Source organism: Chryseobacterium oryctis, from assembly GCF_025971925.1.
GTDB classification, from domain to species: Bacteria; Bacteroidota; Bacteroidia; order Flavobacteriales; family Weeksellaceae; genus Chryseobacterium; species Chryseobacterium oryctis.
This window is the reverse complement of the sequence record NZ_JAPDHV010000002.1, coordinates 527,178-642,520: the sequence shown is the minus strand read 5'-3', so window position 1 is coordinate 642,520 and position 115,343 is coordinate 527,178. Positions and strand designations below refer to the sequence as shown.

The 115,343-nt window shown below is 32.9% G+C and carries 109 protein-coding genes and 1 riboswitch (2 of these 110 cut by a window edge); of the genes, 42 read left to right on the top strand and 67 right to left on the bottom strand.

The genetic code is table 11. The annotated features are described in order from the left end of the window. A protein-coding gene (gene trpS, locus OH806_RS06770; RefSeq protein ID WP_264742910.1) for a tryptophan--tRNA ligase crosses the window boundary here: on the top strand, positions 1-181 show its end. Its footprint begins 788 nt before the window's first position; 181 of the gene's 969 nt are visible here — the last part of the coding sequence; the start codon falls outside the window, past its left edge; it ends in the stop codon at positions 179-181. Here the strand turns inward: trpS and OH806_RS06765 are convergent, their stop codons facing one another. The 8 genes from OH806_RS06765 to OH806_RS06730 form a co-directional block, all read right to left on the bottom strand. Then, positions 182-1,456: a sensor histidine kinase gene (locus OH806_RS06765; RefSeq protein WP_264742909.1), complete on the bottom strand. Its 1,275-nt coding sequence runs from the start codon at positions 1,454-1,456 to the stop codon at positions 182-184. Further along, entirely contained in the window at positions 1,456-2,127 is a 672-nt protein-coding gene (locus tag OH806_RS06760; protein WP_264742908.1) for a response regulator transcription factor, read from the bottom strand. The genes OH806_RS06765 and OH806_RS06760 overlap by 1 nt, the downstream gene beginning before the upstream one ends. A gap of 95 nt (positions 2,128-2,222) precedes the next feature. Beyond that, positions 2,223-2,672: a PepSY-like domain-containing protein gene (locus tag OH806_RS06755; protein WP_264742907.1), complete on the bottom strand. Its 450-nt coding sequence runs from the start codon at positions 2,670-2,672 to the stop codon at positions 2,223-2,225. Positions 2,673-2,757: 85 nt separating this feature from the next. Then, positions 2,758-3,453, bottom strand: a complete 696-nt coding sequence (locus tag OH806_RS06750) for a YjjG family noncanonical pyrimidine nucleotidase (protein ID WP_264742906.1) — start codon at positions 3,451-3,453, stop codon at positions 2,758-2,760. Positions 3,454-3,655: 202 nt separating this feature from the next. Next, entirely contained in the window at positions 3,656-4,246 is a 591-nt protein-coding gene (locus tag OH806_RS06745) for an RNA polymerase sigma factor (RefSeq protein ID WP_264742905.1), read from the bottom strand. A 195-nt stretch (positions 4,247-4,441) separates the two neighbouring features. Beyond that, positions 4,442-4,933: a hypothetical protein gene (locus OH806_RS06740; RefSeq protein ID WP_264742904.1), complete on the bottom strand. Its 492-nt coding sequence runs from the start codon at positions 4,931-4,933 to the stop codon at positions 4,442-4,444. A gap of 83 nt (positions 4,934-5,016) precedes the next feature. After that, positions 5,017-6,297 carry a methionine adenosyltransferase gene (gene metK / locus OH806_RS06735; protein WP_264742903.1) on the bottom strand — a complete coding sequence of 427 codons (1,281 nt, stop codon included), beginning with the start codon at positions 6,295-6,297 and terminating at the stop codon, positions 5,017-5,019. Positions 6,298-6,535: 238 nt separating this feature from the next. Next, complete coding sequence (locus OH806_RS06730; protein ID WP_264742902.1) at positions 6,536-7,486, bottom strand: LysR substrate-binding domain-containing protein; 951 nt, start codon at positions 7,484-7,486, stop codon at positions 6,536-6,538. A 125-nt stretch (positions 7,487-7,611) separates the two neighbouring features. On the opposite strand from OH806_RS06730, the gene OH806_RS06725 reads away from it, so the two are divergent. The 5 genes from OH806_RS06725 (at position 7,612) to OH806_RS06705 (ending at position 11,890) form a co-directional block, all read left to right on the top strand. Next, the gene (locus OH806_RS06725; protein ID WP_264742901.1) at positions 7,612-9,099 is read left to right on the top strand and encodes a catalase; all 1,488 of its coding nucleotides are present in this window, start codon (positions 7,612-7,614) and stop codon (positions 9,097-9,099) included. A 113-nt stretch (positions 9,100-9,212) separates the two neighbouring features. Further along, positions 9,213-9,980, top strand: coding sequence for an enoyl-CoA hydratase/isomerase family protein (locus tag OH806_RS06720; RefSeq protein ID WP_264742900.1), 768 nt, complete (start codon positions 9,213-9,215; stop codon positions 9,978-9,980). Between the two features lie 51 nt (positions 9,981-10,031). Continuing rightward, a complete protein-coding gene (locus tag OH806_RS06715) occupies positions 10,032-10,454 on the top strand; it encodes a deoxycytidylate deaminase (RefSeq protein WP_264742899.1) in 423 nt (140 codons plus the stop codon). 6 nt (positions 10,455-10,460) lie between these two features. Further along, entirely contained in the window at positions 10,461-11,378 is a 918-nt protein-coding gene (xerD, locus tag OH806_RS06710; protein WP_264742898.1) for a site-specific tyrosine recombinase XerD, read from the top strand. Beyond that, positions 11,375-11,890 carry an NUDIX hydrolase gene (locus OH806_RS06705; protein WP_264742897.1) on the top strand — a complete coding sequence of 172 codons (516 nt, stop codon included), beginning with the start codon at positions 11,375-11,377 and terminating at the stop codon, positions 11,888-11,890. The genes xerD and OH806_RS06705 overlap by 4 nt, the downstream gene beginning before the upstream one ends. Before the next feature lie 36 nt (positions 11,891-11,926). Here OH806_RS06705 and OH806_RS06700 read toward each other — a convergent pair whose 3' ends face one another. The 8 genes from OH806_RS06700 to OH806_RS06665 all read right to left on the bottom strand — a co-directional run bounded on the left by OH806_RS06700 (position 11,927) and on the right by OH806_RS06665 (position 21,333). Then, positions 11,927-12,385, bottom strand: a complete 459-nt coding sequence (locus OH806_RS06700; RefSeq protein WP_264742896.1) for a heme-binding domain-containing protein — start codon at positions 12,383-12,385, stop codon at positions 11,927-11,929. 4 nt (positions 12,386-12,389) lie between these two features. Then, positions 12,390-14,177: an Ig-like domain-containing domain gene (locus OH806_RS06695; RefSeq protein ID WP_264742895.1), complete on the bottom strand. Its 1,788-nt coding sequence runs from the start codon at positions 14,175-14,177 to the stop codon at positions 12,390-12,392. A 25-nt stretch (positions 14,178-14,202) separates the two neighbouring features. After that, the gene (locus tag OH806_RS06690) at positions 14,203-15,465 is read right to left on the bottom strand and encodes a serine hydrolase domain-containing protein (RefSeq protein ID WP_264742894.1); all 1,263 of its coding nucleotides are present in this window, start codon (positions 15,463-15,465) and stop codon (positions 14,203-14,205) included. A gap of 138 nt (positions 15,466-15,603) precedes the next feature. Beyond that, on the bottom strand, positions 15,604-16,533 hold the full coding sequence (locus OH806_RS06685; protein WP_264742893.1) for a 2-hydroxyacid dehydrogenase: 930 nt from the start codon (positions 16,531-16,533) through the stop codon (positions 15,604-15,606). A 101-nt stretch (positions 16,534-16,634) separates the two neighbouring features. Next, entirely contained in the window at positions 16,635-17,177 is a 543-nt protein-coding gene (locus OH806_RS06680) for an acyl-CoA thioesterase (RefSeq protein ID WP_264742892.1), read from the bottom strand. Continuing rightward, positions 17,165-17,911, bottom strand: coding sequence for an HU domain-containing protein (locus OH806_RS06675; RefSeq protein WP_264742891.1), 747 nt, complete (start codon positions 17,909-17,911; stop codon positions 17,165-17,167). The genes OH806_RS06680 and OH806_RS06675 overlap by 13 nt, the downstream gene beginning before the upstream one ends. 318 nt (positions 17,912-18,229) lie before the next feature. Then, a complete protein-coding gene (locus OH806_RS06670; protein ID WP_264742890.1) occupies positions 18,230-20,335 on the bottom strand; it encodes a TonB-dependent receptor in 2,106 nt (701 codons plus the stop codon). 230 nt (positions 20,336-20,565) lie between these two features. Next, positions 20,566-21,333 (bottom strand): WG repeat-containing protein, encoded by a 768-nt coding sequence (locus OH806_RS06665; protein WP_264742889.1) that lies wholly within the window; start codon positions 21,331-21,333, stop codon positions 20,566-20,568. A 268-nt stretch (positions 21,334-21,601) separates the two neighbouring features. Here OH806_RS06665 and OH806_RS06660 point away from each other — a divergent pair, with 268 nt between their 5' ends. Further along, complete coding sequence (locus OH806_RS06660; protein ID WP_264742981.1) at positions 21,602-24,382, top strand: bifunctional aconitate hydratase 2/2-methylisocitrate dehydratase; 2,781 nt, start codon at positions 21,602-21,604, stop codon at positions 24,380-24,382. 108 nt (positions 24,383-24,490) lie between these two features. Here OH806_RS06660 and OH806_RS06655 read toward each other — a convergent pair whose 3' ends face one another. Beyond that, positions 24,491-25,102, bottom strand: a complete 612-nt coding sequence (locus OH806_RS06655; protein WP_264742888.1) for a hypothetical protein — start codon at positions 25,100-25,102, stop codon at positions 24,491-24,493. A gap of 74 nt (positions 25,103-25,176) precedes the next feature. Continuing rightward, positions 25,177-26,427 carry a hypothetical protein gene (locus OH806_RS06650; protein WP_264742887.1) on the bottom strand — a complete coding sequence of 417 codons (1,251 nt, stop codon included), beginning with the start codon at positions 26,425-26,427 and terminating at the stop codon, positions 25,177-25,179. A gap of 315 nt (positions 26,428-26,742) precedes the next feature. On the opposite strand from OH806_RS06650, the gene OH806_RS06645 reads away from it, so the two are divergent. Further along, positions 26,743-29,013: an aconitate hydratase gene (locus OH806_RS06645; protein ID WP_264742886.1), complete on the top strand. Its 2,271-nt coding sequence runs from the start codon at positions 26,743-26,745 to the stop codon at positions 29,011-29,013. Positions 29,014-29,047: 34 nt separating this feature from the next. Here OH806_RS06645 and OH806_RS06640 read toward each other — a convergent pair whose 3' ends face one another. Further along, the gene (locus tag OH806_RS06640) at positions 29,048-29,746 is read right to left on the bottom strand and encodes a LytR/AlgR family response regulator transcription factor (protein ID WP_264742885.1); all 699 of its coding nucleotides are present in this window, start codon (positions 29,744-29,746) and stop codon (positions 29,048-29,050) included. After that, complete coding sequence (locus OH806_RS06635; RefSeq protein ID WP_264742884.1) at positions 29,739-30,746, bottom strand: sensor histidine kinase; 1,008 nt, start codon at positions 30,744-30,746, stop codon at positions 29,739-29,741. The genes OH806_RS06640 and OH806_RS06635 overlap by 8 nt, the downstream gene beginning before the upstream one ends. A gap of 181 nt (positions 30,747-30,927) precedes the next feature. On the opposite strand from OH806_RS06635, the gene OH806_RS06630 reads away from it, so the two are divergent. Continuing rightward, entirely contained in the window at positions 30,928-33,156 is a 2,229-nt protein-coding gene (locus tag OH806_RS06630) for an outer membrane beta-barrel family protein (RefSeq protein WP_264742883.1), read from the top strand. A gap of 66 nt (positions 33,157-33,222) precedes the next feature. Here OH806_RS06630 and OH806_RS06625 read toward each other — a convergent pair whose 3' ends face one another. From OH806_RS06625 to OH806_RS06565, 13 genes are all read right to left on the bottom strand, one after another. Continuing rightward, positions 33,223-33,933, bottom strand: coding sequence for a HesA/MoeB/ThiF family protein (locus OH806_RS06625; RefSeq protein ID WP_264742882.1), 711 nt, complete (start codon positions 33,931-33,933; stop codon positions 33,223-33,225). A 10-nt stretch (positions 33,934-33,943) separates the two neighbouring features. Continuing rightward, positions 33,944-35,062, bottom strand: coding sequence for a 2-iminoacetate synthase ThiH (gene thiH, locus OH806_RS06620; protein ID WP_264742881.1), 1,119 nt, complete (start codon positions 35,060-35,062; stop codon positions 33,944-33,946). A gap of 2 nt (positions 35,063-35,064) precedes the next feature. After that, positions 35,065-35,841 (bottom strand): thiazole synthase, encoded by a 777-nt coding sequence (locus tag OH806_RS06615; RefSeq protein ID WP_264742880.1) that lies wholly within the window; start codon positions 35,839-35,841, stop codon positions 35,065-35,067. Next, positions 35,838-36,452 carry a thiamine phosphate synthase gene (locus OH806_RS06610; protein WP_264742879.1) on the bottom strand — a complete coding sequence of 205 codons (615 nt, stop codon included), beginning with the start codon at positions 36,450-36,452 and terminating at the stop codon, positions 35,838-35,840. Before OH806_RS06610 ends, OH806_RS06615 begins: the two co-directional genes overlap by 4 nt. A gap of 3 nt (positions 36,453-36,455) precedes the next feature. Then, the gene (locus OH806_RS06605; protein WP_264742878.1) at positions 36,456-37,193 is read right to left on the bottom strand and encodes a hydroxymethylpyrimidine/phosphomethylpyrimidine kinase; all 738 of its coding nucleotides are present in this window, start codon (positions 37,191-37,193) and stop codon (positions 36,456-36,458) included. Continuing rightward, positions 37,169-37,753, bottom strand: coding sequence for a thiamine phosphate synthase (locus tag OH806_RS06600; RefSeq protein WP_264742877.1), 585 nt, complete (start codon positions 37,751-37,753; stop codon positions 37,169-37,171). The genes OH806_RS06605 and OH806_RS06600 overlap by 25 nt, the downstream gene beginning before the upstream one ends. Next, the gene (thiC, locus tag OH806_RS06595) at positions 37,750-39,561 is read right to left on the bottom strand and encodes a phosphomethylpyrimidine synthase ThiC (protein WP_264742876.1); all 1,812 of its coding nucleotides are present in this window, start codon (positions 39,559-39,561) and stop codon (positions 37,750-37,752) included. The genes OH806_RS06600 and thiC overlap by 4 nt, the downstream gene beginning before the upstream one ends. 23 nt (positions 39,562-39,584) lie before the next feature. After that, a complete protein-coding gene (gene thiS / locus OH806_RS06590; RefSeq protein ID WP_264742875.1) occupies positions 39,585-39,791 on the bottom strand; it encodes a sulfur carrier protein ThiS in 207 nt (68 codons plus the stop codon). 57 nt (positions 39,792-39,848) lie between these two features. Next, positions 39,849-39,948: riboswitch (TPP riboswitch) on the bottom strand. Positions 39,949-40,061: 113 nt separating this feature from the next. Beyond that, positions 40,062-42,116 (bottom strand): Ig-like domain-containing protein, encoded by a 2,055-nt coding sequence (locus OH806_RS06585; protein ID WP_264742874.1) that lies wholly within the window; start codon positions 42,114-42,116, stop codon positions 40,062-40,064. A gap of 313 nt (positions 42,117-42,429) precedes the next feature. After that, a complete protein-coding gene (locus tag OH806_RS06580) occupies positions 42,430-43,107 on the bottom strand; it encodes an RluA family pseudouridine synthase (protein WP_264742873.1) in 678 nt (225 codons plus the stop codon). Positions 43,108-43,109: 2 nt separating this feature from the next. After that, positions 43,110-43,433: a hypothetical protein gene (locus tag OH806_RS06575; RefSeq protein ID WP_264742872.1), complete on the bottom strand. Its 324-nt coding sequence runs from the start codon at positions 43,431-43,433 to the stop codon at positions 43,110-43,112. A gap of 6 nt (positions 43,434-43,439) precedes the next feature. Next, entirely contained in the window at positions 43,440-44,255 is an 816-nt protein-coding gene (gene panB, locus OH806_RS06570; protein WP_264742871.1) for a 3-methyl-2-oxobutanoate hydroxymethyltransferase, read from the bottom strand. Between the two features lie 61 nt (positions 44,256-44,316). After that, positions 44,317-45,030 carry a Crp/Fnr family transcriptional regulator gene (locus OH806_RS06565; protein ID WP_264742870.1) on the bottom strand — a complete coding sequence of 238 codons (714 nt, stop codon included), beginning with the start codon at positions 45,028-45,030 and terminating at the stop codon, positions 44,317-44,319. A gap of 90 nt (positions 45,031-45,120) precedes the next feature. Here OH806_RS06565 and OH806_RS06560 point away from each other — a divergent pair, with 90 nt between their 5' ends. From OH806_RS06560 to OH806_RS06525, 8 genes are all read left to right on the top strand, one after another. Then, positions 45,121-47,499 carry a heavy metal translocating P-type ATPase gene (locus OH806_RS06560; protein ID WP_264742869.1) on the top strand — a complete coding sequence of 793 codons (2,379 nt, stop codon included), beginning with the start codon at positions 45,121-45,123 and terminating at the stop codon, positions 47,497-47,499. 109 nt (positions 47,500-47,608) lie between these two features. Beyond that, positions 47,609-47,812, top strand: a complete 204-nt coding sequence (ccoS, locus tag OH806_RS06555; RefSeq protein WP_264742868.1) for a cbb3-type cytochrome oxidase assembly protein CcoS — start codon at positions 47,609-47,611, stop codon at positions 47,810-47,812. A 30-nt stretch (positions 47,813-47,842) separates the two neighbouring features. Further along, entirely contained in the window at positions 47,843-50,104 is a 2,262-nt protein-coding gene (gene ccoN / locus OH806_RS06550; RefSeq protein ID WP_264742867.1) for a cytochrome-c oxidase, cbb3-type subunit I, read from the top strand. A 22-nt stretch (positions 50,105-50,126) separates the two neighbouring features. Further along, the gene (locus OH806_RS06545) at positions 50,127-50,324 is read left to right on the top strand and encodes a cbb3-type cytochrome oxidase subunit 3 (protein ID WP_264742866.1); all 198 of its coding nucleotides are present in this window, start codon (positions 50,127-50,129) and stop codon (positions 50,322-50,324) included. 10 nt (positions 50,325-50,334) lie between these two features. Beyond that, a complete protein-coding gene (locus tag OH806_RS06540; RefSeq protein ID WP_264742865.1) occupies positions 50,335-51,213 on the top strand; it encodes a c-type cytochrome in 879 nt (292 codons plus the stop codon). Between the two features lie 100 nt (positions 51,214-51,313). Then, positions 51,314-52,768 (top strand): cytochrome c oxidase accessory protein CcoG, encoded by a 1,455-nt coding sequence (gene ccoG / locus OH806_RS06535; protein WP_264742864.1) that lies wholly within the window; start codon positions 51,314-51,316, stop codon positions 52,766-52,768. 10 nt (positions 52,769-52,778) lie between these two features. Next, a complete protein-coding gene (locus OH806_RS06530) occupies positions 52,779-53,231 on the top strand; it encodes a FixH family protein (protein WP_264742863.1) in 453 nt (150 codons plus the stop codon). Next, positions 53,222-53,989, top strand: coding sequence for a sulfite exporter TauE/SafE family protein (locus tag OH806_RS06525; RefSeq protein WP_264742862.1), 768 nt, complete (start codon positions 53,222-53,224; stop codon positions 53,987-53,989). Before OH806_RS06530 ends, OH806_RS06525 begins: the two co-directional genes overlap by 10 nt. A gap of 65 nt (positions 53,990-54,054) precedes the next feature. On the opposite strand, the gene OH806_RS06520 is transcribed toward OH806_RS06525, so the two are convergent. Further along, positions 54,055-54,414 (bottom strand): helix-turn-helix domain-containing protein, encoded by a 360-nt coding sequence (locus OH806_RS06520; protein ID WP_264742861.1) that lies wholly within the window; start codon positions 54,412-54,414, stop codon positions 54,055-54,057. 140 nt (positions 54,415-54,554) lie between these two features. Here OH806_RS06520 and OH806_RS06515 point away from each other — a divergent pair, with 140 nt between their 5' ends. The 5 genes from OH806_RS06515 to OH806_RS06495 all read left to right on the top strand — a co-directional run bounded on the left by OH806_RS06515 (position 54,555) and on the right by OH806_RS06495 (position 58,126). Continuing rightward, on the top strand, positions 54,555-55,910 hold the full coding sequence (locus tag OH806_RS06515; RefSeq protein WP_264742860.1) for a hypothetical protein: 1,356 nt from the start codon (positions 54,555-54,557) through the stop codon (positions 55,908-55,910). Positions 55,911-55,932: 22 nt separating this feature from the next. After that, positions 55,933-56,469 carry a DUF6705 family protein gene (locus OH806_RS06510; protein WP_264742859.1) on the top strand — a complete coding sequence of 179 codons (537 nt, stop codon included), beginning with the start codon at positions 55,933-55,935 and terminating at the stop codon, positions 56,467-56,469. 38 nt (positions 56,470-56,507) lie between these two features. Then, complete coding sequence (locus OH806_RS06505; protein WP_264742858.1) at positions 56,508-57,008, top strand: hypothetical protein; 501 nt, start codon at positions 56,508-56,510, stop codon at positions 57,006-57,008. A gap of 117 nt (positions 57,009-57,125) precedes the next feature. Continuing rightward, on the top strand, positions 57,126-57,590 hold the full coding sequence (locus OH806_RS06500; RefSeq protein WP_264742857.1) for a hypothetical protein: 465 nt from the start codon (positions 57,126-57,128) through the stop codon (positions 57,588-57,590). A 14-nt stretch (positions 57,591-57,604) separates the two neighbouring features. Further along, a complete protein-coding gene (locus OH806_RS06495) occupies positions 57,605-58,126 on the top strand; it encodes a hypothetical protein (RefSeq protein ID WP_264742856.1) in 522 nt (173 codons plus the stop codon). Positions 58,127-58,283: 157 nt separating this feature from the next. On the opposite strand, the gene serS is transcribed toward OH806_RS06495, so the two are convergent. The 11 genes from serS to OH806_RS06440 all read right to left on the bottom strand — a co-directional run bounded on the left by serS (position 58,284) and on the right by OH806_RS06440 (position 71,077). After that, a complete protein-coding gene (serS, locus tag OH806_RS06490; RefSeq protein WP_264742855.1) occupies positions 58,284-59,552 on the bottom strand; it encodes a serine--tRNA ligase in 1,269 nt (422 codons plus the stop codon). A gap of 68 nt (positions 59,553-59,620) precedes the next feature. Next, entirely contained in the window at positions 59,621-60,124 is a 504-nt protein-coding gene (locus tag OH806_RS06485; protein ID WP_264742854.1) for a hypothetical protein, read from the bottom strand. Between the two features lie 19 nt (positions 60,125-60,143). Further along, positions 60,144-61,391 (bottom strand): oligosaccharide flippase family protein, encoded by a 1,248-nt coding sequence (locus tag OH806_RS06480; RefSeq protein WP_264742853.1) that lies wholly within the window; start codon positions 61,389-61,391, stop codon positions 60,144-60,146. Positions 61,392-61,394: 3 nt separating this feature from the next. Then, complete coding sequence (locus OH806_RS06475) at positions 61,395-63,041, bottom strand: asparagine synthetase B family protein (protein WP_264742852.1); 1,647 nt, start codon at positions 63,039-63,041, stop codon at positions 61,395-61,397. Continuing rightward, positions 63,042-64,163: a glycosyltransferase gene (locus tag OH806_RS06470; protein ID WP_264742851.1), complete on the bottom strand. Its 1,122-nt coding sequence runs from the start codon at positions 64,161-64,163 to the stop codon at positions 63,042-63,044. A gap of 6 nt (positions 64,164-64,169) precedes the next feature. Then, positions 64,170-64,658, bottom strand: a complete 489-nt coding sequence (locus OH806_RS06465) for a hypothetical protein (protein ID WP_264742850.1) — start codon at positions 64,656-64,658, stop codon at positions 64,170-64,172. Between the two features lie 72 nt (positions 64,659-64,730). Beyond that, positions 64,731-65,552, bottom strand: a complete 822-nt coding sequence (locus OH806_RS06460) for an FkbM family methyltransferase (protein ID WP_264742849.1) — start codon at positions 65,550-65,552, stop codon at positions 64,731-64,733. 98 nt (positions 65,553-65,650) lie between these two features. After that, a complete protein-coding gene (locus tag OH806_RS06455) occupies positions 65,651-66,436 on the bottom strand; it encodes a (Fe-S)-binding protein (RefSeq protein WP_264742848.1) in 786 nt (261 codons plus the stop codon). A gap of 57 nt (positions 66,437-66,493) precedes the next feature. Then, on the bottom strand, positions 66,494-67,834 hold the full coding sequence (locus tag OH806_RS06450) for a 4Fe-4S dicluster domain-containing protein (RefSeq protein WP_264742847.1): 1,341 nt from the start codon (positions 67,832-67,834) through the stop codon (positions 66,494-66,496). A 13-nt stretch (positions 67,835-67,847) separates the two neighbouring features. After that, entirely contained in the window at positions 67,848-68,798 is a 951-nt protein-coding gene (locus tag OH806_RS06445; RefSeq protein ID WP_264742846.1) for an MlaD family protein, read from the bottom strand. A 137-nt stretch (positions 68,799-68,935) separates the two neighbouring features. Continuing rightward, positions 68,936-71,077, bottom strand: coding sequence for a peptidylprolyl isomerase (locus OH806_RS06440; protein WP_264742845.1), 2,142 nt, complete (start codon positions 71,075-71,077; stop codon positions 68,936-68,938). A gap of 260 nt (positions 71,078-71,337) precedes the next feature. Here OH806_RS06440 and lon point away from each other — a divergent pair, with 260 nt between their 5' ends. The 10 genes from lon to OH806_RS06390 all read left to right on the top strand — a co-directional run bounded on the left by lon (position 71,338) and on the right by OH806_RS06390 (position 83,302). Further along, positions 71,338-73,743, top strand: a complete 2,406-nt coding sequence (gene lon, locus OH806_RS06435; protein WP_264742844.1) for an endopeptidase La — start codon at positions 71,338-71,340, stop codon at positions 73,741-73,743. 147 nt (positions 73,744-73,890) lie between these two features. Next, positions 73,891-75,003 (top strand): AI-2E family transporter, encoded by a 1,113-nt coding sequence (locus OH806_RS06430; protein ID WP_264742843.1) that lies wholly within the window; start codon positions 73,891-73,893, stop codon positions 75,001-75,003. A 288-nt stretch (positions 75,004-75,291) separates the two neighbouring features. Then, complete coding sequence (locus tag OH806_RS06425; RefSeq protein ID WP_264742842.1) at positions 75,292-76,200, top strand: DUF4349 domain-containing protein; 909 nt, start codon at positions 75,292-75,294, stop codon at positions 76,198-76,200. Between the two features lie 210 nt (positions 76,201-76,410). Then, a complete protein-coding gene (gene pgi, locus OH806_RS06420) occupies positions 76,411-78,051 on the top strand; it encodes a glucose-6-phosphate isomerase (RefSeq protein WP_264742841.1) in 1,641 nt (546 codons plus the stop codon). A gap of 35 nt (positions 78,052-78,086) precedes the next feature. Continuing rightward, positions 78,087-78,971 carry a bifunctional 5,10-methylenetetrahydrofolate dehydrogenase/5,10-methenyltetrahydrofolate cyclohydrolase gene (locus OH806_RS06415; protein WP_264742840.1) on the top strand — a complete coding sequence of 295 codons (885 nt, stop codon included), beginning with the start codon at positions 78,087-78,089 and terminating at the stop codon, positions 78,969-78,971. A gap of 7 nt (positions 78,972-78,978) precedes the next feature. After that, positions 78,979-79,608 carry a 7-carboxy-7-deazaguanine synthase QueE gene (locus OH806_RS06410; RefSeq protein ID WP_264742839.1) on the top strand — a complete coding sequence of 210 codons (630 nt, stop codon included), beginning with the start codon at positions 78,979-78,981 and terminating at the stop codon, positions 79,606-79,608. 43 nt (positions 79,609-79,651) lie between these two features. Continuing rightward, complete coding sequence (locus OH806_RS06405; RefSeq protein WP_264742838.1) at positions 79,652-81,022, top strand: exopolysaccharide biosynthesis polyprenyl glycosylphosphotransferase; 1,371 nt, start codon at positions 79,652-79,654, stop codon at positions 81,020-81,022. A gap of 111 nt (positions 81,023-81,133) precedes the next feature. Beyond that, on the top strand, positions 81,134-81,886 hold the full coding sequence (locus tag OH806_RS06400) for an MlaE family ABC transporter permease (protein WP_264742837.1): 753 nt from the start codon (positions 81,134-81,136) through the stop codon (positions 81,884-81,886). Beyond that, positions 81,886-82,701: an ABC transporter ATP-binding protein gene (locus OH806_RS06395; protein WP_264742836.1), complete on the top strand. Its 816-nt coding sequence runs from the start codon at positions 81,886-81,888 to the stop codon at positions 82,699-82,701. The genes OH806_RS06400 and OH806_RS06395 overlap by 1 nt, the downstream gene beginning before the upstream one ends. After that, positions 82,685-83,302: a porin family protein gene (locus OH806_RS06390; RefSeq protein ID WP_264742835.1), complete on the top strand. Its 618-nt coding sequence runs from the start codon at positions 82,685-82,687 to the stop codon at positions 83,300-83,302. The genes OH806_RS06395 and OH806_RS06390 overlap by 17 nt, the downstream gene beginning before the upstream one ends. 43 nt (positions 83,303-83,345) lie before the next feature. On the opposite strand, the gene OH806_RS06385 is transcribed toward OH806_RS06390, so the two are convergent. After that, positions 83,346-83,663 carry a hypothetical protein gene (locus tag OH806_RS06385; protein ID WP_264742834.1) on the bottom strand — a complete coding sequence of 106 codons (318 nt, stop codon included), beginning with the start codon at positions 83,661-83,663 and terminating at the stop codon, positions 83,346-83,348. Between the two features lie 90 nt (positions 83,664-83,753). Further along, positions 83,754-84,563: a M48 family metallopeptidase gene (locus tag OH806_RS06380; RefSeq protein ID WP_264742833.1), complete on the bottom strand. Its 810-nt coding sequence runs from the start codon at positions 84,561-84,563 to the stop codon at positions 83,754-83,756. A gap of 108 nt (positions 84,564-84,671) precedes the next feature. On the opposite strand from OH806_RS06380, the gene OH806_RS06375 reads away from it, so the two are divergent. Both OH806_RS06375 and OH806_RS06370 read left to right on the top strand, forming a co-directional pair. Further along, positions 84,672-85,229 carry a DUF4251 domain-containing protein gene (locus OH806_RS06375; RefSeq protein WP_264742832.1) on the top strand — a complete coding sequence of 186 codons (558 nt, stop codon included), beginning with the start codon at positions 84,672-84,674 and terminating at the stop codon, positions 85,227-85,229. Positions 85,230-85,365: 136 nt separating this feature from the next. After that, complete coding sequence (locus OH806_RS06370) at positions 85,366-85,950, top strand: DUF4251 domain-containing protein (protein WP_264742831.1); 585 nt, start codon at positions 85,366-85,368, stop codon at positions 85,948-85,950. On the opposite strand, the gene meaB is transcribed toward OH806_RS06370, so the two are convergent. Next, on the bottom strand, positions 85,947-86,933 hold the full coding sequence (meaB, locus tag OH806_RS06365; RefSeq protein WP_264742830.1) for a methylmalonyl Co-A mutase-associated GTPase MeaB: 987 nt from the start codon (positions 86,931-86,933) through the stop codon (positions 85,947-85,949). The two genes, OH806_RS06370 and meaB, sit on opposite strands and share 4 nt — an antisense overlap. Positions 86,934-87,165: 232 nt before the next feature. Between meaB and OH806_RS06360 the strand changes: the two genes are divergently transcribed. Both OH806_RS06360 and OH806_RS06355 read left to right on the top strand, forming a co-directional pair. After that, complete coding sequence (locus tag OH806_RS06360; protein ID WP_264742829.1) at positions 87,166-87,459, top strand: c-type cytochrome; 294 nt, start codon at positions 87,166-87,168, stop codon at positions 87,457-87,459. 18 nt (positions 87,460-87,477) lie between these two features. Further along, on the top strand, positions 87,478-87,765 hold the full coding sequence (locus OH806_RS06355) for a cytochrome C (protein ID WP_264742828.1): 288 nt from the start codon (positions 87,478-87,480) through the stop codon (positions 87,763-87,765). 22 nt (positions 87,766-87,787) lie between these two features. Here the strand turns inward: OH806_RS06355 and OH806_RS06350 are convergent, their stop codons facing one another. The 12 genes from OH806_RS06350 to OH806_RS06295 form a co-directional block, all read right to left on the bottom strand. After that, a complete protein-coding gene (locus OH806_RS06350; protein WP_264742827.1) occupies positions 87,788-88,780 on the bottom strand; it encodes an enolase C-terminal domain-like protein in 993 nt (330 codons plus the stop codon). A 24-nt stretch (positions 88,781-88,804) separates the two neighbouring features. Next, positions 88,805-89,320 carry a tetratricopeptide repeat protein gene (locus OH806_RS06345; protein WP_264742826.1) on the bottom strand — a complete coding sequence of 172 codons (516 nt, stop codon included), beginning with the start codon at positions 89,318-89,320 and terminating at the stop codon, positions 88,805-88,807. Next, positions 89,307-90,005 (bottom strand): peptide chain release factor H, encoded by a 699-nt coding sequence (gene prfH, locus OH806_RS06340; protein WP_264742825.1) that lies wholly within the window; start codon positions 90,003-90,005, stop codon positions 89,307-89,309. Before prfH ends, OH806_RS06345 begins: the two co-directional genes overlap by 14 nt. A gap of 1 nt (position 90,006) precedes the next feature. Then, complete coding sequence (locus OH806_RS06335) at positions 90,007-90,636, bottom strand: nucleotidyltransferase family protein (RefSeq protein ID WP_264742824.1); 630 nt, start codon at positions 90,634-90,636, stop codon at positions 90,007-90,009. 39 nt (positions 90,637-90,675) lie between these two features. Beyond that, positions 90,676-92,067 carry an RtcB family protein gene (locus OH806_RS06330; RefSeq protein WP_264742823.1) on the bottom strand — a complete coding sequence of 464 codons (1,392 nt, stop codon included), beginning with the start codon at positions 92,065-92,067 and terminating at the stop codon, positions 90,676-90,678. A gap of 481 nt (positions 92,068-92,548) precedes the next feature. Then, positions 92,549-94,669 carry a methylmalonyl-CoA mutase gene (gene scpA / locus OH806_RS06325; RefSeq protein ID WP_264742822.1) on the bottom strand — a complete coding sequence of 707 codons (2,121 nt, stop codon included), beginning with the start codon at positions 94,667-94,669 and terminating at the stop codon, positions 92,549-92,551. Positions 94,670-94,764: 95 nt separating this feature from the next. Beyond that, positions 94,765-97,749, bottom strand: coding sequence for a reprolysin-like metallopeptidase (locus OH806_RS06320; RefSeq protein ID WP_264742821.1), 2,985 nt, complete (start codon positions 97,747-97,749; stop codon positions 94,765-94,767). Between the two features lie 129 nt (positions 97,750-97,878). After that, positions 97,879-99,915, bottom strand: coding sequence for a prolyl oligopeptidase family serine peptidase (locus OH806_RS06315; RefSeq protein ID WP_264742980.1), 2,037 nt, complete (start codon positions 99,913-99,915; stop codon positions 97,879-97,881). Positions 99,916-100,068: 153 nt separating this feature from the next. After that, complete coding sequence (locus tag OH806_RS06310) at positions 100,069-100,221, bottom strand: hypothetical protein (RefSeq protein ID WP_264742820.1); 153 nt, start codon at positions 100,219-100,221, stop codon at positions 100,069-100,071. Positions 100,222-100,275: 54 nt separating this feature from the next. Then, positions 100,276-101,361 carry a peptide chain release factor 1 gene (prfA, locus tag OH806_RS06305; protein WP_264742819.1) on the bottom strand — a complete coding sequence of 362 codons (1,086 nt, stop codon included), beginning with the start codon at positions 101,359-101,361 and terminating at the stop codon, positions 100,276-100,278. A 258-nt stretch (positions 101,362-101,619) separates the two neighbouring features. Then, positions 101,620-101,904 carry a hypothetical protein gene (locus OH806_RS06300; protein ID WP_264742818.1) on the bottom strand — a complete coding sequence of 95 codons (285 nt, stop codon included), beginning with the start codon at positions 101,902-101,904 and terminating at the stop codon, positions 101,620-101,622. Positions 101,905-101,996: 92 nt separating this feature from the next. Beyond that, complete coding sequence (locus OH806_RS06295) at positions 101,997-103,604, bottom strand: fumarate hydratase (RefSeq protein ID WP_264742817.1); 1,608 nt, start codon at positions 103,602-103,604, stop codon at positions 101,997-101,999. Between the two features lie 336 nt (positions 103,605-103,940). Between OH806_RS06295 and fumC the strand changes: the two genes are divergently transcribed. Then, positions 103,941-105,335, top strand: coding sequence for a class II fumarate hydratase (fumC, locus tag OH806_RS06290; RefSeq protein WP_264742816.1), 1,395 nt, complete (start codon positions 103,941-103,943; stop codon positions 105,333-105,335). A gap of 161 nt (positions 105,336-105,496) precedes the next feature. Beyond that, positions 105,497-105,688 (top strand): bacteriocin-like protein, encoded by a 192-nt coding sequence (locus tag OH806_RS06285; protein ID WP_264742815.1) that lies wholly within the window; start codon positions 105,497-105,499, stop codon positions 105,686-105,688. A gap of 66 nt (positions 105,689-105,754) precedes the next feature. Here the strand turns inward: OH806_RS06285 and OH806_RS06280 are convergent, their stop codons facing one another. The 6 genes from OH806_RS06280 to OH806_RS06255 all read right to left on the bottom strand — a co-directional run bounded on the left by OH806_RS06280 (position 105,755) and on the right by OH806_RS06255 (position 111,829). Next, positions 105,755-107,404: a DNA repair protein RecN gene (locus OH806_RS06280; RefSeq protein ID WP_264742814.1), complete on the bottom strand. Its 1,650-nt coding sequence runs from the start codon at positions 107,402-107,404 to the stop codon at positions 105,755-105,757. 63 nt (positions 107,405-107,467) lie between these two features. Continuing rightward, a complete protein-coding gene (gene porD, locus OH806_RS06275; protein ID WP_264742813.1) occupies positions 107,468-108,373 on the bottom strand; it encodes a type IX secretion system protein PorD in 906 nt (301 codons plus the stop codon). A gap of 36 nt (positions 108,374-108,409) precedes the next feature. Further along, positions 108,410-109,612, bottom strand: coding sequence for a bifunctional phosphopantothenoylcysteine decarboxylase/phosphopantothenate--cysteine ligase CoaBC (gene coaBC / locus OH806_RS06270; protein ID WP_264742812.1), 1,203 nt, complete (start codon positions 109,610-109,612; stop codon positions 108,410-108,412). Positions 109,613-109,735: 123 nt separating this feature from the next. Next, on the bottom strand, positions 109,736-110,059 hold the full coding sequence (locus OH806_RS06265; RefSeq protein ID WP_264742811.1) for a DNA-directed RNA polymerase subunit omega: 324 nt from the start codon (positions 110,057-110,059) through the stop codon (positions 109,736-109,738). Positions 110,060-110,100: 41 nt separating this feature from the next. Further along, complete coding sequence (locus OH806_RS06260; protein WP_264742810.1) at positions 110,101-111,096, bottom strand: outer membrane protein assembly factor BamD; 996 nt, start codon at positions 111,094-111,096, stop codon at positions 110,101-110,103. 103 nt (positions 111,097-111,199) lie between these two features. Further along, positions 111,200-111,829: a TetR/AcrR family transcriptional regulator gene (locus OH806_RS06255; RefSeq protein ID WP_264742809.1), complete on the bottom strand. Its 630-nt coding sequence runs from the start codon at positions 111,827-111,829 to the stop codon at positions 111,200-111,202. Between the two features lie 96 nt (positions 111,830-111,925). On the opposite strand from OH806_RS06255, the gene OH806_RS06250 reads away from it, so the two are divergent. The 4 genes from OH806_RS06250 to OH806_RS06235 all read left to right on the top strand — a co-directional run bounded on the left by OH806_RS06250 (position 111,926) and on the right by OH806_RS06235 (position 114,405). Further along, on the top strand, positions 111,926-112,549 hold the full coding sequence (locus tag OH806_RS06250; protein ID WP_264742808.1) for a TatD family hydrolase: 624 nt from the start codon (positions 111,926-111,928) through the stop codon (positions 112,547-112,549). Beyond that, positions 112,542-113,267: a tRNA threonylcarbamoyladenosine dehydratase gene (locus OH806_RS06245; RefSeq protein WP_264742807.1), complete on the top strand. Its 726-nt coding sequence runs from the start codon at positions 112,542-112,544 to the stop codon at positions 113,265-113,267. Before OH806_RS06250 ends, OH806_RS06245 begins: the two co-directional genes overlap by 8 nt. Positions 113,268-113,334: 67 nt before the next feature. Continuing rightward, positions 113,335-113,706: a ribonuclease P protein component gene (gene rnpA / locus OH806_RS06240; RefSeq protein WP_264742806.1), complete on the top strand. Its 372-nt coding sequence runs from the start codon at positions 113,335-113,337 to the stop codon at positions 113,704-113,706. Positions 113,707-113,793: 87 nt separating this feature from the next. Next, a complete protein-coding gene (locus OH806_RS06235) occupies positions 113,794-114,405 on the top strand; it encodes a DUF4126 domain-containing protein (RefSeq protein ID WP_264742805.1) in 612 nt (203 codons plus the stop codon). Positions 114,406-114,441: 36 nt separating this feature from the next. Here the strand turns inward: OH806_RS06235 and OH806_RS06230 are convergent, their stop codons facing one another. Beyond that, a protein-coding gene (locus OH806_RS06230) for a tetratricopeptide repeat protein (protein ID WP_264742804.1) crosses the window boundary here: on the bottom strand, positions 114,442-115,343 show its 3' portion. Its footprint extends 1,045 nt past the window's final position; only the last 902 of its 1,947 coding nucleotides appear in the window; the start codon falls outside the window, past its right edge; it ends in the stop codon at positions 114,442-114,444.

Genomic DNA, 115,343 nt, shown 5'->3' with positions numbered 1-115,343 from the left:
TCATGCTAAAAAAGAACTTTTAGACCTGATTCTTGTAAGATTTGAGAAAGAAAGAGAACTTTTCTCTTACTACATGAACAATCTTGATGAATTGGAAGCAAAACTTCAGGAAGGGGCAGCCAAAACAAGAGTTATAGCTCAGGAAACTATTAAAAGAGTAAGAGAAAGTTTGGGAATCTAATCATTTTGTAATGATAAAGCAATGCATCCCTTCATCAAATCTATAAGCAATATCCCAATCGGGATATTGTTTTATTATAGTCTTATTGATAGAAAGTCCTAAACCGGTAGAACTATGATCCGTATCTTGCTTATAAAATCTATTAAAAACTTTAGATTGATCTAAAGAGTGTTTAGCTCCGGTATTTTGAAAAATAATTCTATTTTTTTCTATAAGAATATGCACCAGCTTTTGGTCATCATTATATTTTATAGCATTTTTAAGAAGATTAGAAAGTAAGATCCTTGCAAGATCGGGGTCAAAATCTGCTACAAAATTTTCCTTTTCAAAAATATTAACCTGAGTTTTCTTAAACTCAATAAAATCTTCATAGCTCTCAACTAAATCTTTAATTAAGATATTAAAATCAACAAGTATATTTTTATTAAACTGGTTATTCTCGATCTTGGAAAGCATTAATAATGATTTATTAAAACCTGTCATTCTCCCAAGATCGTTTTTGATATCACTTAAAAATCGAAGATTTTTCTCATCGAGCTCTTCATTTTGAATCATTAAGTCTATCTTATTGCTTACGATTGCCAAAGGAGTTTGAAGTTCATGCGATGCATTTTCTATAAATTGTTTTTGTTGATAAAAAACCTGCTCATTTCGTTCTATCATTTCATTCACTTCTGTGTCAAGCTCTTCAAATTCTTTTATCGAATAATTCGGAGTCTCTGTGACAGTAGAAATTCCGAATTGATATTTTTTAAGTTTATCTAAAATTGAGTAAAAAGGACGCATGGCTTTATTCAATAAAAATCCGTTCATCCCGATAATACTAATTACCAATAAAACATATAATACAATAAGAGCTGTTGTAAAATCATAAATCAACTCATCTTGTTCTACGGTAGAAGTCCGAATTTCTAGTTTTTGATACTTCCCGAATTGATCTACAAAATCTGTCTCCAAAACACGATAAGGCTGTTCTTTATCGTCATATTCCATGTAAAACATCTTATTGTACAATCTGTTTTTATCTTTGTATTCTTCTGGTGAGATGGGAGTAATTTTAAACTCATTAAATCCAAATTCTTTACTATTTAAAAGATTTTTATCTAAATAAATTGCTTTAATAATTTGAATTTTTCTATCCTTAAGCCCATCATCTACGTTATCATATACCTCATCCAAAATATAAGCATAAAATAAAGCCGCCCAAATCGCAATAATCAGGAGTAAAATACCTATAAGATATTTAGTTGTATAATATTTTAACGAAATTTTCATTAAATAAATTTATATCCAATACCATACACAGCATGAAAATCAGCTTCCGAAGAGTGGGTTTTAAGTTTTTTTCGCAAATTCTTTATTTGAGAATATATAAAATCTAAACTATCTGCCTGATCGATGTAATCTCCCCAAATAGCTTCTGCCAACATTGTTTTCTGAAGTGTTTTGCCTGGGTTTATCATAAAATAATAAAGTAAATCATATTCTTTTCTGTTAAGACTAATCTCCTTATTATTTATTTGTACTATTCTGGCTTCAGGATCAATGCTTATATTCTTGTATTTTAAAATATTTTCCCCGTCTTGGTTTTTTCTTCTCAGAACAGATTTTATTCTTGCCATAAGCTCAGCAAGATGAAAAGGTTTTGCCAAATAATCATCTGCACCTATTTCCAAGCCATTTACTTTATCATCTACAGAATCCTTAGCAGATAAAATAATTACAGGATCTTTTTTTTGCATATTTTTAATCTCGCGGAGCAAATCAATCCCATTGCCATCAGGAAGCATTACATCGAGTAAAATACAGTCATAATCATAAGATATAACCTTATCTAATCCTGATTGATAATCCTCAGCATATTCTACAATAAAATGTTCTTCTTCGAGAAAATGCTTTACTACCTCTCTAATTTCCGGCTCATCCTCAACAATAAGAATTTTCATACTGAGATTCAATTTAGTTACTAAAAAAACTATACAAAAATACCCTCTCAATTGAGAGGAGAGGATATTTGATAATTTTATATTACTGATTAAAATTAATCGTCAATTTTGGTGAAATTTCCTTTTCTATCGAATTCCAAATCTATACCATTGGAAAGTTCAATCTCATAAGACCATCTCTTTTTTTCAATTTTTTTGATAAAAGTATTCGGAAAACTCTTCGTAGAATAATTCTTTATAGAAGTAGGAATAAAGACATATGGTATTTTTTGATTGTGCCCATCAACCTTTTTCCAATTTCCTTTGCTATCAAACTCAACTTTCATTCCGTTAGATAATTGTACTTTATACTCATCAATACCATAAATTTCTCTATCTTCAATAATATACGATGGCTTTGCTCCCTTGAAGTTGCTTCCAAGAAATGTTTTTGCAGATTGAGGTAACTGATTATAAGAAATCGCTTTATCCTGTGCGAAAACAAAACCTGTCACAAAAAGAAATAGTACAGTAAAAACAGTTGGAATTTTTTCGAAATTTTTCATAATATTAAATTTTAGATTTTTATTATTGTACAAATTTCTATTACAAATTGGGAAAGATTTAGGAATAAAAATCCCAACTCTGTTTTTATAAAAAATCTTTAATCTGCAAAAGATGTTTTACCGACTTCAAGCCATTTTGTTGTCTATTCTCATTCAAAGCATCAAAGAAAATTACATCCATTCCGAAATTTTGAGCTCCGACAACATCTGCAATCCAGTCATCACCAATAAGAATACTGTTTTCTTTCTTTGCATCAGAAAGCCCTAATGAATATTCAAAAATTTTAGGATTAGGTTTTCTTATTCCTACAGAATCTGCACTTGTGATGGTTTGGAAATACCTATCAATTCCCGATAAAATGCACTTTCTTTCGGTAACCTCCTGAAATCCGTTTGAAATGATGTGAAGTGTATAGTTTTTAGATTTCAGATATTCTAAAATATATTCGGCTCCTTCTACCAACTCATTATGGTTAAGAATTTTATCTAAAAAATGTTCCTCAAAATACATTGACAGTTCAGGATCATCCACACCAAAACGTCTGAATGTATCATAAAAACGATGCTTTCTTAAATATTCTTTATCAATAATGCCATCTCGGATTTTCTCCCAAAGTTCCTCATTTATATCATGATAAACAGAATGAAACTCTTCAAAATCAATATTATATTTTAATGCAATTTCCTGTTTTTCGAAAAGATTTTTAATGGTAAGGTAGGCATTCTTACGATGATCCCAAAGTGTATTATCTAGATCAAAAAAAATGTGCTGAATTTTCATACAGCACAAAATTAGTAATTTTAATTTTTGGAAATTCGGATTTTTGCATTCTTCGTTTTTACTATTTCTATACTTTTAGAAAAATTTAGTAAAAAATCAATAGTTTGTTTCTTTGGTTGCAAAGCTTTCACTTTTAAGGAGTCATTTTTTTTCATAGGCGAAAAATGTTTTTCCTTAAACGAAAAAATCCGAAAAATATTATTTATCTTGTCAACACAATGTGATTTTCATCCATGATTTTTCTCAGGTTTATTAAAGCATATCTTACCCTTCCCAAAGTGGTATTAATGCTCATATCAGTATGATCCGCTATTTCTTTGAAGCTTAAACCATCAAAAAACCTCAATTTAATAACCTCTTGTTGGTTTTGAGGTAGAAATTGCAGCATCCTCAATAAGTCTTCCTGAATTTGATTGGTAACCAACTGTTCTTCTATGTTTTCCGATGGTTCCCGAATTAAATCAAAAATAGAATAATCATCGGTATCAAAAGTAGTTTCAGAAACTTTGATATTCTTAGCTTTCAGTCTGAAATGATCAATAATAAGATTATGAGCTATTCTTTTTGCCCAAAGAATGAATTTTCCTTCTTCATTGTATCTTCCTTCTTTTAACATTACAATGATTTTCATGAAAGTATCCTGAAAAACATCATTAGCTAAATCTTCATCATTAATTTTGTAAAAAATGAATGTAAACAATTCTTTCTGGTGACGATGAATAAGAGTAGACAACGCCTCTTCGTCTCCTTTTTGATAAAGGGAAATTAGTAAACTATCCGATTTTGATTTCATAACTTCTTCTCAATAATATATTTGTAGACAACTTATCTTCCAGGTATTTCATCTGGTATTAATTGTAAATACAAAACAATTCTTTAGAGTAAAGTCAGATCAATAGGCAGTACAATTTTTATATGTTGTAAATATAATAATTTTTTAATAACTGTTAACTTATTATTAACTTTTTGTGAAAAATAATAACAAAAATCACTTAAACATATCGTGAATAAAGACAGTTGGGATATTCAATGTGAAATTAACATTTACACCTTTCATTTCTTTACCATTCAATCCCGAATTCCCAATTGGAAAGGCATACCCTCCTGTAAGATCTAATATTCCAAATAATGAAATACCAATTTTGGGAGCAACATATTTATTCGTTCCTTCTGCACCTGCCAGAAAATAATATGAATGGTAAAAATCTACATCCTTTTGGAAATTCAATAAAACATCTGCCTGAAGTTTGGGCATAATTGCAAATTTAGAATGAGTAGCCCCCATTAAAGCTGAGCCTCCCAATCTGTAAATCACATCGTCATTTTTCAAGAATAGCAACTTCCCTCCCACTTCACCAAAACTTTGATTTTGATAAGTATATCCTACTGTTACCATTTTATGCATCGTATATTGAGCTTTTGCAAATGTACCAAGGAAAAACAAGGAAAAGAGCATCATTACGAATCTGGCATTCATCATCTTTATAATATTTGAGTGTAAAATTAAAAAAAACTGCCTTATCCGAAGATAAAGCAGTGAATATTATTATTTAAAAACAGAAATTAAATTCCAAAAGCAGCTTTAATTTCATCTACTTTATCCAACTTCTCCCATGTGAAAAATTCAAGATCTTTCAAGGTAATTTCATTTTTCTGTCCTTTATTAAACGTTTTATCTGCTACATAATGCTCTTTACCCATATGTCCGTAAGAAGCTGTTTCCTGATAAATAGGATTTCTTAATTTCAGATTCTGTTCAATTGCATAAGGTCTTAAATCAAAAATTGTAGAAACTTTTCTAGCAATTTCACCATCATTAAGATCAACTTTTGCAGTTCCGTATGTATTAATATATAAACCACAAGGTTCAGCAACACCAATTGCATAAGAAACCTGTACCAAAACTTCATCTGCAATACCTGCTGCAACTAAATTTTTAGCGATATGCCTTGTCGCATAAGCTGCACTTCTGTCTACTTTTGAAGGATCTTTTCCTGAGAAAGCACCACCTCCGTGAGCTCCTTTTCCTCCGTAAGTATCTACAATGATTTTTCTTCCTGTAAGACCTGTATCTCCGTGAGGTCCACCAATCACAAATTTACCTGTTGGGTTGATGTGATATTTGATTTGCTCATTAAACAACGCCTTGATTTCTTCAGTTTGCTGAGCCACAACTCTAGGAATCAAAATATTTTTTATGTCTTCACGAATCTTATTCAACATCTCTTCTTCGCTTCCGAAATCATCATGCTGTGTAGAAACTACAATAGAATCAATTCTTACAGGCTTGTGATCATCAGAATATTCAATTGTAACCTGACTTTTTGCATCTGGACGAAGATATTTGATTTCAGAGTTTTCTCTTCTGATTGCAGAAAGTTCTCTAAGAATTGTATGTGCCAAATCCAATGCAAGAGGCATATAATTAGCCGTCTCATTGGTAGCATACCCAAACATCATACCTTGATCTCCTGCTCCCTGAGCATTTGCCTTAGCCTCAAAAGACTCATCAACAACTGCTCTATCAACTCCTTGATTAATATCCGGAGACTGCTCATGAATTGCAGAGATAACTCCACAAGAATCACCATTGAACATATACTCTCCTTTTGTATATCCTATTCCGTTAATAACTTCTCTGGCAATAGTCTGTACATCAAGATAAGCATCTGATTTCACCTCACCTGCCAAAACAACCTGACCTGTAGTAACAAGTGTTTCACAAGCAACTTTTGAAGTTTTATCGTAAGCTAAGAAATGATCGATTAGCGCATCAGAAATTTGATCGGCAATTTTATCCGGATGTCCTTCTGAAACAGATTCAGACGTAAATAAATAAGACATATTATTCTTTGTTTTTTTAGATTAAAAATATACGAAGAAAATTAAGAATAAATTGCCATGAAGCCTAAAAAGAAATACTGTTTTAGCATTTTTTTATAGAGGTTGCAATCAGGTCAAATTTTTCCTCGTTCGTAAACGTTGGCAAATTTAAGTACTATTTTTTAATACTCAAAATTTTTATTTACAAATTATAAATTTCTTTAAACGAATGGTTTATATCTCCTTTAGTATATATAAATTATTGTGGCTTTATGCTTACGAATTCCTTTGGATTTTCATGATAATTAAGCCTTTGTTCTAATGAAGTTCTTATAGAATGAGATAATTCATCAATAATTTTTTGCTTAAATGTCGGCTTATAATAGATAATACTTATCTCTCTATATGGGAAAGGTTTTTTAAATCTGAAAACATTTTTCTTTTGCTCATCAGAAAGCTGACTCAATGCCAACTCAGGCAAAATACTAATTCCTCCGACCTTATCAACCATATGTACCAACGTCTGAATATTAGATGCAAGAAAATCTAAGTTTTTGGGTTTCAAAGTATTTTCCTTCAAATGACAAATGTTTTCAAATTGGTTTCTTAAACAGTTACCTTCCTCAAGCAGCCAAACTTTATCTACATTTAGCTCTTCAGGAACAACATAAGAGTTCTTTTTATTAGCCTCTGTATCCGAACTATAAATCATCAACTCTTCATTAAATAAAAAGTCTTGGTAAAACTCACCCGCTGTATCATAAGGAGTAGAAATAATACCAGCATCCAGCTCTCCCGCTTTTAACGCCTTGATAATATTATCGGTTGTCATTTCTTTTACATTCATCTGTATTTTCGGGTTTTCCTCCAAAAACTTAAAAATTTCAGTAGGCAAAATAAATGAAGACACGGTAGGAATAATTCCTAAATTTATAGTTCCTCCCAAAATATTATTCAACAGGTTGGCTTTATTTTTCAACTCATTGACAGATTCTATAATTAGCTTAGCCTGATCAATAATCTGAAGCCCCACATCTGTAGTACGAATCGGGTGTGTGGTTCTATCAAAAACCTTTACATCCAGTTCATCTTCAAATTTCTGTATCATTGCGCTAAGAGTAGGCTGCGTAATGAAGCAAGCCTGAGCTGCTTTTCCAAAATGTTTATACTTATCTACAGCGATAAGATATTCCAACTGCTGAATGTTCATTTGATTAATATTATCTATTACAAAGATAAAATGTTTTTGCTATTAGCACTTATAATTTCAAATAAATTTGACAATGGAATATTCATTAGCTATCTTTGAAAGAAAATTAACATAAATCACAGCTAATGGATTCTAAAAAACTGACATCAAGTAGCGGCGCTCCTTATTTCGAGCATCAGGATTCTCAGACTGTTGGACCTAGAGGTCCGGTTTTATTGCAGGATTTTATACTTCAGGAAAACCTTGCTCATTTTGTGAGAGAAAGAATTCCCGAAAGAATTGTTCATGCAAAAGGAAGTGGAGCTTATGGAAAATTTACCGTAACACACGATATAAGCAAATACACCAAAGCAAAGTTATTTTCTAAAGTCGGAAACTCATGCAAAATGTTTGCTAGGTTTTCTACTGTAGGTGGAGAAAAGGGTAGCGCAGATACCGCAAGAGACCCAAGAGGTTTTGCTCTAAAATTTTATACAGAAGATGGAAATTGGGATTTAGTAGGAAACAACACTCCGGTTTTCTTTATTAAAGACGCTAAAAAATTTCCTGATTTTATTCACACTCAAAAGAGAGTTCCTAAAACAAATCTAAAGAGCGCGACCATGATGTGGGACTTCTGGAGTTTAAATCCCGAATCTCTTCATCAGGTTTTAATTTTAATGTCTGACAGAGGAACACCTTATGGATACAGACATATGCACGGCTTCGGTTCTCATACCTTCTCAATGATTAATGATAATAATGAAAGGGTTTGGGTGAAATTCCATTTTAAAACAAAACAAGGAATTAAAAATTTCACTAATTCCGATGCTATAAAAATGGCGGGCGAAAACCCTGATTTCGCTCAGGAAGACCTTTGTAACGCTATTGAAAATGGAGATTTCCCGAAATGGACAATGTACATACAGGTAATGACAGAAGAACAGGCAAGAGATTTTAGATGGAATCCTTTTGATGTTACCAAAGTCTGGTTTCAAGAAGACTTCCCTCTTATCGAAGTTGGAGAAATGGAATTGAATGAAATTCCCATAAATTATTTTGCTCACGTAGAACAATCAACTTTTTCACCAAGCAATTTAATTAACGGAATAAGTTTTTCTCCTGATAAAATGCTTCAAGGACGATTATTCTCTTATCCAGATGCTCACAGATACAGAGTTGGTGTAAACTCTCATCAATTAGAGGTTAACAGATGTCCTTTTGAAGTTAATAATTATCAAAGAGACGGATTCATGGCAGATTCAAGCCATTATCAGGACAAGCCCAACTACTTCCCGAATAGTTTTGATAATATTAAACCAGATTCGTCATACAAAAACTACGAATGTGAGCTAGACAGTGCGCATGTTGCCAATTACAATAGAAATGAAAATGATGATGACCACTACACCCAACCAGGTTTATTATTCTCAAAAGCAATGAATACTGAGGACAGAAAGAACTTGATTGACAACATTGTTGGAAGCATGAAAGATATTGATGGACCTAAGAAAAATGAAATTATCAACCGTCAGTTATGTCATTTTTTCAGGGCTAATATTGAGCTTGGCATGAAAGTAGCTTCTCAATTAAATATAAATATTGATACCGATATGATGAATCATTCAAAATAATTATAATTATTTTGAAAGTAGCACATACAAAAAAAGAGGAAAAAAATATGCTTTTTTTCCTCTTTTTGTAAAATATTTCATAATTTGCAAAAATAATATATTATAGTGGAGAAATGAGTTACGAAAACATATTATTAAATAAAGAAGATAAAATATCTACTATTACAATAAACAGACCTGAAAGTTTAAATGCTTTAAATGCTCAAACAATTAAAGAACTGAGTGATGCCTTTAGTGAACTTAATGCTGACACTTCTTGTAGAGCAATTATAATTACAGGAAGTGGCGAAAAATCTTTCGTTGCAGGTGCCGACATTAAAGAATTTATTGACTTTGGTAAAGAAGAAGCTGAACAATTGGCCAGAAATGGTCAAAACTCACTTTTTAATAAAATTGAAAACATGAATAAACCTGTCATTGCAGCCGTAAACGGCTTTGCATTGGGAGGAGGACTAGAGCTTGCCATGGCATGCCACATCAGATACGCATCGGAAAATGCTAAATTGGGACTTCCGGAAGTAACATTAGGATTAATTCCTGGTTATGGAGGAACCCAAAGACTTCCAAAGCTTGTCGGAAAAGGCATTGCCAACGAAATGATCTTCTCTGCCAAAATGATTCCCGCTCAAAGAGCAAAGGAAATTGGCTTGGTAAATGAAGTATACCCAATTGAAGAATTATTAACCAAAACAAAAGAATTAGCATCTATTATTGCCAAGAACTCACCAATGGCAATATCGAAGGCAATAAATGCCGTGAACTTATCTGATACGGATAAAGGCTTCGAAACTGAAATTAAACATTTCGGAGAAGTTTTTGAACTTGATGATAAAAAAGAAGGAGTGTCAGCTTTTATTGAAAAAAGAAAGCCAAACTTCTAAACAATCCCCCCTTAATACAAATTATTTCGAAACAAAAAACAATGCAGCGGTATGAATAAGTTTGACAAAGCTTATCTTAAAATGGCTCTAGAATGGGCAAAACTTTCCTACTGTAAAAGAAAACAGGTAGGAGCTCTTATCGTAAAAGATAGGATGATTATTTCAGATGGTTACAATGGTACTCCCTCAGGATTTGAAAATTGCTGTGAGGATACTGAAGGAAAAACACACTGGTATGTGCTACACGCAGAAGCAAATGCTATATTAAAATTAGCAGCTTCCACCCAATCTGCAAAAGACGCAACGTTGTATCTCACATTATCTCCTTGTAAAGAATGTAGTAAACTTATTTTACAGGCTGGAATTACCAGATTAGTGTACATCAATGAGTATTCTGATGACGATGGAATATCGTTCTTGAGAAACCATGACATTGAAATAATACAAATATCGGATTGTGAACTAAAAAAATAACACAACATGACTTGGGATGAAAAGATTAAGGATTTTGAAATTTTTCTTCGTTTTGAACGAAATTTTTCAGAAAACACACTCGACGCGTACGTACGAGACATCAAAAAATTAAAAGAATACGCTGAAGAAGACCTGGAAAATATGGGTCCTAATATTATTGCATACGAAAATCTGCAAGAATATATCTTCAACCTTTCAAAACAAAAATTCAGTGAGAGATCGCAAGCAAGGTGGATTTCTTCTATAAAAGCCTTCTTTAAGTTCTTACTTGAAGACGAATATAGAGACGACAATCCTGCTGCTTTATTAGAAGGTCCAAAATTAGGACTGTATCTTCCTGATACTTTAAGCCTTCCTGATATTAATAAAATTATCAGTGCGATAGAAATTAATTCAGATTTAGGAAGAAGAAATCAATGCATTATTGAAGTTCTCTACGGATGTGGACTTCGTGTGTCTGAGCTTATTGATTTAAAAATATCTAATATCAATTTCAAAGAACATTACATCAAAGTTAATGGAAAAGGAAATAAAACCCGTTTTGTTCCTTTAGCCGATTATACTGCAGATTTGCTGAAAAGCTACATTAACGAGGTACGTTCAAAAAGCAAAATCAATAAGAAATATGAAGACACTTTATTCCTAAACAGCAGAGGAACATCAATGTCTAGGGTAATTGTATTTCTTATCATAAAAGAATTGACTGACAAAGCCGGAGTAAGCAAGAAAATATCTCCTCACACGTTCAGACATTCTTTCGCTACACATTTATTACAAAATGGGGCAGATTTACGTTATATACAAGAAATGCTAGGACACTCCAGTATTACTACAACAGAAATTTACACCCATTTGAAAACAGAAGAACTTCGTGATGTAATATTAAATTATCATCCAAGAAATAATATTAATTTGGCTCAATGAAAATATTGAAATACTGTCCAAATTGCGGTAAAGAATCTTTACAATGGAACAATGAAAAAAAATGGAGTTGTTCTGATTGTGGTTTTACCTTATACAATAATGTTGCAGGTGCGGTAGCTGTAGTGATAAGATATGGAGATGAAATTTATCTTACAAAAAGAAACCGTGACCCGAAAAAAGGAAAACTGGATCTTGCAGGAGGTTTTGTAGACCCAAAAGAAAATGCTGAAGAAACTTGTAAGCGTGAGCTTTTTGAAGAGCTGCAACTGGATATTGATATTTCAAAATTAAAATATTTAACGAGCCTTCCGAATGTTTATCAGTACAAAGAGATTAATTATAATACAATTGATCTGTTCTACGAATACAATGTTCAGGAGAAATTTGAAGTTAATCTTGAGCTTTCAGAAATCTCTGAAGCAAAATGGATTCCGCTGAATGAATTGAACCTTGATGAGATAGCATTCGACTCTCAGAAGAAATTTTTTGAAACTTATTTAAGTTCAAATTAATAAAAAAACCGTAGAAATTTCTACGGTTTTTTTATTCTAATAATTATTTGATTTTAAAATTTCTTCAAAATAATTAGCCAATAAAGTTCTTTCTGCTTCCGACAAATTAGCCTCTTCATGATACACAATATATCCCGGAAGCGGCATTAATCTAAGCTGAATTGTTTCCACAGATCTTTTCAGTATATTTTGTTTTAAATCTTTATTATAAGTTTCCCACACTGAAAAATTCATACGCTTTCTCCCTTCTTTAATATGACTTCTCACAGACCAAGATATTGGTGCTATAGAAGCATATTTAGGATAAACCGTTTCATCGGAGTGACAATCGTAGCAAGCTCCTTTTATTAAATTAGCAATTTTTTCAGGAGTTTTTTTTGTTTCAATAAAATTAACCTTGTGGTCAACCGGTTTATTCACCTTATCAATAGGTATAAACTGAATCAATGCAAATACAACCAAGCTCCATAATACTACCTTCTTTACCGTTTTCATTATTTTAAAGTTTCTTAACAGGTGTTACAACTGCACTCTTAGACTTCAATTCTTTATTATTAACATCTTGCAAAACTGGTTGCCTTTCTTCTTTATTCTCTTCATCTTTTTTAGACTCTTCTGTTACAACCGAAGGAGTAGCACCAACAGTTCCTTTAGGATTATCAAGCGTTCTTGTATCTTTTAAATCCCAAGTCTCAACAGAATCCCAAAGAGGCCTTACTAATGCTGTCTTATAGTAAACAAAAGCATCTTCTGCAAAAACGTTTTGTTCAAAATCTGCTTCATCCCAATATTTATTCCCATTATTATCAACCAATATCCTTACAATATATTCCGATGGCTTTAAAATATTAAACTTAACCTCATCACTATTTACATATTTCTGATACAATACTTTTTCAGAATTATCTAAAAGTTGAATCCAATAAGGAGCTTGAGGTCTATTTTGAAGTTTAAATTCTAAACTTCCATAGTTTTCAACCTTGTCAATTTCAAAATCGAAACGATAAGGGTCTGAAGTTTTCTCATAAAACGAACTTACCGTTTTACTCGGAACTGTAAGCTGATATTTTTTACCTATTTCAAAATCAGACTGAACCAAAATTTGGTAAGGATTGGTCTCAGAAATTTTCGCTGTAAAATTATGTGTCGTTAGACTATCAGTTTTAAGAGTCCATTTTTCTGGCTCAATTTTATTAATAATATAGTTTGAAGTAATTTTAAAATCCGTTTTAGGAGGCAATAAATTTTCTCCATTATTAGCAATAGTCATTTTATTTTTAGCATTGTGCTTATAGAAAACAGAAACCGTATCCTGCTTTTTATCAGCATCGTAACTAAACTTCAAATTTTCAGTTACTTCTTGCCCTACTTTACTTTTTACGGCATCAAACCATATTCTTACCGTATCTGATTTTAGAGTGTGGGTAATTTTATAGTCCTGAATTTTATCATTTAAAGAAAGAACTTTCACCTCATTGGGGTGACCGTCAAAAGTCATTATAATTCCTCCTTGGGTTTCTTTCATTTCACCATATTTCAAAGGTCTTTTAGAGGGATAAACTTTTAAATTTAATCCGGAAACAGACTTTTCAACATCGACTGATTCTTTCAGAAAACCAACTTTTTCTTTTCCCGGCTCATAGACAGAATTACCATTTTCATCTTCAAATGCAATAATTTTATACTTTCCGGGTGAGAGATAATTTAGTTCAAAATATCCGTCTGTATCCACTTTAGTAATATAATAAGGCTTCTGCTTATAATTAATCGTGTCTTTATCCTGATACAAACCAACTACCAATTTATTTTCTGTAGAGTTTGCCTGTTTTTTGATATTTAACGCATCTTTTACCTCTCCACTGATATATAAATCATCCAATCTTTCACCTGTAGAAAAGGCAAAATTGAAATATTGTAAAACATTTGCCTCATTATTATCTGCAATTGAATTTCCAAAATTAAAGTTATAAGTTGTATTTGCCTGTAAAGTATCTTCCCATTGAATCAAAACATATTTATTGGCAATTCCGGAAGGAAGAATACGCTTAATCTTTTTGATGGGAGGAGAAATAATTAAATTTTTAGTGATATCCTTCAAAGTAACATACTCATCAAAATCTAAACGAAGTTCCCGAATATCTCTAGAAACATTTACTCTGGTTGTATCAATATTTGAACTTAAAAATTTCGGAGCCAAAGAATCTTTAGGTCCTCCGACAGGTGACCCAACTCTTGCACACGATTGCGCAAGGAAAGCCAATATAATTAATATAAGAAATCTCTTCATGAATATGTTTAAGCAAAAGTAAACATTATTCTCCAAAAACTTCATGTTGGTTATTCAAAGTATCTTTATTATCATTCATGACACTATGAAGCTTGTCTTTCTGTATAGGAAAATCTTCGAACAATCCTGATAAAGCCAATGCCGTATAAACTCTATTTGAATATTTATTCCCGACAGCGACAATGGTAACTTTTGATTTCAGTAAATGAGCAAAAACAGAGTTTGTACCATGCCACCAACCGTTGTGATAAGTCAGTTTTTCACCGTTATCAAAAATCTTCATTCTAAATCCTAATCCGTAATTATTCATTCCCGGTTTTTCATTACTGTAGGGAGTGAAAACCATATTCTTCAATTCAGGCTTTAAAAAATCTTTAGAAAACATCGCTTTAGAGAAGTTATACAAATCACGAGGTGTTGTATACACATTTTTATCTCCGTAAATCAAATCTAATCTATCTAAAGGATATAATCTGTTCCCTCCAAAATAAAAAGACTGAGCAGCAGTTGGAATATCCTTTTCCTGAAAAATAAAACTATGCTCCATTTTTAATGGCTCAAAAACCATTTCTTTCATCGCTTGTGGAAAAGGAGTTTTAGTAACTTTTTCTATTAACAAAGCCAATAAAGCAAAATTTGTATTACAATACATAAACCCTGTTTCGGTTTCTCTCGCTAAATCAGGTTTGTATTTGATAATCATATTCAAAATGTCCTGATTGGATAAGAACGGCTTTGAAAGTTCCGCCGGTTCTGGTTGAACTTTTGTAATAAAATATTCGTATTTAGGAAGTCCACTTCTTTGAGACAACAGACTCTGAACAGTCACATTCGGATAAGGAAAACCAGGAAAAAAGTGAGTTAAATTATCAGTTAACTTTATTTTTCCAGCTTCCACCAACTTCATCATTGCCATTGCGGTCATTGTTTTCGAAACCGAAGCCACATGTAGAGGTGTGTTTTTATCAATTGGCATTTGATTTCCTTCTCTTCCGAAACCTCTGTAGTTTTCATATAGAATATCATCACCTTTTGCCACCAAAATTCCTCCACTTAAATCTCCTACTTCCCAAACCTTTTTATAATACTGGTCTATATAGTTAACAAGAGAGGCTTTATTTACAAGCTGATTATCTGTTTTTGTGAAAACTTTCTCCAAATCTACATTTCCGTAATTAGGAAGATTTGTACTACTTTTAGTTAAAGATTCTTTATTTTCAGATTTATTTTTACAAGAAAAAAATAATAAAAAGGCTGATAAAACAAGTACAAAATTACGCTTCTTCATGAGTTTCAAAAATGAACGGCAATTTAATAAAACTCAAAATAAATATTAAATATTCAATTCGAATTATGAATTATTTAACATTATTACAAAAAAGGTCGAAAATAAAGCTATCCTAATTTGTATAAATGAAAATATTATTTACCCAAAAGATGCAATGATTTTATCAACAATCACTTGCGCCAGTTTTTCCTTACTTTGGTGAGTCCATCCTGCAATATGAGGAGTAACAATAGCTTTCTCAGACTTTAAAAGATATTCTAAATCTTCATTTTCTATTTCTAAATTCTCGAATGAAGACTTTTCGTATTCTAAAACATCAAGACATGCTCCTTTTATCTTCCCTGACCTCAAACCATCAACTAAATATTTAGTTTTTACGTTTTTTCCTCGTGCTGTATTCACAAAATAAAACTCATTTTTCATTTCGGAAATAAAAGAATCATCAATTAAATAATGAGTTTCATCTGTCAAAGGAATATGCAAACTTAAAACTTCCGCTTTTTCTTTTAATTCTTCCAAACTCACCTGTGTTGCATATTCATCTGAAAGATTCGGTAAAATATCATGGAAAATCACATTACAACCAAACCCTGAAAGTCTTTTTGCAGTAGCTTTTCCCATATTCCCATAGCCTATTAAACCAACGGTTTTTCCTAAAAGCTCATCTCCCCTGTTTTCTTCACGCAACCAAACACCATTTTTCACTTCTTGAGAAGCGATAAATAATCTATTCATTAAAATCAGTAACATTCCTACAACATGTTCCGCCACAGAATCTCTATTTCCTTCAGGAGAATTAATTAACTTAATACCCAATTTCTCAGCAACAGGAATATCAATATTTTCCATTCCTGCACCAACTCTGGCAATGAATTTCAGATTTTTTGCTTTTTCAAGAAAGTTTTTATCTAAAGGAATTCTACTTCTGATAATAATTCCATCGTAATTTTCAATTTTAGCACAAACCTCACCATAACTTGAAGTAACATCTTCTTCCAAAATAAAGTTTTTCGCTAAAAGTTGTTCAGTAATAAGTGGATGGTTTTTATCTAAAAGGAGAATTTTCATTTTCAAAATGATTTAAGTAAAAAAAGAAATGCCTTTAATCTTGCAAAAGCAACGATACTCAGCAAAGTTTAAAAGCATTTTAGTCTTATAAAATATTTGTTTTATTTCTTGTCTTTGTCAGAATCTTGCGGTTCCTGAAAAAGTTTTTTAAGCTCCACAGACTCCAAAGGTTTCATTCTTCCTGAAAGAATAAGAGATAATTCTTTTCTTCTGAAAGCCGCAGCATACCTTTCTTTCTCTTCTTCAGTTTCCGGTACCATTTCCGGAATTGGAATAGGTCTGTTGAATTCGTCTACTGCAACAAAAGTGTAAATTCCTGCGTTGGTATGAACTTTCGTTTGATTAATCGGGTCATCCAACCAAACATCTACATAAATTTCCATTGAAGTTGAAAATGCTCTTGAAACTTTAGATTCCAACACCACAACTCCTCCTTCAGGAATAGGATGATTGAAAGAAACATGATTTACAGAAGCAGTTACTACCCTTCTTTCACAATGTCTCGCAGCAGAAATAGATGCACAACGATCCATTTTTGCCAAAAGCTCACCTCCGAAAAGATTCCTTAAAGAGTTGGTTTCGTTCGGAAGAACTATATTAGTCATAATTGTCAGAGATTCTGACGCCGTTTTTACTTTTGCCATTTATTCTTAGTGTTCTTGTTTGAAATTGCAGGAACTTTACTGATTGAATCTTTTTTCAGAGAATCTGCAATTTTCATCATTGTAGAATCCATTTCTAGCTTTATGGTATCTATTTCTACAACTTTTGGTTTGCTCAGTTCAGCTTTGATAGAATCCTTCTCTTTCTGGAAAGAAGGCTTCCCAAAAAGAACTTCCGGATCGGTAATTCCCAAATAAGCAATTACCCCAACAGGAAGAATAATAAGTAAAATCCAAACAAAGGATTTCCAAAGCTTATATTCTTGTTGTGGTTTTTCAGACATCCCGGATTTCTCTTTGTTCTTAATATCTGAAATTTTGATTTCTTCCAATCCGTAAAAGTCAGGATGACCGGATTCTATTCTATTTCCGTTAAAATGAAACTCTGAATCTTCAATTACAATCTTTCCAAGGTTAGGAATTTCTAAAAACTGATCTGCCTGAAGTTTCTTTTTCCAAAAGTCTGTCTGAATTTTCAAATCACTTTTTGAAGCCTCAAAAGACATTTGTTTTTGTTCCGCAATAAAAGAAATCAGTTCATCGGACTGAATTTCATAATCAGGAACAAAGGCAATTTTTCTCGCAGGAGGAAGTATACTTCCGTTTTCAGAATTAATAATCGCTTTGGAGTTCTCTAAAGAAAACACGCCAAATTCCGGAACTGTAACAGTACCAAATTGTTTCAGATATTCTAAAATGTAAGCTGAAATATTCATTTGAGGGCAAATTTATAACTTTTTCACGAATTTTTATTGCATTTATTTGTACAAAAGTCTTGAAAATGATATGAATAAAACCTATATTTTTTAATTTATAAACCAATAGTCATAAGATTCATTTTGCTTTTTTAAATTCAAAACCCCAATATCACCATTTTATTATAAAATCATTAATCAAACAAAACATTTAATCTTTAAACATTTCATAATTTTTAAACACATTTTTACATAATACAAAAAAGACTACCGAAGTAGTCTTGAAAATTAAATCTAACATTTTACGTTTATATCAATGCAAAATATTCATAATGTATATTACTGAATTTTCCAGCTGATTCCGAACATGAAGTTCGTACCCGCCTGGGAAAAATAATAGGGCGCACCATCATAAACCGCTCCATTGTTCACATATTTTTTATTAAAAAGATTGTTTATCAACAATTTCAAAGCAATATCATTGTTCTTAATTTTAAACTGATACTGAGCATTAAAATCAGTCAGAAAATAATCTTTTAACTGTAAATTTTTATCTTCAGAATTGTCAAGATACTGTTTACCCACATATTGATTCATCAAAGCAAATTGGAAATTTTTATTAGGAATAAATTTCAAACTTAAATTAGCAATCACATCAGGAGAGAAAGATATTTGAGTATTTCCTAACTTTTTCACCACTGTTTCATTCTCAATCTTAAAATCTAAATTTCTGTTTTGGCTCAAGCTCACATTTCCTGAAAGCTCCCATTGCTTCGTAAGTTTCGCCAAAGCTCCAATTTCCACACCTCTTCTATAACTTTCTCCTGAGTTTGTTCTGATAAAAGCTCCTACATTATTCAATTCTCCGTTTAGAACCAACTGATTTACATAATACATATAGTAGAGATTTGCAGTCAAAGATAGAGTACCAAACTGTTTTTCAATTCCAGCTTCAAAATCATGAAGTTTTTCGGCTTTCACATTATTATCAGCCATCAAATCATCGCGGTTCGGCTCACGTTGCGCATGTGCATACGAAAGAAAGAGCTTTCCATTATTGATTCTATAATTCACACCTGCTTTAGGATTAAAAAACAGCCAGTTTTTTTTCAAATTACCACCTTCATCATCTCCCTCCGTTAGAATTTTGGTATCATAATCGATATATCTAAGCTGTAAATCTCCAAAAAACTCAAAATCATTTACTTTAATCAATGCTTTTGCAAAACCTGCAGCTTCACTTTTCACAGAACGATTTCTGTAATATTCATGCTCATTAATTTCAGGAATAAAAACTCCGCTTACATTTCCAAAATGCTTTCCATAATATTGATTGGCGACAGCTCCGAAATTCAGGTCAAGATTTTCAAATTTCCCATACAATGTTGAAACAATTCCGTAAAAGTCATTATTCAACCATTTTTTTCTGATAAAATCTGAATATTTTTCATTATTAAAATCAGGTAAATTATATCTTGTGAAAGGATTTCCTTGCTTGTAATTTTCATAATACCCTTTACCTTTGGTGTAATGCAAAGTCGTTTCTAAATTCCAACGATTGTTAAATTTTTGTTCCCAAAGCAACTGATAATGATTTTGTCTGTAATTATCTGTTTCATTATCGTAAAAACCAACAATATTTTCCCAATTTGAGTCATAAATAGCTCCCGAATAATTAAACTTCGGGTCAGTCCCCCAAGTTTTTCTGTCTATTCCGTTCCAAGCCTGATACGTTTTTTCTTTTCCGCCAAAAGCCATGAAACGAATTCTGGTTTTCCCTTCTTCAAAAAGAGCTGTAAAATTATAAGAATTAAGTTTTGAAAATGCCCTGTCAATATACCCATCCGAATTGATATGAGTATATCTACCCATTACAGAAAGGCGATTTTTCCAGAATTTTCCAGAACCTATTTCAGCAGAATATTTATAGGTATTAAATGATCCATAACTGTCATCTGTTTTGAAATAAAACTTTTCTTCAGGTTCTTTAGAAATGACATTAATACTTGCTCCAAACGCTGAGACTCCATTATTTGAAGTTCCTACACCTCTCTGAATCACAATTTGGGAAGCAGAACTCGTTAAATCAGGTACGTTTACAAAAAAAGTCCCCTGGCTCTCTGTATCATTATAAGGAACTCCGTTCATCATTACATTAATTCCCCTTCCTGCAACTCCACGAATTCTAAAACCAGTGTATCCTACTCCGTTTCCTGCATCAGAAGTAGAAATAACAGAAGTTTGATTTTTTAAAAGAACAGGTAAATCCTGACCAAGGTTTCGACCATCCACATCTTTTGCAACGTTGATAATTTCTTTGGCAACAGGAAGTCTTTTGGTAAAATTAACAGCTTCAATTTCCTTTATTTTCAAGGAATCGGTATTTTGCGCTTGTACAAAAGCGAAAGAGCCTACGGTAAGCCCTAAAAAAAATAAACCTTTCATTCTATAAATCTTTAAAATTTAATGAATAAAAGGGGCGGATTAAATTAATGTAGCAATTTATTATTTTAACAATCTAACAATCAAATGGTACATTGCTATATTGTTTCATTGGTACATTTTAAATTCCCTAAACAGCATTACCCGTTCCAGGTTCATTGGGTATAATCTCAGCCTGTTACAGCACCCCTTTATTTCAGCAGCGAAATTACAAAAAATATTTTATCTCAAAATCAATACGCATTATTTTGAGAATCAATATAATAATAATTCACCCCATCTTTTGAAACCTCAAACATCTTACCTAATTTCCAGCTAAAATTTCTTTTAATATCATCATACTCGAAAGGAATAATGATTTTATTGTGAATATCAATAACACCAAAACGATCGTTATGAGAAGCTACAATCATTGGGTTTGAAACATCATCTCCTTCCATGATGTGAAGATATTCATACTGAGGATATATCTGATAATCTCTATAATCTTCTGCATTGAAAAACCTTGATTTTTCAATAATTCCATAGAAGCCATTTTTTACATAGCCCTGAAATTGTTGTTCCTTAAATTCTAACTGACATTTTCCTAAATCAGATGTTTTGTACTGATACACTCTTTTTCCTGCCCTGTTGATTCTATAAGAAATCAAATCTTTTTCAACAGTAGCATATTCGTTGGTTCCAAATTTTCTGATTTTTTCATTCGGAGAATTCAAAAGATTACAGTCTTCATAGAAAAAAACGGCAATATGATATTCCGGTTGAATTACAAATTTTCCTTTTTGGTTAATATATCCGAATTTTCCATCCTTTTTTTTAGGAATTAAAGCAGGAAGTTCTTCATTAATTATAGTAAGATCCAGCTCGGGATGAGATCCTCCAGAAACCTTTTTAACAATCGTTTTCTGAGTGTTTTTTATCTGATTTTTTTTAACAATTTTAGCCTGAGAAAAAACAGTAATCGAAACAAATACACAGAAAAGAATAACTACATTTTTCATATTCATCATTTGTCTACAAAAATACAACTAAAAATAGAATTTATAAAATTCATATTTATAAAGAATCTAAATAAATTCACCTCATAAAATATTAAAAATTCGTAATTTTGGGAGCATTTTTGACTGTTTGATAATTTTTGAGAATTCCATTTTATAATCACTTGGGACAGAATATTATCTCACATTAAAAATGTGTAGATTATATCGACTTCAGACTTACAAAAACAGCCTTATATTCTACTTTAAAATTGAAAAGACTTCTATTATTATGAATATTTATCAGGATTACATCCAAGAAATTGAGGAAAGAAAAACACAGGGACTTCACCCAAAACCAATTGACAGCGCGGAATTACTAAGCGCAATTATTGATCAGATTAAAGACACAGCCAACGAACACAGAGCTAATTCTCTAAAATTTTTCATCTACAATACTTTGCCTGGAACAACAAGTGCAGCAGGTGTAAAAGCGAAATTTTTAAAAGAAATCATTCTTGGCGAATCTTTGGTTGAAGAAATCACGCCTACTTTCGCATTTGAGCTTTTATCTCACATGAAAGGAGGTCCGTCAATTGAGGTATTACTTGATTTAGCTTTAGGTAATGATGAAACTATTGCAAAACAAGCTGCCGAAGTTCTTAAAACACAGGTTTTCTTATATGATGCTGATACAGAACGTCTGAAAAATGCATACAACAGCGGGAATGAAATCGCTAAAGATATTTTGGAAAGCTATGCAAAAGCAGAGTTTTTCACTAAACTTCCTGAAGTTGCAGAAGAAATTAAAGTTGTTACTTTCATTGCTGGTGAAGGCGACATTTCTACCGATTTACTTTCCCCAGGAAATCAGGCACACTCAAGATCAGATCGTGAACTTCATGGAAAATGCATGATTACTCCGGAAGCTCAGGAACAAATCAAAGCTTTACAAGCACAACATCCTGATGCAAGTGTAATGTTGATCGCAGAAAAAGGAACAATGGGGGTTGGATCTTCAAGAATGTCAGGTGTAAACAACGTAGCACTTTGGACAGGAAAACAAGCAAGTCCTTATGTACCTTTTGTAAACATTGCTCCGATTGTAGGTGGAACAAACGGTATTTCTCCGATTTTCCTTACAACAGTAGACGTTACCGGAGGTATCGGAATCGACCTTCAAAACTGGGTGAAAAAACTAGACGAAAATGGAAATCCGGTTCGTAATGAGAATGGGGAAATCGTTTTAGAAGAAGCTTATTCTGTAGCAACAGGAACAGTTTTAACAATCAATACTAAAGAAAAGAAATTATACAATGGAGATAAAGAATTGAAAGATATTTCAAAATCTTTTACTCCTCAAAAGTTAGAATTCATCAGAGCTGGTGGTTCTTACGCAATCGTTTTCGGAAAAAAAATCCAAACATTTGCTGCAAAAACTTTAGGAATTACACCTCCGACAGTTTTTGCTCCTTCTAAAGAAATTTCTATTGAGGGACAAGGTCTTACTGCTGTTGAAAAAATCTTCAACAGAAATGCAGTAGGAACTACTCCAGGAAAAGTATTACACGCTGGTTCTGACGTTCGTGTAGAGGTAAACATTGTTGGTTCTCAGGACACGACAGGTTTGATGACTGCTCAGGAATTAGAGTCTATGGCTGCAACTGTTATTTCTCCAATCGTAGACGGAGCCTATCAGTCAGGATGTCATACGGCATCAGTTTGGGATAAAAAAGCTCAGACAAACATTCCTAAATTAATGAAATTCATGAACGATTTCGGAGTAATCACAGCGCGTGACCCGAAAGGTGAATATCATGCAATGACAGACGTTATTCACAAAGTTCTTAATGATATTACGGTTGACGAATGGGCAATCATCATCGGAGGTGACTCTCACACCAGAATGTCTAAAGGTGTTGCTTTCGGAGCCGACTCAGGAACTGTAGCTTTAGCTTTGGCAACAGGTGAAGCATCAATGCCAATCCCTGAATCTGTGAAAGTGACCTTCAAAGGAGATATGAAAGAACACATGGATTTCCGTGATGTAGTTCATGCAACCCAAGCTCAGATGTTGAAGCAATTTGATGGTGAAAATGTTTTCCAGGGAAGAATTATTGAGGTTCATATCGGGACACTTCCTGCTGACCAGGCATTTACATTCACAGACTGGACCGCAGAAATGAAAGCTAAGGCTTCTATCTGTATTTCTCAGGACGAAACTTTGATAGAATCTTTGGAAATAGCAAAAAGCAGAATCCAGATTATGATCGACAAAGGAATGGACAATAAAAACCATGTTCTTCAAGGGTTAATTAATAAAGCAAACAAGAGAATCGAGGAAATAAGAACTGGTGAAAAACCAGCTTTAACTCCGGATGCTAATGCAAAATATTATGCAGAGGTAGTTGTTGATCTAGATGTAATCGTTGAGCCAATGATTGCAGACCCGGATGTAAACAATGAGGACGTCTCTAAAAGATATACACACGATACAATCAGAGATCTTACTTACTACGGAGGTGAGAAAAAAGTTGACCTTGGTTTCGTGGGATCTTGTATGGTTCACAAAGGCGACCTTAAAATTGTTTCTCAAATGTTGAGAAATCTTGAAAAACAAAATGGTAAAGTAGAATTCCAGGCTCCATTAGTAGTTGCGGCTCCAACTTATAATATCATTGATGAATTAAAGGCTGAAGGCGACTGGGAATTATTAGAGAAATATTCAGGTTTTGAATTCAACGATGCTGCTCCGAAAGGCGAAGCCCGTACACAGTATGAAAATATGATGTACCTTGAGCGTCCTGGATGTAACCTATGTATGGGTAACCAGGAAAAAGCTGAAAAAGGAGATACTGTTTTGGCAACTTCTACCCGACTTTTCCAAGGAAGAGTTGTAGAAGATTCCGACCGTAAAAAAGGTGAATCGTTATTAGCATCTACTCCGGTTGTAGTTTTATCTGCAGTAATGGGAAGAATTCCGAGCATCGACGAATACAAAACAGCTGTTGAAGGAATTGATTTAACAACTTTCGTCCCATCGATCAAAGAATTGGTAACGGTTGGTCATTAATAGATTTTGAATTAAGTCAAAGACTTTTTAAATATAAAAGGAAGATTTCTTTTTGAAGTCTTCCTTTTTTGTTCAATTTCAATATCGCTAATTTTACCAACAATTAATTTATCTTTTAAACCATTTATCTAACATTTTTCTTTTACTATAAATATACTGTTGAACCTGTAACTGATCTTCACGACTAAGATTTTCAATTTTAAAAACCTCATTATTCGAATATTTATCTAAATAACCCATTGCTTCAAATTTACGGTTCTCATTTACTCCATTAACCGGTTTTGAAGCCAAAAATTCAAAATACTTATCTAATCTATTCAAATAAATATCTGCTCTATCTTCTGCATCCTTAATATTTTTAGCATCTCGCATGTTGTAACCAACACCATAATTATCATAAAAATAAACACTCCGAAGCGGATCTATATCTAACGGCTCTGATGAAGCATGTTTTTGACAAGAATTGATAAAAACACACAGCATTAAAACAATCGGAATTATTTTTAAAATTTTGTTCCACATTTCTCGTGTATTCAATTCACTTTTTCGACCTTCTATCGTAGGAGAAATATCAAATTCATTTTTTGCAACTTCAAACGCATTTTCAACTTGTTTAAAAACTTTCACTTGAGGAAGCGTGTTTCCATCATTAACAACTTCGACTAAATAATTATTTCCTTTTAATGAAGTAATTTTAAATGCTTTAACTTCTGTTTTCATATAAATTTTTTCTCAAAAATACTCTGAGAAAGCCATAACAAAAAGTCCAAACGTGTCCAATCTTAAAAAGAAAATCAAGAAGAATATTCAGAAAAATCAGAATCCAAATTTTGCAAAAGATGATATATTTGAGAATAGTTTGTGTCTTCAACCAACGGTTTTAATTCTTGAAAAAGAAACCTTTTCTTAGCTAATCCGTTTTCTGATAAGATGCACTTTGCGAGATACATTATTTTGATATAATCATTGTAAAGCAAACCTGTAATATCATTAAAATCATAATCTGTCAATTCAAAATCTTCTGTATTAGAATCTTTATTTGCAACCCAAGCTAAAGCAAAAGTTGTTTTTACAAAAGCCATATTAATTCCAAAAAAATGCATAGCCTCTTGCTTATCTTTCTTAATTGGAAAAGATTTCAAAAAGGGTTTTGCTTTTTTTAAATAGTAATAAGCTATATCATATTCTTCCAACCACAAAAGGGTATTGCAAAAGAAAATAAGCATTTCCTGTTGACTAATTTCTTCTAATTTAGAGTTCTCCAAATCATCAATATAAACTTTAACTATCTTTTGAAAACTTTCCTCATCATCATTTCTTTTTGCAAAAATCAACTTAACTGTATGATAGCGCATTTCGTGATATGGCATGTATTGATGATTTTCACGATAATCTTTATATATTTTATCGAGTAAAACCATTTCTTTAGCCAACTCGCAATCGCCATTCGAAAGAAAAAAACCTAATAATAAGAAATTGTTGAGAGCCAATTTTACAAGAATATTTTTCGTTTGAGAAATTCTATTCATTAAAATGGTTCTAAACCAATCTTGACCAAAAAAATTATAATTGGGTAACCATGCAAGAAAATAATCTGAGCACCAATTATTTTTTTGATAAAGCGAGTAAAAGAATTGTAAATTTTCTTTTTTATAGTAAATAACTTTAGCATAATCATTCAGAGTATCTACAATCATAGTATTTTGATGATAGTCGATGTTGTAGCGTTCTCCATTCTCAAAAAAAACAAGCATATTTTCTATGTAAATTTTGTCTTTATCTGAGATATTTTGTTGATTTTCAAAATTTAGAGAAAAATCTTGCCAGTCAGCAAAACCAACATATTTACAAAGCAATGAAAGTGACGTTAATCCAATTTTTTTGTTTTTATCTATTTTTCCAAAAAACCGTCTTAAAGTCTGAACACTGAGATTTGTATTTTCAGATAATTCTTCAAAACTTTTTATGGAATTTAGTGGCTTTCCAAACCTTTTTTTAACAAAAATTTTTAGTTGCCCTATTATTTCACAATCTGAATTTGACATTTCGTTCTAATAAACTATACTTACGAAGATAAAGAAAATGTATTTGAAACAAATAGCAGCCTTTATTTAAAGTTTCTTTTTACAAATGAAATCACTTTGTTTAGAATGTTTCTATTTAAGAGTAATTATGATTATTTTATCCTATATCAATGAATCAAAATTTATTTTTTGCTTAACTTGATAGTTGAAAATAATATTAATCATTCATCTTATTTATGCCTTCTAACAAAATGTAGGAACAAAATTTGATGAATGTAAATAAGTTATTTTGCTATTAATAAGTGAAAATTTTATTTAAAAAAAATCAAAATAGATATGACTTTCGACATTGACATGATCAAAAAAGTGTACGAGCGTTATCCTGAGAGAATTGCTGCAGCAAGACAAATCGTGGGAAAACCTCTTACCCTTTCAGAAAAAATTCTTTACACTCATTTATGGGAAGGAAATGCTACACAAGCACACGAACGAGGAAATTCTTATGTAGATTTTGCTCCGGATAGAGTAGCAATGCAAGATGCAACTGCACAAATGGCTCTTTTGCAGTTTATGCAAGCCGGAAAATCTAAAGTAGCAGTTCCTTCAACAGCTCACGCAGATCACTTAATTCAGGCAAAAGTAGGTGCAGATAAAGACTTACAAGAAGGAATCAATAAAAACTCTGAGGTTTTTAACTTCTTAAGTTCGGTTTGTGATAAATACGGAATCGGTTTCTGGAAACCTGGTGCAGGTATCATTCACCAAGTAGTTCTTGAAAATTATGCATTCCCTGGAGGAATGATGATTGGAACCGACTCTCACACTGTAAATGCAGGAGGTTTGGGAATGGTAGCAATTGGCGTAGGAGGTGCTGATGCGGTAGACGTAATGGCAGGAATGGCTTGGGAACTTAAAATGCCTAAACTTATCGGTGTAAAATTAACCGGTAAAATGAATGGCTGGACTTCTGCAAAAGACGTCATCCTAAAAGTTGCTGGTATTTTAACAGTAAAAGGAGGTACAGGATGTATCGTAGAATATTTCGGAGAAGGAGCAGAATCTCTTTCAGCAACAGGTAAAGGTACAATCTGTAACATGGGTGCTGAAATCGGAGCTACAACATCTACTTTCGGATATGACGATTCAATGAGAAGATATTTGGCTGCTACAGGAAGACAAGACGTTGTAGATGCTGCTGATAAAATTGCAGAACACTTAACAGGTGATGCTGAGGTATATGCAAACCCTGAACAATATTTTGATCAAGTAATCGAAATCAACCTTTCCGAATTAGCTCCTCATTTGAACGGACCTTTCACTCCGGATTTAGCAACACCTGTTTCTGAGTTTAGAGCCAAAGCTGAAGCCAACGGATGGCCGTTAGAAGTTGAATGGGCTCTTATAGGTTCTTGTACCAACTCTTCTTACGAAGATTTATCAAGAGCTGCTTCTATCGTGGAAGATGCTGTTGCTAAAGGTGTAAAACCAAAAGCTATTTTAGGTATAAACCCTGGTTCTGAGCAAGTAAAATACACCGCTGAAAGAGACGGATTCTTAAATTCTTTCAGAAAATTTGAAAATGCCAGAATCTTCACTAATGCTTGTGGACCATGTATCGGACAATGGGATAGAGAAGATGCTGAAAAAGGAGAGAAAAACTCAATCATTCACTCTTTCAACAGAAACTTTGCAAAAAGAGCTGATGGTAACCCAAATACTCATGCTTTCGTAGCTTCTCCTGAAATGGTAGCTGCTGTTGCAATCTCAGGAAGGCTAGACTTCAACCCAATTACAGATACTTTAACAAACGAAGCCGGAGAGCAAATTAAGCTTGATGAGCCTAAAGGTTTTGAATTACCTGAAAAAGGGTTTGCTGTAGGAGACAACGGATATCAGGCTCCATCTGAAGACGGATCATCAGTTGTTGTGAATGTGAGTCCTACTTCAGACAGGCTTCAGTTATTAGAAGAATTCCCAGCTTGGGATGGTAAAAATATTGAAGGAGCTAAAGTATTAATCAAAGCATTTGGAAAATGTACAACTGACCATATTTCTATGGCAGGACCATGGTTGAAATACAGAGGTCACTTAGATAACATTTCAAACAATATGTTGATTGGAGCTGTAAATGCTTACAATATGGAAACTAACAACGTAAAAAACCAATTAACTGGTGAATACGGTGAAGTTCCTGCTGTACAAAGAGCTTACAAAGCTGCTGGAGTTCCTTCAATTGTTGTCGGTGATGAAAATTATGGTGAAGGTTCTTCAAGAGAACATGCTGCGATGGAACCAAGACATTTGGGTGTAAAAGCGGTATTGGTAAAATCTTTCGCTCGTATCCACGAAACAAACCTTAAAAAACAAGGTATGCTAGGTTTAACTTTCGCTGACAAAGCTGATTATGATAAAATCCAAGAAGATGACACTGTTAACTTCTTAGATTTAGACCAGTTTGCTCCGGGAAAACCATTAACATTAGAATTCATTCATGCGGATGGTTCTAAAGACACAGTTATTGCAAACCACACTTACAACGATCAACAAATTGATTGGTTTAAAGCAGGTTCAGCGCTTAACCTTATCAAGCAACAAGAAAAAAATTAATTGTTAGATTGATTAATCATAAAAAAAGCAGTTTCTATTGAGACTGCTTTTTTATTTTAATTAAAAAATTATGTTTATACATATCTCCTATCGGAATTTCCTTATTATCAACTAAATTCACTTTCTTAATATCAAAATTTTGAATTTGATTCAAATTAATAATAAACGATTTGTGGATTCTGACAAAAGAACTTTCGGGAAGCTGTTTTTCCATTGATTTTAAGGTATCTAAAACAATATATTCCTGCTCTGAAGTTTTTATATTCACATAATCTTTGATGCTTTCAACAAAGAGAATATCTTCAAAGTTGACTCTATGCTGTTGCCCCGAAGCCTTTACATAAAAATAAGAATTTTCGCTATTCTTACTCATCTCAAAACGTTCCTGAGCCTTTAAAATACTTTTATAAAAACGTTCAAAAGAAATTGGTTTTAGAAGGTAATCAATAATATTATATTCATAACCCTCCAAAGCATATTCTGAATACGCCGTCGTCAAAATATATTTTTGTTTATCTCCAAGGATTCTCATAAGATTAATTCCCGTCAATTCAGGCATCTGAATATCTAAAAACACCAAATCACATTCATTTTTTTGAATATAATCTAATGCATCAATCGGGTTTTCTGTAGAAAAAACCAATTCTAAAAAAGAAACTTTTTCTACATAACTTTCCAACAGCAAGATTGCTAAAGGCTCATCATCTACAATTATGCATTTAATTCTATTCATTTCTTAAATCAATTTTCAAATCTACAATAAACTCTGTCTCTGAGCTCTTTATGTTTAATTCATGCTTCTTGGGATACAAAATATTCAGCCTTTTCTTCACGTTTTCAATCCCAATTCCTGAATCTGAATCTTTCATTCTCTCCTTTTTAAAATTTAAAAGATAAAAATGTAAAATTTCATTATTATCAGAAATCTTCATTTGAATACCTTTATCTCTGAAATCACCATGCTTAAAGGCATTTTCAACAAAAGGAACTAAAAGCATAGGTGAAATATTCAATTGCGGATGATTAATATTCTTTTCAATAAGGAATAATTCAGGATTTTTAATTCTCAATTTCTCCAAAGCTATCAAACTATCAATATACCCTATTTCTTTATCTAAAGTAATCGAATTTTCACCCAAATCTTTTGTACTATATCTTAACAATTTACCCAGCTCTTCAATAGCGGGTAGTGCTTTGTCAGATTTTTGATAAACAAGCGAATAAATATTATTTAAAGAATTAAAAATAAAATGTGGATTAATTTGTGTTTTCAAAGCCTGTAATTCTGCTATTTTTTTGGCTTCAATTAATTCTATCTTCTCTCGTTCTATTTTGATGAAATATTTAAGAAACCAAAATATAGTGCTTATGAAAATAGTTGTACTACTGTAAAATATATTATTCAAAAAATAGTTGAGGAAACTTATATTCTTTTGATGATTGTTTAACACATAAAAATCGGGAAGCAGTACCTCTTCCATTAAATACCTAACGACAACAAAGCAAACAACACTCAACAAAAACGCCAAAATAGATTTGTAAAATCTTCTTGAACTAAAAAACTGAGGAACAACAAAGAAATAATTTATATAAAAACAAACAAAACTGGCAATAAAAAAGGTAATATTCAGAATAGTCAATCCAAAATCAGCAGATAGAAAATAAGGTATCACAACTGAACCTATAATGTAAATTGCCCAAAAAAAGAGATGAAGATAAAATAGCCTGTTCATTTTCATAAAACAAAAATAGGCTTTATTAAAAGTATAAAAATAAGATTTAGATAAAACCTTATTTTTTATCGATGAAAGTTCGCTAGTATATTTTCTCTCAAAAAGGAAAAGACAAATTCTCAATACTTTGTTGTAACAAAATACATTTTCCTACGTCTAACTGAACAGTAGTAAAAACATTATGAAAAAAACAATTATAGCTTTATCCTTTTTAGGGACATTATTTACTTATGCCCAAGAAAAAAACAACAATCAACCCAAGGAAAAGCAAATAGAAGCTGTAACTATTACCAAAACTAAAAAAGCCGTTGAGCAAAAAGCCGACCGTACCATTTTCGATTTTTCGGAACAGCCACAGCTTAATAACGGAAACGCTTTAGAAGGAATAAAAAAACTTCCGGGACTTGTATCAACAGACATCGCAGGAATGATGTATCAAGGTAAAATGCTAGATGTTTACCTAAACGGAAGACCATTAAATATTACTTCAAACGAATTAAACTCTTTCCTAGAAGGAATGCCTGCAAATTCCATTGACAGAATAGAAGTAATTACTCAGCCTGGAGCAGAATTTCCTGCCACTTCAGGAGGAGCCATCATGAATATTATTACCAATAAAAATGCTAATAAATATCTTACGGCAACTTATTCAGGAAACTATTCTTTTACAAATTATGATAAATTCCGAAGCCGAACAACCAATTCATTAAACTTAAATGCAAGAAATAAGCTCTTCGGATGGCAATTAAATGTTGGACAAAACTATCGTGAAAGTATGCTCACAGGTCAACAAGATGAATTGCTAAATACTAATACAAACAGATTCGGACGTGGATATTTTGCAAAATCAGGTTTAACTTTTGATTTAGGACAAGACAGACTACTATTAAACTACGATATTTACCATAATAACAACGATAACTATACTTTGAGTAATGGTCATGGTGATTTACCTTATCAGGATAACCCTAAAGATTTAAGGGAAGCTTATTATACTTCTTCGGATGTTGCTCATACTAATAATTTAAGACAAGAAGCAGTTGTTACTTATCAAAAACGTTTTGCAGAGAAAACTCAAAAATTAGACTTCCAATTTGGATTTACTCGCTCAGACAGTAAGTTTTCCCAAGATAACTTCTTTCAAGATGGTGATTTTGCAGCACCTTTAAACGAACCTATTGAAAGTAAAACTAGTGGATTAAAGGATATACTGAATAACAAATCTGTCATGAATATTGCTAATTTCAAAATAGATTATTCTCAGCCTATAAAACTTCTTGACGGAGGAAAAGTAAGTTTCGGAGGTTTATATGAAAAGCAAAATTATGATACCGAAAGTTTTGGGTTAACCAATCTGGAATATCAAAGACAAACAGCTTCAACGTATTTAGAATTTCAGGCAAAACTCAAAAAGTTTGATTTCATATTAGGTTCACGTGCAGAGAATTATGATATTTCAGGAATTACAAGAGGCTTTGACAAAGACGGAAAACTTGTTCAGGATGACTTAATTCCTTTCAATAAATTTAAATTATTCCCGAACGCAAGTGTGCAGTACAACATCATGAATCAGGTATATATTGCTGCGAATTACAACAAAAAAATAAGTTTGCCTAGTATTTCTGCTCTAAACCCGAATAACGTGACTTTCTCTGGACCAAGTACAGAAGTAACAGGAAACCCAAATTTACAACCCACAATTTTTGATAATTATGAATTAAAAGTTTCAGCTTTTGATTATGCTTTTATCGGATATAGCGTAAGTTCTGCAACAAACCAAGTCGCTCAAATCATCAGAAAAGACGGAAGAAAACTGTATAACGAGCAGGTAAATATTTCAAATATGAAGATTCATAATTTCAATGTTGGTCTACCTGTTCCGTTTATGGTTTTCAGTAAGCCTTTGAGCGAAATTATGAAGTTTAATTTTAATCCTGATAAAATTAATTTCATGTATCTATACGCTGGTTATCAGAAACATGAAATTGACAATCTGAATAACAAAGGCTTTTGGATTTTCAACATTATGACCCAGTTGATTTTACCGAAAGATATAAAATTGACTGCCAATTACAGTTATCTGACTCCAAAAGCAGGGTATTTCTATTTTACGGCTGAAAAACCTTTCAACAATTCATTTGATATTACTTTAACCAAGAAATTTATGAATAATCGCCTGACTGTTTCTGTTTTTGCTAATGACATTTTCAACGGACAGGTAATGCAGGTTCGTTCTAATCCGCCTTCCGGAGAAGCTGTAATGATTAAAAGTAAATATGATACTAGAAACTTTGGACTTTCAATTAATTATAAGATTCCGACTAAAAATAAATTAGCTAAGGAAGATGCCAACATCCTGAATCAGACTAAAAAAGAAGATAACGGAGGTGTAATGCAACAAGGACAATAAAAATCAAGAATAACAAGAGTCAACAAATAATTGTTGACTCTTTTCTTTTATCCAAATAATAGAGTCCTAAAAATCTACAATCTGAAATTGCCATTTATTAATATCTATTAATGTCAATTGATTCACCCTGAAAGGTAAGTCAGCTATTATTTTTAAAGTTAAATTCGCCATCATACTTCCTACAATTCCACATAAAGCCCCCAAAACACCCAAACTGTCGCAATCCGGGAAATCTTCATCAAGAGGAGGCTCTGGGAAAATATCCTTTAAATTTTTACTTTCTTTATAATTAAACACAGCAACTTGTCCTGAAAACCCCAAAATACTTCCGTACACCAAGGTCTTTTTCAATATCACGCAAAAATCATTAACTAAATACCTAGTTTTAAAGTTATCCGAGCAATCAACAACAATATCAAACTGAGAAACAATTTCTTCAATATTATATTCATCAATTCTTTCTTCTAATCCAATAAATTTTACTTGGTTATTAAGTCTTTCCACAAACTTTTCGGCACTTTTCACCTTTGAAATACCTACAGAATCTTCAGTATGAATAACCTGCCTATTCAAATTATGCAATTCAACTTTATCATAATCTACAACTCCCAAAGTTCCAACTCCAGCTGCCACCAAATACTGAATAACCGGACTTCCCAGTCCTCCGGCTCCAATTACCAATACTTTTGAATTCATTATTTTCCGTTGACCTTCCAGCCCTATTTCTTCAATGAAAATTTGTCGACTGTACCTTTCAAAAAGACCTCCGTTTTTCATTCAATATAAATTAAAATCCACTGTAAATAGAATCCCAATCTTTCATAACAGCATCATATCCTGCATTTTTAATAACTTGTCTGAATTCTTCCATACTTCTTTCATCACTGGTTTCAAACTGCTCAAGAGATTCTTTATCAACAGAATAACCTCCAGGATTCGTTTTGGAAGCTGCACTCATTGTAGTGGCTCCCAATGAAATAATATTATTTCTAAACTTTTCATTCTCTCTGGTTGAAATTGAAATTTCTAAATCTTCATTCCAAATTCGATATGCACAAATTAGCTGAAGCAAATCTTTATCTGACATAATAAAATTTGGTTCAATAATTCCTTCTGCAGGTCGAAGCCTTGGAAACGAAACAGAAAATTTAGACTTCCAATATATTTTTTGAAGATAGTCGATGTGAAGTGCATTGAAAAAACTGTCAACCCGCCAATCTTCCAATCCCAACAAAACACCCAATCCTATTTTATGAATTCCAGCGTTGCCAATTCTGTCGGGAGTTTCTAATCGAAAATTAAAATTTGATTTTTTTCCTTTTGGATGATATTCTTTATAAACCTCCTGATGATACGTTTCTTGATACACCAACACAGAATATGCTCCAGCTTGATGCAGCAACCAATATTCTTCCTCGGACAAAGGCTGAACCTCAACAGAAATATTGGCAAAATGAAGTTTTAATAATTTGATTGCATTCAGAAAATAATCAATCCCAACTGTTTTATTGGCTTCACCACTCACCAACAATACATGATTTATACCCATAGATTTCAAAACCGTGGCTTCGACCATCAATTCGGTATCAGAAAGAGTTTTTCTTTTAATCTGATTATCTAAACTGAAACCACAATACGTACAAATGTTCTGACATTCGTTACTCAGATATAATGGTGCATATAACTGAATCGTTTTCCCAAAACGTTTTTGCGTTATTTTCTGAGCCATTTTTGCCATGACTTCCAATTTTTGGACAGCAATCGGGGAAAGAAAATTCAAAAAATCTTCAATAGACTTATTTTTCTTCTGTAGACTCGTTTCAACATCCGATAAGGTCACTTTTTCTAGTTTTGTCTTAATTTCATCCCATTGATACCTCTCAAAGACACCTTTAAAAGTTTTCATATTTATTCAAATAAAAATGCCGTCAACGGACTTGAGGCTTCTGCATGGTTTACAATTTCTCCCAATCCCGATTCGTAAGCTCTTCTTCCAGCAATCACTCCTTCTTTAAAAGCCATTGCCATATTTACAGGATTTTGTGCAACTGCAATCGCAGTATTTACCAAAACCGCATCAGCTCCCATTTCCATAGCTTTTGCCGCATCTGAAGGCGAACCAATTCCGGCATCTACCACAACAGGCACATTACTCTGACTAATGATTATTTCCAAAAAATCCAACGTTTTCAACCCTTTATTTGTACCTATTGGCGCACCCAAAGGCATTACAACAGCAGTTCCTACATCTTCCAAACGTTTGCACAAAACAGGATCGGCATGAATATAAGGCATTACAACAAACCCTAATTTTGCCAATTCCTCAGTTGCATACAATGTTTCAATGGGATCGGGTAACAAATATTTCGGATCGGGATGAATTTCCAGTTTCACCCAATTTGTTTCCAATGCTTCTCTTGCCAATTGCGCCGCCAAAACGGCTTCTTTCGCTGTTCTCGCACCTGAAGTATTGGGTAAAAGATGAACATTTGTAACCTGAATTGAACTTAATAAATCTTCCCTTACAGACTCAGAATCTATTCTTTTTAGAGCCATTGTTACCATTTCTGAACCTGAAGCATTGATAGACTTTGTCATTTCAGAAAGGCTTCCGAATTTTCCCGTACCTAAAAACAGTCTTGATTCAAAAGCTCTGTTTGCTATTTTTAATTTTTGATTTTTCATTTCAATATTTTTTTAAACTCATTGACAATAGATGGTTTATTTGTGATTTGCCCCGAAACAGCAACTCCGTAAACTCCAATTTCTTGTAATTGTTCTACATCTTCCCAAATAACCCCTCCAATGGCATATATTTTCGGAATTTCTATTGACTTATTCTTTAATTTCTCAATGATTTTCTGATATCCTTCGAAGCCTAAAATTGGATTTAAATGATCTTTTGTTGAAGTAAATCTTAATGGTCCTAAACCAATATAATCACATTGTTCATCAATTCTTTGAAGTACATCTAAAATTGTATTTGCAGTTCCTCCAATAATTTTATTCTCCCCTAAAATATATCGGGCAATCTGTATAGATAAGTCTTCCAATCCTAAATGAACACCATCTGCATCAACTTCTTTTGCCATCTGGACACTATCATTAACAATGCAGGTTGCCTGATATTCTAAACAAAGTTTTTTTGAAGATTCACAAAGATTAATCAATTCTTCATCAGAAGCCTCTTTCCAACGAACCTGTACCCATTTTACTCCATTATCCAGGGCTTTTCGGATATTAAGTTCTTGTTCTTCTCTTGTAAAACCCTGAGAAATATATTGTAGTTTTTCCATGATTTAATTTGAATGAAACCCAAGCAAAGTCGGATTTGTTTTTAAAAATTTTTCGATATATAATTTCCCTTTTCTACAGGCTATTTCTAAACTTTCTCTTTTTGATAAATAGCTTACAATTGCAGAAGAAAGTACACAACCAGAACCATGTTTTGGATAAAAAACAGAATTTGTATTGTATGGTTCAATTGAAATTTTATTTCCATTTTCAATTAAAATATCTGTTCCTAATTTATCGTGTCGATGTCCTCCTTTTATTAAAACCGAACATGAATTTTCAAAGAGATAAAATTTTCGCAAAACCCTGTATTCATTATAGTTTGGAGTAATTAAGTCAATTTTATTTAAAACATTTTTTAAGTCTGAAATTGTACTTAAATCAAAAAAAGAAAATTCGGAAGTACTTTTCAAAACCGGATCCCAAACGATTTTTACGGCATTATTATTTGTTTTAATTTTTTTTACAATCTGGCTTAAAAACGCAGCATCTTTTACCACTCCGATTTTAACAACCTCAACGTAATATTTCCCCATCAAAACATCAATTGCCAATAAAACTTCATCTAAATCTTGCCATTTCAAGCTCATACATTGAGAGTCTGTCTGAATCGTAATTGATGTACAAACAGCCAGTCCCTGAACTCTCAATTGTTCAAATGTTTTGATATCTGCTAATACTCCAGCTCCTCCACTTGGGTCAAATCCGGCAATAGACATTACAAAAGGACGCTCTGTCTGCATTTTTCAAATATTTTTATAGGTTCGTCACTTTCCCAAATCGCACCTAACAGAGCCACTCCATCTACATTACAATCAATAACTTTTTGAATATTATTTTCATTAATTCCGCCTAAAGCAATTAATTTAACCTCAATATTGTCTCTTTTGTTAATATCATTTAAAATAGTTGAGTTTTCTCCGTACCCTTTTTTAGAAATACTTGGAAAAATAGGACTGATAAAAGAATACTCCCAATTTTCATTTAATTCATTGAATGTTTCGATATCATGAACCGAAGTAGAAATAATATTTCCCACAAAATTTTCGAAATCGTTATTCTGCCTATCAGTTTCCCTAAAGTGAAATCTCGAAATATCAAATTTTTTAGTCACCTCATAATTATTGTGCAAAACCAATTGTTGATGATACGTTTTATCTATTTTTTGGATAAAATCCGCCATTTCATTTTGTGTAAAAAAAGGTTTTCTAATGTGAAGCAGATCCAATCCTTCCCGAAATAATTCGTTGATAGCTTCAACTTCATTTTGAATATATTTTTCGGGTGTAATAATGATTATCATATATAAATCTCCTTTCCTTTTTCAATAAATTCCTGAGATTTTTCAAACATTCCTTTTTCTGCAGATTCACGAATTTCTTGTGTAATTTTCATTGAACAAAATTTCGGTCCGCACATAGAACAGAAGTGGGCAATTTTAGCTCCGTCCGCAGGAAGTGTTTCATCATGATAAGACCTTGCCGTTTCAGGATCAAGGGAAAGATTGAACTGATCTTCCCAACGGAATTCAAATCTTGCCTTACTTAAAGCGTTATCTCTATATTGTGCTCCGGGATGTCCTTTTGCCAAATCCGCAGCATGAGCAGCCAATTTATAGGTAATAACTCCGACTTTCACATCTTCTTTATTCGGAAGACCTAAATGTTCTTTCGGTGTTACATAGCACAGCATAGCACATCCAAACCAGCCAATCATTGCCGCTCCAATTCCAGAAGTAATATGGTCATAACCCGGTGCAATATCTGTAGTTAACGGACCCAGCGTATAAAATGGCGCTTCATGACATTCTTTTAATTGCTTATCCATATTTTCTTTTATCATGTGCATCGGAACATGTCCTGGCCCTTCAATCATAACCTGAACATTATGTTTCCATGCAATTTTTGTCAGTTCTCCTAAAGTTTCCAATTCTGCAAATTGTGCTTCATCATTGGCATCAGCAATAGAACCGGGACGAAGACCGTCTCCCAAAGAAAAAGCTACATCATATTTTTTCATGATTTCGCAGATTTCTTCAAAATGTGTATACAAAAAGTTTTCTTTATGATGATACAAACACCACTTTGCCATGATAGAACCACCTCTGGAAACAATTCCTGTCACACGTTTTGCCGTTAAATGAATATACCTCAACAAAACTCCTGCATGAATGGTAAAATATGAGACACCTTGCTCAGCCTGTTCAATTAAGGTATCTTTAAAAATCTCCCAAGTTAAATTTTCTGCAACTCCTTTTACTTTTTCCAAAGCCTGATAAATCGGAACCGTACCAATCGGAACCGGGCTATTTCTTATAATCCACTCTCTGGTTTCGTGAATGTTTTTTCCAGTTGATAAATCCATAATAGTATCTGCTCCCCAACGGCAAGCCCACACTGCTTTTTCTACCTCTTCTTCAATACTTGATGAAACAGCACTATTTCCGATGTTAGCATTAATTTTAACCAAAAAATTTCGTCCGATTATCATCGGTTCACTTTCAGGATGATTGATATTATTCGGAATAATTGCCCTTCCTGCTGCAATTTCATCTCTTACAAATTCCGGTGTAATTTTATTTTTAGGTGTATTTGCTCCAAAACTATTTCCTTGATGCTGAAAAGCCATATCCTTAGAAACCAATTCAAGCTGTTCTATTTTTTGGTTTTCTCTAATGGCAACATATTCCATTTCAGGAGTAATGATTCCTTGTTTTGCGTAATACAATTGGGTTACTTCCTTATCCTTTTTAGCAACTTTTGGCTGATGGTTATAAGAAAAACGCAATTCATCTAATTTTGAATCAGCAAGTCTGGCTTTTCCGTATTCAGAGGTAATTCCGTCAAGAATTTCAACATCATTTCTATCTAAAATCCATTGTTCTCTGATTCTGGGAAGCCCTTTTTCAATATTAATTTGAGCATTAACATCTGTATAAGGTCCAGAAGTATCATATATGGTTACAGGCGGATTTTGTTCTAATGTTCCATTAGAAAGTTTTGTTGGACTTAACTGTATTTCTCTCATGGCTACATTGATAGAATGGATTTTCCCTGCAACATAGATTTTTTTTGAGTTCGGAAAAGGTGAACATGTTATTTTATGAGTCATAATAATTAAGTTTTAAATTACTATTAACCACCTTGAGTTGCGGTGATTATCAAGACAGAATCTTTGTTGTTAAGAATTGTTTCCGACCAGAATGATTGTGGAATAATGCAATTATTAAGCGCAACAGCAATACCTTTCTTTTTTTCAGGTAATTCCATAAAAATGAGTGCCTCCAAAGTTTTTGGAAGTACATTAAAAGTTCTTAATGTGTGATTGATTGTGAGTTCCATTCCTAAATTTTTAAATACACTTTAGGAATGCCCATGATTGTACAAAAGAAAGTACAGCAAAGTCATCTCACTTTTCCCTACGCTAGTATGATCTAGAAATCAGGTTCAAAGGGTAAAATCTCAGCCTGTTTTCCAACAGACACCCCTAAAGTTTGAGACGAAGTTATACATTTTTCTTAAATAGACAAAATAAAATATAAGATTCGCAAAAATGAAAAGTCCGAAGACTTGATGTCTTCGAACTCTTTAATTAACTTATTCTATTAAATATTATTTTTTGATTGCCTTTACATTACTAATACTTCCATCCTTCATTATCAAATTAAGAATATATAACCCAGACTTTAAATCTCCTAAATAAATCTCTTTAGATGATAAACCATCAATAGTTTTAACAGCTCTTCCTGAAGCATCAAGAACCTGGATTGATTTTACTTTTTCAATATTTGTAATTGTTACCACATCTTTGAATGGATTAGGATATACTTTCAAACTCTCTCTTTCTTTAATTTCAGAAGTTCCTAAACAAGCTCCCGCATCTACAGTAGCAGTAACTTGCTGACGTGGAGACTCCCCACAACCACTCTCAAAGCTTAAATTATAAAAATAAAAATAATATGCAGGATAACTTGTAAAGGTTGTCCCAGTAATTACCAATTCAGGTGTAGAGTATGGAAAAGTAGCTCCTACTGAATTTCTGAAAAGATTTGCATTCCCCTTTCTTCTCATCGCATAATTACCCGCTGGCAAATATACATTTAACGTTATCGTCTGCGGTGTTGAACTCCCCAAACCCGCTGTTACAAAAGGAATTATACCAACTGGCATTCCGGATGCCGTATCAAGAATTTCAATTGTTCCAGATCGGTTTGCTGTTCCTGAAAACACATCAACTGTTTTTAATGTTAGAGGTGTGTTTACTGTAAATAGCAAATCCCAAGCTGTATTTGCACTAGCATTAGTTCCTAAACTCTCCGGTGTGGTTGGTCCAACATTTTTGGTTGTACCAAGATTTGAAGCCGCTACCCAATAGTTTGTGGTAGTACTTAGAGATGGAGTAGTATAGGCATTTCCCGTTGCAAGAAGATTCCCTCCTACTGCTGCGTCATACCAATTTATATTGGCATTTGTCTCCGCTGTAGCAGACAAAGTTGCCGCACTATTAGGACAAACCGTAGTTCCAACCGTAGTTAATATTGCCGGAGGCTGACAAAGTGTTGAAACATACAAATGAGCTGCAGTCCAACCACTCACATTTCCTGTTCCACAATTAGATCGTACCCAAGCATAATACATAGTTGCTGGGGCTAACAAATCAATCGTTAATGATGTTCCGGTAATATTAGTATGGGTAGGAGCTGTTACACTCGTTGGTGCAATATTAGAAGTACTATAATATACATCATAGCTACTTGGCATCGATGTTGGAGCATTCCAGTTGATTGTTATGGAATTAGGAGTGGACGAAGCAGTCGTCAAAGTTGGAGCAAAACAGGTAGGTGGAGACCACGTATAAGTAAACCCTGTCGGAGGCATTCCTGCTGCAGAAGTAGATGAAGTACTCACATACTGTGTACTTGAATTAGCCGTTCCCGGAGTAGAGCTGGTAAATGCTACCGTACTTGCATTTAATCGAGTATAATAATCTAATTCAGACGCTCCACGAAGACCTACCTGAACACTACCGGAAACATTAGTAGAACCTATAACAAATGCTCCGTTATTATACACCATATCAATAACATTACTTGTTTCCTTCAATCTGATCTGGAAAGAAAACGCATAAGCAGATGTGGTAGAGGTACTGTAAGCCGGTCTAAAATTCGTCCATTGAATAACCATTTCCCTATTAGGCGCAGTCCCTACAACATCAGTTCTGATATCTCCGGTAACTCCTCCTAAGTTAGCAAATGTATTTATACCTTTACCAAAAATAGAAATAGCACCTGAATAAGCTTCATCTGATGATATGGGTGCAGTATTAGAAATTCCTGGCGCAGTTGCTCCAAAAGTAATATACCCGTTAGAAGAGACTTTGATACTTGAATAAACAGCACCGTTATAATTAAAATTAAATGGTAATGACACATCATACGGATTTACTTGATACAAACTTTCAAATCCCGAAGTACCTGTTGCTGTTTCTAAAATAGTTCCTCCCGTTATAGGTGTAAAAGTACCCACAGATTGGGCAAAACCATAATTATTAACTTGTGCTTCTATAGAGTTGGAATTCCCAATGAAAATCCCAATCCCTAATAACACATTTTTAAATAAACTTTTTCTCTTTTTTCTTAACGAAAAAAGTTTGTAAAATTGGATCATAGAATTGGATTAAAAATTAACCCTCCTAAGATATAACTTTTTTCAATAAAACAATATTTTTTTATTCTAAGTGAAGAAAATTTACCTTAACCCACAAAAGACTATCAAATACTAAACAAAACCGAAATATAATTTTTAAATCTCTTTTAGAAGAATTATTCATAAAAAGAAATAACTCCACTTTTTGAAAGCTCATTATAAAGAACCATACAGATAACCGAAAGTGTATTTTTAATAATTAAGAGATGATTTAGCGAAGTCTTCATTTTCTAAACAATATGAATAGAAAAAATCCCACATTAATATGTAGGATTTATTCTTCACAAGCTCTCCAAACACTATCGTTTTTAGGAACCGATGCTATAATTTCAACTTTTTCTTTGGTAACAGGGTGAATAAACTCCAATTTTCGGGCATGAAGATTAATTCCTCCATCAGGATTTGACCGTGACGAACCATATTTCAAATCTCCCTTGATAGGAACTCCCGTTTTTGACAACTGAGCTCTAATTTGATGATGCCTTCCTGTTTCTAAATCAATTTCCAGAAGAAGATAATTATCTAAACTCTTGATGATCTTGTATGTCAAAATCGCCTCTTTAGCTCCATCTGTTGCTTTCGGAAAAACAATTGCTTTGTTATTTTTTTCATTTTTCTTTAGATAATGCACCAGCCTTTGGGTTTGAGGTATCAATTCTTTTGAAACAACCGCCCAATATGTTTTTTTAATTTCGCGGTTTTTAACCATTTGAGTCAAACGGGAAAGAGCTTTGGAGGTCTTAGCATAAATTACCAACCCTGAAGTTGGCCTATCAATGCGATGAACTAGCCCAAGAAAAACATTTCCGGGTTTATCATCTCTTTTTTTTATGAATTTTTTAATTGATTCTAATAAAGATTCATCACCGGTTTTATCTCCCTGTACAAGCTGACCTACTTTTTTATTAATAACCAGAAGATGATTATCCTCATAAACAATCTGTTCTTCCATATTTACTGACGATAGTTCGGTCTTTTTGAAAACGACAAAATAATACCTGCCAATAAGCCAACTGTTTTCAATGACGCAAATTTTGATTCTGCAGGTAGAAAAGCTCCAACCACACAAACCACAGCCGCTGCATACATTGCATATGTAAAGTTTTTATTCGTTAAAGTCGGTGCTTGTAAAAAAAAGCTAACTCCAATAAGAATATAAAAAATCTTTTTTGAAAGAAGCTCACTTATTTCAGGTGAAAAAAAATTAAACCATCCCGCTGCAAGACAAAGTAAAGCTGCAATTGATAAAATTCCTTGTATTGATTGTGAATTATTCATCTTCTTTTAATAACTTTCATTTTCATTCGGGAAATTCACACTTTTTACATCCTTCACATATTCAGCAACCGCTCCCGTGATTTCAGTATAAAGGTCTAAATATCTTCTTAAAAATTTAGGACTGAAACCCTTATTCATCCCAACCATATCATGATACACCAAAACCTGTCCGTCACAATGAGGTCCTGCTCCAATTCCAATTGTTGGGATTGAAATTGACTCAGATACTTTTTTAGCCAAATCTGAAGGAATTTTTTCTAATACAACAGAAAAGCAGCCTAATTCTTCCAAAAGCTGTGCATCAGCAATTAATTTTTCAGCCTCAGCTTCTTCTTTTGCTCTCACTTTGTAAGTTCCAAATTTGTAGATTGACTGAGGAGTCAGACCCAAATGTCCCATTACAGGAATTCCTGCATTGATAATTTTTTTAATTGATTTTGAAATTTCTTTTCCTCCTTCAATTTTCACAGCATGGGCACCTCCTTCTTTCATCATTCTTACAGCAGATTCCAGTGCTTTTTCAGGATTACTCTGATAAGTTCCGAAAGGTAAATCAGCTACAACCAAAGCCCTATCAATTCCTCGAACAACACTTTGGGAGTGATAAATCATTTGATCTAATGTAATCGGCAAAGTAGTTTCAAAACCAGCCATGACATTTGCCGCAGAATCACCTATCAATACAGCATCAACACCTCCCGCATCTACCATTTTCGCTGTTGTAAAGTCGTACGCCGTAAGCATTGTTATTTTTTCCTTGTCGAATTTCATTTTACGCAAGGTTTCAGTCGTAACTTTTTTAATTTCAGAGTGAACAGACATAATTATCTATTTTTATAAAGTTAAAAAGTCGGCTAGTTGCCGACTTATATTTTTATGATTTTTACAAAACTACGTGACCTAGTTTCATTAATTTATCGTGATTCAGAATTTTTATATTTCTTCCGTCTACCTCAATGAGATTATCTCCTTTAAACTCGGAAATCAAGCGAATTGCACTTTCTGTTGCAGTTCCTATGATGTTGGCAATTTCTTCTCTTGTTAAAGAAATTTTAATGAATCCTTCTGGATCTACACCTAATTTCTGCTCCAAAAGCAGTAAGATTTCGGCAAGCCTTTCTCTAACAGTTTTTTGAGCCAAGAAAGTAATTGTATTTGAAGACTCTCCTAACTCATAAGAAATTTTCTGAAGCATTACAAAAGCCAACTGAGAATCAACTTCTAAAAGATACATGAAAATATCTGCCGGCAAAAAAGTAGCCTCAATATCTGTCATTGCCTCTGCCTTTGCCTGAAAATTTTCACCACAAAGTAGTGAACGATACCCAATGATATCCCCTTCTTTAATAAATCTTAAAATCTGATCTTTACCAAAAGCACCCGACTTTGACAGTTTAGCAGCTCCTTTTTCTAAAACAAAAACCCCTTTTGGAGTTTCACCATCTTCGAAAATAGTATCATGCTTCTGAAAACTCAGCTTCTTTTTTGCATTAGCATATTTTTCATAATCTGTGCTAGAAAGTCTTTCTTTAAATGATTTATCATTAAAAACTCTGGCAAACCTCTCTTCAATTGCAATCTGTTGTTCCTGCGACATGTTTATATGACATTTATCACAAAAATAGAACTTTTTAACACGATAAACAAAAAAAATTGTTATAATTTTGTAGTTCAATAATTTATGAGGGTGAGCGAGAACTGTTTTCATTGTGGTCAAGGTATCGAAAAAGAGAGAATTTTGTTTGATGAAAAAACTTTCTGTTGCAACGGTTGCAAATCCGTCTACGAGATACTCAATATCAACAACTTAAGTAACTTTTACGAACTAAATAAAAGAGCCGGAATTCGTCCAAATGATGAAAACTCTACACAATTCGATTATTTAGACACTCCGGAAATTTTTGAAAAAGTCACTGATTTCTCAGAAGGAAACACGAGTTTAATCACGTTCAAAATCCCCGTAATACATTGTTCTTCTTGCATTTGGCTTCTAGAAAGTCTACATACAATTAATAAAGAAATCAAATATTCCCAGGTTAATTTCACAAGAAAGACCTTACAAGTTTCTTTCAACCATAACAATTTAAAATTAAGCGAATTAGCTAATTTTTTAACAAATTTAGGCTATAAACCTGTTATTAGCCTTGAAACCGCTGATAAAAACATAGATCACCTTGATAAATCACTCCTTATAAAATTCGCAATAGCTGCTTTTGCTTTCGGAAACGGAATGTTTCTTACATTTCCTGAATATGTAGGCGGTGAAGATTATTGGATGGAGCATTACAAAGGTCTTTTTAGATTATTAATGTGCATTTTAGCAATTCCGGTTGTATTTTATTCTGCATCAGATTATTACAAATCAGCTTGGTATGGATTGAAAAATAAAATCGTAAACATTGACGTCCCGATCGTTTTAGGGATTCTTGTTTTGTTCGGACGAAGTGTTTATGAAATTCTAACCGATTATGGTCCCGGATATTTTGATACATTGTGCGGACTTTTATTCTTCATGCTTTTAGGGAAAATCTTCCAAAAAAGAACCTATAGTGCTCTTTCTTACGACCGCGACTATAAATCGTTCTACCCGATTGCTGTAACAAAGGTTGATTTCGAAGGAAAACAAAACAATATTCTATTATCCGAAATAAAAGTTGGCGACAGAATTCTTGTAAGAAATCAGGAAATCATCCCTGTTGACGCAATACTTATTAATGGTGAAGGAAATATTGATAATAGTTTCATCACTGGTGAAAGCGTAAGTATCAGTAAAAAACCTGGTGATAAAATTTTCGCCGGAGGAAAACAAATTGGCTCATCTCTTGAACTTGAAGTCATCAAAAACGTAGACCAAAGCTACCTTACACAGCTTTGGAATAAAGAAGCCTTCAAAAAACACGAAACAGGACTTGACACACTTACAAACCACATTAGTAAATACTTCACATTCATAATTTTAGGCATAGCACTAATCTCTGGAATATATTGGTCTTTCATTGACTTAGAGAAAATGTTTCAGGTAATTTCTGCTATTCTAATTATTGCATGTCCTTGTGCATTGGCCCTTTCCGCACCATTCACTTTCGGACACATTATGAGGATTTTAGGGCGAAACAAATTCTATGTAAAAGACACATTAACTATTGAAAAAATAGCTAAACTTGACACTATCGTTTTTGATAAAACAGGAACTATTACGCATAGAAAAAAATCCAACATAAAATATGAAGGAGCGGAAATAAACGAATTTGATTTACTGAATATCAAAACTTTATTAAAAAATTCCAATCACCCACTTTCCAAATCTCTTTATGAGTTTATAGAAGTAAATGATGACTATTTCCCAGTTGAAAATTTTCTGGAAATCTCAGGAAAAGGATATGAAGCAAACGTAAGAGGAAATCTTTACAAAATAGGCTCTGCAAAGTACAATAATCAGGAATCAAAAAATCTTGAAACAGCAGTATACATTAGCAAAAACAATGAATTCTTAGGTAAGTTTATTTTCAAGAATGAATATCGTGAAAACCTTAAAACTTTGTTCAAAAAACTAACCAATTACAAAGTATTTATCCTAAGCGGAGATAATTCTTCGGAAGAAAATCAATTGAAAGAGTTAATTCCAAATTATACAGGAATGGCCTTCAATCAAAACCCAGAAGACAAACTGAATTACATAAAAAACCTTCAGGATCAAAATTTAAAAGTAGCCATGCTAGGTGACGGACTAAATGATGCCGGAGCTCTGAAACAAAGTAATGTAGGAATTGCAATTGCTGATGATTCCAATAGCTTCACCCCATCTTCCGATGTTATCATGAACGGAGAAAAAGTGGGAACTTTAGACAGGTACTTAAATGTTTGTAAAGGTTCAATCACGATTGTAAAAATTACATTCATCATAAGTTTCTTGTACAATATCATTGGCTTAAGTTACGCAGTTACAGGACACATGCATCCTCTTTTCGCAGCATTAATCATGCCAGCAAGCTCAATCACGGTAGTTTCATTCACTACACTTTCAACGTGGATATTGGAAAGAAAATACTTTAAAAAAGGTACTTAAACACCCTTATTTAGACTGGTTTTAAATTAAGTGAAACCCATAATTCGTGATGAATGTCATTATTTTTCACTAAATTTGAACCCCGAAAATAGGTTAATTTTGTTGTCCAATGGATATTCTATATTTAATGATCCTTTGCAGCGTTTCTTTAGCTGCTGTTTTCTTGGTCGTTTTTATAGTCAATGCCAAGAAAGGACAGTTTGAAGATGATGAATCTCCAGCTGTAAGAATTCTTTTTGACTCCGATGAAGTGAAGGAAGAGAAAGGAACGGGCGACGAAAAAGACGACGAAAAAGAAAAAGGAGAAAAATAATAAAATTGAAGAAAAAAGTGAATAGTTGATATGGAAACACAAAAGTTTAGTTATGACAACAGTATTGTTCGGGCATTCCTTTACGCGACCATAGTTTTTGGAATCGTAGGGTTCTTGTTTGGGCTTACCGCAGCATTAATGCTTTTCTACCCTGAATTACCTGAATTTTTATTCGGAACTGATGACACAACAATTAAAAGTATGGCATCAGGTAATATTCAAGGCTTAATAAACACACATGGTGCATTTGGTTTTGGTAGAATTAGAATGTTGCACACAAGTAGTGTAATCTTTGCTTTCGTATGTAATATCGTTTATACCGGTGTTTATTACTCATTACAAAGATTATTGAAAACAAGAATGTACAGCGATACATTATCTTGGGTTCACTTCTGGACATGGCAAATCATGATCGTGGCTGTAGTTATTACATTCTTTATGGGTATTAATACTTCTAAAGAATATGCAGAACACGAATGGCCAATTGATATTTTGATTACTATTTCTTGGGTGATTTTCGGTATCAACATGTTCTTAACTATTGCCAAAAGAAGAGTAAGACACTTATATGTAGCTATCTGGTTCTACATCGGAACTTGGATTGCGGTTGCAATGCTACACATCTTCAACAACTTAGAAGTTCCATTATCTTTCACGGGATGGAAATCATATTCAGCTTATGCTGGAGTAAAAGACGCCATAGTACAATGGTGGTACGGTCACAATGCAGTAGCATTCGTATTAACAACTCCGGTTTTAGGTTTGATGTATTACTTCTTGCCAAAAGCGGCAGATAGACCTGTATTCTCATACAAACTGTCAATCATCCACTTCTGGTCATTAATTTTCGTATATATTTGGGCTGGTCCTCACCACCTTCAATATACTGCTCTTCCGGCTTGGGCTCAGGCTGTAGGAACAGGTTTCTCAATCATGCTTATTGCCCCATCTTGGGGAGGTATGCTAAACGGACTTCTTACATTAAGAGGAGCTTGGGATAAAGTAAGAGAAAATCCTATTCTTAAATTCTTCGTAGTAGCTGTTACTTGTTATGGTATGGCAACTTTTGAAGGTCCGCTTTTAGCTACAAAAAGCATTAACAAGATTGGTCACTTTACAGACTGGGTAATCGGTCACGTACACTTAGGTGCACTTGGATGGAATGGTTTCATGGCATTTGGTGTGATCTATTATTTAGTACCAATTATGTGGAGAACAAAACTTTGGTCTGTAAAATTAGCTAACTGGCATTTCTGGTTAGGAACTTTAGGAATTATTTTCTATGCAGTACCAATGTATATCTCAGGATTTACTCAAGGGTTAATGTGGAAGCAATTCAACCCAGACGGAACATTATTGTGGAAAAACTGGTTGGATACTGTTACAGCTATCATTCCTTACTTCAAAATGAGATTCGTAGGAGGTTTATTCTATCTTTCTGGTGCAATCTTAATGGTTATTAACGTTGTTGCAACTGCAAGAAGAGGTTCATTCCAAAAAGAGGTTCCTGCAGAAGCACCAGCATTAGCTAATATCAGCAATAAGCGTAAAGAAGGAGAAGGTGCTCACCTTTGGTTAGAAAGAATGCCTTTGCTAATGGGGATTTTATCTTTACTTACTATTTCTGTTGGTAGTATGGTAGAAATTATACCAACTCTATCTCTTAAGAAAAGTGTACCAACAATATCAGCGGTAAAACCATATTCTCCTTTAGAATTAGAAGGAAGAGATATCTATATTCGTGAAGGATGTAATGCTTGTCACTCACAAATGGTTAGACCTTTCCGTGACGAAATCGTAAGATTCAACGGTAAAAATGGTCAATATTCTAAAGCAGGTGAGTTTGTTTATGACAGACCATTCTTATGGGGTTCTAAAAGAACAGGACCGGATTTGCATAGAGAAGGGGGTAAAAACCCAAGTTCTTGGCATTACAAGCACATGTATAATCCAAGATCAACATCTGCAGGTTCTATCATGCCTCGTTATCCTTGGTTAATTTCTTCTGACTTAAATAGAGATCAGATGGTTGACAAAATGAAGTTGATGAAAAATGCATTTGATGTACCCTATACAAAAGCAGAAATTGATTCTGCTAATAAATGGGCAGATAACCAAGCTGCAAAAATCGTAAAAGATATTTTCTCTGAAGCAAATGACTTAAAACAAGAATATGCTAAGAGACCTCAAGGGGAATTAGAGAAAAAAGAAATTATTGCTCTTATTTCTTACCTTCAAAGATTGGGTACAGATATCAAAACAACTGAAATTCAAACAGCAAGTAATAACTAATAAACATTAAAAGGCTCATCATATGATTCCTCAAAATTTTAAAGATATATTATCAAATACAGAAAATGCTGGTTTCTACCAAACTCTGGCTTTGATATTCTTTATGCTGTTCTTCGTCGCTTTAGTAATATATGTTTTTAGCAGACCTAAAAAATATTATAAAGAAGAAGAGGAAGCTCCGCTTGGGGACGATCAGGATGATTTTAATTTAAAAAATTAAACTATTTATTATGAAACAAAGAACACCTGTTGTTGTAAACATCTTAATAATAATCGGACTTTTAATCGTTTTTTATTATTTGTTTGTACAAAGTTATGCGTTTTTTAGTTCTCCTTATTTCTGGGGAACGGTAGTAATAGCTTCTATCCTTGCATATATCCATAGTGCAATTGGAGATTTAATTGAAAACAATAAATTCAAAAAGTTATCTGAAGAAGAAAAAGCATCATATTTAGCAGAAAAGAAAATCCCTTTCTTAAGACGACAATATAATGCAGCATTTAAAAAACAATCTGCTACTGAAGAAAAAGATATCCTTATCGACCATGGTTTCGACGGAATTATGGAGTTGGATAATCAGTTACCAAAATGGTGGCTAGGTTTATTCTGGTTTGGAACTGTTTTCTGTATTGTATATGTTGCCGCATTCTCTTTCACAGACTTTGCACACCCAATTTCTGAATATGACCAGGAATATAAAGAACAAATAGCAAGTATTGCAGAGTTCGAAAAAACTCAACCTCCTGTAACGATAGAAACAGCTGAATTTTTAGCAGACAATATTGCTGCTGGAGAAGAGGTATTTAAAACAAACTGTGTTTCTTGTCACTCAGAAGGAGGTAAAGGAGGTATTGGACCAAACCTAACTGATAACTTCTGGAATAACCAACCTGAAAAGAAATTATTCAAAAATATATTCCATGTTGTAGACAATGGTGTTACAGGAACTGCAATGCAGGCTTGGGGTAAAAACGGAGTTCTTACCGGTCGTGATATTCAGAATGTAGCAGCTTATGTTTATCATATCAACCAAGAGCAACCTCCAATTACTCCGGCTCAAGGGGGAGCACCAGCTTATGGTACTGAAGCTCATTGGGAAAAGGAATAACTAAAAAAGAAAAATAGAAATCATATGAAAAACATAATTTGTTATTAAATTAAAATCTAGTAACTAATTATGTTTTTCTTTTTTTAAACACCTTAATAAAATGTCAGAAATAGAAGAAAAAGAAGTACGCGGCGGACAGGGACAGGTTCTGGATCCTGAAAGTTACAGAGATTCTATAGGGACAATGGATCAATCTGGTAAGAGAAAATGGGTTTATCCCAAGAAACCCAAAGGAAAGTATACCAACTACAGAAACATTGTAAGCTACATTTTACTACTAGTTTATTTTATTATACCATTTATAAAAATTAATGGCAATCCCTTAATCTTATTCAATGTTATTGATAGAGAGTTTTTCATTTTCGGACAGCCTTTCTATCCACAAGACTTTTTTATTCTCACTTTAGGTGCTATTGCATCTTTAATATTTATTATCGTTTTTACGATTGCTTTCGGTAGAATTTTCTGCGGATGGATATGCCCTCAGACAATTTTCCTAGAAATGATTTTCCGTAAAATAGAATATGCTATTGAAGGTGACAGAAATAAGCAAATGAAGCTGGATAAACAAGAGTGGAATAGTGAGAAGATCTGGAAAAGAGGCTTAAAATGGTCAATCTACATTCTTATTTCTTTAATTATCACTCACTTTATGTTCATGTATATTGTGGGATATAAGGAAGTATTCAGCATTGTATCACAAGGACCTTTTGCCAACCCGACCAATTTCATGGTAATGATTCTTTTTACTGCTGCATTTTATTTTGTATTTGCGTGGTTCAGAGAGCAGGTTTGTACTCTGGTTTGTCCATATGGTAGATTGCAAGGGGTATTAATTGATAAAGATACTATCAATGTTTTCTATGACTTTAAAAGAGGTGAAAACAGATCAAAATGGAGAAAAGGCGAAGACAGAAAGGCTGCAGGAAAGGGAGATTGTATTGATTGTAATCAATGTGTTGTGGTTTGTCCTACAGGTATTGATATCAGAGATGGTCAACAGCTTGAATGTGTAAACTGTACAGCCTGTATTGATGCCTGTGATGAAGTAATGGAAAAAGTAGGTCTTCCGAAAGGTTTAATAAGATACGCAACTGAAAACGAAATTGAAAAGCAGACTCAATTCAAGTTTACGGGAAGAATGAAAGGGTTCGCTGTAGTTCTTGTTCTTTTGGTAGGATTCTTAGGCTATCTTCTTTACAATCGTGGAGAAATGGAAGCTAAATTCATAAAACCTGCAGGAAGTACATTTTTTGTGAAAGAAGGTAAAATTACAAACACTTATAATTATACTTTCTTAAATAAAACCAACGAAAAGAAAATCGTTACCATAAAAGTTCTTGACCCCGCTCACGGAGAGATTACTTATAGCGCATCAAGCAAAATAACTGTAGAAAGAGATAAAATTACAAAAGGAACTATCAATATTAGCTTCCCGGAAAATGAAATGAAACTGTCTAAACAGAATATCACTATTGGTGTTTATGATATGAAGGGGAAACTAGTAGATTCTTATCAGACATATTTTGAAGGGCCATTCAAATTACAATTTTAAAATTTTACAAATGAAAAACTTTAGTTGGGGACACGGTGTTGTAGTTGCATTATTAGCTTTTATAATATTCATTTTATCAATGTTATTTTTCTTCCCGAACGGACAGAAAAACTCGGAAATGGTTACAGAAAATTATTATGAAGAGGAATTGCAATATCAGGATGTAATTGATGCTAAAAAAAGAGCTGACGAACTTCAGGAAAAACCAATATACAACCAAAGTAAAGAAGGGATTAGAATAACTTTCCCTAAAGATTATAACAATTCTAACGTAACGGTAAAGTTTGTTTTAAACAGAACCGACGACCAAAATTTAGATATTAAAAAAACTGAGCAGCTGGATGCCAATCAATCATTTCTAATTCCGGCAAAAGTACTAAAACTTGGTAATTATACACTGAGATTGATGTGGACTAAAGACAAAACAGACTATAGAATGGATTATGATGTGATATGGAAATAGCACTTATTTTATCGGCTATCGGCTTAGGCTTTGCTTCCGGATTTCATTGTATCGGAATGTGCGGACCTATTGCCCTGTCGATGGGATTAACGAAACAACAGGCTACCAATTATTATCTTCAAAATCTTACCTATCAATTCGGAAGAATAATCACCTACTCACTTTTAGGAGCAATTTTAGGAATTATTGGTGAAGGTTTTGAGATGGCTGGGTTTCAGAAATATTTGACAATTGCCGTTGGAGTTTTATTAATTATTATGGCTGTTTTTTCGTTTGGAGGAAAAGATTTTGCCTCAAGAATTCCTTTTTTTTCTAAATTTCTTTTCTCAGTAAAATCAAATTTAGGAAGACTACTTCAAAAGGCAGATTATCGCTCAAGATTTACTACTGGTTTATTAAACGGATTTTTACCTTGCGGAATGGTTTACATGGCTCTTACAGCCAGCTTAGCAAGCGGTGGAATTTGGCAGGGTGCTGTTTATATGGCATTATTTGGATTAGGAACTTTTCCTTTTATGTTTGCTGTAGTTTTGGTAGGAAATCTTATCAACCAATCTTTCAGAATAAAAGTTTTAAAAGTTATTCCTGTTGTTATGATTGTTTTGGGGGCATTATTTATTGTAAGAGGTCTTGAGCTGGGTATTCCTTATATTTCTCCAAGGGCCGAAGCAATGAAAATCTCTAATGATAACCAAGGAGACTGTCATTTACCGGGAGACCACAAAACACATCAACACAACAATACCAATTGTCATTAACAATTTAAGATAAAACAAACCCCACCGAAATTTTCGATGGGATTTGTTTAGTTTTTTATAAAAATTTATTTGCTTTCTCCCGCTTTATGCTTCCAAAATTCTACCTGCTCCTTCAGTTCTTTTATGCGCTCTTCGTATTGTTCTATAAGTTTTTCTGAAAGCATATTAACTGTATTAGTATCAAAACTTATTACCCCTTCATTTCTTTCTATATTATTAATTTGGGTATTTCCTTCATCCAAAATATCATTAATATTGACATCCAGTTCCTGAGCTATTTTATTAAGAAGTATAGAATTAGGAACACTTTTATCAGACTCTATACTGGAGATCGTGGTTTGTGCCACATCAAGGCGAAAAGCCAAATCTTCCTGAGATAAGCCTTTGGCTTCTCTGTACTTTCTTACTTTGCTTCCTATACTCATTTTAGCATTATTTTGCTCAAAAATAGCAATATTTTGTTAATAAAAAGACAGAATTACAATTAGTTTTGCTAAAAGATAATCACATGATTGTGATTAAAGAAAAAATATTATATTTAACAAATTAAAAACACCAAATGTCTATGAAGAAAAATTTAGTTCTTCGGCTTCTGCTGATGACAGCATTTGCCTTTATGCTGCACTCCTGTGTACACGATGAGATTACTACCTCTGTAAATCCCCAATCTAAAGAATACCATTCTAAAAGCCTCTGGAAAGAAGATGAAAGGTACATCGAAAACGTGATAAAAGTTTTCGAAAAGTATGGTGACGAAAATTATTTCACAGCCAATTTCGGAAACATCTATTGGGATTATGCAATAACAATGGGAACAAAAGAAACCTTTCTAGAGGCTCCCGTTATAAAGAATGGTAAAGTAAATTTTATACTCGTCGTTGAAAAAGAGGGTGACAGAGTATTTTTTAGAAGAAAAGACAATGAAGAATCTAAAAAATTCTTCAATGCTCTCGTCTTTAACGACAGAAGCCGATACAAAATAACTGCAACAGATGGAATGGCAAATACTTCACTAACCAACAAAGGTTGCCTAACTACAGAGATTACTTGGACATGGACGAACGAAGATGGAAGCGCAGGACCAACATATACCTACTACGAAACCCATTGCACCGGACCCGCTCTAGATTGCCAGAGTATATATGAAAGTGGAAGCTGTGGCGGCTCAACTGGAGGCGGAGGAACAGGAAGTGGTGGCGGTTCTGGTGGAGGAAATGGTGGGTATCCTTATCCCCAAACTCCTGTTCAAAACCCTTGCGAGAAAGCAAAAAGTATATTTAATAACACTGCTGTAAAATCACGATATGAAGCTTTGAAAGGAAAAGTATCCGATCCCAAAGAAACTGGATATGGATTTACAACCATCACAGGACCTGACGGAAATCCAACAACACAAACAAACCCACTAAATCCGGATGCTACCAATCCTGACAAAATGAAAGTAGGTATATTTCCTACAACATACGGATACAGCCATACGCATCTGAATAAAAAAGATGGTAATGTATCTGTAAAGATTTTTTCTCCTGCAGACATCAATACTTTCCTAGTTATCCTGAAGAACGCAATGAGCAATGGCACTCCTATGGATCAGGTTTTTGGAGGAATGGTAGCTTCTGATCCCGATAGCATTACCAATATATACCAAATACAGTACACAGGTAATGGTACAAACCTACCTGCTGAATTCACAGAACAACAATTAGATTCTTTAAAAGCATGGTATACGGATGAAGCTCAAGATATTCAAACTGAACAAGGTGAATTAACCCATACAGATCTGCAGAAACTCTTCAATGATACATTGAAGAAAATGAATTTTAAGGATGTCGTATTATTCAAAATAGAAGGAAGCAGCAATGTGGTGGAAAAAATCAATTATGATGAATATGGATCTCCAACAGAAAATAAATGTTTATAAATTTTTTAACTTTATCCTAATTATGAAAAATATACTATTTATACTCAGTTTTATATGCATTAGTTGCACAGCACAGCAACAAATAATTCCATTAGGAACCAAAGGTTTCCATATAGAAGGAGCATATTATAAAGATATAAACAACGATCTTAATCCTTATGAAGGAACATGGCAGGGAACCTTTGAAGGAAAAACTTTTGTGATAACTTTTTTTAAAATAAAACACTATCAACCTTTAGGTAAATATTATAAAGATAGAATTGTTGGTCGCTATAAAATGTTGGATGCTAGTGGGAATGAGTTATATTCTACATATAATTTACCGGAAGAAAAAGCAAAGATAAAAAGTTTAGGCTTTGTAAATAGTACAAAGGATAGGTTACGCTTATTATTTACAGACTTATGTATAGAAGGGCAGGTTGTTTTAAATTTTGACAATTCTCAGAAGACACAAATGCACTGGAAATACGTTACACAACAAACATTAATAACAGATGATACCGGTTGTGCACCTTACAACGAAATGCCGAGAGGAGATATGACTTTAATAAAACAGTAATAATTATCTATTTAAATAATTACTTAAATTAAAAACGAATGAAGGCAATAATTCTGTTATTATTATTTTTTTTATGGAGTTGTAACTCTTACAAACAAACCAGTTCAAATTTTTATCAAGAAAATAGTAATATGAATCTTTATGCTTTTGTTGGAAAGAAAATTGATGTAAAAAAAATTAATTCGAACTTTAAGCAAAAAATCAAAGACCCTAATTCGAATGATTCAATAATTATAATCAATATGGACGAAGAATTCATATGTAAATATCAGGTTTTACAAAATGTATTTAATAAAATAAACAAAGATACTCTTGAGTTTGAAGCTTATGATCACTATGGAAGACCCGATTTTGAAAAACATGAATATGTTTTACTCTATTTATCAAAAAATATTGATGGAAAATTTATCCACATGAAATATCAATTCGATGCTTTGAAACATAATGATAAAGGCTTTGTAGGGAAAAATGGAAAAAGTATAAAAAAATTATTTTTAAATAAAAAGAATACGACATTAAAAGAAAGATTGGGTTTATAGTAAGACCATCAGAATCTAAATTAATAAGCAGTAAAAGATTAGATTTTTAAAAATTATAGTTGATATATCGTAAGAAGGAACGCCGAGAGGAGAAATGACTTTAATAAAGCAGTAGATATGAATATTAAGGTTTTATATTTGTTAATTTTATTATTCATTTCTTGTTGTACATCTCAAAAAAATGAATTTGAATATGTAGAATTTAAACATGAATGTCCCACGCTAAAAATAAGTGATAAAATCCTGATTAGGATTCTTTCTTCTCAAAAAAAACATAACAATGAAAGGATTGTTGAGCTTACTTATCATGGAAAAACTCATATAAGAAAACCAATCAACGAAAAAGAGTATCAAAATATTATTGATTCTATTTTAAAAATTAACGAGAATAGTCAAGATTCAACAATAGTTTTTGCGGACGGAGGCTCTAATATAATTGAATATAGAAAAGGAAATGTAATTAAAAAATATCATTCTCAGGTTCTTAATAAGGAATATAATAATGGTTTCTATAATGCTTTCTATAATGCTTGTGAATTGATTACAAAATCTGCTATGTTTGATATTACAACTACCAAATAGAGAATAGTAGCGATATGATAAAACAACTCCAAAAGATATTAGGAGAATTTACAGGGATAAAAAAACAAATGAAACATCCATTAATAATCAGTTTATTAGTTTTATTAACTTCTTGCACAATAAAAAATGTCAATCCTGAATTCATTGAGTTTAATCATATGAATGCTGTTGTAATAGGAGGAGACAAATTAGTCGTTACATTAATTCCTACTCACAAAAAGAAAAAAAGACCTGTAATAGTAAAGATTTTTAGAAAAGGAGAGTTTTTTGACAAGAAAAGGATTTCTTATGAACAATATCAGCAAGTTTCTGGTATTATTTTAAGTATAAAGCAAGGAGAGTTAGAAGTACCTCAAAAACAAAATTATCTTGTAGGAATTTTAGATGGAGGAAACAATTCCATAACTCTAAAAAAAGATACTCTAGAAAAGAAACTCAATATTTATGGAATATCAAAAGATTATCATGGAAAATTTTATGAAGCCACAGAACTTATTTTAAAAGCGGCAAATCTTGAAATTAAAGATGTTGATTAAGAACTAAAATTATCAACATGACGTGTATGTAAAGCAAATATGATGCTGTTCACCTTAATTTTTCAAAAGATATTCTATTAACAAAGCAATAAAGCTAAGAGGCTGTCTCAAAAGTGAGACAGCCTCTTAGCTTTATTTAATTGAATTTTAAAATTGATTAGTTAATCAAATTAAATCTTGCATATTCAGCAATTTTTTTAGGAAGCTTAATTCCTTCTTCGGTTTGATTATTTTCAAGCAAAGCAGCCATAATTCTTGGTAATGCCATGGCAGAACCGTTTAATGTATGAACTAGCTGAGATTTTCCGTCAGCTTTATAGCGACACTTCAATCTGTTTGCCTGGAAAGTTTCAAAATTAGAAACTGAGCTTACTTCTAACCATTTTTCCTGAGCAGCACTCCAAACCTCAAAATCATACGTCATTGCAGATGCAAAACCTGTATCTCCTCCACAAAGTCTTAAAACTCTATACGGAAGTTCTAGGTCGGTTAAAATTTCTTTAATATGCTCTACCATTTCCTCCAAAACAGCATAAGAATTTTCAGGTTTTTCAATTCTTACGATTTCTACTTTTTCAAATTGGTGAAGACGGTTTAATCCTCTTACATGAGCACCATAACTTCCCGCTTCTCTTCTGTAACATTGAGAAAAAGCAGTGTTTTTAATCGGTAAATCTTTCTCCTCAAATAAAACATCACGATACAAATTCGTAACAGGAACTTCAGCTGTTGGAATTAAATATAAATCATCTAAACCAATATGATACATTTGACCTTCTTTATCTGGCAATTGACCTGTTCCATATCCCGAAGCTTCATTTACAACGTGAGGCGGATTTACTTCCATATATCCTTTCTCAACATTTTTATCTAAAAAATACTGAACCAAAGCTCTTTGTAACCTCGCTCCTTTTCCTAAATAAACAGGGAAACCAGCACCTGCAATTTTAACGCCCAATTCAAAATCGATTAGATTATATTTTTTTGCCAACTCCCAATGAGGAATTGCACCTTCTCCCAAACCTTCAACATCATGAGATTGATAAATAATCTCGTTATCATCAGCAGAAGCACCATTTTTAACCAATTCATTCGGAATGTTTGGAATTTGGTATAAAATGTCTAACAAAGTCTTCTCTTTTACATCTAATTGAGACTTCAATTCCGACGTCGACTCTTTATATTGTGCAGTTTTAGATTTTGCAGATTCAGCTTCTTCTTTTTTTCCTTCTTTCATTAAAATCCCAATTTCTTTGGAGATTTTATTGATTTCGGAAAGTTGAGAATCTAATTCAAACTGAATTTTTTTTCTTTCTTCATCAGTAGCAATAGCCTCGTCTACCAACTCAAGATTCTTGAATTGTCTTTTCTTAAGACCTTCTAAAACGCGTTCTTTGTTGTCGCGCAAAAAATTGACTTGTAACATTTTATTTAGATGTTAGTTATTAGAATGTTAGTCACTAAAAATGCTAACACTTTTGCAAATTTATGAAATTATTTTACGATAGTAACGACATTCGGAACATTTGGTTCTTTCGTAAATTTAAGTTCATCGTTATAAAAAACTTTTGAAATTTCGAATACGGAAGGCGTCCAATGATATTGAATTTTCAATGTATCCTGTGTCACTTCAGGAACATCTCCAATTCCGGGTTTTGATAATCTTAAAGCAATCTCAGATTCGTACGTTCTATCTTCAGGACTTATTGAATCAATTGTAATTCTTTTAGCACCGGCAAGATATTCAATATAATAGAGGGAATCGGAAGTCATTCTAAGTGAATAATTAACCGGAGCGACATCTGTTGTCCCATTTACATCATTCATCGAAATAGCTGTATAAGAACCTGCTTTCTTACTATTCAACAAATCCTGTCCTGAGCTATTTTTCATATAAAGATTAAAAATCTGGTCTATTCTCTGTAAAGAATCATCATCGCTTCCACAACTTAGAAGCGAAAAAAGAATTATTAAAAATCCGAAAACATTATTTTTCATTGTCCAACAAAGATAAAACTTATTTTAATTCTTTAAGGTACTTATGAAAGAAGTAAGCCAAAATAAATCCCGAACAAAGCAGTGTAACACAAAGACTTATTGCCATTCCTAAAATTCCGAAATGTGGAACCAAAATAAACGCCAAAACAATCAACAGAATTAATGAAAATAGAGAACATTGAGTATTTAATGACATTTTACCTACAGCAGACAATAGATTTCCGTATAAATTCCTGAATAAAATATTCATAAGAAAAGTAAATATGAAAACAATGAAAAGTAAGTAATTATCTGAATAAATTTCTTTAAAAAGCAACTTCAGAATCATCTTACTCAACGGAGCGCATACAACAAAAATCCCCAAACATACAGGAATAAACAATTTATAATACCCTGAAATATAATTTTTAAGAAATATTTTATTCGTATAATTTTTTGCTAAGACAGGAAAATCACTTTGCATGAAAGCCAACGCCAAAAAAGTAACATTTGAAGGAATCAGAATAGCTACTTTATAACCGGCTACCGCATTTTCGTTCAATAAAAATCCTAAAAGAATTATATCTACAGAAAATAGTGCATCTGAAAGAATTGTAGTTCCCGATGTATGAATTGCATATCGCCAAATTTCCTTTGAATCAAAAAAAGAAGGAAGTTTCGGTTTTGAAATATCATACAGCTTCAACCAAAATAGAGATAAAAACGGGGTTAAAGCAATGGCAATCAAGTAACCTTTCAACTGAAAAAAGTAGGTGAGGATTAATAAAATAATCAATCCTAAAACATTAACCACATTATTTACCTTGGCAAACTCTCTGTTTTTATTGTTAATTCTAAGCTCAGACTGGATAAAATAAAAGAAATAAAACCCAACAAAACGAATCGAAAAAAACAAAAAAATCCAAAAAATATCTTCATATTTCTTGATGTAAAAAAAACTACACCCAAGAAAAATAACAGTAAGAATAATTTGGTAAATAAAACCTTTAATTAAAAGATAACTTGAAAGTTTTTGTTTCAAAACATCACTTTCAGCAACTGCTCCAAACCTCAATAAACTTTGATAGCTTCCTAAACCGGTACATGATGCAAATGCCGCAAAAAGCGCAGCCACAATACTCATTACACCAAAATCATTTTCAGGTAAAAGTTTTATAATAAAAAGAGAAGATAAAAAAGCACAGATTTTTCCTAATAGCAAAGAGACAAGAACATACTGCCCCTGATTACTAAAAAAATTCTTTAAAAACTGTAATCCTCCTTTCATTCATCAAAAATACAGTTTAAAAATAGATAAAATATTTATTGCCTGACATTTGTGATAGAATGATTTTTGAGCAAACAGCTGAATAACATCATCTCTCAATTCTGGATAAGCTTCCAGTCGACCTATATTTTCATTAAAATAAATTTGATAATATTGCTGAATTTCTGGTGTAGAATCAAAATAATACTGATACGGATACATACTCGCCTTTTCAGGAGACTTTAAAATCTTATTATAAAAAAACAAATATCCGTTTTTAATATATTTTTCGCCAAATCCTACTTTCCAATAAGCATTGGGTTTCATCAAAGTTCTTTCCCAAGTATACTTTTCTGCTTCTTTACAGTGTTTTGAAAGCCATTCTAAATAAAACTTATGCTTAAATTTCCACTCCTCAGGAAGGCTTAAAGATAGTTTTATAAAATCCTTTGTCATAAAAGGAGAAATAAGATAACCTCTCGGCTGCAATGTCTGAACGCCAAGAACAGTTCTATTATAAGCCAAATTCTGTAACAAGAAAACTTCTTCTCTTTCGTAATTTGACATTATACTTTTCAAATCAGACTGAATCTTTGGAAGAAAATCCTGATTTACTATAATTTTATATTCTGAAGGAGGTTTTCTCATTGGCTCAGAGTTGAACCCTCCTAAAATTCCGTCTCCTATTTGTCCACCATGAAAAATAGAGAAATTCTGAAAAGCCAACTTATCCAAAGCATATTGCACATGAATACCTCCCGAATAAAGGCTTGTTCCTTCCGAAATTTTGGTTAACTGGTCTATTTTTTTCAGAAAACTGCCATTATCTAACGGAATAAACTCGTAATGCAATTGATAATCTTCGGCTATTTTTCGGGAAATTTTTTCATCAAAATATCCAGAATGTGAAAAACAAAGGGCGCAACCAATATCAAATTTATTTTGGATTGCATATAACATCGCCATTCTGCTATCCAATCCTCCACTTAAAAAGGCCAAAGAAGAGGTATTAAATTCAAGATCTTTTTCGTATTCCCATTTTACGGCTTCTGTAAATATTTCATGAATATCATCAACTGCATTTTCTTTTTTTTTATTGTAATATTCGATTCCGGAAATATTGAAATATTCTTTTTCAGTAATTATTCTCTCTTCACAATCAATCTCTAAAAAATGAGAGTCTACAACTTTATAGACATTTTCAATAGGAGTTCTATTTTCTAAAAGATTCCCGATTGCAAGTAACTGATAAATCGAGGTCATATCCGGAGACAAAGAATAACTGTTTTCCTTAATTGTTCTACTTAATCTCACCAAATCAGAATCAGCAAAAATTTTATGATCTATTTTGGTATAAAATACCCTTTGTGTAGAAGTTGGATTGGTAAAAATTAAAACTTTTTTCTTTTGCTTATCCCAAATGCATCCTCTGAATTCTCCTTCCAATTGCTGTAAAACCCTCCAATCATTTTTCAAATAATTATCAACCAGATATTCCTGAAAACTTATAGAAGAGTTTTTAAGTAAATCTTTTTTATTCAGGATAATTCCTTCGATTAAAACAGAAACGGTAGGTGTTTCTACAAAAACTGAATCATAAGTTCCCTGTTCAAAATTATTACTAATCTGAACCTGATTATCATGAATAAAAACAGAAAACCCTTTTGTCATTTATATTACTTTCTGATATATTTCTGTGAACTGATTTGCAATTGCTTCTCTTGAATAATTGTCTACTATGTATTTTCTAATCTTAAATTTTTCATTAAAAGAGTACTCTTTTTTACAAACCTTTTCTAAAGTACTGTAAAGTTGCTCAACGTTATTCTTCTCAATTCCAATACCTTGTCCAGCAATAATAAATTCGGCTGCACCGCCAACTTTTGTTGAAATTACAGGCTTTCCACAAGCGTAAGATTCTAAAATCACACAACCTTGTGTTTCATTTTCGCTAAAAAGAATAAAATAATCTGAGTTTTGCATTTTTTCAGCAACCTCTTCATAACTTATTTCATCAAATATCCTAATATATGATTCTGCATTTATAGATTTTACTAAACTCTTTAATGAATTTGTATCTCCGTCTCCTCCAATTTCCAAACTTACATTATACCCGTTTTTAAACAAAGAATGAACAGTTGTGATGATGTCTTTCGGCCGTTTTCTAGGTATAAGACTTGAAACATGAAGAAATTTTATGGTTTCAGAAGTTTCTGAATTTGATTTAATATCAAAAATTTCAGTATCCACAACATTCGAAATAACTTTCATTGGGGTTTTTACCCCCAAAATCTGTAAACTTTCCTTCAGATTATTGCTTACCGGCAAAATATAGCTTGCGTTTTTTGCAATATATTTCGCAATCCTTTTAATATTGTTTGATGTGCTTGATAAATTATCTTTCTGTAAAGCCGTCCAATGCTCCGTCAAAACAAATGGGATTTTATATTTCTTTTTGAGGTATACTGCAAAAAGCATATTGTTATGAAGAACATTTGCATGTACAACATCAGGCATTTTCATTTGTAAAAAACCCTTCTTATAAGCCTTCATTCTTCTGATAAAATTCTGAATCGGATTTTTTGAATTTTTGTAATAAATAATCAAAGTTCTTATATTATTTATCACTTTGTCATCAAAAACAAATTCTTCTTTTTGATTGAAGTCTCCTATCGTATGCAATACTTCAACCTCGTGCAATAGAGATACAGCTTCTGCATGACGCTGTACAAAATTGCCATTTGTGAGTTCCAATTTATTTGGAAACCAAGAAGAAATAAACAATATTTTCAAAAGAAATTATTTTATAGAAGCTGCCCAGCTTTTTTCAAATGGTAAAAGGAAATGACTTAAAAAATCAAGATACGTGTTTTTAGAAAAATCAAAAACTTCAATATCTTTTGAGAGCTCTCCATTTCTGATTTTTGATTTGAAATCGATAAGTTTAAGCGTTTTTACTTCTCCATTTTCCACGAAACTCGCTTTCATTCTATCAAAAAGACCAAGCTGATATTCTTCATCAATTTCTCTCATCACTTTTCCTAAAGCATCAATACTGCATCCTGAAGCCATCTCTTTTTCTTCATCTACACAAATAACGATAAATTGATTTTTCTCAATTTTAAATGAAGAAGACAGAGGTTTACCGTGAGCAGCCCAAGTTGCCAGGAAATCAAATAATTTTTCGGTAATAACTTTCGCTTCTTTAGTTTCAAAAGGTCTTGAAGCAGGATATATAATAACTCTATAGTCGTTCGTTTCTACAACGTTTGATTCTTCAATTTTCATCTTAGAAAAATTTTAGATAAAATTACGGTTTTTTATTCAAAAAATGAGATATGTAAGTCTTATAAGCACTCTTTATTTATCGTCAAATTCAAAAACAGCATTATAAGAATTTTCATTTCTACTTAATATTTTTGTTCTTTTATACCCTTTTTCAGTAAATAATGATATTAATTCTTCTTCACTATGATTGGAGCTTTTAAGAGCAATATTATTTATTTCTATTAATACTTTAGGTCTTAAATTTTCTAAAACACTACTCATTCCTTTCAGGGCAGAATATTCTCCACCTTCAATATCAATTTTTATCAAATCAATTTTTAAAATTTGTTTTTCTGAAACATATTCATCCAGACTTGTACTCTCTACTTTTTCTTTTGAAGTGTAGTTTTCAAGATAAGAAGAAGCCATGCCGACATTATTGTAGTCATCATTGTACAAAATTTCAATAAATCCTTTTTTGTCCGCAACAGCCAAATGCTCTAAATGAATATTCTGAAAATTATTAATGGAAATATGATTTTGAAATTGAATAAAATTAGGCTTAAAAGCTTCAAAGGAATATACTTTCCCTTTATCTCCAATGATTGTAGAGGCATTTAAAGAAAACAAACCTATATTTCCTCCGATGTCAATAAAAACATCATCTTTTTTTAAACTTGAATACAAAAAGTCTATTTCATTTTTTTCGTAATCTCCAAGAAAATAAATCTGTTGCTGAATCCAGTCTTCAAGATTCAGATTAAGTTTGATTGAGTTTCTATAAACAACATCTTTATTTACCCCCTTAAACAGCCGATAAGAACTGAAAATATATTTATGAAATGCAAAATATTTCTTTTTAAAGAAATTAAAACTTAAAACAAATCTGAAAAACGAAGCCAGAATACTCCTCATACTAGTCTATATACAATGCAAGTTAGTTTTATTTTATCCTTAAAACAATAAAACTCAAGATTACTCCTGAGTTTATTGTAATATTTATAGTCTTTATTTTATAAATCTTCTGCTTCAGCAAGAAGTTCCACAATATCTTTTACGGCAACTTCTTCATTTTTGTTGAAGTGCTTTACTCCATCCGTCATCATTGTATTACAAAACGGACAACCTGTTGCGATTACTTTCGGCTCAAAAGATAAAGCCTCTTCCGTTCTTTCGATATTAATGTCTTTATTTCCTTTCTCTGGTTCTTTAAACATCTGAGCTCCTCCCGCTCCACAACAAAGCCCGTTGGTTTTACAACGTTTCATTTCTACCAACTCAGCGTCTAATTTCTCTAATAAAATTCTTGGCGCTTCATACTCATCATTGGCTCTACCCAAATAACAAGGATCATGGAACGTAATCTTTTTACCAGCGAAAGCTCCACCTTCAATCTTCAATCGACCTTCTTCCATCAGACTCTTTAGAAATTGTGTATGATGCACAACCTCATAATTTCCTCCTAAACTTGGATATTCATTTTTAAGGGTATTGAAACAGTGAGGACAAGCCGTTACAATCTTTTTAACCTCATATGCATTAAGAATTTCAATATTCGTTAATGCCATCATTTGGAAAATGAATTCATTTCCTGCTCTTTTAGCAGGATCTCCTGTGCAAGATTCTTCCTGACCAAGAACAGCAAATTCAACTCCTATTTTATTTAATATTTTGCAAAATGCTTTTGTAATTTTTTTTGCACGGTCATCAAAACTTCCCGCACAGCCAACCCAAAATAAAACTTCTGGTGATTTTCCTTCGGCAGCATATTCTGCCATTGTTTTTATATTGAAATCCATTATAATTAGCAGTTTATCAATGATAATTAATCCAATCCTATGTTGTAATCAATTGGTTTAGTTTTCGTTTGCCCAATTCAGTCTATCCGCTTGATTGTACTGCCAAGGAGCAGCATTATTTTCCACATTTGTCATCATAAGATTCAATTCCTGAGGAGCAGCAGATTGTTCCATTACCAAAAATCTTCTCATTTCAAAAATAATAGAAAGAGGATCAAGCAATACAGGACAAGCATCTGTACAAGCATTACATGTAGTACAAGCCCAAAGTTCTTCCTTTGTAATATAGTCGTTCAAAAGTTTCTTACCATCATCAACAAACTTTCCGTTTTTGTCAATATTTCTTCCTACTTCCTCCAGACGATCTCTTGTTTTCATTAAAATTAATCTCGGAGATAGTTTTTTCCCTGTTGTATTTGCAGGACAAACAGATGTACAACGACCACATTCTGTACAAGAATAAGCATTAAGCAACTGAACCTGATTTAAATCAAAAATATCTTCAGCACCAAACTTAGACGGAGCTTCAGCTTCACCTTCTGCCGGAGCAGCGTAAGGATCAGCATTAGGATCCATCATTAATTTGATTTCTTTTGTTACAGATTCAAGATTATTGAATTTTCCTTTTTTCTCTAAATTGGCATACCAAGTACTTGGGAAAGCCAAAATAATATGTAAATGCTTGGAATAATAAAGGTAATTCATAAAGAATAAAATCCCAACAAAATGGAACCACCAAGCACTTCTCTCAACAAAGATTAAGAAACCGTTATCAAAACTAAATACATCTAAAAACGGAACAAAAAACATCTCACTAATCGGAAAAGAACCTATGTGATGAAATCCTTCTGCATTTCTTGATTGTAAAATAGATTCTGAGGCATTCATACTAAAGAAAGCCATCATGAGAGCAAATTCTATAACCAAGATCCAATTGGCATCGTTTTTAGGCCAGCCAAAAAGTTCTTTCATTGTAAGTCTTTTCACTCCGTAAAAATTTCTTCTAATGAAGAAAATTACTACTCCAATGATAACCAGAAGAGCTAAAACCTCTAATGTTGCTGTGAAAAAATTATATAAAGTATGTCCGAAAATTAAAGATAAAAATCTGTGTGTCCCGAAAATTCCATCAACAACAATTTCTATTAATTCGATATTAATAATGACAAAACCTACATAAACAAAAATATGTAAAATCCCTGCAACAGGACGCCTTGTCATTTTGCTTTGTCCCATTGCAACGTCAGCCATAAGCGCCCAACGTTCTTTTTTTCTGTCACTTCTATTGATTTCTCTTCCTAATCGGATATTTCTGTATATTTTTTGTAAACTTTTTGCAAATAGCCCAAAACCTACAACTAATAAAATCAGAAAAATAACATTATCGATATATTGCATGGCTTATTATTAGTTAGTCCTTATTATTCTTTCCAAAAACAGAGAAGTTGATATACCTCTTCGGATTTGCTTTCATATCTTCAATCAAAGTATTCAGGTTGTTTGATGCTGAATTCAGATTATTATAAAGTTGTTCATCCTTCATTAATTTACCTAAACTACCTTGTCCGTTATCAATCCCGCCAATAACCTGATTCAGTTTTCCAACAGTTGCATCTAAACTTGCAATTGTAGCATTCAATTTTTTAGTATCAATACTTTCTGCCAAATTACCATATTTATCTAGAGTAGTTTTACCTGTTTGCATTGTTTCACTTGCATTATCCAATACTTTTTGAAGTTTCGGATCATTGTGCCCAACTAATGAATTTACACTCCCCGCTGTTGTTTCTAATGCACCCACTGTTTTATTAAGATTGGAAAGCAATGCTCTGATTTCTTCTCTATTTTGTGCATTTACAACCTGATTTGCATTTGCCATTAAAGAATCAACTCTATACAAAACAGTTTGTAATTGGTCTTTTACGGGACCTACCTGAGAAGAAAGACTTCCCAAAGTCCCTAGTTTGAAAGCTCCTTTCAATGTATCTCCATCTTTTGCCGTTGCTCCTCCATAAGCAAGATTAACCCTCATTTCTTTACCAGACATAAGGCCTGGCTCAAAAATCTCTAATGATGAATTTTTTGAAAACTGAAAACTATTATCAACCGTAATTTTTACAATAAAATCAATTTTCCCATCCTTAGAAGTTTGAGGAATAATCTTAACAACCTGCCCCACCTTCAAACCATTGATAGAAACGGGAGAAGACTGAGCTAATCCTTCTACATTATCATACTTTGCATAAAATATATTGTCGGTAGTGAAAAGACTTCTACCTTTCATGAATTGAAATAGAACTACGAAACCTACGATAGCTAAAAGTGCAATTACACCAGCTTTTAATTCTTTACTGAACTTCACCTGCTAATTTTTTCTAATGAGCAAATATAATACATTTTAAATTAATGTTTTTCTTTATTGCTCTGCGTTAAATACAAAAAAGCGACAAAAAATTTTTGTCGCTTTTCACTTTATTTTCTTTAAATAATAATTTCTTATTATTGTTGAGACCCCAATTTACTCCAGATTTCGATTCTATAATCTTCAATATCTGCATTATCTTGTAAGCTCTTCAGCCAAGCCTGACCAAACATACCCGCATTTCTCTGAGTAATAGATTCTGCAAATTGTTTAGCATCTCCAGGTTGTTTGTTTACAGTCTCATTCTTTTTAACTAAAACATAAACCCCCGTTCCCCCTTCTACAGGATTAGAAACTTTACCTTTAGCTACACCAAAAGCAGCACCTGCAACTTTAGGTTCCATAGCACCAGCTACTGAAGGGTTTAGTAAATTCACCTGAGCAGATTGTTTTGTAGTTGCAAATTTTGAAGCAATTTGATCTAAGCTACCAACTTTACCAATCTTTTCAATGATTTGTTTCGCAGCTAATTTATTTTTCACAACAACTTCAATTTGATCTCTCACTGACTCTGGATCTGCAAGACCTTTTTCTTGCTTACCGTTCAAATAAACTACAATTTTATCACCTGTTCCGTCTACAGTAAAGAACTCCGTATTGCCTTTCTCTCTTTTTTTATCAAAAGCCCAAGCTAGGATTTCACCATCTTTATCTGTACCCAAACCTTGAAGTTGACCATCAAATCTCTTAGCTTGTTTAGGGTTAGAAAACTGATAGTTTCCTTTTTTAGCAATGTTTACAAAATCGTTAAAAGATTTCCCTTGTACTTGCTGAATGAATTTTCTTGCTTTCTTATCTGTCTCTGCTTCTGTAGCATCAGACGGCTTAACCGCTTTTACTAAATTAGCAACTTTATAAGCCATTGCTCCAGCTTTCTTATCTTCAATATTAATGATATGATATCCAAACTGAGTTTCAACAACACCTGTAGCACCTTTAGGATTGTTCGCTAAATAATGTAAAAATTCAGGAACAAAAGGTGTCTCAGGAGTAGTCCATCCTAAACTACCACCTTGCGCGGCAGAACTTGGATCATTAGAAAGCTTAAGGAACTCTGTAAATTTAGTAGGAGTCGCTTTTACAATAGCACCAATTGAATCTGCCAATTTCTTAGCCTGTTCTTTAGTTCTTGTAACACCTTCCCCTGCAGGACTTCCTTTAAAAGCAATAAGAATATGTCTTGACAATGTAGAATCAGACGTCTTTTTATCTAAAAGTTTAGATACTACATAGAAATTTTGTTCTTTATATGGACCAAAAGTCTGTCCTATAGCAGCAGACGTTATTTGCCCCTGAATAGTTTGTGGCAACTGATTTGGACTCAAATACTGAGCATTGAAAGGCATATCAGAATTCACCATCACAAACATCGAATCGTTTTTAGTATTTTGGAAGTTCTCTGTAACTCCTGCATCAGCTCCTCCTGAAAAAAGTTTTGTTATCTCTTTCTGAGCAGCAGCATCGTCTGCTGCACTTGGCTGAGACGGGAAGTAAACGACCCCAATATTTCTGCTTGGTTCCGTTTTGAACATTACAGGATGCTCTTTGATATAGTTTGCTAAATCTTCAGTCGTAACTTTAATATTATTTTTTTGAAGATAAGCAGAATAGTCAATTTTCACAAAATCAATATCCGCTAACTGATCTCTTTGCTTCATCAGCTCCTCAGCTTCTTTTTTCCCGGTTGTAATACCCGCAGAAATATTTGCAAATACTTGTCTGGCCATCAATCTATATTCAATAGTTTTTTTAGTTTTCAACCATTGATTATATCCTTCCGGACTTGCATTTTTCAAATCTTCAATTTGCTTTTTAAGCTCCTGAGTTTTAAAATTTCCTTTATCATCAAAAAATTGCTTATTCTGAGCAAACATTTGATCATACTGAATTTGGTTCCAGAAATAATCATCTGTCATTTCAAATCCTAGTTTTTCAAATTGCTGCTTGATAAGCTTAGACTGAATCAATAATTGCCAAGCCTGCTCTTCAAGACCATTTTTCGGTTGACCTTGCTGCTCTGCTTGCTGCTGTAATACGAAAAGCTGGTCATTAAACTCTTCACGAGTAATTTTCTCACCATTTACTTTTCCGAAAACATCAGGATTTTTTCCAAAAACCTTATCAATGCTATCAGGGTTTACCAAAAACGCTAAAAGCGCTAATGCAATTACTCCCATCAATAGCCAAGGCTTACTCCTAATTTGTCCTAAAATTGCCATTATATAAATTATAGTTTTTTATCAGTTTGCGAAAATACACATTTTTAAGAAATTACAGAAATCTAAGTTCTTTTTTTAAGACATTAAAATCCAATTTATAAAAAAAAGGAAATTTTGACCATGTTTTTTATAAAAAAACAAATGGCATAAGTATTGTGCAATTTAGTCCATCATTGTATACAATACATTTTCAGGGTATATTATGATATTTCACTTTAATGAACTAAAACAGAAATGACAATTTGTCATTCTATATAACTATGACAGAATTTGAAGATATTAATTTAGAGGAAATGATTGGTGAAGGATTTGACATTGTGACTGAGGAAATCGACCTTTCGGATCTGTCGGAAACCAACAAAAATTCCGAACAAAAAATATTCCCTATACTTCCTGTACGAAACATGGTAATGTTTCCAAATGTTGTAATTCCTATTACAGCAGGAAGAAAAACCTCAATACAACTTCTAGAGGAAGCTCAAAAAAACGGAGAACTTATAGGAATTGTAAGCCAGAAAAATTCAGATTTGGAAAACCCTTCCGATAAAGATTTATATCTAGTCGGAACTCTGGCAAAAATTATAAAAATCATAAAACTTCCTGAAGGAAATATTACGGCAATAACAAAAGGATTTCATCGTTTTAAAATTAAAAGAATCGTTGAAAACCAACCTTATTTCAAAGCTGAAATTTCAAAATTGAAAGATTCAAAGCCTAAAAACCGGGAAGAATATGAAGCATTATTAGAGAATGTAAAAGATTTGGCCTCAAAAATCATTGAGCTCGACCCCAATATTCCAAATGCGGCAAATTTTGCGATAAAAAACATTAGCAATAAAGATGATTTATTGAATTTCATCTGTACAAATGCTAATTTTTCTTCACCAGATAAGCAAAAACTGCTTGAAGAGAAAAACCTGATGGCAAGAGCCAACAAGTGTTATGAGATGATGCATGAAGATTTCAGAAAATTAGAATTAAGAAATCAAATTCATCAAAAAACATCCAAAGATCTCGACAAACAACAGAGAGAGTATTTTCTAAATCAACAAATAAGAACCATTCAGGAAGAACTTGGAGGCGGTCCTGAAGGAGATATTGAAGATTTAATTAATAAAGCAAAATCTAAGAAATGGAGTCAGGAAGTTGAAGAGCATTTCCAAAAAGAAATTAACAGACTTCAACGCCAAAACCCTAACTCTCCCGATTATAATGTTCAGAGAAATTATTTAGACTTTTTCACCGATCTTCCTTGGGAAACTTATACAAAAGACGTTTTTGATATCGCAAAAGCTGAAAAAGTTTTAGATAAAGCACATTTCGGACTTGAAGATATCAAGAAAAGAATTTTGGAACACATGGCTGTTTTAAAACTTAAAAACAACATGAAATCCCCTATTCTTCTTTTGGTTGGACCTCCGGGAGTTGGTAAAACATCTTTAGGAAAATCAATTGCGGACGCTCTTGGAAGAAAATATGTAAGATTATCCTTAGGTGGTCTTCATGATGAAAGCGAAATCCGTGGACACAGAAAAACTTACATCGGGGCAATGGCGGGAAGAATCCTTCAATCCATTAAAAAGTCAGGAACTTCGAATCCTGTAATTGTTTTGGACGAAATGGATAAAATCGGACAAGGGTTGCATGGCGACCCAAGCTCAGCACTTTTAGAAGTACTTGACCCTGAACAAAATAGCTCATTCTATGATAATTTCTTAGAAATGGGTTACGACTTGTCTAAAGTAATGTTTATTGCAACGGCAAATTCACTTTCAACAATCCAGACACCTCTTTTGGATAGGACTGAAATCATTCAGATTGCGGGTTATACTTTGGAAGAGAAAATTGAGATTGCTAAACGACATTTAATAAAAAAACAACAGGAAGAAAATGGTTTGGATTCAAAATCATTCAAACTTGGAAATCCTGAGTTAAAACATATTATCGAAGCCCATACTTCGGAAAGCGGTGTTAGAACCTTAGAAAAAAGAATTGCAAATATTGCTCGATGGGTAGCTTTACAAACTGCTTTATCAAAAGAATACGAGCCTAAAATTTCGATTGAAAAAGTGGATGAAATTTTAGGCGTTCCGAGACCAAAAAGCTTATCTGAAATCACAGATTCACCAGGTGTAGTGACAGGTCTTGCCTGGACAAGCGTTGGCGGAGACATCCTATTCATTGAAAGTATTTTAAGCAGCGGAAAAGGAACTTTGACTATGACAGGAAATCTAGGAACTGTCATGAAAGAATCTGCAACCATTGCTTTAGAATACATCAAGGCTAGACATGATGAACTTGGAATTTCTCAGGAAGATCTAGATAAGAAAAATATACACGTTCACGTTCCGGAAGGTGCCACTCCAAAAGACGGTCCATCTGCAGGTATTGCAATGTTAACATCAATGGTTTCTTCTTTTAAAAACAAGAAAGTAAAATCACATCTTGCTATGACAGGCGAAATTACTCTAAGAGGAAAAGTACTTCCTGTAGGAGGAATTAAAGAAAAACTTTTGGCAGCGACCAGAGCAGGAGTTAAAGAGGTAATTCTTTGTGAAGCCAACAGAAAAGATGTTGAAGAAATTAAAAAAGATTACTTAAGAAACCTTAAAGTACATTATGTAAAACGAATGGAAGAAGTAATTGACATCGCAATTGAAAAATAATTCATAATAAACATATCAACTTCTCAACACAAAAGCACGTTTCAAAAAAACATGAGACGTGCTTTTAATTTAATGACAAAGAATTTAAAATAAATCTTAAAAATTTTATCCTTTTTCTTATTTTTATACTATCTATTACTCCAAATCATGAATATTCTTAAAATCCCTTTTTTAGTAAAACTTACCTTGGTCATCATTTCTATTATCGGTCTTGGTTACCTTTTAGCGTTGGGTCAAAGTATTTTAGCACCCTTCTTTTTAGCATTTTTGATAGCAATGTTATTTTTACCCTTTGCTAATTTTCTAGAAAAAAAATTGAGATTCCCAAGATCATTATCTACAATAGCCTCTGTAATGATTATGTTGGTTATTTTGACAGGATTAATTTATTTTTTTGGATCACAACTTTCAAATTTCAGTAAAGACGTTCCACAATTAGAAAAACAATTCACTAATGTATTTAATAATTTGCAACAATGGATATCAAAAACTTTCAACGTAAACACAAAAGAACAGTTTGAATACATTAATCAGGCTCTTAATAAGCTCCTTTCCTCATCCGGAGTCATTTTAGGGGTTACTTTAGGTATTTTTTCTACAAGTTTGGGGTTTTTCTTTTTCTGTATTTTATTTTTCATATTCATTCTAAACTACAGAAGACTTCTTAATAGTTTTATTATTAATGTTTTTGATGACAAACATGAAGGGAAGGTACGTGAAATCGTTAACGAAATACAAAGTATGACCAAAAAATACATTACAGGTCTTTGCATTCAAATTATAATTGTTTCTATGCTTACCTCAATAACATTGTCTATTATAGGTGTAAAATATGCTATTCTTTTGGGAGTTCTAACAGGTATTTTAAATGTAATTCCGTACATAGGAGTACTTTTATCAATGTTAATTTCTTGTTTTATAGCCTTTGCAACTGGCACACCCACACAATGTATTTATGTAATCATTGGTTATATAATAGTACACGCAATTGATGGCAATATCATCCTTCCGTTTGTTGTAGGCTCTAAGGTGAAAATTAATGCGTTATTTTCATTCATAGGGATTTTAATAGGCGAACATTTATGGGGAATCTCAGGAATGTTCTTATGCATACCCGCAATGGCAATACTCAAAATTATCTTTGAAAGAGTAGAGGGTCTACGACCTTGGGGAAAACTTCTCGGCGAAGAAGAGCAGCCCAATAAAAAGAAAAAGAAATATAAAATTTCTAAGAATATAACTTTAGAAGAAATGGATTAAATAATTATCTAAACTACGCCAAACAATAAAAAAAGCATTCAAAAAATTTGAATGCTTTTTTCTTTTTATCCAAATCTTAACTTATTAATAATTCTTATAAAAGTTCTTATTAGTTTGTAAAAATCAATCTTACAATAAAATCCAAGCCTTTATTTAGTTTTACAAAAACATGATTTTCAGTAATTTAAAATACAATTTTGCTTTACAATCTTTTTACTTCTCATTTTCAAACATTACAAATGATTCCTTTAGAACTTTGGGATAAGCAAAACATTAAAAATCAACATTATGAAAACTACTTACATAAAATTATCATTGGCAAGTGCACTTTTATTAGGAATTTATTCTTGTAAAAAAGGAGAAGCAACAATATCAGATGCAGAATATAAAAGTTATACAGAAGCAGATTCAGCAGCTGCTATAGTTTCTGATAGTGTTTCTTCCGCCGCGACAATGAAAATAAAGGACAAACAATTCATAAAAACTGCAGATATAAATATGGAAGTAAAAGATGTGTATGACGCTACAATTTCCATTGAAAAATCTGTTCAGGAATTAGGAGGCTTTGTTACCAAAAGTAACTTACAGAGTAACGTAGTTTCAGAAGATACCTATAATACATCCGACGAAACCGCAATGTTGATAAAGAAATATAAGACAGAAAACACAATGCAGGTTCGTGTTCCTACAGAAAGATTGGGTGAACTTTTAACTTTAATTAATGACAAGAAACTATTTCTCAACTCAAGAATCATTAATGCAGAAGATGTGACTTCAGGTATACAATACGCTAAATTAGAAGCAAAACGAATTGAAAAAACAGGTGAAAACATCTCCCAGCTGAAGGCAAATAAAGACAAGGTAAAAATGGGTGATGAAAACATGTCTGAAGGCAACCTGCAACAACTTGCCAATATGGATATTGCAGACAACCTAAAATACAGCACAGTTGATATCTACATCAATGAGCCCAAACTTCGTATCGCTGAAATCGCCATCACCAACACAAAAAGTATAGACAACAAATACAAATCGAATTTCTTATATGATGTCAAAAACGCTTTTGTAGAAGGATTTTATTTAATACAAAGAATATTGATTGGGGTAGTTGCAATATGGCCAATATCTTTAATTATAATCATCGCTATTTATGTCATAAGAAAGAAAAAACTATTTAGAAAAACCAATCAAATTTAGCTATCCTAACCTTTCGGTTATCATCATAATTTTAGATTTTACTAACCTCCATTTTATGTGGAGGTTTTATTATTTTTACGATTTAAATATTTCTTATCATTTTGATAGCTTCACCCCATTCATTTTTTCCTTAAATTTGCAAATTAGAATATAAATCAGGGAAAGTTTCATTAAAACCACCTTGAAATTCTTTAATTTAAGCCTTAATTTATGTTATCAAAAATAAATCCTACCCATACAAATAGCTGGAAAGCTCTTGATGAACACTTTGGAAACAATGATTTTGATCTGAGAAGCCTTTTTACATACAACCCTAATCGTTTTGAAGAATTTTCTATAAAAAGAGATAATTTTTTATTCGATTATTCAAAAAACCTTATTGATGTAAGAACAAAAGAGCTTTTATTGAATCTTGCCGAAGAATGTCAATTAAAAGATGCGATTTCCAAAATGTTTTCAGGAGATAAAATCAACGAAACAGAAGGGAGAGCAGTTCTTCATACAGCTTTAAGAGATTTTTCCGATAAGGAGATTATTGTTGATGGAGAAAATATAAAGCCTCAAATAAAGTCTGTTCTAGAACACATGAAATCTTTCTCTGAAAGCATTATTTCAGGAGAACACAAAGGTTTCAGTGGAAAAGAGATTACTGATGTTGTAAATATTGGAATTGGAGGTTCAGATTTGGGTCCGGTAATGGTGGTTTCTGCCTTGAAACATTTTAAAACAAGATTAAATGTTCATTTTGTATCAAATGTAGACGGAAATCACATTGCAGAAGTTGTTAAAAACCTAAATCCCGAAACTACATTATTTATCATTGCTTCTAAAACATTTACCACTCAAGAAACAATGACCAATGCCAATTCTGCTAAAGATTGGTTCTTAAAAGCTGGAAAACAAGAAGATGTAGCAAAACATTTTGTAGCTTTATCAACTAATATTCAAGCCGTTAAAAGCTTCGGAATTGCAGAAGAAAACATCTTCGAGTTTTGGGATTGGGTTGGAGGAAGATATTCTTTATGGAGCGCAATTGGTCTAAGCATCGTACTTGCTGTCGGTTATGAAAATTTCGAGCAATTATTGAGAGGAGCTTATGATACAGACCAAAACTTCCAAACAGCAAATTTTTCTGAAAACATTCCGGTTTTAATGGGATTATTAGGAATTTGGTATCGCAATTTTTATGCAGCAACAAGCTATGCTATTCTTCCATACTCTCAATACTTAGACAGATTTGCGGCTTATCTACAACAAGGAGATATGGAAAGTAACGGAAAATGTGTCGACAGAAATGGTGAGTTTGTAGAGTATGAAACAGGACCTATCATCTGGGGTGAGCCTGGAACAAACGGACAACATGCTTTTTATCAATTAATTCACCAAGGAACTGAACTTATTCCTGCTGATTTTATTGCATATACAAAAAGTCCCAACAAAGTTTCTGACCATCAAGACAAGCTTTTAGCTAACTTTTTCGCTCAAACTGAAGCTCTTGCATTTGGAAAAACTGAGGAAGAAGCCGAAGAAGAATTAAAAAATTCAGGAAAATCTGAGGAAGAAATTGATTTCTTATTAAACTATAAAGTTTTCCACGGAAACACGCCCACTAACTCAATATTATTCAACGAATTAACTCCTTTTTCATTAGGACAGTTAATCGCGATATATGAACATAAAATTTTTGTACAGGGAGTAATTTGGAATATTTTCAGCTTCGACCAATTTGGTGTAGAATTAGGAAAAGTTTTAGCTAATAAAATTTTGCCTGAACTTGAGAATAATGAAACAATTAATTCTCACGACAGCTCAACAAACGGGCTAATCAACTATTACAAAGAAAATAAGTAAAAAAGAAAGTAAATAAATCTCTAATAAAAAGTAAAATGGCACAAATTCTTGACGGATTAAAAGTATCCAAAGAAATAAAACAAGAAATCAAGGCTGAAGTTGACAAAATCCTTGAAGGGAAAAGAAGAGCACCACATTTGGTTGCTATTCTTGTAGGGAACAACGGAGCAAGTAAGGCTTATGTAAACTCTAAAGTGAAAGACTGTGAAGAAGTGGGATTCCGTTCTACCCTTTTAAAATTTCCAAGTACAGTTTCCGAGTCTGAATTATTGGAAAAAATTGACGAGTTAAATAAATCTAAAGCAGTTGACGGATTTATCGTTCAATTACCTTTACCTGACCAGATTGATCAGGAAAAAATCATCAACGCGATCGATCCTAGAAAAGATGTAGATGGTTTCCACCCAGAAAATTTTGGAAGAATGGCATTGGAAATGGATACTTTCTTACCTGCAACACCGTTTGGAATTTTAACATTATTAGAAAGATATAATATTGAAACAAAAGGTAAAGACTGTGTAATTATTGGAAGAAGTAAAATTGTAGGAAGACCCATGAGTATCTTGATGGGAAGAAAAGATTTCCCCGGAAATTCTACCGTTACTCTTACACACTCTTACACAAAAGACATCGAAGAATATACAAAAAAGGCAGACATTGTGATTACAGCTTTAGGAGATCCTCACTTCCTAAAAGGTGAAATGATTAAAGAAGGTGCTGTTATTATTGACGTAGGTATTACGAGAGTAGATGACGATTCTCCGAAAGGATATTATTTGGCAGGTGATGTAGATTTTGACAGCTGTGCGGCAAAAGCAAGTTGGATTACCCCTGTACCAGGAGGAGTAGGACCTATGACAAGAGCAATGTTGATGAAAAACACCATCATTGCTTACAAAACTTCGGTCTATAACGACTAATTTTAAAATGAACAAAGAAGAAGATATTTTATTAAAAGAAGGTAAAATGCTCCCGGTAATGGAGCATTTTTACACTCTTCAGGGAGAAGGAGCACATACCGGAAAAGCAGCCTATTTCATACGATTAGGAGGTTGCGATGTCGGGTGTCATTGGTGTGATGTAAAAGAAAGCTGGGATCCTAACCTGCATCCGCTAATGAATGCAGAAAAAATTGCAGAAGTAGCAACAAAACATTGTAAAACAATTGTTTTAACAGGAGGCGAACCTTTAATGTGGAATCTTGAAATTTTAACATCCAAACTAAAAGAATTGGGATGCACAATTCATATTGAAACTTCCGGAGCATACCCTATGAGCGGACATATCGACTGGATAACCCTTTCTCCTAAAAAAACAGGACTTCCAAAAGAAGAAATTTATTCTAAAGCTCATGAGCTTAAAGTCATCGTTTTCAATAATAATGATTTTAAATTTGCTCAGGAACAGGCTGCAAAAGTTTCAGAAAACTGTACTTTGTATCTTCAAAGTGAGTGGAGCAAACGAGATGAAATGTATCCCAAAATAACAGATTTTATATTGGAACATCCTGAATGGAGGGCTTCTGTTCAGACTCATAAATATCTTAATATCCCGTAAAAATCCGTAAATTAGCTCTTCGTATCCGTTTATATAGTAATAGATGCAAAGAATTCGATACTCTAGGTACCTGAAATCGATTATCATTTTGCTTGACCTTCTGGTTATTGCATCTATTTTTATATTCTTTTTTATAAGTAGAAACGAAGATTTAAAACACGATCAGGAAACATGGTATCAAAATATCTTTTCCTTAATTTTATTATTTTTGTTCTGGATGCTCTTGAGTGGCAGAACGAAGATTTATGACATTCCGAGGAATTTAACCTATACCTTATTTCTTGAGCGCCTTTTAATTCATTTCATTTTATTTATACTTGGTGTTTTTCTTATTGGGAAAGTAAGTTATAATGTTTTTTTCAATTCCGATATTTATTGGCTATCATTCTACCTTTTTTTCTTTATTTTTCTGGAAAAATCAATTGTTTATTTCGGCATCAAATATTTCCGAAGTTTGGGGGTTAATCACAGAAATATAATGTTTTTAAATGAAAACAGCTCCACTGAAATTCTAAAAAATATATTTAAAGAAAGAAAAGACTACGGTTACAAAATTTTCGAATATGGAGATTCTGATATTGATGCGAAAAAACTTGTGAAGTTCTGGAAAGACAATGGCATCCACACTTTATTTATTCCTTCAGAAAGCTCATTTGAAGAAGAAAAAGAAGATGATATCTTCAAACTAGCGGAAGCAAATAAAGTTCATATCACTCTTATTCCGAGCATTACACAAAGTGATTTTTTCCTGTATGATTTAGAATATATCCAAACTCAGCCGGTTTTAAATCAGGCAAAATACCCTTTAGATTATTATTCTAACTTTTTACTAAAAAGAACATTTGATATACTTTTCTCAGTATTTGTGTTATTAGGAATTTGCTCGTGGCTTTTTCCAATTATTGCAATTTTGATAAAATCAACTTCAAAAGGACCGATTTTCTTCATACAGAAAAGATATGGTTTTCATGAAGAAGTTTTCAATTGCATTAAATTCCGAACAATGGTTGTAAATCAGGAATCGACCACCAAAACAACCAGTGAAAACGACTCAAGAATTACCAAAATCGGTAAGTTTTTAAGAAAAACAAGCCTTGATGAAATGCCTCAGTTTTTAAATGTTTTAAAAGGTGAAATGTCAATTGTAGGACCAAGACCTCACATGTTGGCCGTTGATAATTATTACAAACCCAAAATAGGAAGATACAGTTTAAGAAGTATGGTAAGCCCGGGAATTACAGGTCTTGCTCAGGTAAATGGTTTGCGCGGAGACTCCGGAAATGTAGAAGTAGAAATGAAAAAACGTGTTTTAGCAGATGCATTTTACGTAAGAAATTGGAGTTTTGTGCTTGATTTGGTTATTATCTTGAAAACAGTTCTATTAGTAATAGGAGGGGATAAAAACGCAAAGTAATATTCTTTAAATAAAGTTAAGATTCGGAGAAACAAAATTTTAACATTAAAATATACCTCAGTCCTTACCTCAATCTTTATTCAATTCAATAAAAAAGTCTAATTTAGCAGAATGTTAAGAAAGTTTTTTACAGCAGTCGGAGAATACATCCTCCTTCTAGGTAAATCTATCCAGAAACCTCAGAAAATGGGAGTATTCTGGAAACTATTAATGAGAGAAATTAATGATTTAGGAGTCAACTCATTTGGGTTGGTAATTTTCACATCTATATTTGTTGGAGCAGTAGTTGCCATTCAGATGTTTAACAACTTCGATGCTTCTTCCTTTCCTATTCCTCCTGCATTTGTAGGCTATGCAACTAAAGCGGTTCTAATTTTAGAATTTGCACCCACTATTATCAGTCTGATTTTAGCCGGAAAAGTAGGTTCATATATTGCTTCAAGTATCGGAACAATGAGAGTTTCCGAACAGATTGATGCGCTGGATATTATGGGTGTAAACTCTCAAAATTTTTTAGTTTTTCCTAAAATCATAGCCTGTATTATTTTTAATCCGCTACTTATTGCCATTAGTATTGTATTCGGTATTTGGGGAGGCTACATTGCCGGAATCTTAACAGGAAACTGGACGACCAACGACTATATAACAGGTATTCAAATGTATATGCCTAATCTTTTTATTTATTACGCATTTATTAAAACGGCCGTCTTTGCATTTATTATTGCCACAGTCCCTTCATATTTCGGATACAATGTAAAAGGAGGTTCTCTCGAAGTTGGTAGAGCAAGTACACAAGCTGTGGTTTGGACAATGGTATTTATTATTATTTCCGAATTAATATTAACCCAATTAATATTAAGCTAATGATTGAGGTAAAAAATCTTAAAAAAAGTTTTGACGAAGTTGAAGTTCTTAAAGGCATTTCAACAACTTTTGAGAAAGGAAAAGTAAACTTGATAATTGGGCAAAGTGGTTCAGGAAAAACCGTTTTTTTAAAAAGTTTATTAAATGTTTATCAACCTTCATCAGGTGAAATCCTTTTTGATGGAAGAGACATCAATATTATGACTCGAGAAGAAAAACAACACCTTCGTTCAGAAATCGGAACCGTATTTCAAGGAAGTGCACTGTTTGATTCTTTGACGGTGGAAGAAAACATCATGTTTCCTCTCGATATGTTCACCAATCTCACTTTTAGAGAAAAGAAAAGAAGAGTTTTTGAAGTTATCGGAAGAGTACATTTAGATAAAGCCAACAAAAAATTCCCTTCAGAAATTTCAGGAGGAATGCAGAAACGTGTTGCTATTGCCCGAGCTATCGTAAACAACCCAAAATATCTTTTCTGTGACGAGCCAAACTCAGGCCTTGACCCATATACTTCTAATGTAATCGACGATTTATTACTTGAAATTACAAAAGAATATAACACAACAACAATCATCAACACCCATGACATGAACTCTGTAATGACGATTGGCGAAAAGATTGTTTACCTAAGATTAGGAATTAAAGAATGGGAAGGGAATAAGGATATTCTGATTACGGCAGGCAATAAAAATCTAATAGACTTCGTTTATTCATCAGAGTTATTCAAAGAGCTTCGAGAATATTTGCTTGAAAATAACAAAACTATTGATAATACAATAACAAAAATAGATAATAATGAAAAAGGTATTTAGTATAGCATTAATAGGGTTCTCTTTATTTGCTTATGCACAGATTTCTTTGGCAGGAAAAGCAAACTTAATCTTTCCTACTGGTTCACCTTCTTGGAAAAACATTAAAGGAACAGTAAATGAAGCAGTTGAAGGTAGCGGAAAAAACAATGCTGGATTCAATGTAGGTCTTTCATTAAAAGTACAATTACCCGGTTCATTTTATGTAATGCCGGAATTGTATTATACACATTTTAAGAATGAATTTACAACAAGCGAAACAACATTTGATATAAAAAGCAATCGTATGGATTTGCCGGTTCTTTTAGGATATAATATCTGGGGAAATACTTTAAGTGCTTTTGTAGGACCGGTTGCAAGTTACAATCTAAGCAAAGAAGATACTTATAATGATTTTAAAGAAAACTCCAGAGATAATTTCACAGTAGGTTATCAGTTCGGAGCCCAATTTGAAATCAAAAAACTTATTCTTAATGCAAGATATGAAGGTGCGTTTAGCAAAGATTCAAGAAAATTCATAAATACTGTTGCTGGAAGTGAGCAAGAAATTAGATATGACAACAGACCTAATTTATTTATGGTAGGTGTGGGTTATAAATTTTAATTAATTATTCGAAAAATAACAACTAAGAAAAATCCTCAAGTCATCAGATTTGAGGATTTTGATTTTGTTGAGACTGTATTTCGGTTTCACGTTTTGCAATTTCTGCGGCCTTCTTTTCCAGCTCAACTTTATCTTTTTGCAATTGCTTAAACTCCTTTTTCTTTTGTTCTGCTTTCATAGCGCTTCCTTTACTTATATACCCAACCATTCCGCCAATGATAAGTCCAATACCAATTCCTCCCATGATTCCCATAATATGGGGCAAACCAATCTCTTTAGCCGTAAAACCATTTGTCGTTAAATAAAACAACAATATAGATATAGCAAGAAGTACAAGTCCTGTAAGCGATAAACCTTTCATAATATGTGATTATTTTAAGTGGTAAAATAAAAAGCCTTATCAAATTTAGTGAAAATTTAATAAGGCCATATCTAATATTAAAATCCTAATTTATAGTTTCCCTCCTGCAGCCTTATAATATTCTAGCGCTTTAGGTAAATCTTTATTAATATCTGAAATTCTTGTCTCAGGATTCGGGTGAGTTGATAAGAATTCCGGCTGTTTTGCTCCTTTAGAAGCTGACTCCATTCTGTTCCAGAAAGGGATTGCCTCTCTTGGGTCGTATCCTGCCATTCCCATTAAATATAGTCCCATTTTATCTGCTTCAGACTCCTGATTTCTACCATATTTTAATAATGCAACCTGAGAACCAATAGGATAAACTTTTTCAAAAACACCAGCCCATTGAGCATTAGAAATTGTTCCTCCCAAAATAGCCCCACCATATTGTGCAACCATTGCCTGAGAAATTCTTTCGTTACCATGTCCTGCTAAAGCATGAGAAACCTCATGCCCCATCACCACAGCAAGCCCATTATCGTTTTTAGTTGTTGGCAAAATCCCTGTGTAAACAGCTACTTTACCACCTGGCATACACCAAGCATTCAGCTCATCACTCTGTAAAAGATTAAATTCCCAGTTATAATTTGCTAAATCTGCTGATCTGCCTATACTTTGATAATATTTTTCTGCTGCTGCTTTTATTCTGCTTCCAACACTTACTACTCTTTTTGCGTCTGCCGTTCCGGTTATCACTTTACCTTTAGACAATGTAGTTTTATATTCTTGAGAAGACATTGTCAATATCTCAGAATTATTTGCTAATTGCAGAGAAGATCTACCCGTAATCGGGTTCGTAGTACAAGCTGCAACCGATAGAGCAACCGCTCCTATTCCTAAAAAAAGATGTGCTAATTTCATAGTTTTGAGTGTTATTAATTCATCATTTACAATTTCTATTCCAAAAATTCTCGAAACAGTATATTTGCATACATTTTGCTATCTAAATTTAATAATTATTTTAATACTATGAAAAAGTATATTTCAATCATATTTGTATTAAGTTTTTTGTTCTTTTTTCAAAGCTGCTCTTCCCAAAGTTCTGCTACTGACAACCATATTACTAATGAACTGGTAAATTCTCAGGAGTTTACGTTTCATGCACAAAGGGCAAATCCTACAAATTATGATGTAATCAAAGTAATGAATTCTATTCCGAATTCTACAGCAACGAGAATACTTGATTTGAGTGGTGACTATACAATTACAATAAAATCTGGAACTCTTGAATCTTATCTTCCTTATTTTGGCAGAACTTTCAATTCTTCATCTTATGGAAATACGGAAAAAGCCGGATATAGATTTACAAGTAAAGACTTTACTATCAACAAATCACAAAACAAAAAAGGAACTTGGATTGTAAAAATAAAACCTAATGATGTAAATTATGTTGATGAAATCATTATTGAGGTTTTCAAAAACGGAAAAGCATTTACTTCCATTAGAGGAAATGACAGACAACCTATTTCTTATGATGGGTATGTTTCTAAAAATGAAGAACCGAAAACCACAAAATCTGAACTTTAAAATTTCTTATTAAGAAAATTTTCAACAAATAATTTAGCTTCAGCTTGGGTTTTAAACCGTTTGCTGAAGCATTTTTTTTGAGAAAACCTTTGATTTGTACGTTTTTTGCTGTGAAAACTAGTAAATATTTAATGCTATGAAAAAATATATTCCAATTATATTTATTTTAAGCCTTTTCTACTTTTTTAAAAGCTGTTCTTTACAAAACTATACTACAATAGATGCTTACACGATAAGTGAGCTGGTAAAATCTGAAGAATTCACATTTCATATAAAAGATGTAATTCCCCCAAATAATAATACGTTCAATGATATCAAGAATAATATAAAAAATTCCTTCCAAAATTCTAATTCTACAATACCAAAAATGCCTGATTTAATAGGTGATTATAGAATCAGCGTAAAACCAAATGTAGTAGAATTATACCTTCCTTCTTTTAACAGACCTTCTAACAATTCATTGGTTTATATAAATCTGGGAGAAACCGAAAATAGGTACACAAGCAAAAACTTTACTATTGATAAAATTCAAGAGCCAGACGGAATTTGGTCTGTAAAAATAAAACCTAAAGATATAAACAAAATAGAAGAAATTGATATAACCGTTTTCAAAGGAGGAAATATATATTCATCCATTAAAAAAAATAGCAGAACAACTATGTCCTATCACGGATATATTTCTAAAAATGAAGAACCGAAAACTACTAAATCTGAACTTTAAAATTTCTTATTTAGAAAATTTTCAACAAATAATTTAGCTTCAGTACTTGGATTTGAAACCATTGCTGAAGCATTTTTTTTATGCTGAAGATAAGCCTCTTCCAACGATTCATTTCTTTTCATCATAGCTAAAATATATTCCTGAACCCAATATTCAAAGCGTTTTTCAGCCTGTTGAGTTCTCACTTCTTCAAAACGGTTGGTTTTCTTCTTAAGATTAATAAATTCATCAATCTTAGCATAAACTTCATCTAAACCTTCATTATTCAATGCAGAACCAAGCAAAACAGAAACTTTCCAATCTTTTTCTTTGGGAGGAATAAAATCAAGAGCACGTTTTAGTTCTAATCTTGTATTTTTTGCCTTCTGAATATTTTCAGAATCAACTTTATTGATAAAAATAAGGTCAACCATTTCCATAATTCCTCGTTTTATCCCTTGAAGTTCATCTCCTCCTCCAATGATTTTTAAAAACAGAAAAACATCCGTAATATCAGCAACCAAAACTTCTGACTGACCAACACCAACTGTTTCAATTAAAATATAATCATAACCTGCAGCTTCACAAATCAGCATCGTTTCAAAAGTTGTATTGGCAACACCACCCAAAAAACCTGAACTTGGAGAAGGGCGAATAAATGCATTTTCTTCTTTCGCCAATTCTTCCATTCTGGTTTTATCCCCTAAAATACTTCCTTTATTAATCGCTGAACTCGGGTCGATTGCCAAAACAGCCACTTTTTTTCCGTTAGAAATGGCTAATCTTCCAAAACTTTCAATAAAAGTGGATTTTCCAGCTCCCGGAACACCTGTAATCCCTACTCTGATAGAATTTCCTGTAAATGGCATTATTTTCTTTAAAAGCTCCTCTGCCTGAATTCTGTGTTCAGCCTTTTTACTTTCAACCAACGTAATAGCCTTTGCAATCAAGCGTTTGTTTCCTGATTGTATACCTTTAATTAATTCTTCTGTAGAAATTTTCATTGACTCAAAAATAATAATTAAAAGTTTAATTATCAATTGTAGATAAAGAATTCGTAGTTCTTATATTCTTTCTTGATTTTAATTGTAAAGATTAGAAAACCATTTTTTAAGTATTAGCACTTCAGTACTTTGCTTCTTTTTTATTTTTATTTCTTCTAAATTAAAAATACATTTATTTTCATCAATGCCTAAAGTAATTTGTTACATTTGTTTTTTAGTCAAAAGTAAAAACATGAAAAAAATAATTGCTGTAGCTTCATTTACTGCTATTTTATTAGCGTCTTGTACACCTAAAACTCAAACATCAACTGCTCCTGTGGGACCTGCAACTTCAACAGCAGAACAAATTGCCCAAGGAAAAACAATTTTTGAAAATTCATGCGGAAAATGCCATAAATTGCCTGAACCAACTGCTTTTAGCTCTGTACAATGGGTAGGAATTATGAATTCTATGGCTCCAAAGGCAAAACTTACAGATGAACAACATCAATGGGTTTATGATTATGTAGTTTCTGTGAAAAAATAATCACCAAAAAATATTATTATGAAAAAACTGATTTTAGGAATGATTGTTTGCTCTGCATTTATGGTATCATGCGGACCAAAAAGTGTAGCGGTAACAGGACCAAAGTACAGTTCTTCTGAACAGTTGGCTCAAGGAAAAACCGTTTTTGAAAACTCATGCAACAAATGTCACAAATTACCAGACCCAGCAAAGCATGATAATAATGGCTGGATAAAAACTTTGAGTAGAATGGCTCCGAAAGCTAAGCTAAGTGACGACCAGCATCAAATGGTTTATGATTATCTAATTTCTGTAAATAAAAAATAGGCTTTCTTAGAAAGTCTATTTTTTATTTTAATTCAATTCCCAGTCCTGATTTTTGAGAAAGCATTATTTTCCCGTTTTCTACAAAACTTCCGACTGCATAATCATTTGAAATAAGATTAGCACCATCCAAATCTGCATAATCAACCAATCCCGTTAAAGCACAACCTGCAGAAATACCAATGCTTGATTCCGTCATACAACCAATCATTATTTTGTAATTTAATTCTCTGGCTCTTTTAATCATTTCTAAAGCAGGTGTCAAACCTCCACATTTCATCAATTTTATATTGATGCTTTTATAATACGGAATCAATTCATCTAAAGATTCAATACTTTGACAATCTTCATCAGCCATCCAATTGGCAAAACCATTCTTTTTTAGAATTTTATAGTTATCTATAGGTCTTGGCTGTTCGAGGTAAGAAAATTTTTGAACCTCATCTTTTTCCTGAAGCCAAAGACAATCTTCTTCAGTAAAACTTGCATTGGAATCCAAAGCTATATTTTGGTTCAGTTGCAAAAGTTTTTCGATGTTGTTTTGATTTAATCCTTTACATTTTACCTTAAATTTCTTCCAATTACTTTTTTCAATTTTCTTAATCTGGTTATCTATTTCGTCCACGGAAATCGTGATTGAACTTTCAGCCAAATTGTCGGAAGGCAAATTATTTAAGTCTATAAAACTTTTGTTTTCCAGTTTCCCAAACAAATCCCAATACGCACAATCTAACGCGGAAAGTAAAAAGGGATGAAGCTGTAAATCAAATAAAAATTGAAAAAACTCTTTGGGATGAATAATTTTTTGAACTTCAATAATTGATTGTATTTTTTTTAATTTCAAGACAAAATCCTGAAGATTAATTTTGTAATAATCTATTGCAACACATTCTCCATATCCTTTACAACCTTGATGGGAAAGCTCTATAATTAATGCTTCTCTCGTATCATAATTACCATAAGCGATAGAGAATGTTTCTTTTAATTGAAGCTGTTTAAGTTCAAAACGTAATTCCATGATTAAATCTACAAAAAAGGAGACTTATTTTATCTCCTTCTTCTTTTTATTTTGCTTTTTCTTTGGCATTTTGGATTTAATAAATTTCTTTCGATCCTTTACTACATTCAAACTGTATTCTGTAAAACAATATTTGGCAGATTCATCCAGGAATTTTAATGCATTCACCAAACTTCCTCTTTTTTCGGAAAGTAAAGATCTGTAAAACCATAAAGTTGATTTATCAATTCCTTTAATTTTCAAAGAGTAGCAAATCAGTTTTTCTGCTTCCTGAAAATCTTCGTTGTCTAAAAGACATTTTATATAATATTGTGGCGTATTAAGATTATTTACGTCATACATCATTGCTTCTTCAAAATAAAGCTTAGCTTTTTCATAATCAATAAGCATTTCACTATAGATCCGTCCCATCAAGCAAAGAGAATCTGCATCTTCCGGATCATAAGACAATGCGTAATTCAATGCTTCCAAACAATCTGGTAAACTGTAAGGGTAATTATCTAAAGCCTCAAAATAATATTTATTTTTAGTTAAGGTCATTTTTATAATTTTTTAATTCATTTTTTAGAATATTTCTTTGTTTTTTGAAAGATTTATCCTGATAATTCTTCTTAAAATCTGTTCCCGAAAATGTCCGAATAGGATTTCCACGCTGAACATTCAAATTGTTATTCCACGTTTCCTGCATTTGCTTTTGAAGTTGAATAATATTCTGCTCCAGTACTTTCTCTTTCAGTCGCTGAATCGAAAGTTTTTTATTCTCCAATTGCGAACGCGAATCCTGAACGAAAACACTTTGCCCGGTTGGTAAATAAGTTGCACGAACAGCAGTATTGACTTTATTCACGTTTTGTCCACCACTTCCCTGACTTCTAGTTGTCTGAAATTGAATATCTCTTTCATTAAAATTAATTTTCTCCAAACCTTCTAATTCAAAAATTCCTATGAACCAATTGCTTCTTTTATGCAATTTGCGGAAAGTGCTTTTACCAATCCAACAAATACTTCCGAGCCAGCTTTTTAAAAAGTCTGTTAAATTTTCCCCTTTTAAAAGCAGAGTTACGGATTTCAACGTAAGATTCTCATCACCATTTTCACGATGAATAATTTCGTATTCTATATTATTATCTTTTACCTCCTCAAGAAAGACCTTCAGAACTTTGGCTACTACCCATTGACATTCCAAAGGCCCTCTTCCAGAGGTGATTTGTATTAATTTTTCCATTTTATTTTGGCATTTCACTTAATTTAGGATGACCAATAGGATTAATCCCTTTTTCTAATAAATATTGAGCTGTCATTACTGCCCAACATTTGTCACTAGAATGTATATTTCTGTAAAACGAAAGCAAAACATTAGGCTTCACGACTGTAAATCCGTTTGCTTCAATGGTTTCCAAGTCATTTCTTTCAAAAAAATCTATGGTAATTCTGTGATGCTTTCCATTTTCTAATTCTATTGTTTTCTCATATCTCCGAAAATTTTCTTCACTCGAAAGATGGTCATATCTCGTCCATACTTTTTGAAAACCTTCTTGTTGAAGTATCATGACAACTTCAGCTACATTTTCTTTCTTTACAAAAACATCGATATCCTCCTTATGGTCGTGAGCGTGTTTATATTCTGTATGCCCGATTTCAGACATAAAATGCCATGCCCAACCTCCTGATATAATGACTTTATTTTTTAACTTTTCTAAAATTTCCAGTCCGTGTTGAATTCTAAATTCCGGCCAGACTTCTCCGTATCTTTTTATATTATGTGGTGCTCCCATTTTTTTAATTTTTTTTAATTTGAATTTTGTCATTCTGACAAAGAAAGAATCTCTTTCTTTTACATCATTGAGATTCTTCATTACGCTTTGCTTCATTCAGAATGACATAACAGATGTTTTCTACTTATCCATTCTTACAATTCTTGGCTGAAAGGTTCCCAAAATATCCACCAATTCACTTTGCGAATTCATTACTTCATTGATATCTTTATATGCCATTGGCGCTTCTTCTGCATTTCCACCCATCAACGTGACATTTTTTAATTTTAATTCTTTTTTGATATCGTTTTGGGTGAAAAGACTTCTACATTCTCCTCTCGAATACGCTCTCCCTGCTCCATGAGAAGCTGAGTTCAATGAATCCGGATTTCCTTTTCCGCGAACGATAAATCCTTTTGCTGTCATTGAACCTGGAATCATTCCCAATTCCCCTTCACTTGCGGGAGTTGCCCCTTTTCTGTGAACAATCACCTCTTTTCCCTTATGGATTTCTTTCCATGCGAAGTTGTGATGGTTTTCAATTCTGGCTTTTACTCTTCCTCCCACAGCTTTCACTAATCTTCTGTGAATATCGTCATGACAAGCCGAAGCGTAATCTCCTGCTAAATTCATCGCTGTCCAATATTCTAAACCGAGGTGTGTACTCAAATCCAGCCAAGCAAAGTTTTGTGCTTCTTTTGGCAACGGACATTGCTCAGTCGCTACTCTTGAATAATATTGAGCAATTTCAGCTCCCAGTCCACGAGAACCGCTGTGAGAAAGAATTCCAAGGTATTTTCCTTTCGGTAATCCTATTTGTTCGTCTTCTTCCGTTATTTCAACTTCGCCGAATTCTACGAAATGATTACCTCCGCCAGAAGTTCCCATTTGTTTGATGGCTTTTCCTTTCAATCTTCTCAAAATCGGAATCATGTCAAATGTATCTCTATCGAAAATTTCGTGTTCCACATGAGATTTATGAGTTTCGTACATTCCGAATTTGGTATGTTCGGCAAGAGCTTTTTCATATTTATCTCTTGCACCATCCAGATATGAAACAGGTGTATCCAAAATACTAAGACTCATTCTACAGCCAATATCCATCCCGACTCCATAAGGAATTACAGCATTTTCTACAGCCAAAACACCTCCAATCGGAAGTCCGTAACCGCTGTGTGCATCGGGCATTAAAGCACCCTGCGTTGAAATTGGTAACTTCAATGCGGTGTACAACTGATTTTTGGCTTCCTCAGAAATATTATTTCCGAAAATCTGAAAGTTAGCACGTTGTGTATTCAACATTCTTTTTTCTGTTTTTTTAGATAATAATAATGCTTCCGCAATCTGCCCGAAAGTCAAATCCTTTTCAAAATTTTCCGGATTTAGCAAAATTTCTTTCAAAAGAGATTTCACATGATGAATATTTTTGGTTGCAAAATTTCTTTTCATAACCTCCAAAGCAATGTTTACACTTTGATTATTCGGATAACCTATTTTTAATATATCTTTTCCTTTAAGTTTTAAATTTCCCATCTTTTTAGATTTTAGATAATAGATGTGAGATGATAGACTTTCTCGCATCAAATATTTAAACCAACTAAGTTTTTAGTTGAGTTGTTTTTGTCACAATTTTTTATGACAAATGTTGATTTGGAGACGAGTTTTTTAGCCCCGATTGCAACGACATCCTTTTTTGCGTTGGCTTAAAAAGCATTGGCAAAAAAGATATAGTGGAAAGCGGGAAACAGCTCCTAATTTTAAAAATGATTTCGGGGAAACTTTAAGTTTGAAATATTGCACAATAAAAAACCCGAAATCTTTACGACTTCGGGTTTTGATATTTCATTGTACTGTTATTCTAAGAATGTACCAAACCACGAAGCCTCGCCTTTGCAAAAGGCAATCCTACTGTTGAATGTAAGCTAAATTTGAACATTGCTTCGTTATTTTTAATTGGTTAAACTTGATTTTCAGATGCAAATATATTAATTTTTCTGAAAATCAATATATTTTTTTAATTATTTAGAAATTTTTCTAATATATCTACAGCACATTTTGGAAGGTTTGTACCTGGCCCAAAGATGAAATCGGCACCATTTGCATACAAAAATTCGTAATCCTGTTGCGGAATTACTCCCCCAACAACGATAGTGATATCATCTGCTCCCAGTTTTTTCAGTTCTTCAACAACTTGTGGAACCAGAGTTTTGTGACCTGCAGCCAAAGAAGAAACTCCTAAAATATGTATGTCATTTTCTACAGCTTGTTTTGCAACTTCTTCCGGAGTTTGAAATAATGGCGCAACGTCAACATCAAATCCCATATCTGCGAAAGCTGTAGCCACTACTTTCGCTCCTCTGTCATGACCATCCTGTCCCATTTTAGCAACCATAATTCTTGGTCTACGACCTTCTTCTTCTTCAAATTTTTGAGTAAGATTTAGGGCTTTTTCAAAATATTCGTTTTTACCTGCATTCATAGCGTAAACTCCTGAAATTGTTTTGATATTAGCTTTATATCTTCCGAAAGATTCTTCCATAGCATCGCTCATTTCACCAAGAGTAACTCTTCTTCTTGCCGCTTCAATACATAATGCCAATAGATTTCCTTTTCCTGTTTTTGCAGATTTTCTGATTTCATTCAAAATTTGCTCAACAGCTTCAGAATTTCTTTCAGACTTTATTGTATTTAATCTTTCGATTTGTTTTCTGCGAACTTCCGAATTATCGATATCTAAAATTTCAATTTCATTCTGTTTTAGAGAAGATTTAAATGAATTGACTCCAATTATAAACTCTTCTCCGCTGTCAATTTTAGCTTGTTTTCTTGCAGCAGCTTCTTCAATTCTCATTTTCGGAATTCCTGCTTCAATAGCTTTTGTCATTCCACCTTCCTGCTCAACCTCATCAATATATTTCCTTGCTTCCTCAATCATTTGCTGAGTAAGACTTTCAATTAAATTACTTCCTCCCATCGGGTCTACAACATCACAAATTCCGCTTTCCTGTTGAAGAATAATCTGTGTATTTCTAGCAATTTTTGCAGAATAATCTGTTGGAAGGGCAATTGCCTCGTCTAATGCATTGGTATGTAAAGACTGAGTACCTCCTAAAGCTGAAGACAATGCTTCAATTGCAGTTCTTGTAATATTGTTGAATGGTTCTTGCTCCGTTAAAGACCAACCGGAAGTCTGGGAATGTGTTCTTAAGGCTAAAGATTTCGGATTTTGAGGATTGAATTGCTTTAACAAAGTTGCCCAAATATATCTTGCAGCACGCATTTTTGCAATTTCCATGAAATGATTCATCCCAATTGCCCAAAAAAATGACAAACGAGGAGCAAAATCATCGATATTCATCCCAGCTTTAATTCCTGTTCTTACATATTCTAATCCATCAGCTAATGTATAAGCCATTTCCAAAACTGGCGTTGCACCAGCTTCCTGCATGTGATAACCAGAAATTGAAATGGAATTGAATTTCGGAATATTTTGAGAAGTATATTCAAAAATATCTGCGATGATTTTCATGGAAGGTCCAGGTGGATAAATATAAGTATTTCTCACCATAAATTCTTTCAAGATATCATTCTGGATAGTTCCTGAAAGTAATTCTTGCTTCACACCCTGCTCTTCTGCAGCAACGATATAAAATGATAAAATAGGAAGAACCGCCCCATTCATTGTCATGGAAACAGAAATTTGGTCTAATGGAATCTCATTAAACAAAATTTTCATATCCTCAACAGAATCAATAGCAACACCTGCTTTTCCTACATCACCAACAACCCTTGCGTGGTCTGAATCATAGCCTCTGTGAGTAGCCAAATCGAAGGCCACAGAAAGACCTTTTTGTCCCGCAGCCAAATTTCTTCTATAAAATGCATTGGATTCTTCTGCTGTGGAAAAACCTGCATATTGACGGATTGTCCAAGGTTTTTGCACATACATTGTAGAGTAAGGACCTCTTAAATAAGGTTCAATTCCTGGCGAAGTTCTTGTTAAAGACTCATTTTTAACATCTTCTAACTTGTAAGAAGACTTTAATTGAATTCCATCTTTTTCAAATGGATACACCTCTGTGCTCTTTTCTGTTATATTAAATTGAGGAGTTTTATTCTGAACTTCCCGTCTCATACTTTCTAGTTTTATTTAGATGCTAAAATTACGGATTTTTGAAATAAAAAAACCGACTAAAATTAGTCGGCTTTATTAAAAACCCTTTTTAGGGCTTATTTTTTGATTAATTTAGTGCTTAATGTTTTCTCACCATTTACAATGGTTATAACATAAACTCCTTTTACTAAACTTTGAACATCGATTCTACCTTCTGTTTTACCATTTAGCACCAATCTTCCATCTGCAGAGTAGATTTTATAATCTGCTGAACCTTTAAGATTTTTAATTTCAACAAAAGTATCTGCTGGGTTTGGATATAATGAAATTTCGGATTTAGAAGGTGTAGTCTCATTTGTAGACAAAGAGTTGCTTGTTATCTTTACTGGTAAATCCATAACAGAACCTCCTCCACTTGAAATGAATCCACATGTACTTGCTAATGCAGCTGTATTATATTTAGCTACTACTCTCATTCTTAAAAGCTTATCTCCTGCATAAGTTGTTGTAGGTACTGTAAAGTTTTGTGCTCCAAAACTAACAATACCATATGGTGCAGTGCCAGAAACAGAAATTACTCTCTCCGAGGTTTCAAATACACCATTTCTATTATAATCAATCCAAACTGAAACGTTTAAAGGAGCTCCACCGCTAAGATATCCTTGAATGACTTTAGGTGTTAAAGTATAAGAATTCCCTTGAACTAAATTTATAATTTTACTTGCATCCTCCGATAGATCTTTATACGCTTTTATTGTATTATCTGTATAATCTATATTGGATACTTTTACTGAGCTGATTGCTCCAATATCAGGAACTCCAGAATTTAGAATACAATAATCAACCCCTGTTTTTAGACTGTTTGTTTTAAATGTATAATTAGAAGAAAAAGCTCCAGGAACATTATTAACCACTGCTGCAACTTGCACTTCATAACTAGACTCATCTTCTAATCCGTTTATAAGTACAGAATTTACAGCACTTGTGGTATTAGTCCAGTTAGTAGTCCCTGCTTTTCTATAATTAATAGAGTAAGTAGCTCCGGGAACACTGTTCCAAGAAACTCTTGCCGATGTTTTTAATATTTCAGAAGCAATAGTAGAAACACCTGTAGGAGCTGCTGAAGTAGATGTTGGAGCACTTCCTATTGTTACAGCAGGAGACACTGCATAAAATACATTCCCTATTGCAGATATTCTTAATTTAATTGTACCACTTAAACTAGATGGCATTTGTGCGCTATAACTTCCATTGTTTGGAGTTGAAGCGACCAAATCAGTCCATGTAGCTCCATTATCTGTTGTATAGTCTATTTTAACATTTGCTACATTATAAGGAGCAGCAGTCGTGTTTGCTACTTCCCATTGGATTATATTTGTCGCATCTTTATACAATATTGATGAATTTGTAAGACCATTAAATTTGAATGGTCCATCCTCCCCAACAGTTACTGTGGTTTCAGAAGAAGAAAGCATCGGCCTTGTTGGGTTTTCATCCCTTACAGTTACCGCATATTTCAATGTTCTAGGAACATAAGATACAGTTTCCCAATCTGTATTTACAGAGTTAGCGGGATTAGTTTTGTTAGTAAGAATTCCATTCATTACTAAAGCAAGGCTTGGGAAATACCTTCTTCCACTACTTGTTCCGAAGCGAGATCTTGTCAATGTCCCTTGTGTATTATATCCCCAGCCAGAATCTCCAGAGATAGAAGCATAACCATCTACACTATCATACTGCTCCCATGTATATTTTAAAGGATCATTTTGAGCATCTGTTGCCGTTGTTTCTAAATAATATGCTGTTCCTTTAGGAATAGAGTAAGCTCCTAATGTTGCAATTGTAGGTGGTGTATTAGTAGTGATATCAGCCGAGGTTCCGCATCCTGTCTTTCCATCAAGAGTTGTTAATACCTGATCGATCGAAGAATAATGGAAATATGCATCGGAATTCATCTGTACATTATCATAAGTAATACCTGCATATCCCATGATTGTTGTTCCACCTCCCGGTTCTACATTAACACCTGAACCCTCAGTTCTATTAGAGAAAGTATGATTTGCCCCTAGTTGGTGCCCCATTTCGTGAGCTACATAATCAATATCAAATAAATCTCCTGTGGGATTAGTATTTTGGGTAAAAGCTGAACCTTTTGCAAGACTATTATTAGTTGCAGGATTAGTACAAATAACACCTATTCCTCCTGCATTTCCGTTTCCACCTGCTGCATTAAATACATGCCCGATATCATAATTATCATTTCCCACAACAGAAGTTAATGTTTGTTGTAATTGTAAATTTAGATTATTAGTATAAGGATCTGTTGCTGCATCCGTATAAATAATTGCAGGGATATCCTGAACTAATAATTTAATTCCAAAGTCTTTTTCAAAAACCCCATTTACACGGGTCATGGTATTGTTCATTCTAGTTACAGCAGCAGCTACTGTTCCTCCAGCAGCTTGAGTATATTCTCCCGTTGCTGATAATGCCAATCTATATGTTCTATATTTTGTACTTGATGGTCTATTGGTGATCCCAACATTAGAAAGCTTTTTTTTTCCGTTTAATTCTAATTTTTTTATATCCTCAATCGTTCTTTCCTCTGTAGTACATTCAAAACCATGCTCTGACTTATTTCTTTTTGTCTTATAAAAGACTCCATAAGTTTGTTTATCTGTAGAAATAGGTTCTATGAACTGAAATACACCATCTTTAATAATCATTGACTGTAATTCCGTAGGTGAAGTGCTAAATCTAACGTATTTTGAAGGATCATCAACTCCTACACCAACATAAGAGCCTAGCTGATATCTATCTGCCAAAGACTTTTCCATGACAGGATTGCTATAAACTGCAAATTTCTCGATTTTTCCTTCTACTGTTGGTAAAGAAATAATAACAGGTTTTGCACCATTTCCCGTCTCAACCGCATCTTTTAAAAGATTTCTAATTGAAGCCAAATCTACTCTATAAGCATATTGAACTTCAACTTCCTTTCTAATCTGAGAAACCTTTTGCGAAACAGGTTCCCATCTCTGTGCATAAGCGCTGGTTACAAAACCAGCCAAAGCACAAATCAGTAAAATTCTTTTTTTCATAATAGCCTATTAATAAAATTTTAAATATCTAAAACCAAATGTAGTGAATCATACTAAAAAAAACCACAAAAAAAGACAGTTTAAACAAAAACCATCTTTTTTTTAATATATTTTTAATTTTTCTTAAAGTTATAATTTCACCCCCATTTCATGCAGTGCAAAAGAAATAAGATCTGCATTCTCACCAATTACCTGTTCGGTTGACCTTCCTGCCCCATGACCTGCATTTTTCTCTATTCTTAGTAAAATAGGATTTTTACATCCTTGCTTTTCTTGTAACTCAGCTCCAAATTTGAAAGAATGTGCCGGAACCACTCTGTCATCATGATCACTTGTAATAATCATCGTTGAAGGATAACATGTTCCGCTTTTTACATTATGTACCGGAGAATATGACTTTAAGTATTCAAACATTTCTTTACTATCTTCCGCTGTTCCGTAATCATAAGACCAACCTGCTCCTGCTGTGAATTTGTTATATCTCAACATATCCAGAACTCCAACTCCAGGAAATGCAACTTTAGCCAAATCAGGGCGCATAGTCATGGTTGCACCAACCAATAAGCCTCCGTTTGATCTTCCTGAAAGAGCCATATATTCTTTCGAAGTATATCCTTTACTTTGTAAGTATTCCCCTGCAGCAATGAAATCATCAAACACATTCTTTTTTTGCATTTTCGTTCCTGCATCATGCCACTTTTTACCATATTCACCTCCTCCACGGATGTTGGGAACTGCATAAATTCCTCCGTTATTCATCCATACTGCATTTACTACAGAAAACGCTGGTTGTAGGCTTATATTGAATCCTCCATAAGAATATAAAATCGTTGGGTTTTTACCATTCAGCTTAGTTCCTTTTTTATAATTAATCATCATAGGAACTTTTGTTCCGTCTTTAGAAGTATAGAAAACTTGCTCGGAAACATAATCATCGGGATTGAATTTTACTTTTGGCTTTTGGTAAACTTCCGATTTTCCTGTTTCTACATTAAACTTATAAATTGTTCCGGGAGTTATATAATTTGTGAAAGAAAAATACAATTCTTTTTCCTTCTCTTTCCCTCCAAATCCTCCTACATTCCCTTTACCCGGAAGGGTAATTTCTCTGATTAATTTTCCGGCTTTATCATATTGTTTTACTTGATCAATAGCGTCTACCATATATGTAGCAAAGAAATAGCCTCCTCCTGAAGAAATTCCTAATACATTATCCGTTTGAGGAATCACATCCTTCCAATTTTCAGGACTAGGATTTTTGATGTTTGCTTTCACAAGACGCATATTTGGTGCATCCTTATCTGTAAAAATATAAAGTTCGTCCCCTTCTGTATCAACGATACTTGCATTGATATCAAATCCTTTATTTATTTGGATAAAATCACCTCCTTTCTGTAAGTCTTTTATATATAATTCATTTCCGTTGGTTGCATTGGCTGCGGAAATAATTAAATATCTCTGGTCTTCAGAAACATCAGCACCTAAATATCTTCTTGGAGTTTTTTCTCCTCCGAAAATTAGTTTATCTTCAGATTGTTTCGTTCCTAATTTGTGAAAGTAAACCTTATGCTTATCGGTCATTCCGGAAAGTACTGTTCCTTCCTTTGGTTTATCATAGCTAGAATAATAAAAACCTTCGTCTCCTTGCCATGAAATTCCACTAAATTTCACATCAACCAACGTCTCATCAATTTGTTTTTTGGTAATTGCGTCGATAATGATGATTTTGTTCCAATCACTTCCTCCTTCTGAGATTGAATAGGCTGCTAAATTTCCTTTTTTATTGAATGATAATTGAGAAAGAGAGGTTGTTCCTTTTTCAGAAAACTGGTTAGGGTCTAAAAATACTTCAATATTTTTAGTTTTAAGATTCGTTCTGTATAAAACCGATTGAGCCTGTAGCCCGTTATTTTTATAAAAGTACGTATAATCTCCTTCTTTAAAAGGAGCTCCTATTTTTTCATAATTCCAAATATCTCTTAATTGATCTTTTATTTTCTCTCTAAAAGGTATTTTCGAAAGATAATTCTGGCTAAAATCAACTTCTTCATCCACCCACTTTTTTGTAGCTTCCGAATCATTTTCTAAATCTCGAAAAGGATCTGCGACAGAAGTTTCGAAGTAAGTATCTGTTTGATTTCCTTTTAATGCTTTTGGATAAATCATTTTTTGAGAATAAATAGATGCTGAAAATAAAACTCCAGCGGTTAATAAGATTGGTGTAAAATTCATTTTTAACGATTTTATCAAAAATACTGAAAGAATCCCAAATAAAAAAGCTCCTATAAAAATAGAAGCTTTAATAAATTTTTAAGTTTTTTAATCTGCGAAGCAAAATGCAGTCATTCCATCAGGGCAGGGAACTCCACAAATCCAATCTATAAGTTCTCCGTTAACAATACATTTGCCTGGTCTTGGATCACCATTTCCAGCAACAATAGATTTTAAATCTTTTTTAGTTAGTTTTTTCATATTTAATAATTTGCTATCATAAAGATATCAAATTTTTACAAAAAAAACATTTTTTTAGTAATTCTCTTCCTCTCCTTTCATTTTCTCCGCATTTTCTGCCATGATTACAGCATCAATCATTTCTGAAATATCTCCATTCATATACGCATCAAGATTGTACATAGATTTATTAATTCTATGATCTGTTACTCTTCCTTGAGGATAATTATATGTTTTAATTTTTGCGGAACGATCTCCTGTAGAAACCATTGTTTTTCTTTGTGCAGCAATATCACCTTGAACTTCCTGTAATTTAATATCATACAATTTAGCACGAAGCATTTCCATTGCCAATTCACGGTTTGCTAACTGAGAACGAGCCTGTTGACAAACAACAACTAATCCTGAAGGCTTGTGTGTTAATTGTACTTTCGTTTCAACTTTGTTTACGTTCTGACCTCCAGCTCCACCCGAACGCGAAGTTTGCATTTCTATATCAGCAGGATTAATTTCTACATCTACTTCTTCAGCTTCCGGAAGAACAGCAACAGTAATTGCAGAAGTATGAACTCTTCCCTGAGATTCTGTTTCCGGAACACGCTGTACACGGTGAACCCCAGATTCGAACTTCATAATTCCGTAAACTCCTTCACCTTCTACTTTCATTATTAGCTCTTTGTATCCTTTTGCTGCTTCATTAGAATCAGTTACTTCATGCCTCCAGCCTTTTGCTTTAAAATACATGGTATACATTCTGTAAATATCTTCCACAAAAATAGCCGCTTCATCGCCACCTGTTCCCGCACGTAATTCTACAATTACGTTTTTATCATCTGCAGGATCTTTTGGTATTAATAAAACTTTCAACTCTTCTTCTAATCCAGGAATTCTAGATTGAGCCTCAAGCTTTTCCTCTTTAGCCAAATCCACCAAATCTCTGTCTGAACCATCAGCAATGATTTCATCAGATTCTTCAATAGTATCTAAAGCTCCTTTATATTGGTCATAAACTTTTACAATTTTTCCCAAATCACTATATTCTTTATTCAAAGTAGAATATCTTTTTTGGTCTGAAATAACATCAGGTTGAATAATAAGATCTGCAACCTCATTATATCTTTGTTTTATAGCTTCTAATTTTGGAATTAATGATTTAGACATTATGAAAATTTTGTGGGTGCAAAGATAAGAATTATTAATTCAAAACTCAATAAACATTTGATTGTGTATTCTTTTGTTTTTAAATCCTATAGCTTTTCCTTTATAAATTCTTATTAAAATCCATTATGATTTAGTAGTTCACAAATAAAAAGTATCATTAAAAACAAAAAACCACTTAAAAAATTAAGTGGTTTATATATGATGTTTTGCTTTGATATTACTTTTTCAGAATTCAGGTGAAAAAGCAATGACAATCAATTAATGATGTCCGTGACTATCGTGCAAGAAAGGCCCGTTTCCTTTTGGTTCGTTGTAGATAACCTCTACACCTTCCTGCTCATAAATATTTTTTCTTCTGATATCTTCAGGATCAAAAGGCTTTACTTTTCCAAAATATTCTTTCAAACCTTCCGTCAACCACATTGGAATAACCAACCCGAAGAACATAAAAATACACCAGAACCCTACCAAGAACATGATTATGAAAAATACTGTCCAAAGGAACTGGTAAAACGGCCAAAATGCTGATAAAATCGTTATCATTCTTTAAAGATTTTAGGCAAAAATAGGACTTTTTATTGTTTTACACAAAAGATATAAGCCCTATTTTATTATTTATTTTGATTTTAAACTAATTAATGTGCAAGATCTGCGAAGAAATCATTTCCTTTATCATCAGTGATAATAAATGCAGGGAAATCTTTTACTTCAATTTTTCTTACAGCTTCCATCCCCAATTCTGGAAAGTCTACGACATCAACAGACACAATATTATCTTTCGCTAAAATTGCAGCTGGCCCACCAATTGAACCTAAATAGAACCCTCCATATTTTTTGCACGCATTTGTAACATCTTTGCTTCTATTACCTTTTGCCAACATAATCATACTTCCTCCATGGCTCTGGAATTCATCTACATAAACATCCATTCTTCCTGCTGTTGTAGGTCCGAAACTTCCTGAAGCCATTCCTTCCGGAGTTTTTGCTGGTCCTGCATAATAAATAGGATGGTTTTTGAAATATTCTGGCATTGGTTTTCCGCTGTCAAGAATTTCTTTAATCTTTGCGTGAGCAATATCTCTTGCTACAATTAAAGTACCGTTTAGTTTCAACCTTGTTTTAATCGGATATTTTGAAAGTTCCGCTAAAATTTCAGGCATTGGTTTATTCAAATCAATTTCTACAGCTTCTTCCAAATGCGGAGGAGTTGCCGGTAAAAATCTTTTAGGATCTTGTTCCAATTGCTCTAAGAAAATACCTTCTTTGGTAATTTTACCTTTAATATTTCTATCTGCTGAACATGATACACCCATTCCTACAGGACAAGAAGCTGCGTGACGAGGAAGTCTGATAACTCTAACATCATGCGTTAAATATTTACCCCCAAACTGAGCTCCAATTGCACTTTCCTGACAAATCTTCTGAACTCTTGCTTCCCACTCCAAATCTCTGAAAGCCTGTCCTGCCTCATTTCCTTCAGTCGGAAGATTATCATAATATTTCGCAGATGCCTTTTTCACAGCAGCTAAATTCGCTTCAGCAGAAGTTCCGCCAATTACTAAAGCCAAGTGATATGGAGGACAAGCAGCCGTACCTAAATCTGAAATTTTCTCTTTGATAAATTCTTCAAGAGACTTTTCGTTCAATAATGACTTTGTTTTTTGGTACAAGAATGTCTTGTTAGCAGAACCACCTCCTTTAGTCAAGAATAAAAATTCATAATAGTCTCCTTTTTTAGCATAAATATCAATTTGTGCAGGAAGATTTGAACCGGAATTTTTTTCATCAAACATTGTTAAAGGAACAACCTGAGAATATCTTAAGTTTCTTTTTTGATAAGTATTGAAAATACCCTTACTCAAATATTCCCCATCATCAACTCCCGTATAAACATTTTCTCCTTTTTTAGCCATCACAATTGCTGTACCGGTATCCTGACAAGAAGGTAAAGCTCCTTCTACAGCTACGGCGGCATTTTGCAATAAATTATAAGCAACAAATCTATCATTATCAGTCGCTTCAGGATCATCAATAATTCTTCTAAGACTTTCTAAATGTGAAGAACGAAGCATAAAAGAAACATCCGCCATTGCTTCTTCTGCCAATAGCTCAAGTCCTTTTGGATCTATATTTAAAATTTCTCTATCTCCAAGTTTTTCAACTTTTACGTAATCTGATGTAAGCTTTTTATATACCGTATCATCTTTTTGAATCGGATACGGATCCTGATATCTAAAATCCATTGAATTTTCGTTTGTACAAAAATACAGCTTCCCTTAAAAAAACATAAGTAAAATCAACAGTTTAAATTGATATTTATAATCATTATAAATTGCAAGATTTTTGAGTAATGACTAAATTTATACTATTCTATTTTTAACCATAAAAGGAACAAAAGTTTTTTAAACATATTAGTTATTTTAAGTTTAATTAAATACTGTTTTATAAGAACACATTAATTTTTGAAAACCTATGATTTTCATCTTTATGAACTTTAAGGGTTTTTAGTGTTTCCCTTAAAATTTAATCTAAATCTTTTGTTCCTTTTGTGGTTAAATAAAAATAAAATCTTAATCACAATGAATTACAGAATAGAAAAAGACACCATGGGTGAAGTTCAGGTTCCTGCTGACAAATTTTGGGGAGCACAAACAGAACGTTCAAGAAATAATTTCAAAATAGGCCCTGAAGGTTCTATGCCACACGAAATTATCGAAGCGTTTGCATATTTGAAAAAAGCTGCCGCTTATGCAAATGCCGATTTAGGAGTTCTTCCTGTTGAAAAAAGAGATATGATCTCAAAAGTTTGTGATGAAATTCTTGAAGGAAAACTCAATAACCAGTTTCCTTTAGTAATTTGGCAAACCGGTTCTGGAACTCAGTCTAATATGAATGTAAATGAAGTAATTTCAAATAGAGCCCATGTTAATAATGGAGGAAAATTGGGAGAGAAATCCGAAATTCATCCAAATGACGATGTGAATAAGTCTCAATCTTCCAATGATACATATCCAACGGCAATGCATATTGCAGCCTATAAAAAAGTGGTAGAAACAACCATTCCTGCTGTGGAAAGGTTAAAGAGTACCTTAGCTGAAAAATCAATTGCCTTTAAAGATATTGTTAAAATAGGAAGAACACATTTAATGGATGCGACTCCATTAACTTTAGGACAAGAGTTTTCCGGATATGTAGCACAATTAGAATTTGGATTAAGAGCTTTAAAAAACACCCTTCCGCATCTTTCCGAACTCGCTTTAGGAGGAACAGCAGTAGGAACAGGCTTAAATACACCCAAAGGTTACGATGTAAAAGTTGCAGAATATATTGCAAAATTCACCAACCACCCTTTTATTACTGCAGAAAACAAATTTGAAGCTCTTGCTGCACATGATGCTATTGTAGAATCTCATGGAGCTTTAAAACAACTAGCTGTTTCTTTATTTAAAATTGCTCAAGATATCAGATTATTAGCTTCAGGACCTCGTTCCGGAATTGGAGAAATCTACATTCCTGAAAATGAACCCGGTTCTTCCATCATGCCCGGGAAAGTAAACCCTACTCAAAATGAAGCCTTAACAATGGTTTGTGCACAAGTACTAGGAAATGACACCACTATTTCATTCGCAGGAACTCAGGGAAATTATGAGCTGAATGTTTTTAAACCTGTAATGGCTTATAATTTCTTACAATCAGCTCAATTAATTGCTGATGCATGTATTTCATTTAATGACCATTGCGCCGTTGGAATAGAACCTAATCATGAAAGAATCAAAGAATTGGTTGACAAATCTTTGATGTTGGTAACAGCTTTAAACACACATATCGGATATGAAAATGCTGCAAAAATTGCAAAAACAGCCCACAAAAATGGTACAACATTAAAAGAAGAAGCCATTAACCTTGGATTGCTAACTGCCGAACAATTTGATGAATGGGTAAAACCTGAAGATATGGTAGGAAGCCTGAAATAACATCATTTTTAAATATAAATTCAATGTAAAGCCTTGAAGTTTTCAAGGTTTTTATTATTTATACAAGATGCTGAATTACAATTTCTTACAAAATAATTTTCAGAAGTTAAAATTTTTCATAAATTAGTGATAAATTACAAACATCTATAAAACAAAATATTATGAAAAATCTAAAAAAAATCCAAAGAGAGAATTTAAAACAAGTATTAGGTGGTCACACATGCCCGACAAACACTTATCATGTTACTTACAATGGATATCACGCCTGTTGCTTAGAAATCCCGAGTGGAAACCCTTGCAATTCTACAAAATGCTTGGTTCCTATAGAAATGTGCGACCCAGATTTATCTTAAAAACAATTGAATAAAACAAAAAAGGACAGAAATTCTGTCCTTTTTTCAATATGTACACTTCATAATTTATCTTATCAATTCTTTTGCCTGTTCCAAAGCAGCCTCTGTAATCTTACTACCTGAAAGCAATTGTGCAATTTCTTGCAATTTTTCATCTTCATTCAGTGGAATAATCGTTGATTGAGTTTTTCCAGCAATGTCATGCTTCACAACCTTATAATTATTATTCCCTTTTGCTGCCACTTGTGCTAAATGAGAAATAACAATAAGCTGCATATCTTTTGACATATCTCTCATAAGATTTCCTATTTCTTCAGCCACTTTTCCTGAAACTCCCGTATCAATTTCATCTAAAATCAATGTCGGTAACTCATCACTTTCAGCGATAATCTTCTTCACAGCCAACATTACTCTTGACCTCTCACCTCCGGAAATTGCCGTTTGAATTGGCTTTAAAGGAAACCCTGAATTAGCTTGAAATAAAAGCTGAATACTTTCCTTCCCAAATTGATTAAAATCTTGGGAATTTTGAAGCTCAATATCAACTTTCGCTTTTTCCAGCCCTAATTTTTTTAATAAACTTTCTGCTTTTTCTATAAAAACAGGAATACTTTTCTTTCTGTTTTTTGAAAGTTTCTCCGATAAAGTACCAAGTTTGGTTTCCTTTTCATTAATTTTTACCTCAATTTCTTCAATTAAACCTTCAAGCTCAGAAGCACCTCTTTGTTCTGCCGACAATTGGTTTCTAATTTCTTTTAATTCATTGACTTCAGAAACATTATGTTTAAGCAATAAAGCATTAATTTTATTATTAAGTTCAGAAAGAAGAGCTAAGTTTTCCGGATTAACTTCAATTTTATCTGCTTCATTTTCAAGCTCAGAAACAATATCCTTTAATTCAACAAAAGATTGTTCTAATCTCTCATCAAGCTCGGAGAAACTAGCGGAAACTTCAGAAATTTTTGAAAGTTTACTTTTCGCTTCATTGAAGAAAGAAAAAATCCCAACTTCTTCCTGATGAAACCTCGATAAAACCAAACTCAGGTTTTCGGAAATCATTTCTGCATTTTCCTGAATAGAAAGCTGATTTTGTAAATCTTCATAATCTATATCATCGAGATTAAGCTCCTCTAACTCATTCAAGAGGAATTTTTTATAATCTGTTTCTTTATTGTTTTCAGAAAGCTGATTTTGATATTTCTTTAACTGATTTTTAAGACTTTGAAACTCAGAAAATTCAAACTGATAATCTTCAATCAGCTTCTTATTTTCAGAAAATCCATCAATAATTTTAAACTGATATTCTGATGTAAAAAGATTTGACGTTTCAAATTGCGAATGTATATCAATAAGCTGAGATGAAAGTTCTTTTAAAATATCTAACGTTACAGGAACATCATTAATAAAAGCTCTGGACTTTCCGGATGGTAAAATTTCTCGTCTTATGATTGTTTGATGCTCGTAATCTAAATCATTCTCAATGAAAAATTTCTTGAACTGATTATCCAGAGAAAACTCTGTTTCTACAATACTTTTCTCTTCTGCGTTAGAAATAGACTTAATATCTGCTCTTTCTCCCAAAATAAGCCTCAACGCACCCAAAATGATAGATTTTCCGGCTCCTGTTTCACCAGTAATTACCTGCAAACCATTTTGTAGCGATACTTCAAGTGTATCAATTAAAGCAAAATTTTTGATATAGATTCTCGACAGCATTAATAATAGCAATTACTTTAGATATTGCAAATATAGAACTTTAGAAGTCAGTATTCAACAAGATTATTTCCACTTACTCCACTTAGAATCTGTATTCTTAGGAGAAAACATCATCATAAGCTGTTTCAAATCACCAATAATAATTCCTCCATTGTTTCCGGAATTGAAAATATTGAAAATTTCGTCAGCTTTATTTGTCGTAAAAAGATCAAAGAAATAATTCTGTTGAAAAGAGTTTTCATACATTTTTAATTGCATCAAGGCATCAAAAATGATTTTCTTAGAAGAAGTTTGATCCTGATTAAACATATTATCTAATCCCGCTCTGTGATATGTATAGAAAGTTGAACGCAATTGAGCCATATTCGGGCTCATTATTTCTCTGATAAGCTGAGAACGGTTTCTTGGTTCATTGATTTGCTTCCAACCATCATAATTATTCTGTGACTCACCATTTTGTGCAATTTGCTGGGCTTTTTGAAACCATTGTGTTCCTCCCATTGTCTGGAAACTGTCTGCATCATACCCTAAAATAAGATAAACATAAAAACTTACAACATCAATTAAATTTTTACCGGAAAACTGTCTTTCATTAAAAATAAGATTCTCATTTTCAATATATTCAAAACTAAATCTGGTATCCTGAAGATTGATAAGTGGAGATTCATAATTTGTATTATAAACAGGACGCACAGCCTGAATAACAATACTTCCTTTATATCTATTTCCGTCTTTCTCAGAAATTACAATGGCAAAATTGGATTTAATCTTTTCAAAATTTTGCAATTTTCTCCCTGTCCAACTTGTATTATTGATAAAATCACGAAGGCTTTTTTCCAATGCTTTGTAAGCAGATTGGTTACTTCCTCCCAATTGCTGAGAGTTTACCTGAACGGTAGCCAATAACTCTTGAGAGAAACTAGTAGAATATATAAAAAGCAGTAAAAATAAGCTTATAATTTTTTTCATTATCTATTAAAAATTGAGAACGGAAATTTATTAAAATTATTTTAAAATCTGAGCTTCCACAAAATTGAGAATATCCTTTGCCACATCATCTTTGGATTTCAAATCAAACTCGGTTTTCTCTGTTTTGGTAAATATCTTTATCTTGTTGGTATCATTTTTAAATCCTGCGCCTTCGTCACGAAGAGAATTCAGGACAATCATATCAAGATTTTTCTTTTCGAGTTTTCCTTTGGCATTTTCTTCTTCATTTTGGGTTTCTAAAGCAAAACCAACTAAGAACTGATGGTTTTTCTTTTCTCCCATTGTTTTAAGAATATCCGGATTTTTAACCAATTCAATCGTTAAATTTTCATCATTCTTTTTGATTTTTTCTTTCGCTACTTCTTTTGGAGCATAATCTGCAACGGCAGCACTTGCTATCGCGACATCAACATTTTCATAAAATTCAAAAACTTTATTAAGCATTTCTTTTGCCGAAGTAACTCTATATAAATCAATATTTTTATGTTTTACAACCTGAGAACTTGGCCCAGAAACTAAAATTATTTTCGCTCCTCTTTTCGCAGCTTCTTCTGCCAAAGAAAAGCCCATTTTACCAGAAGAATGATTTCCTATAAATCTCACAGGATCAATTGCTTCATAAGTTGGTCCGGCTGTGATTAAAACTATTTTTCCTTCAAGTGTTTTTTTATCATCTTTAGTAAAAAAATCTTCAACAGCTTTAGCAATTGTTTCCGGTTCTGCCATTCTTCCTTGCCCGATAAGTCCACTCGCCAATTCTCCATTTTCAGCTGGAATTATGAAATGACCAAAATCTTCTGCCATTTCCAGATTTTGCTTTGTAGAAGGATGTTGATACATATCCAAATCCATCGCAGGAGCAATAAAAACAGGACATTTTGCTGACATATAAGTTGCAATCACCAAATTATCACACATTCCGTGAGTCATTTTAGCCAAAGTATTTGCCGTACAAGGAGCTATAACAATAACATCTGCCCAAAGAGCCAATTCTACATGACTGTTCCACGTTCCGTTTGCACTATAAAAATCTGAATAAACAGGTTTTTTAGATAAAGTAGACAAACTTAACTTCGTGACAAAATTCTCTGCATCCGGAGTCATGATTATCTGAACATTAGCTCCTTTTTTAACAAAATCTCTGATTAAGAAATGAATTTTATAGGCGGCTATTCCTCCCGAAACAGCGATGAGAATTTTTTTCCCGTAAACGCTCATGTAGTTTTAATTTTAGAATACTAAATTACTTATTTTTTCTCAGAATCATGTTTGATAAACAACAAAGGTCATAAAAGAAACATTTTCCTTTATGACCTTCATATATAAAAAACAAATTAATTGTTATTTTCTGTCTTCAGTTTTTCTGAAATATACATCATCATTCAGCCATTCTTCAATTGCAATAGAAGTTGGCTTTGGAAGTTTTTCATAATGTTTAGAGATTTCTATTTGCTCTCTGTTTTCAAAAACTTCTTCTAATGTAGAATTGTGAACAGCAAATTCGTCAAGCTTATTGTGTAATTCTGTACGAATTTCAGCATTAATCTGCTCTGCTCTCTTTCCCATGATTACAATAGCTTCATAGATTGAACCCACTTTACCTTCAATCTTATCTTTATCATAAGTAATAGTATTTACTTCTGCTTTTGTATCTTTTACACTCATTTTGAGAAATTTATTTTATTTTAAGATGGCAAATTTACGAATTATCTTTGAATTTTGAAAGTAGCTGCAGGAGGTGGAGTTTGAAGCGCAGCACTATCTCTCTGAATCTGCATTGCTTTTTTCTCTGCATCCATCTGATTTTTCATTTGTTCTTCAGCTTTTTGTTTTTCAGACAGCTTATCCATTTCTTTCTTTTGCTTAGCTGTAAGCGTCGCAATTCTTTCCTCTGTTTGTTTTTTTACAACAACAAAATTCTTTTTCTCTTTTTCTAATTTAGCTCTTAAGTCTAAAGCTGTTTTAGAATATTCAGTATTTGGAAGCTCTTTTTCTACCTGTTTTGTAAATGCCAAAGCACTTTCAATACGCTCATCTTTAAGATCATAAACAGATTTTGTAGCAAGTTCGTAACGAGACTTCATGATATAATCATAAATTTTCGGACGAAGTTTTGTACTTGGAAAGTCTTCCAAAACATTTTCTAACGCTGTATTGGCCGCTTTATAATCCCCCATATTGAAGTATTGTCTTGCATTTTCATAAGCTTTGAACTCAAGTTTGTAAGACAATTCATCAATCATTGTATTGATATTTTTAGATCTTTCAGAATTTGGATATTCATTTAAAAAGTTCTGCAATTCATTAATCGCCAACTCTGTACTAGATTGATCCAAATTGTAATCCATAGATCCTTCATAATAACACAAAGCAGACAAATAAGCTGCTTCTTCTGCTCTTGGATCTTTTGGAAAGTTTACTGCAAAGTTTTTAAACTGATGCCCTGCCAATTTATAATTTTTGTCATAATAATTAGCATAAGCAGTATTAAAAGCTACATTCGGAAAATCATCTGTTCCTGCAACAAGATTCGCAAGCCTATCGTAAAGAGCTAAAGCATTTTTCCATTTCTTTTTGGCAAAATTTTCATTTGCAGCTTTCAAGATGTATGCTTTATCAGCACTTTTCATTGCTTTTTCTTGCTGACTAACACATGATGAAACCACAGCTACAGCAAAAAGACCTAAAATATATTTTTTCATATAAAAAATTCAACAGTTTTCGGATTATATAACCGATCTATTAATTTGCAAAAATATAACTTTTTTGTCAATAGATTTTTTTTTATGAATATTTAACGTAATTTTAGTCTGCAACGTATCCCAAAATAGCGAAAACACTCAGTAAAAGATTCATTCTTACCTTTTTTTCTGCCTCTTTATTATATGCTTCTTCATTTTTACTAGGAACATACAATTCATAAAAATTTTTATTTCGAATGACAAAAAGTGTAGAGCCAATAATGGTAGTAAGAACATCCTCTGGTTTTGGAGTAAAAGTAAAAACTCCTGATGCTACCCCTTTTTTGATAACATCGTCCAATTTTTTTACAAACAACTGGTAAAAATCCAAGAGTTCATCTTTAAGATTTTCGGTATGGCGAAGTTCCTGCGTAACAAAACCATGGAAGTAATTATACTTAAATAACTGGCCAACAATGTATTTGATAATCTCTTTCATCTGCATTTCTGGCTTACCTTCTTTTATGGTATCTGCAAATTCAGAAAAGTTCTCTCTGGTTTTCAACACTCTATATTGATAGAGATAAGACATCATTTTTTCTTTTGACCCAAAATAATAGGAAATCATCGCCACATTAATATTTGCTTTTGAACAAATATCTCTTACAGACGTTCCCTCATATCCCTTTTTAGCAATGAGTTCTTCAGCTATATTCAGTATATGTATTTGTTTCTCCGTAAATTTTTTCTTCATGAAGTGTACTTTGAGTAAAGTTAAGAAATTTTTAACATAAAAGTAAACGTTCGTTTAATGATTTTAAGTTAAACTTAAATATACTACTTTTGGGCTATGGATTTTTTTGATTTTCATCATCATAAGAAACATATAAAATACGGTATTTATAATCTCGGTAAAGGAATCCCTCCAGATTTCCCATATTCTATTGGTATTCACCCACAAGATATTGAGATTCAAAATATTGAAACTCAATTTAGCTGGATGCAATCAATGATGTTTCAAAATTGCTTTGCCATTGGAGAATGTGGTTTAGACTCCCTTGTTCCGATTGAAAATAAGATTCAGGAAGAAGTATTTTTAAGACAAATCTTGATAGCAAACGAAGTAAAAAAGCCCATCATTATTCATTGTGTGAAAAAATTTTATGAGGTAATTTCATTTAAAAAATATGCGAAACAGCCAATGATTATTCATGGTTTTAATAAAAAACAAAGTATTGCAGAAGACTTACTTAAAAATAATTTTTATTTGAGTTTTGGAAAAGCTGTTTTGTATAATTTATCTTTGCAAAATACTTTGAAAATTACTCCTTTAAACAAAATATTTTTAGAAACTGATAATGAAGATTTTAACATTGAAGAATTATATCAAAAAGTTTCAGAAATAAAGGAAGTTTCTCTGGAAAAACTTAATGAACAAATTTTAGAAAATTTAGAAACGATAAAAAATGGATAAATACTGGTTGGAGAGAACCGAACTTCTTATCAAAGAAAAAGGATTGGAAAATCTAAATAAAGCATCTGTTCTAGTTGTGGGATTGGGTGGAGTTGGTTCTTTTGCAGCCGAATTTTTGGCAAGAGCCGGAGTCGGAAATATGACTATTGTAGATGGTGATACTGTTGACATTACAAATATTAACAGACAGCTTCCTGCACTGCATTCCACTGTTGGAAAGCATAAAGTTGAAGTAGTCGCGGAAAGACTTCTGGATATCAATCCAAAACTCAATCTTATAAAAATCAATGAATTTCTAAATCCTGAAAGAATGGATGAGATTCTAGATAACGGAAAATTTGATTATATTCTTGACTGTATTGACAGTGTAACCCCAAAACTTACTTTACTTATTGCTGCAAGAAGGAGAAAAATAAAAGTTGTCAGTTCTATGGGAGCAGGTGGAAAAACAGACCCAAGTATGGTAATGGTGAGAGATATCAGCAAAACTCACAATTGCTTTCTGGCAAAACAAGTAAGAAAAAGACTAAAAAAAGAAAAAATAAACAAAGGAATTCGTTGTGTTTTTTCTAATGAAATACAGAAAGAAGAAAGCTTAAAGATGACTGACGGAAGTAATTTCAAAAAATCATTTTACGGAACCATAAGCTATATTCCTGCAATGTTTGGTCTTTATGCTGCAGCTGAAGTTATTAATTATTTAGTGAAAAAAGATTAAAAAATACCCTAAGTCTAATCTCCAAACATATTCTTTTAAAAATACACCTTATATTTACAGTTCGTAAATGACAAATTTCAAATATCCCAAAGCTGAAAAGCTGAAAAAAAACAATGAAATCACTTTGCTTTTTGAAAAAGGCAAATGGAAAACGAATGGGAATTTGAGAATTATTATCCTTAAAAACAAGCCAACCTTCCCTATTGAAACTACAAAGTTCGCTGTTTCTGTTTCTAAAAAATATTTTAAAAAAGCTGTTCACAGAAATCGCATAAAAAGACTTTTAAGAGAATGTTATCGTTTAAATAAAGATATGTTTAAAGAAGCATTCGGAGAAAAAACAATTGCGATGCTGTTTTGGGTATCACCAGAATTACCTCAAAAATATCAAGATGTAGAAAAACAGTTTATTAAACTTTGTGAGGCACAAAAAAAGTGATAATACTTTTTTAATACACCAAAATTTTATTTTACACATCTTTGCATACTTTTTGTAACTTTAAGGGAAACAAATCTGAAAATTAAAATGTTAGACAATATTCCTTATCTACCTTATGTGTTAAGTACATTCATTGGCATTGGCTTGGCTGCAGCAACGGGCTTTAGAGTTTTTCTTCCGATGTTTGCCGTAAGTTTAGCTTCATACGCTGGCTGGATTCCTATGAATGAACAGTTTGAATGGCTTGCAGGTCTTCCCACTCTTATCACAACAGGAATTGCAACTATCGCTGAAATTTTAGCTTATTATATCCCTTTTGTTGACCATTTATTAGATACGCTTTCCGTTCCTTTGGCAACGGTTGCGGGTTCTGTACTATTTGCGAGTCAGTTTGCTGACTTGGGAACTTTTCCTCAATGGGCTTTGGCTCTTATTGCAGGAGGAGGAACAGCGGCAACCATAAGCTCCGGATTTGCAGGAATTCGGGCGGCATCTACAGCGACAACAGGAGGTTTGGGAAATTCGGTGGTTGGAACGACAGAAACAGCGGGAGCGGGAATCATGTCTGTTTTAGCAATGGCTTTACCTGTTTTAGCTGCAATCTGTGCTATTATTTTAGTAATTGTAGTTGTTATTTTTGGGCGAAAAGCCTGGCGAAAACTGAAATCAAAAAAGGAAATAGTAAACAATAATTTATAAAAAAATCCCAGTTTAAAAGCTGGGATTTTTTTTTCTTTAATTTCTATTTCGAATATCTTTTATTTCCTGAATTTTAGATTCAAAATACTCTTTCTTTTCAGGGTATTTATTAATTAATACTTCGAAAGCTTTTATTGCTTTTGTATACAATTTTTGTTCAACATAAAGGTTGGCTAATGTTTCGGTCATTAAATGTGAAATATCATCCGTTTTCTCTTTTACAACAAAAGAAACCTCATCTTTAAGCTGACTTATTTTAGGATTGTTCTCTATAAAAGTTTCAATTGCTTTATTTTTAATTTCAACTTTTTCTTTCTTGATTTCCTCACTTCTATCAATTTTCAACCAACTTTGCCAGGTATTAATAAATCCTGGAACATTACTATCAATTGACTGAGGTTTAACTTCTTCAACAATTTTTTGAATCTCGGCTTCTTCTTTCTTCTCTCCTTTTACTGGTTCACTGATTTTAAGACTTGAAATATCAGAACCAAAGAAAGAAACGTTCATAACCGGAGCTTCTTCTTGACTTGGAACTTCATTTTTTATTTCTTCATCAATCTGAATAGCTCTATTTGCTGAATTATCTTCTTTAACGTCAGGTAAAACCTCTACTTCATTAGAAGTTTCTTTTTCTTCGGCTTTCGGAGATTCTTCAATTTGAATTTCAACAGGAGATTCCTGAATTATAGGCTCTTCAATTTTTGCAGGTTGAGTTTCCACTGATTTATTAAGTAACGAATCCGGAGTATGAGCTTCAAAACTCATCGGTTTCCAAGTAGATTTTACCTCTGGTTCACTTTCAACAACCGGTTCTTCAGTTTTTTCTTGAACCACATCAATTAGTTCAGGTTCTTGCTCGGCTTCTGAAACTTGAGAAATTTCCTCCGGTTTTACATCAAAACTTTGGGTTTCTGCAAAACTTATATCGTGGCTAA

Bases quoted from the DNA above. Each gene is read 5' to 3' on its own strand.
- OH806_RS06760 (WP_264742908.1), bottom strand. From the start codon at position 2,127: ATGAAAATTCTTATTGTTGAGGATGAGCCGGAAATTAGAGAGGTAGTA.
- ccoG (WP_264742864.1), top strand. From the start codon at position 51,314: ATGTCAGAAATAGAAGAAAAAGAAGTACGCGGCGGACAGGGACAGGTT.
- OH806_RS06530 (WP_264742863.1), top strand. From the start codon at position 52,779: ATGAAAAACTTTAGTTGGGGACACGGTGTTGTAGTTGCATTATTAGCT.
- OH806_RS06360 (WP_264742829.1), top strand. From the start codon at position 87,166: ATGAAAAAAATAATTGCTGTAGCTTCATTTACTGCTATTTTATTAGCG.
- OH806_RS06750 (WP_264742906.1), bottom strand. From the start codon at position 3,453: ATGAAAATTCAGCACATTTTTTTTGATCTAGATAATACACTTTGGGAT.
- OH806_RS06355 (WP_264742828.1), top strand. From the start codon at position 87,478: ATGAAAAAACTGATTTTAGGAATGATTGTTTGCTCTGCATTTATGGTA.
- OH806_RS06390 (WP_264742835.1), top strand. From the start codon at position 82,685: ATGAAAAAGGTATTTAGTATAGCATTAATAGGGTTCTCTTTATTTGCT.
- panB (WP_264742871.1), bottom strand. From the start codon at position 44,255: ATGTCTGTTCACTCTGAAATTAAAAAAGTTACGACTGAAACCTTGCGT.
- OH806_RS06460 (WP_264742849.1), bottom strand. From the start codon at position 65,552: ATGAGGAGTATTCTGGCTTCGTTTTTCAGATTTGTTTTAAGTTTTAAT.
- OH806_RS06450 (WP_264742847.1), bottom strand. From the start codon at position 67,834: ATGCAATATATCGATAATGTTATTTTTCTGATTTTATTAGTTGTAGGT.
- OH806_RS06520 (WP_264742861.1), bottom strand. From the start codon at position 54,414: ATGAGTATAGGAAGCAAAGTAAGAAAGTACAGAGAAGCCAAAGGCTTA.
- OH806_RS06675 (WP_264742891.1), bottom strand. From the start codon at position 17,911: ATGAATATTTCAGCTTACATTTTAGAATATCTGAAACAATTTGGTACT.
- OH806_RS06345 (WP_264742826.1), bottom strand. From the start codon at position 89,320: ATGACCTTAACTAAAAATAAATATTATTTTGAGGCTTTAGATAATTAC.
- OH806_RS06695 (WP_264742895.1), bottom strand. From the start codon at position 14,177: ATGAAGAGATTTCTTATATTAATTATATTGGCTTTCCTTGCGCAATCG.
- OH806_RS06600 (WP_264742877.1), bottom strand. From the start codon at position 37,753: ATGATAATCATTATTACACCCGAAAAATATATTCAAAATGAAGTTGAA.
- thiH (WP_264742881.1), bottom strand. From the start codon at position 35,062: ATGAAAACTTTTAAAGGTGTCTTTGAGAGGTATCAATGGGATGAAATT.
- OH806_RS06540 (WP_264742865.1), top strand. From the start codon at position 50,335: ATGAAACAAAGAACACCTGTTGTTGTAAACATCTTAATAATAATCGGA.
- OH806_RS06505 (WP_264742858.1), top strand. From the start codon at position 56,508: ATGAAGGCAATAATTCTGTTATTATTATTTTTTTTATGGAGTTGTAAC.
- OH806_RS06680 (WP_264742892.1), bottom strand. From the start codon at position 17,177: ATGGCAAAAGTAAAAACGGCGTCAGAATCTCTGACAATTATGACTAAT.
- ccoN (WP_264742867.1), top strand. From the start codon at position 47,843: ATGGAAACACAAAAGTTTAGTTATGACAACAGTATTGTTCGGGCATTC.
- OH806_RS06645 (WP_264742886.1), top strand. From the start codon at position 26,743: ATGACTTTCGACATTGACATGATCAAAAAAGTGTACGAGCGTTATCCT.
- xerD (WP_264742898.1), top strand. From the start codon at position 10,461: ATGACTTGGGATGAAAAGATTAAGGATTTTGAAATTTTTCTTCGTTTT.
- OH806_RS06370 (WP_264742831.1), top strand. From the start codon at position 85,366: ATGAAAAAATATATTCCAATTATATTTATTTTAAGCCTTTTCTACTTT.
- OH806_RS06515 (WP_264742860.1), top strand. From the start codon at position 54,555: ATGAAGAAAAATTTAGTTCTTCGGCTTCTGCTGATGACAGCATTTGCC.
- OH806_RS06375 (WP_264742832.1), top strand. From the start codon at position 84,672: ATGAAAAAGTATATTTCAATCATATTTGTATTAAGTTTTTTGTTCTTT.
- OH806_RS06255 (WP_264742809.1), bottom strand. From the start codon at position 111,829: ATGAAGAAAAAATTTACGGAGAAACAAATACATATACTGAATATAGCT.
- thiC (WP_264742876.1), bottom strand. From the start codon at position 39,561: ATGACTCATAAAATAACATGTTCACCTTTTCCGAACTCAAAAAAAATC.
- OH806_RS06335 (WP_264742824.1), bottom strand. From the start codon at position 90,636: ATGAAGAATCTCAATGATGTAAAAGAAAGAGATTCTTTCTTTGTCAGA.
- OH806_RS06720 (WP_264742900.1), top strand. From the start codon at position 9,213: ATGAGTTACGAAAACATATTATTAAATAAAGAAGATAAAATATCTACT.
- coaBC (WP_264742812.1), bottom strand. From the start codon at position 109,612: ATGAGCGTTTACGGGAAAAAAATTCTCATCGCTGTTTCGGGAGGAATA.
- OH806_RS06465 (WP_264742850.1), bottom strand. From the start codon at position 64,658: ATGAAAATTGAAGAATCAAACGTTGTAGAAACGAACGACTATAGAGTT.
- OH806_RS06765 (WP_264742909.1), bottom strand. From the start codon at position 1,456: ATGAAAATTTCGTTAAAATATTATACAACTAAATATCTTATAGGTATT.
- OH806_RS06705 (WP_264742897.1), top strand. From the start codon at position 11,375: ATGAAAATATTGAAATACTGTCCAAATTGCGGTAAAGAATCTTTACAA.
- OH806_RS06385 (WP_264742834.1), bottom strand. From the start codon at position 83,663: ATGAAAGGTTTATCGCTTACAGGACTTGTACTTCTTGCTATATCTATA.
- OH806_RS06585 (WP_264742874.1), bottom strand. From the start codon at position 42,116: ATGATCCAATTTTACAAACTTTTTTCGTTAAGAAAAAAGAGAAAAAGT.
- prfH (WP_264742825.1), bottom strand. From the start codon at position 90,005: ATGGAAAAATTAATACAAATCACCTCTGGAAGAGGGCCTTTGGAATGT.
- thiS (WP_264742875.1), bottom strand. From the start codon at position 39,791: ATGGAACTCACAATCAATCACACATTAAGAACTTTTAATGTACTTCCA.
- OH806_RS06670 (WP_264742890.1), bottom strand. From the start codon at position 20,335: ATGAAAGGTTTATTTTTTTTAGGGCTTACCGTAGGCTCTTTCGCTTTT.
- OH806_RS06350 (WP_264742827.1), bottom strand. From the start codon at position 88,780: ATGGAATTACGTTTTGAACTTAAACAGCTTCAATTAAAAGAAACATTC.
- OH806_RS06575 (WP_264742872.1), bottom strand. From the start codon at position 43,433: ATGAATAATTCACAATCAATACAAGGAATTTTATCAATTGCAGCTTTA.
- OH806_RS06525 (WP_264742862.1), top strand. From the start codon at position 53,222: ATGGAAATAGCACTTATTTTATCGGCTATCGGCTTAGGCTTTGCTTCC.
- OH806_RS06730 (WP_264742902.1), bottom strand. From the start codon at position 7,486: ATGAACATTCAGCAGTTGGAATATCTTATCGCTGTAGATAAGTATAAA.
- OH806_RS06610 (WP_264742879.1), bottom strand. From the start codon at position 36,452: ATGGAAAAACTACAATATATTTCTCAGGGTTTTACAAGAGAAGAACAA.
- OH806_RS06405 (WP_264742838.1), top strand. From the start codon at position 79,652: ATGCAAAGAATTCGATACTCTAGGTACCTGAAATCGATTATCATTTTG.
- OH806_RS06380 (WP_264742833.1), bottom strand. From the start codon at position 84,563: ATGAAATTAGCACATCTTTTTTTAGGAATAGGAGCGGTTGCTCTATCG.
- OH806_RS06640 (WP_264742885.1), bottom strand. From the start codon at position 29,746: ATGAATAGAATTAAATGCATAATTGTAGATGATGAGCCTTTAGCAATC.
- OH806_RS06285 (WP_264742815.1), top strand. From the start codon at position 105,497: ATGAAAAATCTAAAAAAAATCCAAAGAGAGAATTTAAAACAAGTATTA.
- metK (WP_264742903.1), bottom strand. From the start codon at position 6,297: ATGTCTTATTTATTTACGTCTGAATCTGTTTCAGAAGGACATCCGGAT.
- prfA (WP_264742819.1), bottom strand. From the start codon at position 101,361: ATGTCTAAATCATTAATTCCAAAATTAGAAGCTATAAAACAAAGATAT.
- OH806_RS06395 (WP_264742836.1), top strand. From the start codon at position 81,886: ATGATTGAGGTAAAAAATCTTAAAAAAAGTTTTGACGAAGTTGAAGTT.
- OH806_RS06455 (WP_264742848.1), bottom strand. From the start codon at position 66,436: ATGGATTTCAATATAAAAACAATGGCAGAATATGCTGCCGAAGGAAAA.
- meaB (WP_264742830.1), bottom strand. From the start codon at position 86,933: ATGAAAATTTCTACAGAAGAATTAATTAAAGGTATACAATCAGGAAAC.
- OH806_RS06485 (WP_264742854.1), bottom strand. From the start codon at position 60,124: ATGAAAAATAATGTTTTCGGATTTTTAATAATTCTTTTTTCGCTTCTA.
- OH806_RS06690 (WP_264742894.1), bottom strand. From the start codon at position 15,465: ATGAAGAAGCGTAATTTTGTACTTGTTTTATCAGCCTTTTTATTATTT.
- OH806_RS06315 (WP_264742980.1), bottom strand. From the start codon at position 99,915: ATGATTTATCCAAAAGCATTAAAAGGAAATCAAACAGATACTTACTTC.
- OH806_RS06295 (WP_264742817.1), bottom strand. From the start codon at position 103,604: ATGGATTTTAGATATCAGGATCCGTATCCGATTCAAAAAGATGATACG.
- OH806_RS06755 (WP_264742907.1), bottom strand. From the start codon at position 2,672: ATGAAAAATTTCGAAAAAATTCCAACTGTTTTTACTGTACTATTTCTT.
- OH806_RS06630 (WP_264742883.1), top strand. From the start codon at position 30,928: ATGAAAAAAACAATTATAGCTTTATCCTTTTTAGGGACATTATTTACT.
- OH806_RS06260 (WP_264742810.1), bottom strand. From the start codon at position 111,096: ATGAAAAAATATATTTTAGGTCTTTTTGCTGTAGCTGTGGTTTCATCA.
- OH806_RS06635 (WP_264742884.1), bottom strand. From the start codon at position 30,746: ATGAACAGGCTATTTTATCTTCATCTCTTTTTTTGGGCAATTTACATT.
- OH806_RS06430 (WP_264742843.1), top strand. From the start codon at position 73,891: ATGAATATTCTTAAAATCCCTTTTTTAGTAAAACTTACCTTGGTCATC.
- OH806_RS06330 (WP_264742823.1), bottom strand. From the start codon at position 92,067: ATGGGAAATTTAAAACTTAAAGGAAAAGATATATTAAAAATAGGTTAT.
- OH806_RS06320 (WP_264742821.1), bottom strand. From the start codon at position 97,749: ATGAAAAAAAGAATTTTACTGATTTGTGCTTTGGCTGGTTTTGTAACC.
- lon (WP_264742844.1), top strand. From the start codon at position 71,338: ATGACAGAATTTGAAGATATTAATTTAGAGGAAATGATTGGTGAAGGA.
- OH806_RS06625 (WP_264742882.1), bottom strand. From the start codon at position 33,933: ATGAAAAACGGAGGTCTTTTTGAAAGGTACAGTCGACAAATTTTCATT.
- OH806_RS06410 (WP_264742839.1), top strand. From the start codon at position 78,979: ATGAACAAAGAAGAAGATATTTTATTAAAAGAAGGTAAAATGCTCCCG.
- OH806_RS06280 (WP_264742814.1), bottom strand. From the start codon at position 107,404: ATGCTGTCGAGAATCTATATCAAAAATTTTGCTTTAATTGATACACTT.
- scpA (WP_264742822.1), bottom strand. From the start codon at position 94,669: ATGAGACGGGAAGTTCAGAATAAAACTCCTCAATTTAATATAACAGAA.
- OH806_RS06545 (WP_264742866.1), top strand. From the start codon at position 50,127: ATGATTCCTCAAAATTTTAAAGATATATTATCAAATACAGAAAATGCT.
- OH806_RS06660 (WP_264742981.1), top strand. From the start codon at position 21,602: ATGAATATTTATCAGGATTACATCCAAGAAATTGAGGAAAGAAAAACA.
- OH806_RS06480 (WP_264742853.1), bottom strand. From the start codon at position 61,391: ATGAAAGGAGGATTACAGTTTTTAAAGAATTTTTTTAGTAATCAGGGG.
- OH806_RS06425 (WP_264742842.1), top strand. From the start codon at position 75,292: ATGAAAACTACTTACATAAAATTATCATTGGCAAGTGCACTTTTATTA.
- OH806_RS06245 (WP_264742807.1), top strand. From the start codon at position 112,542: ATGGATAAATACTGGTTGGAGAGAACCGAACTTCTTATCAAAGAAAAA.
- OH806_RS06500 (WP_264742857.1), top strand. From the start codon at position 57,126: ATGAATATTAAGGTTTTATATTTGTTAATTTTATTATTCATTTCTTGT.
- OH806_RS06740 (WP_264742904.1), bottom strand. From the start codon at position 4,933: ATGATGAATGCCAGATTCGTAATGATGCTCTTTTCCTTGTTTTTCCTT.
- OH806_RS06715 (WP_264742899.1), top strand. From the start codon at position 10,032: ATGAATAAGTTTGACAAAGCTTATCTTAAAATGGCTCTAGAATGGGCA.
- fumC (WP_264742816.1), top strand. From the start codon at position 103,941: ATGAATTACAGAATAGAAAAAGACACCATGGGTGAAGTTCAGGTTCCT.
- OH806_RS06475 (WP_264742852.1), bottom strand. From the start codon at position 63,041: ATGACAAAAGGGTTTTCTGTTTTTATTCATGATAATCAGGTTCAGATT.
- OH806_RS06655 (WP_264742888.1), bottom strand. From the start codon at position 25,102: ATGAAAACAGAAGTTAAAGCATTTAAAATTACTTCATTAAAAGGAAAT.
- rnpA (WP_264742806.1), top strand. From the start codon at position 113,335: ATGACAAATTTCAAATATCCCAAAGCTGAAAAGCTGAAAAAAAACAAT.
- OH806_RS06700 (WP_264742896.1), bottom strand. From the start codon at position 12,385: ATGAAAACGGTAAAGAAGGTAGTATTATGGAGCTTGGTTGTATTTGCA.
- OH806_RS06565 (WP_264742870.1), bottom strand. From the start codon at position 45,030: ATGTCGCAGGAACAACAGATTGCAATTGAAGAGAGGTTTGCCAGAGTT.
- OH806_RS06725 (WP_264742901.1), top strand. From the start codon at position 7,612: ATGGATTCTAAAAAACTGACATCAAGTAGCGGCGCTCCTTATTTCGAG.
- OH806_RS06580 (WP_264742873.1), bottom strand. From the start codon at position 43,107: ATGGAAGAACAGATTGTTTATGAGGATAATCATCTTCTGGTTATTAAT.
- OH806_RS06440 (WP_264742845.1), bottom strand. From the start codon at position 71,077: ATGGCAATTTTAGGACAAATTAGGAGTAAGCCTTGGCTATTGATGGGA.
- OH806_RS06235 (WP_264742805.1), top strand. From the start codon at position 113,794: ATGTTAGACAATATTCCTTATCTACCTTATGTGTTAAGTACATTCATT.
- OH806_RS06300 (WP_264742818.1), bottom strand. From the start codon at position 101,904: ATGATAACGATTTTATCAGCATTTTGGCCGTTTTACCAGTTCCTTTGG.
- OH806_RS06310 (WP_264742820.1), bottom strand. From the start codon at position 100,221: ATGAAAAAACTAACTAAAAAAGATTTAAAATCTATTGTTGCTGGAAAT.
- OH806_RS06650 (WP_264742887.1), bottom strand. From the start codon at position 26,427: ATGTCAAATTCAGATTGTGAAATAATAGGGCAACTAAAAATTTTTGTT.
- OH806_RS06510 (WP_264742859.1), top strand. From the start codon at position 55,933: ATGAAAAATATACTATTTATACTCAGTTTTATATGCATTAGTTGCACA.
- OH806_RS06250 (WP_264742808.1), top strand. From the start codon at position 111,926: ATGGATTTTTTTGATTTTCATCATCATAAGAAACATATAAAATACGGT.
- serS (WP_264742855.1), bottom strand. From the start codon at position 59,552: ATGTTACAAGTCAATTTTTTGCGCGACAACAAAGAACGCGTTTTAGAA.
- pgi (WP_264742841.1), top strand. From the start codon at position 76,411: ATGTTATCAAAAATAAATCCTACCCATACAAATAGCTGGAAAGCTCTT.
- OH806_RS06400 (WP_264742837.1), top strand. From the start codon at position 81,134: ATGTTAAGAAAGTTTTTTACAGCAGTCGGAGAATACATCCTCCTTCTA.
- OH806_RS06745 (WP_264742905.1), bottom strand. From the start codon at position 4,246: ATGAAATCAAAATCGGATAGTTTACTAATTTCCCTTTATCAAAAAGGA.
- OH806_RS06605 (WP_264742878.1), bottom strand. From the start codon at position 37,193: ATGCAGACAGAGCGTCCTTTTGTAATGTCTATTGCCGGATTTGACCCA.
- OH806_RS06415 (WP_264742840.1), top strand. From the start codon at position 78,087: ATGGCACAAATTCTTGACGGATTAAAAGTATCCAAAGAAATAAAACAA.
- OH806_RS06685 (WP_264742893.1), bottom strand. From the start codon at position 16,533: ATGAAAATTCTCCTTTTAGATAAAAACCATCCACTTATTACTGAACAA.
- OH806_RS06265 (WP_264742811.1), bottom strand. From the start codon at position 110,059: ATGAGTGTAAAAGATACAAAAGCAGAAGTAAATACTATTACTTATGAT.
- OH806_RS06615 (WP_264742880.1), bottom strand. From the start codon at position 35,841: ATGAAAAATCAAAAATTAAAAATAGCAAACAGAGCTTTTGAATCAAGA.
- OH806_RS06665 (WP_264742889.1), bottom strand. From the start codon at position 21,333: ATGAAAAATGTAGTTATTCTTTTCTGTGTATTTGTTTCGATTACTGTT.
- ccoS (WP_264742868.1), top strand. From the start codon at position 47,609: ATGGATATTCTATATTTAATGATCCTTTGCAGCGTTTCTTTAGCTGCT.
- OH806_RS06495 (WP_264742856.1), top strand. From the start codon at position 57,605: ATGATAAAACAACTCCAAAAGATATTAGGAGAATTTACAGGGATAAAA.
- porD (WP_264742813.1), bottom strand. From the start codon at position 108,373: ATGAAAAAAATTATAAGCTTATTTTTACTGCTTTTTATATATTCTACT.